Origin of the sequence: Niveibacterium sp. COAC-50 (assembly GCF_013184235.1) — a bacterium.
Lineage (GTDB): Bacteria > Pseudomonadota > Gammaproteobacteria > Burkholderiales > Rhodocyclaceae > Niveibacterium > Niveibacterium microcysteis.
In genome coordinates this window covers 340254-454392 of sequence record NZ_JABCJM010000003.1, presented here as the reverse complement: position 1 = coordinate 454392, position 114139 = coordinate 340254, and the positions used below count along the sequence as shown (strand labels likewise).

100 protein-coding genes (2 of these 100 only partly in view) are annotated in these 114139 nt (G+C 63.9%); 57 read left to right on the top strand and 43 right to left on the bottom strand.

Going from position 1 to position 114139, the window contains the following annotated elements; genetic code table 11:
• The 5 genes from purN to HH302_RS15185 form a co-directional block, all read left to right on the top strand.
• Positions 1-187, top strand: partial view of a phosphoribosylglycinamide formyltransferase gene (purN, locus tag HH302_RS15205; protein WP_172203075.1) — the final stretch only. It extends 455 nt beyond the left edge of the window; the window shows 187 of its 642 coding nt (coding positions 456-642); the start codon falls outside the window, past its left edge; the stop codon is at positions 185-187.
• 37 nt (positions 188-224) lie between these two features.
• Positions 225-1322, top strand: coding sequence for a DUF3108 domain-containing protein (locus HH302_RS15200; RefSeq protein ID WP_172203074.1), 1098 nt, complete (start codon positions 225-227; stop codon positions 1320-1322).
• Complete coding sequence (locus HH302_RS15195; RefSeq protein ID WP_172203073.1) at positions 1322-2584, top strand: RsmB/NOP family class I SAM-dependent RNA methyltransferase; 1263 nt, start codon at positions 1322-1324, stop codon at positions 2582-2584. Before HH302_RS15200 ends, HH302_RS15195 begins: the two co-directional genes overlap by 1 nt.
• Positions 2581-3909, top strand: a complete 1329-nt coding sequence (locus HH302_RS15190) for a mechanosensitive ion channel family protein (protein ID WP_172203072.1) — start codon at positions 2581-2583, stop codon at positions 3907-3909. Before HH302_RS15195 ends, HH302_RS15190 begins: the two co-directional genes overlap by 4 nt.
• Positions 3910-4014: 105 nt before the next feature.
• Entirely contained in the window at positions 4015-5187 is a 1173-nt protein-coding gene (locus HH302_RS15185; RefSeq protein WP_172203071.1) for a fatty acid desaturase, read from the top strand.
• A gap of 73 nt (positions 5188-5260) precedes the next feature.
• Here the strand turns inward: HH302_RS15185 and HH302_RS15180 are convergent, their stop codons facing one another.
• Entirely contained in the window at positions 5261-5608 is a 348-nt protein-coding gene (locus HH302_RS15180) for a helix-turn-helix transcriptional regulator (protein ID WP_172203070.1), read from the bottom strand.
• A gap of 134 nt (positions 5609-5742) precedes the next feature.
• Here HH302_RS15180 and HH302_RS15175 point away from each other — a divergent pair, with 134 nt between their 5' ends.
• The 5 genes from HH302_RS15175 (at position 5743) to HH302_RS15155 (ending at position 11204) form a co-directional block, all read left to right on the top strand.
• A complete protein-coding gene (locus HH302_RS15175; RefSeq protein ID WP_172203069.1) occupies positions 5743-6768 on the top strand; it encodes an efflux RND transporter periplasmic adaptor subunit in 1026 nt (341 codons plus the stop codon).
• A 9-nt stretch (positions 6769-6777) separates the two neighbouring features.
• Positions 6778-9993 carry an efflux RND transporter permease subunit gene (locus HH302_RS15170; protein WP_172203068.1) on the top strand — a complete coding sequence of 1072 codons (3216 nt, stop codon included), beginning with the start codon at positions 6778-6780 and terminating at the stop codon, positions 9991-9993.
• A gap of 18 nt (positions 9994-10011) precedes the next feature.
• Positions 10012-10230, top strand: a complete 219-nt coding sequence (locus tag HH302_RS15165) for a DUF2892 domain-containing protein (RefSeq protein ID WP_172203067.1) — start codon at positions 10012-10014, stop codon at positions 10228-10230.
• Positions 10231-10297: 67 nt separating this feature from the next.
• Positions 10298-10729: a thioredoxin TrxC gene (gene trxC, locus HH302_RS15160; RefSeq protein ID WP_172203066.1), complete on the top strand. Its 432-nt coding sequence runs from the start codon at positions 10298-10300 to the stop codon at positions 10727-10729.
• 22 nt (positions 10730-10751) lie between these two features.
• Entirely contained in the window at positions 10752-11204 is a 453-nt protein-coding gene (locus HH302_RS15155; RefSeq protein WP_172203065.1) for an OsmC family protein, read from the top strand.
• Between the two features lie 295 nt (positions 11205-11499).
• On the opposite strand, the gene HH302_RS15150 is transcribed toward HH302_RS15155, so the two are convergent.
• The 3 genes from HH302_RS15150 to HH302_RS15140 all read right to left on the bottom strand — a co-directional run bounded on the left by HH302_RS15150 (position 11500) and on the right by HH302_RS15140 (position 14897).
• Positions 11500-12297 (bottom strand): glycine zipper 2TM domain-containing protein, encoded by a 798-nt coding sequence (locus HH302_RS15150; RefSeq protein ID WP_172203064.1) that lies wholly within the window; start codon positions 12295-12297, stop codon positions 11500-11502.
• Positions 12298-12421: 124 nt separating this feature from the next.
• Positions 12422-14344: a bifunctional tRNA (5-methylaminomethyl-2-thiouridine)(34)-methyltransferase MnmD/FAD-dependent 5-carboxymethylaminomethyl-2-thiouridine(34) oxidoreductase MnmC gene (gene mnmC, locus HH302_RS15145; protein ID WP_246479845.1), complete on the bottom strand. Its 1923-nt coding sequence runs from the start codon at positions 14342-14344 to the stop codon at positions 12422-12424.
• A gap of 271 nt (positions 14345-14615) precedes the next feature.
• On the bottom strand, positions 14616-14897 hold the full coding sequence (locus tag HH302_RS15140; protein WP_172203062.1) for a hypothetical protein: 282 nt from the start codon (positions 14895-14897) through the stop codon (positions 14616-14618).
• Between the two features lie 249 nt (positions 14898-15146).
• On the opposite strand from HH302_RS15140, the gene HH302_RS15135 reads away from it, so the two are divergent.
• Entirely contained in the window at positions 15147-16031 is an 885-nt protein-coding gene (locus tag HH302_RS15135; protein WP_172203061.1) for a GyrI-like domain-containing protein, read from the top strand.
• A 183-nt stretch (positions 16032-16214) separates the two neighbouring features.
• Here HH302_RS15135 and lysS read toward each other — a convergent pair whose 3' ends face one another.
• From lysS to HH302_RS15095, 8 genes are all read right to left on the bottom strand, one after another.
• Positions 16215-17720 (bottom strand): lysine--tRNA ligase, encoded by a 1506-nt coding sequence (lysS, locus tag HH302_RS15130; protein WP_172203060.1) that lies wholly within the window; start codon positions 17718-17720, stop codon positions 16215-16217.
• Between the two features lie 181 nt (positions 17721-17901).
• Positions 17902-19005 (bottom strand): GGDEF domain-containing protein, encoded by a 1104-nt coding sequence (locus tag HH302_RS15125; RefSeq protein ID WP_172203059.1) that lies wholly within the window; start codon positions 19003-19005, stop codon positions 17902-17904.
• A 58-nt stretch (positions 19006-19063) separates the two neighbouring features.
• The gene (locus tag HH302_RS15120; protein ID WP_172203058.1) at positions 19064-21853 is read right to left on the bottom strand and encodes an AAA family ATPase; all 2790 of its coding nucleotides are present in this window, start codon (positions 21851-21853) and stop codon (positions 19064-19066) included.
• 6 nt (positions 21854-21859) lie between these two features.
• Positions 21860-22603, bottom strand: a complete 744-nt coding sequence (locus HH302_RS15115; RefSeq protein WP_253946162.1) for a hypothetical protein — start codon at positions 22601-22603, stop codon at positions 21860-21862.
• 6 nt (positions 22604-22609) lie between these two features.
• Entirely contained in the window at positions 22610-23215 is a 606-nt protein-coding gene (locus HH302_RS15110) for a DUF1294 domain-containing protein (protein WP_172203057.1), read from the bottom strand.
• Positions 23216-23227: 12 nt separating this feature from the next.
• The gene (locus HH302_RS15105) at positions 23228-24595 is read right to left on the bottom strand and encodes a hypothetical protein (RefSeq protein ID WP_371814721.1); all 1368 of its coding nucleotides are present in this window, start codon (positions 24593-24595) and stop codon (positions 23228-23230) included.
• 37 nt (positions 24596-24632) lie between these two features.
• Positions 24633-25737 (bottom strand): peptide chain release factor 2 gene (gene prfB / locus HH302_RS15100; protein ID WP_172203056.1). Its coding sequence is split into 2 segments (ribosomal slippage): positions 24633-25655 and positions 25657-25737, totalling 1104 coding nucleotides; the frame shifts between segments, so codons are not numbered across the junction.
• A 180-nt stretch (positions 25738-25917) separates the two neighbouring features.
• Complete coding sequence (locus HH302_RS15095) at positions 25918-27918, bottom strand: site-specific recombinase (RefSeq protein WP_172203055.1); 2001 nt, start codon at positions 27916-27918, stop codon at positions 25918-25920.
• 157 nt (positions 27919-28075) lie between these two features.
• Here HH302_RS15095 and HH302_RS15090 point away from each other — a divergent pair, with 157 nt between their 5' ends.
• Entirely contained in the window at positions 28076-28279 is a 204-nt protein-coding gene (locus HH302_RS15090) for a DUF2116 family Zn-ribbon domain-containing protein (RefSeq protein WP_172203054.1), read from the top strand.
• A gap of 33 nt (positions 28280-28312) precedes the next feature.
• Entirely contained in the window at positions 28313-28519 is a 207-nt protein-coding gene (gene rpoZ, locus HH302_RS15085; protein ID WP_172203053.1) for a DNA-directed RNA polymerase subunit omega, read from the top strand.
• Between the two features lie 72 nt (positions 28520-28591).
• On the opposite strand, the gene aceK is transcribed toward rpoZ, so the two are convergent.
• The 6 genes from aceK to HH302_RS15055 form a co-directional block, all read right to left on the bottom strand.
• Positions 28592-30394, bottom strand: coding sequence for a bifunctional isocitrate dehydrogenase kinase/phosphatase (aceK, locus tag HH302_RS15080; protein WP_172203052.1), 1803 nt, complete (start codon positions 30392-30394; stop codon positions 28592-28594).
• A 91-nt stretch (positions 30395-30485) separates the two neighbouring features.
• On the bottom strand, positions 30486-31754 hold the full coding sequence (locus tag HH302_RS15075) for a response regulator (protein ID WP_172203051.1): 1269 nt from the start codon (positions 31752-31754) through the stop codon (positions 30486-30488).
• A gap of 100 nt (positions 31755-31854) precedes the next feature.
• Positions 31855-33969: a prolyl oligopeptidase family serine peptidase gene (locus HH302_RS15070; RefSeq protein ID WP_172203050.1), complete on the bottom strand. Its 2115-nt coding sequence runs from the start codon at positions 33967-33969 to the stop codon at positions 31855-31857.
• A gap of 106 nt (positions 33970-34075) precedes the next feature.
• Entirely contained in the window at positions 34076-35137 is a 1062-nt protein-coding gene (tssA, locus tag HH302_RS15065; protein WP_172203049.1) for a type VI secretion system protein TssA, read from the bottom strand.
• 83 nt (positions 35138-35220) lie between these two features.
• The gene (locus tag HH302_RS15060) at positions 35221-38280 is read right to left on the bottom strand and encodes an efflux RND transporter permease subunit (RefSeq protein ID WP_172203048.1); all 3060 of its coding nucleotides are present in this window, start codon (positions 38278-38280) and stop codon (positions 35221-35223) included.
• Positions 38277-39404, bottom strand: a complete 1128-nt coding sequence (locus HH302_RS15055) for an efflux RND transporter periplasmic adaptor subunit (RefSeq protein WP_172203047.1) — start codon at positions 39402-39404, stop codon at positions 38277-38279. Before HH302_RS15055 ends, HH302_RS15060 begins: the two co-directional genes overlap by 4 nt.
• Before the next feature lie 353 nt (positions 39405-39757).
• On the opposite strand from HH302_RS15055, the gene icd reads away from it, so the two are divergent.
• The 3 genes from icd to rimI all read left to right on the top strand — a co-directional run bounded on the left by icd (position 39758) and on the right by rimI (position 42253).
• Positions 39758-41005, top strand: coding sequence for an NADP-dependent isocitrate dehydrogenase (icd, locus tag HH302_RS15050; protein WP_172203046.1), 1248 nt, complete (start codon positions 39758-39760; stop codon positions 41003-41005).
• Between the two features lie 97 nt (positions 41006-41102).
• The gene (tsaB, locus tag HH302_RS15045) at positions 41103-41792 is read left to right on the top strand and encodes a tRNA (adenosine(37)-N6)-threonylcarbamoyltransferase complex dimerization subunit type 1 TsaB (RefSeq protein WP_172203045.1); all 690 of its coding nucleotides are present in this window, start codon (positions 41103-41105) and stop codon (positions 41790-41792) included.
• Positions 41789-42253 (top strand): ribosomal protein S18-alanine N-acetyltransferase, encoded by a 465-nt coding sequence (gene rimI, locus HH302_RS15040; RefSeq protein ID WP_172203044.1) that lies wholly within the window; start codon positions 41789-41791, stop codon positions 42251-42253. The genes tsaB and rimI overlap by 4 nt, the downstream gene beginning before the upstream one ends.
• A gap of 18 nt (positions 42254-42271) precedes the next feature.
• Here the strand turns inward: rimI and HH302_RS15035 are convergent, their stop codons facing one another.
• On the bottom strand, positions 42272-42886 hold the full coding sequence (locus HH302_RS15035; protein ID WP_172203043.1) for a TetR family transcriptional regulator: 615 nt from the start codon (positions 42884-42886) through the stop codon (positions 42272-42274).
• Positions 42887-43082: 196 nt separating this feature from the next.
• On the opposite strand from HH302_RS15035, the gene HH302_RS15030 reads away from it, so the two are divergent.
• Genes HH302_RS15030 through HH302_RS15020 form a run of 3 tightly spaced genes read left to right on the top strand, consistent with a single transcriptional unit; the run spans position 43083 to position 48899 of the window.
• Entirely contained in the window at positions 43083-44297 is a 1215-nt protein-coding gene (locus tag HH302_RS15030; protein WP_172203042.1) for an efflux RND transporter periplasmic adaptor subunit, read from the top strand.
• Between the two features lie 17 nt (positions 44298-44314).
• Positions 44315-47476, top strand: a complete 3162-nt coding sequence (locus HH302_RS15025) for an efflux RND transporter permease subunit (protein WP_172203041.1) — start codon at positions 44315-44317, stop codon at positions 47474-47476.
• The gene (locus HH302_RS15020; protein WP_206256106.1) at positions 47469-48899 is read left to right on the top strand and encodes an efflux transporter outer membrane subunit; all 1431 of its coding nucleotides are present in this window, start codon (positions 47469-47471) and stop codon (positions 48897-48899) included. Before HH302_RS15025 ends, HH302_RS15020 begins: the two co-directional genes overlap by 8 nt.
• A gap of 135 nt (positions 48900-49034) precedes the next feature.
• Here HH302_RS15020 and HH302_RS15015 read toward each other — a convergent pair whose 3' ends face one another.
• Complete coding sequence (locus HH302_RS15015) at positions 49035-49490, bottom strand: universal stress protein (RefSeq protein ID WP_172203040.1); 456 nt, start codon at positions 49488-49490, stop codon at positions 49035-49037.
• A 182-nt stretch (positions 49491-49672) separates the two neighbouring features.
• On the opposite strand from HH302_RS15015, the gene HH302_RS15010 reads away from it, so the two are divergent.
• The gene (locus HH302_RS15010) at positions 49673-50794 is read left to right on the top strand and encodes an ABC transporter substrate-binding protein (protein WP_172203039.1); all 1122 of its coding nucleotides are present in this window, start codon (positions 49673-49675) and stop codon (positions 50792-50794) included.
• Complete coding sequence (locus HH302_RS15005; protein ID WP_172203038.1) at positions 50791-54291, top strand: PAS domain S-box protein; 3501 nt, start codon at positions 50791-50793, stop codon at positions 54289-54291. Before HH302_RS15010 ends, HH302_RS15005 begins: the two co-directional genes overlap by 4 nt.
• On the opposite strand, the gene HH302_RS15000 is transcribed toward HH302_RS15005, so the two are convergent.
• Together HH302_RS15000 and HH302_RS14995 are read right to left on the bottom strand one after the other, a co-directional pair.
• Entirely contained in the window at positions 54254-55444 is a 1191-nt protein-coding gene (locus HH302_RS15000; RefSeq protein WP_172203037.1) for a two-component system response regulator, read from the bottom strand. The two genes, HH302_RS15005 and HH302_RS15000, sit on opposite strands and share 38 nt — an antisense overlap.
• A gap of 13 nt (positions 55445-55457) precedes the next feature.
• Positions 55458-60161, bottom strand: a complete 4704-nt coding sequence (locus tag HH302_RS14995) for a PAS domain S-box protein (RefSeq protein ID WP_172203036.1) — start codon at positions 60159-60161, stop codon at positions 55458-55460.
• A gap of 206 nt (positions 60162-60367) precedes the next feature.
• On the opposite strand from HH302_RS14995, the gene HH302_RS14990 reads away from it, so the two are divergent.
• On the top strand, positions 60368-61117 hold the full coding sequence (locus HH302_RS14990) for an SDR family NAD(P)-dependent oxidoreductase (RefSeq protein WP_172203156.1): 750 nt from the start codon (positions 60368-60370) through the stop codon (positions 61115-61117).
• 9 nt (positions 61118-61126) lie between these two features.
• Here the strand turns inward: HH302_RS14990 and HH302_RS14985 are convergent, their stop codons facing one another.
• Genes HH302_RS14985 through HH302_RS14975 form a run of 3 tightly spaced genes read right to left on the bottom strand, consistent with a single transcriptional unit; the run spans position 61127 to position 64442 of the window.
• Positions 61127-62671 carry a DHA2 family efflux MFS transporter permease subunit gene (locus HH302_RS14985; protein ID WP_172203035.1) on the bottom strand — a complete coding sequence of 515 codons (1545 nt, stop codon included), beginning with the start codon at positions 62669-62671 and terminating at the stop codon, positions 61127-61129.
• Positions 62668-63912 (bottom strand): HlyD family efflux transporter periplasmic adaptor subunit, encoded by a 1245-nt coding sequence (locus HH302_RS14980; protein ID WP_172203034.1) that lies wholly within the window; start codon positions 63910-63912, stop codon positions 62668-62670. Before HH302_RS14980 ends, HH302_RS14985 begins: the two co-directional genes overlap by 4 nt.
• On the bottom strand, positions 63909-64442 hold the full coding sequence (locus tag HH302_RS14975) for a MarR family winged helix-turn-helix transcriptional regulator (protein WP_172203033.1): 534 nt from the start codon (positions 64440-64442) through the stop codon (positions 63909-63911). The genes HH302_RS14980 and HH302_RS14975 overlap by 4 nt, the downstream gene beginning before the upstream one ends.
• 142 nt (positions 64443-64584) lie before the next feature.
• Between HH302_RS14975 and HH302_RS14970 the strand changes: the two genes are divergently transcribed.
• The 9 genes from HH302_RS14970 (at position 64585) to HH302_RS14930 (ending at position 73257) form a co-directional block, all read left to right on the top strand.
• Entirely contained in the window at positions 64585-67035 is a 2451-nt protein-coding gene (locus tag HH302_RS14970) for a heavy metal translocating P-type ATPase (protein ID WP_253946160.1), read from the top strand.
• A gap of 25 nt (positions 67036-67060) precedes the next feature.
• Positions 67061-67261 (top strand): cbb3-type cytochrome oxidase assembly protein CcoS, encoded by a 201-nt coding sequence (gene ccoS, locus HH302_RS14965; RefSeq protein ID WP_172203032.1) that lies wholly within the window; start codon positions 67061-67063, stop codon positions 67259-67261.
• A gap of 334 nt (positions 67262-67595) precedes the next feature.
• On the top strand, positions 67596-69017 hold the full coding sequence (ccoN, locus tag HH302_RS14960; RefSeq protein WP_172203031.1) for a cytochrome-c oxidase, cbb3-type subunit I: 1422 nt from the start codon (positions 67596-67598) through the stop codon (positions 69015-69017).
• 23 nt (positions 69018-69040) lie between these two features.
• A complete protein-coding gene (gene ccoO, locus HH302_RS14955; protein WP_206256445.1) occupies positions 69041-69646 on the top strand; it encodes a cytochrome-c oxidase, cbb3-type subunit II in 606 nt (201 codons plus the stop codon).
• 14 nt (positions 69647-69660) lie between these two features.
• Positions 69661-69840 carry a cbb3-type cytochrome c oxidase subunit 3 gene (locus HH302_RS14950; RefSeq protein WP_172203029.1) on the top strand — a complete coding sequence of 60 codons (180 nt, stop codon included), beginning with the start codon at positions 69661-69663 and terminating at the stop codon, positions 69838-69840.
• 6 nt (positions 69841-69846) lie between these two features.
• Positions 69847-70755 (top strand): cytochrome-c oxidase, cbb3-type subunit III, encoded by a 909-nt coding sequence (gene ccoP, locus HH302_RS14945; RefSeq protein ID WP_172203028.1) that lies wholly within the window; start codon positions 69847-69849, stop codon positions 70753-70755.
• Positions 70756-70870: 115 nt separating this feature from the next.
• The gene (gene ccoG / locus HH302_RS14940; protein ID WP_172203027.1) at positions 70871-72331 is read left to right on the top strand and encodes a cytochrome c oxidase accessory protein CcoG; all 1461 of its coding nucleotides are present in this window, start codon (positions 70871-70873) and stop codon (positions 72329-72331) included.
• The gene (locus HH302_RS14935; protein ID WP_256378350.1) at positions 72328-72840 is read left to right on the top strand and encodes a FixH family protein; all 513 of its coding nucleotides are present in this window, start codon (positions 72328-72330) and stop codon (positions 72838-72840) included. The genes ccoG and HH302_RS14935 overlap by 4 nt, the downstream gene beginning before the upstream one ends.
• A 150-nt stretch (positions 72841-72990) precedes the next feature.
• Positions 72991-73257 (top strand): hypothetical protein, encoded by a 267-nt coding sequence (locus tag HH302_RS14930; RefSeq protein WP_172203025.1) that lies wholly within the window; start codon positions 72991-72993, stop codon positions 73255-73257.
• A 35-nt stretch (positions 73258-73292) separates the two neighbouring features.
• Here the strand turns inward: HH302_RS14930 and HH302_RS14925 are convergent, their stop codons facing one another.
• Complete coding sequence (locus HH302_RS14925) at positions 73293-73736, bottom strand: universal stress protein (protein ID WP_172203155.1); 444 nt, start codon at positions 73734-73736, stop codon at positions 73293-73295.
• 231 nt (positions 73737-73967) lie between these two features.
• Between HH302_RS14925 and HH302_RS14920 the strand changes: the two genes are divergently transcribed.
• Both HH302_RS14920 and HH302_RS14915 read left to right on the top strand, forming a co-directional pair.
• A complete protein-coding gene (locus tag HH302_RS14920) occupies positions 73968-75632 on the top strand; it encodes an alpha/beta hydrolase (protein ID WP_216661941.1) in 1665 nt (554 codons plus the stop codon).
• Between the two features lie 8 nt (positions 75633-75640).
• Complete coding sequence (locus tag HH302_RS14915; protein ID WP_172203023.1) at positions 75641-76021, top strand: SirB2 family protein; 381 nt, start codon at positions 75641-75643, stop codon at positions 76019-76021.
• Here HH302_RS14915 and fnr read toward each other — a convergent pair whose 3' ends face one another.
• A complete protein-coding gene (gene fnr, locus HH302_RS14910) occupies positions 76022-76762 on the bottom strand; it encodes a fumarate/nitrate reduction transcriptional regulator Fnr (protein WP_172203022.1) in 741 nt (246 codons plus the stop codon). It lies immediately after the preceding gene.
• 95 nt (positions 76763-76857) lie between these two features.
• Between fnr and hemN the strand changes: the two genes are divergently transcribed.
• The 4 genes from hemN (at position 76858) to HH302_RS14890 (ending at position 79672) form a co-directional block, all read left to right on the top strand.
• The gene (hemN, locus tag HH302_RS14905) at positions 76858-78252 is read left to right on the top strand and encodes an oxygen-independent coproporphyrinogen III oxidase (RefSeq protein ID WP_172203021.1); all 1395 of its coding nucleotides are present in this window, start codon (positions 76858-76860) and stop codon (positions 78250-78252) included.
• Positions 78253-78313: 61 nt separating this feature from the next.
• Positions 78314-79021 carry a sulfite exporter TauE/SafE family protein gene (locus HH302_RS14900; protein ID WP_172203020.1) on the top strand — a complete coding sequence of 236 codons (708 nt, stop codon included), beginning with the start codon at positions 78314-78316 and terminating at the stop codon, positions 79019-79021.
• A gap of 13 nt (positions 79022-79034) precedes the next feature.
• Positions 79035-79460, top strand: a complete 426-nt coding sequence (locus HH302_RS14895) for a universal stress protein (RefSeq protein WP_172203019.1) — start codon at positions 79035-79037, stop codon at positions 79458-79460.
• 5 nt (positions 79461-79465) lie between these two features.
• Complete coding sequence (locus tag HH302_RS14890) at positions 79466-79672, top strand: heavy-metal-associated domain-containing protein (RefSeq protein ID WP_172203018.1); 207 nt, start codon at positions 79466-79468, stop codon at positions 79670-79672.
• Between the two features lie 90 nt (positions 79673-79762).
• Here HH302_RS14890 and HH302_RS14885 read toward each other — a convergent pair whose 3' ends face one another.
• Positions 79763-81811: a sodium-translocating pyrophosphatase gene (locus HH302_RS14885; protein WP_172203017.1), complete on the bottom strand. Its 2049-nt coding sequence runs from the start codon at positions 81809-81811 to the stop codon at positions 79763-79765.
• Between the two features lie 245 nt (positions 81812-82056).
• On the opposite strand from HH302_RS14885, the gene ppa reads away from it, so the two are divergent.
• The 8 genes from ppa to motD all read left to right on the top strand — a co-directional run bounded on the left by ppa (position 82057) and on the right by motD (position 91624).
• On the top strand, positions 82057-82587 hold the full coding sequence (ppa, locus tag HH302_RS14880) for an inorganic diphosphatase (protein ID WP_172203016.1): 531 nt from the start codon (positions 82057-82059) through the stop codon (positions 82585-82587).
• Positions 82588-83011: 424 nt separating this feature from the next.
• A complete protein-coding gene (gene flhB, locus HH302_RS14875; RefSeq protein ID WP_172203015.1) occupies positions 83012-84166 on the top strand; it encodes a flagellar biosynthesis protein FlhB in 1155 nt (384 codons plus the stop codon).
• Positions 84167-84238: 72 nt separating this feature from the next.
• Positions 84239-86338 (top strand): flagellar biosynthesis protein FlhA, encoded by a 2100-nt coding sequence (flhA, locus tag HH302_RS14870; protein WP_172203014.1) that lies wholly within the window; start codon positions 84239-84241, stop codon positions 86336-86338.
• A gap of 238 nt (positions 86339-86576) precedes the next feature.
• Positions 86577-88196 carry a flagellar biosynthesis protein FlhF gene (gene flhF, locus HH302_RS14865; protein WP_216661925.1) on the top strand — a complete coding sequence of 540 codons (1620 nt, stop codon included), beginning with the start codon at positions 86577-86579 and terminating at the stop codon, positions 88194-88196.
• Entirely contained in the window at positions 88193-88978 is a 786-nt protein-coding gene (locus HH302_RS14860) for a hypothetical protein (RefSeq protein WP_172203013.1), read from the top strand. Before flhF ends, HH302_RS14860 begins: the two co-directional genes overlap by 4 nt.
• Before the next feature lie 124 nt (positions 88979-89102).
• Positions 89103-89858 (top strand): RNA polymerase sigma factor FliA, encoded by a 756-nt coding sequence (locus HH302_RS14855; RefSeq protein ID WP_172203012.1) that lies wholly within the window; start codon positions 89103-89105, stop codon positions 89856-89858.
• 14 nt (positions 89859-89872) lie between these two features.
• On the top strand, positions 89873-90613 hold the full coding sequence (locus tag HH302_RS14850; RefSeq protein WP_172203011.1) for a flagellar motor protein: 741 nt from the start codon (positions 89873-89875) through the stop codon (positions 90611-90613).
• Between the two features lie 183 nt (positions 90614-90796).
• Positions 90797-91624 (top strand): flagellar motor protein MotD, encoded by an 828-nt coding sequence (gene motD / locus HH302_RS14845; protein WP_172203153.1) that lies wholly within the window; start codon positions 90797-90799, stop codon positions 91622-91624.
• A gap of 50 nt (positions 91625-91674) precedes the next feature.
• Here motD and HH302_RS14840 read toward each other — a convergent pair whose 3' ends face one another.
• The 3 genes from HH302_RS14840 to flgA form a co-directional block, all read right to left on the bottom strand.
• Positions 91675-92151, bottom strand: coding sequence for a flagella synthesis protein FlgN (locus HH302_RS14840; protein ID WP_172203010.1), 477 nt, complete (start codon positions 92149-92151; stop codon positions 91675-91677).
• 28 nt (positions 92152-92179) lie between these two features.
• Positions 92180-92485, bottom strand: a complete 306-nt coding sequence (gene flgM, locus HH302_RS14835) for a flagellar biosynthesis anti-sigma factor FlgM (protein ID WP_172203009.1) — start codon at positions 92483-92485, stop codon at positions 92180-92182.
• Between the two features lie 148 nt (positions 92486-92633).
• The gene (gene flgA, locus HH302_RS14830) at positions 92634-93335 is read right to left on the bottom strand and encodes a flagellar basal body P-ring formation chaperone FlgA (protein WP_172203008.1); all 702 of its coding nucleotides are present in this window, start codon (positions 93333-93335) and stop codon (positions 92634-92636) included.
• A gap of 212 nt (positions 93336-93547) precedes the next feature.
• On the opposite strand from flgA, the gene flgB reads away from it, so the two are divergent.
• The 12 genes from flgB to HH302_RS14770 all read left to right on the top strand — a co-directional run bounded on the left by flgB (position 93548) and on the right by HH302_RS14770 (position 104584).
• Complete coding sequence (gene flgB, locus HH302_RS14825) at positions 93548-93955, top strand: flagellar basal body rod protein FlgB (protein ID WP_246479849.1); 408 nt, start codon at positions 93548-93550, stop codon at positions 93953-93955.
• A gap of 15 nt (positions 93956-93970) precedes the next feature.
• A complete protein-coding gene (gene flgC, locus HH302_RS14820) occupies positions 93971-94378 on the top strand; it encodes a flagellar basal body rod protein FlgC (RefSeq protein WP_172203007.1) in 408 nt (135 codons plus the stop codon).
• Between the two features lie 14 nt (positions 94379-94392).
• Complete coding sequence (locus tag HH302_RS14815) at positions 94393-95085, top strand: flagellar hook assembly protein FlgD (RefSeq protein WP_172203006.1); 693 nt, start codon at positions 94393-94395, stop codon at positions 95083-95085.
• Positions 95086-95104: 19 nt separating this feature from the next.
• Positions 95105-96340, top strand: coding sequence for a flagellar hook protein FlgE (gene flgE, locus HH302_RS14810; RefSeq protein WP_172203005.1), 1236 nt, complete (start codon positions 95105-95107; stop codon positions 96338-96340).
• Between the two features lie 71 nt (positions 96341-96411).
• Complete coding sequence (gene flgF, locus HH302_RS14805) at positions 96412-97152, top strand: flagellar basal-body rod protein FlgF (protein WP_172203004.1); 741 nt, start codon at positions 96412-96414, stop codon at positions 97150-97152.
• Between the two features lie 100 nt (positions 97153-97252).
• Positions 97253-98035 carry a flagellar basal-body rod protein FlgG gene (flgG, locus tag HH302_RS14800; protein WP_172203003.1) on the top strand — a complete coding sequence of 261 codons (783 nt, stop codon included), beginning with the start codon at positions 97253-97255 and terminating at the stop codon, positions 98033-98035.
• A 182-nt stretch (positions 98036-98217) separates the two neighbouring features.
• Positions 98218-98718, top strand: a complete 501-nt coding sequence (locus HH302_RS14795) for a flagellar basal body L-ring protein FlgH (RefSeq protein ID WP_371814726.1) — start codon at positions 98218-98220, stop codon at positions 98716-98718.
• Between the two features lie 42 nt (positions 98719-98760).
• Positions 98761-99864 (top strand): flagellar basal body P-ring protein FlgI, encoded by a 1104-nt coding sequence (locus tag HH302_RS14790; RefSeq protein WP_172203002.1) that lies wholly within the window; start codon positions 98761-98763, stop codon positions 99862-99864.
• An 11-nt stretch (positions 99865-99875) separates the two neighbouring features.
• Entirely contained in the window at positions 99876-100787 is a 912-nt protein-coding gene (flgJ, locus tag HH302_RS14785) for a flagellar assembly peptidoglycan hydrolase FlgJ (protein ID WP_172203001.1), read from the top strand.
• Positions 100788-100947: 160 nt separating this feature from the next.
• Positions 100948-102942 (top strand): flagellar hook-associated protein FlgK, encoded by a 1995-nt coding sequence (gene flgK / locus HH302_RS14780; RefSeq protein ID WP_172203000.1) that lies wholly within the window; start codon positions 100948-100950, stop codon positions 102940-102942.
• Positions 102943-102959: 17 nt separating this feature from the next.
• Positions 102960-104144 (top strand): flagellar hook-associated protein FlgL, encoded by a 1185-nt coding sequence (gene flgL, locus HH302_RS14775; RefSeq protein ID WP_172202999.1) that lies wholly within the window; start codon positions 102960-102962, stop codon positions 104142-104144.
• A gap of 5 nt (positions 104145-104149) precedes the next feature.
• Positions 104150-104584: a hypothetical protein gene (locus HH302_RS14770; protein ID WP_172202998.1), complete on the top strand. Its 435-nt coding sequence runs from the start codon at positions 104150-104152 to the stop codon at positions 104582-104584.
• A gap of 14 nt (positions 104585-104598) precedes the next feature.
• Here HH302_RS14770 and fliR read toward each other — a convergent pair whose 3' ends face one another.
• The 12 genes from fliR to fliG form a co-directional block, all read right to left on the bottom strand.
• Positions 104599-105387: a flagellar biosynthetic protein FliR gene (gene fliR / locus HH302_RS14765; RefSeq protein WP_172202997.1), complete on the bottom strand. Its 789-nt coding sequence runs from the start codon at positions 105385-105387 to the stop codon at positions 104599-104601.
• A 10-nt stretch (positions 105388-105397) separates the two neighbouring features.
• On the bottom strand, positions 105398-105667 hold the full coding sequence (gene fliQ, locus HH302_RS14760) for a flagellar biosynthesis protein FliQ (RefSeq protein ID WP_172202996.1): 270 nt from the start codon (positions 105665-105667) through the stop codon (positions 105398-105400).
• Between the two features lie 9 nt (positions 105668-105676).
• Positions 105677-106420 (bottom strand): flagellar type III secretion system pore protein FliP, encoded by a 744-nt coding sequence (gene fliP, locus HH302_RS14755; protein ID WP_172202995.1) that lies wholly within the window; start codon positions 106418-106420, stop codon positions 105677-105679.
• On the bottom strand, positions 106410-106832 hold the full coding sequence (fliO, locus tag HH302_RS14750; protein WP_246479851.1) for a flagellar biosynthetic protein FliO: 423 nt from the start codon (positions 106830-106832) through the stop codon (positions 106410-106412). The genes fliP and fliO overlap by 11 nt, the downstream gene beginning before the upstream one ends.
• A gap of 184 nt (positions 106833-107016) precedes the next feature.
• Positions 107017-107433, bottom strand: a complete 417-nt coding sequence (gene fliN, locus HH302_RS14745; protein WP_172202994.1) for a flagellar motor switch protein FliN — start codon at positions 107431-107433, stop codon at positions 107017-107019.
• Positions 107426-108445: a flagellar motor switch protein FliM gene (gene fliM, locus HH302_RS14740; RefSeq protein ID WP_172202993.1), complete on the bottom strand. Its 1020-nt coding sequence runs from the start codon at positions 108443-108445 to the stop codon at positions 107426-107428. Before fliM ends, fliN begins: the two co-directional genes overlap by 8 nt.
• A 30-nt stretch (positions 108446-108475) precedes the next feature.
• On the bottom strand, positions 108476-108976 hold the full coding sequence (locus HH302_RS14735) for a flagellar basal body-associated FliL family protein (RefSeq protein ID WP_253946159.1): 501 nt from the start codon (positions 108974-108976) through the stop codon (positions 108476-108478).
• A 199-nt stretch (positions 108977-109175) separates the two neighbouring features.
• Entirely contained in the window at positions 109176-110342 is a 1167-nt protein-coding gene (locus tag HH302_RS14730; protein WP_172202991.1) for a flagellar hook-length control protein FliK, read from the bottom strand.
• Between the two features lie 68 nt (positions 110343-110410).
• On the bottom strand, positions 110411-110920 hold the full coding sequence (gene fliJ, locus HH302_RS14725; protein ID WP_172202990.1) for a flagellar export protein FliJ: 510 nt from the start codon (positions 110918-110920) through the stop codon (positions 110411-110413).
• Between the two features lie 110 nt (positions 110921-111030).
• Entirely contained in the window at positions 111031-112434 is a 1404-nt protein-coding gene (fliI, locus tag HH302_RS14720; RefSeq protein WP_172202989.1) for a flagellar protein export ATPase FliI, read from the bottom strand.
• On the bottom strand, positions 112434-113150 hold the full coding sequence (locus HH302_RS14715) for a FliH/SctL family protein (protein ID WP_172202988.1): 717 nt from the start codon (positions 113148-113150) through the stop codon (positions 112434-112436). The genes fliI and HH302_RS14715 overlap by 1 nt, the downstream gene beginning before the upstream one ends.
• Positions 113151-113168: 18 nt before the next feature.
• Positions 113169-114139, bottom strand: partial view of a flagellar motor switch protein FliG gene (gene fliG / locus HH302_RS14710; RefSeq protein WP_172202987.1) — the 3' portion only. Its footprint extends 28 nt past the window's final position; 971 of the gene's 999 nt are visible here — the last part of the coding sequence; the start codon falls outside the window, past its right edge — the gene reads right to left on this strand; it ends in the stop codon at positions 113169-113171.

Sequence of the window (114139 nt, the reverse complement as noted above, 5' to 3'; positions counted from 1 at the left end):
TCCAGTCGGCGCGGATGACACCGAGGCGTCGCTGGCTGCGAAGGTGCTGGTGCAGGAGCATGTCATCTACCCGCAGGCAGTGCGCTGGTTTGTGGAAGGGCGGCTGCGTGTGGAGGGAAACCGCGTCACCGTGATCGATGCCGATCTGCCCGCGGACGGGTGGATGGTGCCGCTGCCGGATGCCTGACGGCCCAAACCGATTCCAGAGGTGGCGGCGGCGCTGGTTGCGACCGCTACCGGTGGCGATCGCCGCATCGCTGCTGTTTCACTTGCTGATGCTGTCCGCGCCGGGGTGGGATCTGTCGGTGGTCGCCGAGCCGGTGCGCATCGAGGCGACCCTGCAACTGCCGCCGGTGCAGCAGACCGCGGTCACGCGTACCGAAGCGCCGAAGCCGCCTGATCTGACGCCTCGTCCGCGCGCGACGCCCAAAGGCGGCGGGCGGCCGCAACGCACGTTGGCCGTGCCGCGCGAGCAGGGGGTTGAGGCTACTGTGCCAGTCACGCAGGCGCCAGTCGAATCGCCGGAGCCTTCACCGGGTGCCAGTTCGGCAACGGAAGTGCCTGCGGCGTCCGAGGTGGCTGCAGCCCCGAAAGACCCGATTCCGGTGTCGGTGGACCCGGCTGCCACGCAAGCCTGGCCGCGCGAAGGGCGGATTCGCTTTCAGGTGCGCTACGGCGAGACGATCGAGGTTGGCGAAATGATCCATACCTGGTCGCACGACGGGGAGCGTTACACGATGCGAAGCGAAGCCGCGACCGTGGGGCTTGCGCGACTCATCAAGCGTTTCAACGGCGTGCAGCAGAGCCAGGGGCGGGTCGGGCCGGAAGGGTTGGCGCCGACGGGGTTTCAGGAGGACTTAAACGGCAAGCAGTCGCATGCGGTGTTCGACTGGGCGCAGCGCAAGGTGTTTCTGTCGCGCCCGGACCGTGTTCGCGAGGTGGCGTTTGACGGCATGGCCGAGGACATTCTGAGCCTCGCGCATCATCTGGCGTTTCAGCCGGATGGCGTAACCAGCATGTCGCTCTATGTTGTCGGCGGGCGCTGGGGGGCGGAAGCAACGCTAAGCCAGGTGGCCAATGAGTTGTTGCGCTTGCCGTGGGGCAGCATTGAAACGCGCCACTTCCACTGCGAGGCACGCAACGGCGAGTTCGTTGTGGATTTGTGGCTCTCGCGCCAGCACCGCAATGCGCCGGTGCGTATCCGGGTGGATGACCGCAAACAGGGCCACGTGGTCGACGAGATTGCACGCGAGATTGAACTGGATGGCGTGAAGGCGGATATCCTGCCTTCGCGCGACGTGAACGATTCCTACAAGGGTTGATGATGCATATCACCAAAAACCGCCTCGACGAGGCAACCGAAGTCCTGTCCGAGGTGCTGCGCTTCGAGCACCCGGCTGACGCCGTGCTGTCGAGCTTCTTCCGCGAGCACAAGTCGCTCGGTCATCGCGACCGCGGCGTGATTGCCGAGACTGTTTACGCGGTACTGCGCAACCGTCGCCGGCTTGAGGCGTGGTGCGGTGATCGCGCGACCGGCCGCCGTTTGCTGTTGGCAGCCCTGATTCGTGTTCAGGGGATCTCGTCTCGCCAGCTTGAAGAGGTCGTGTCGGCCACCGAGCAACGCTGGCTGGCCGAACGCCAAGCTGCCGCAGCCCCCCAACTGAGCTATGCCGAGCAGGCTGACCTGCCGGACTGGCTTGCCGGCCGTCTGGCCGAGGTGCATGGCGAAGAGCGCGCCTTGCGCTTGGCGCAAGCGCTCAACCGCCCGGCGCCGCTCGACTTGCGTGTCAATCCGCTGAAAGCCAAGCGTGATGAGGTGATCGCGCAGTTGCGTGCCGATGGCATCGCTTGCGAGGCGGGCGTCTATTCGCCGCTCGCCATCCGCCTGGCCGAAAAACCCTCGCTCGCGAAGCATCCGCTCTTCCTGGATGGGTCGATCGAGGTGCAGGACGAAGGCAGCCAGCTGCTCGGTTTCCTGGTCGCCCCGAAGCGTGGCGAGATGGTGGCCGATTTCTGCGCCGGCGCCGGCGGCAAGACCTTGTTGCTGGGCGGGCTGATGCGCTCCACCGGCCGGCTCTATGCGTTTGATACCGCAGAGCGGCGCCTCGCGCGCCTGAAGCCGCGGGTAGCGCGGTCCGGGCTCTCGAACGTGCATACCTCGGCCATTGCGCACGAGAACGACGCGCGCCTCAAGCGGCTGGCGGGCAAGATCGATCGCGTGCTGGTCGATGCGCCGTGCAGCGGGCTTGGCACGCTGCGCCGCAACCCGGACTTGAAGTGGCGCCAGTCGCCTGAGGCGGTGCAGGAGCTCACCGCGAAGCAGCTGTCGATTCTGTCGGGCGCAGCCCGGTTGCTGAAGAAGGGCGGGCGGCTCGTCTATGCGACGTGCAGCGTGTTGCCGGAAGAGAACGATGCCATCGTCGATGCCTTCCTGGCTGCGAATCCGGGCTTCCGCATCGTGTCGGCGCAGGATGTGCTGACGACGCAGGGAATCAACCTGGCCTGCGGCGAGCGGCTGCGCCTTGATCCGCTGGAGCATGGCACTGACGGGTTCTTCGCGGTTGCGATGGAGCGCGGCGAATGAGCACGCAGGAAACGTCACAACAGGCCGGGAACGCCCTGATTGCGGCCTTCCAGGCGGTTGTTGCGGAGCTGTCGACGACGGCGTCACAGATGCAGTTGCTCACCGTGGCCGTGATTCTTGTGGCCTCCGGTTTTGTCTCGCGGCGTGTCGTTGCGCACTTCTCGGCGCCGACGACGATGGCGCGACTGGTTCGCGCCGTGGCGTGGCCCTTGGCGGCCGTTTTGTTGTTGTTGGTCGCGCGCGCCGGATTCCGCATGGCGGGGTATCGCGGTACGGAAATCGCGATTGCGATGCAGTTGGCGTTCGCACTCTGCGTGCTGCGGCTGATCGAAGTCGCGCTTCGCCAGGTGTTCTTCAAATCGTCCTGGCTCAAGGGCGTTGAGCGCTACATCGCAGTCGGCGTCTGGGCCGTAGTGGCGCTGGATCTGCTGGGGCTGTTGCCAGAGCTGATCGACTGGCTCGACAGCATGCGCCTGCACATGGGCAAGCAGCAGGTCTCGCTGTGGACGCTGATCAACGGTGCATTGTCGTCCGCTGCAACCATCGTGGTCGCGATGTGGGTGGCAGGCATCATCGAGGATCGCCTGATGGCATCGCGCCGCATGGATAGCAGTGTCCAGGCGGTGCTGGCTCGGCTGTCGCGTGCGTTGCTGCTGTTCATCGGCGTGATGGCCGCCATGTCGCTGGTCGGCCTCGACTTCACGGCGCTTTCGGTCTTTTCTGGCGCACTGGGCGTCGGTATCGGCCTCGGCATGCAGAAGATCGCCGCCAACTACATTTCGGGCTTCATCATCCTGCTGGATCGCTCGATCCGCATCGGCAACATGATCTCGGTTGGCGCCGACCGTGGCGAGGTGCAACAGATCACCACGCGCTACACGGTGCTGCGGGCACCGACGGGGATCAACGTGATTGTTCCGAACGAGACCTTGATCGGCGCCGTGGTGCAGAACGAGACCTTTGCCGACAAGAACGTATGGATCGGCATCCCGGTGCAGGTCAGTTACAGCTGCGATGTTGAACGAGCGCTCGCGTTGCTGGTCGAATGTGCATCGGCGGGCGGAGAACGGGTGCTGAAAGATCCACCTCCGGTCGCGCATCTGGTGGCGTTTGCCGATAGCGGCATCAATCTGCAGCTGGGTGTCTGGATCTACGACCCCTTGCAGGGCAATCTGGGCATCAAGTCGAACATCAACCGCGAGATTTGGCGCCGCTTCCGCGAAGAGGGGATTGAGATTCCGTTCCCGCAGCGAGAGGTGCGTGTCGTTGGGCCGGTACCGGCGGACGTGCCACCTGCGGCAATCGCGCAGGCGGGTGCTGCCTAAACCGGTTTCTGAAATGTTGGCGGCGCGTCGTTCACTCGTGGCGCGGCGCCCGCTGGTCGCATAAAATCAATAAGTTATAACCATAACCCTGAGGGGAAACGTTTGATGTTTGCTGGAATTCTCGACCTGCCCTGGTGGGGCTATGTGCTGGTGGTGCTGGGCCTGACGCATATCACGATCGCGTCGGTCACGATCTTCCTGCACCGCCACCAAGCGCACCGCGCGCTTGATCTGCACGCCATTCCGAGCCACTTCTTCCGGTTCTGGCTGTGGATGACGACGGGCATGGTCACCAAGGAGTGGGCGGCGATTCACCGCAAGCACCACGCCAAGTGCGAAACCGCGGAAGACCCGCATAGCCCGCAGATTCTGGGCATCAACCGCGTGTTGTGGGGCGGCGTGTTCCTCTACGTGAAGGAATCGCGCAACAAGGACACCATGGAGCGCTACGGCCATGGCACGCCCGATGACTGGATGGAGCGCAACATCTACACGCCGGGCCAGAAGGTTGGCATCGTGCTGATGCTGGCGATCGACATGGCGCTGTTCGGCGTAGTGCCGGGCGCGTTGATCTGGGGCGTGCAGATGATCTGGATCCCGTTCTGGGCGGCCGGCGTCATCAACGGTCTGGGGCACTTCTGGGGCTACCGCAATTACGACTGCGTGGATGCTTCGACGAACCTCGTGCCTTGGGGCATCCTGATTGGTGGTGAAGAGCTGCACAACAACCATCACAGTTTTGCGACCTCGGCCAAGCTCTCGTCGAAGTGGTACGAATTCGACATCGGCTGGATGTACATCCGCATCATGGAAATGCTCGGCCTCGCGAAGGTTAAGAAGACGATTCCGAAGCCGAAGTTCGCCGAGGCAAAGAAGATGGTCGACCTCGAGATGCTGCAGGCCATCGTGACGCATCGCTACGACGTGATGCGCCGCTACGCCAACAGCCTCAAGGATGTGTATCGCGAGGAAATGGCCAAGCTGTCGCAGAGCGAGAGCAAGGTCGATCTCAAGCAACTGCGCCGCTGGCTGAACGCCGAGCGGACCGAGGGTTTTCCGGCCAAGTTGCAGCAGCAGTTCGAGAAGGCGGTGGCTGAAAGCCCGCGCCTGCAGCAGCTGGTGACGATGAAGCAGGAGCTGGTCGCGATCTGGGCACGCTCCAGCGCTTCGCGCGAACAACTCGTGAAACAGCTGCAGGACTGGTGCGCGCGCGCTGAGGCAAGCGGTATCCGCCAGCTCGAAGAGTTCTCTGAGCGTCTGCGTCGCTACGCAGTCTGACAGCGGTTCAGCACACGAAAACGGGCACCCTGGGGTGCCCGTTTTTCTTTGGTGGATTGCGCCGACGCGGCTGCTATTGCACCGGCTTGCGGCTTGCCGTCAAAGCCTGGTGCAAGGCCAGGTCCTTCTCCAACTCCCGCGCTACCGAGTCGCACACCAGCGAGCACAGGTCGTAGATCGCCGGGTCTGCGACGCTGATCACCGTGGTCGTGCCGCGTGGCGTGCGTGCGACGATGCCCGCGTCGGAGAGCACGCGCAGATGTTTGGAGACGTTCGCCTGGCTGCATTGTGCGATGTCGGTCAGCTCACCGACCGAGCGCTCGTTCTCTCGCAGTGCGTTCAGGATACGCAGGCGGGTCGGATCGGACAGCGCCTTGAAGTACAAGGCGACGCGGTCGATAGCTTGTTCCGGTAGGGCCATTGGGGTTGCGTCCATTGTCTAGTTGTTGCCTCCAATATATCCCAGTGGTTATCAAGCGAACAAGCCTTGAATAAATCGCTATGTGGTTATATATTGATAGCAGACTTGAACGCATTCGACGAGGACAAGCTGCAATGAAGACCCGAAATATGCTTTGGCTGCTGTGGGGCGTGAGCTTCGCAGGTGCCGCGGCTGACGTGCTGCCGGTGGCCAGCGTGACCCGTTCGCCGGCGGCCGGCACATATCAGGCGGACGCGTCCATCCAGGCGGTGACCCAGAGCGTGCTCTCGGCTCAAGTTCAGGGCCGTGTGCTTCAACTTGCGGTGCGAGCTGGCGACCGCGTCAAAGCCGGGCAGCTGATTGCCCGCATCGACGACCGCGAACTCGGGGCTGCCGAGGCGTCCAGCCAAGCCGCAATCGCGGAGGCGCAGGCCAATCTCGTCAAGGCTGAGTTTGACCTGAAGCGCAGCCAAGCCTTGGCGAAGCAGAACTTCGTCAGCTCATCTGCGGTGGAGCAAAACGATGCCCAGGTGAAGGCGCTGCGCGCGCGGGTCGAGGCGCTGCGTGCGGGCGCTGGCGCGGCCAGCGCGAGCCGCAGTCACACGGTGGTGACTGCACCGTACGACGGCCTTGTTGCGGCCACGCACCTGGAGGCGGGCGACATGGCGATGCCGGGCAAGCCGATCGTGACCGTTTTCCAGCCGGGCGCGCTGCGAGCGGTGGCCTACTTGCCCGAGGCGCAGCTGGCTGCCGTGCAGGCGGCGCTGGCTAGAAACACCATGCCGGAAGTGGAAATCGGCGGGAAGGTGGTGGCGGGCGTACGCACCACGGTGCTACCGGCGGCCGACCCGACTACACGCACCACGGAAGTCCGCATCGACCTGCCTGCATCAGCGGTAGCGGCGCCTGGCCAGTTCGCGCGCGCGCGCTTTGCGGTGGGCGAAGCACAGCGCTTGGCGATCCCGCAGGCTGCCGTGCTCAAGCGCGGCGAGCTGACTGCAGCCTATGTGAAAACCGCCGATGGCCGCTTTCAGCAGCGCCAGATCCGTGTTGGCGAGCGTTTGAGCGATGGCCGCGTCGAGGTGCTGGCAGGCCTTAAGGCGGGTGAGTCGGTTGCGCTCGACCCCATCAAGGCGGCGATCGCTGCCGCGTCCAAGTGAGGTCGATCAATGGCTCACAGCGATAATCGATTGGGTGTTTCGGGGCGCATCGCTGCGCTGTTCCAGCGCAACGCGATCACGCCGCTGCTGGCGCTGGTGCTGTTCCTGCTCGGCGTCTTTGCCGCCGGTATCACGCCGCGCGAAGAAGAGCCGCAGATCAACGTGACCATGGCCAACGTGCTGATTCCCTTCCCGGGGGCATCGAGCACCGATGTCGAACGCCTTGTCGCCGGCCCGGCCGAACAGGTGCTCGATCAGATTGCAGGCGTGGAGCACACCTTCTCGGTATCGCGCCCCGGGCTGGCGATCCTGACCGTGCAGTTCAAGGTGGGGGTACCGCGCACCGAAGCACTGGTGCGTCTGTACGACACGTTGCACAGCAATCGCGACTGGCTGCCAGCCGGATTGGGTGTGCTCGAGCCCATCGTCAAACCGAAGGGCATCGACGACGTGCCAATCGTCGCGCTGACACTGTGGACAAAGGATCCGGATGCGAGCGCGTTCGAACTCGAACGCGTGGCGCACGCGCTGGAGGCGGAGATCAAGCGCGTGAAAGGCACGCGCGAGGTCAGCACGATCGGTGGCCCCGGCAACGCGGTGAACGTGTGGCTGGACGCCGATCGGCTCGCTGCCGTGGGGATGTCTGTCGGCCAGGTGACGCAGGCGCTGCAAGCGCGCAACCTGGTGTTGCCTGGCGGTGAGCTGGCCTCTGACAATCGCTTGGTGCGCGTCGAGGTGGGCACGTATCTGGCGGATGCACGCGAGGTCGCTGACGTCGTGATCGGCAGCCGGAATGGCCGGCCGGTGTACCTCTCGGATGTGGCGCGTGTCGAAGCCGGCGCGCCGATGCCCGGCCGCTATGTATGGCATGGCGTGGCGGGCAGCGTGAAGGCCGAATTTCCGGCGGTGACGCTGCAGGTTACGAAGAAGGCGGGTGAAAACGCGGTCGATGTGGCGGCCGCGGTGATCGAGCGTGTCGGCGCGCTGCATAACCAACTTGTACCTGCGAACGTTGAGCTGAGCGTCACCCGCAACTACGGCCAGACAGCCAACGACAAAGCGACCAAGCTGATCCAGAAACTGGCTTTCGCAACCGCCTCGGTCATCGCTTTGGTCTGGTTCGCGCTGGGGCGGCGCGAGGCAGCGATCGTCGGCGCAGCGGTGATTCTGACGCTCGCCGCGACGCTGTTCGCGAGCTGGGCCTGGGGTTTCACGCTCAACCGCGTGTCGCTGTTCGCGCTGATCTTCTCGATTGGCATCCTGGTCGATGACGCGATTGTGGTGGTCGAAAACATCCACCGTCACCGCGCATTGGAACCTGACAAACCGTTGTGGGAGGTGATTCCTGGTGCCGTCGATGAAGTCGGCGGCCCGACCATTCTCGCGACGCTCACCGTGATCGCCGCACTGTTGCCGATGGCCTTCGTCAGCGGTCTGATGGGGCCGTACATGAGCCCGATCCCGATCAACTCCAGCATGGGCATGCTGCTCTCGCTCGCGATCGCCTTCATTGTCACGCCCTGGCTCGCAAACAAATGGTTAGGCGCCCACCACGGCGGCGCGGGCGAGGCGCATACCGAGGAAGCGCGTGAGGGCAAGGTGATGGCGCTTGCCCGCAAGGTACTTGGGCCCTTCCTTAATCCGGACTCCGGCAAGTCTGCGCGGCGCAAGCTGTGGGCCGGCGTCGGCGGCGCGATCGTGATTTCGCTGGCACTGCCGGTGATGGAATGGGTGGTCTTGAAGATGCTGCCCTTCGACAACAAGAGCGAATTCCAGGTGGTGGTCGACATGCCGCCCGGCACGCCGGTCGAGGACACCGCGGCGGCGCTGCGCGAAATGGGCGCGGCGATCGCCAAGGTGCCGGAGGTAACTGACTACCAGGCCTACGCTGGCACCGCGAGCCCGATCAACTTCAACGGCCTGGTGCGTCAGTACTACCTGCGCGCCTCGACCGAGTTGGGCGACATCCAGGTGAACCTGGTCGACAAGCACCATCGCAGCCGCAAGAGCCATGAGATTGCGCTTGCCGTGCGGCCTGAACTGCAGGCGATCGCCAAGAAGCACGGCGCACGCGTCAAGGTGGTCGAGGTGCCGCCCGGCCCGCCGGTGCTGAGCCCGATCGTTGCCGAAGTGTATGGCCCGGACGACGCGGGTCGCCGCGCGGTGGCCAAGCAAGTGCTCGCAGCGTTCGATGGCACCGCCGACATCGTGGACACGGATTCCACCGACACGGCCGCATCGCCGCAGCTCACATTGCGCGTGAAGCAGGGCAAGGCCGCGCAATTGGGCGTCAACCAAGCGCAGATCGCGCAGGCACTTTATGCCGCAGGGCAGGGCGCAGACGCGACCTACCTGCACGATGGACAGAGCAAGTACGCGTTGCCGGTGCGGCTGCAGTTGCCGCCGGAGAAGCTGTCTAACCTCGACGCGCTGCTGAAGCTGCCGCTCAACACTGCGGACGGCCGCACCGTGCCGCTCGCCGATCTCGTGGACGTTGTCCAGGGCGAGCGCGACCGCGTGATCTACCACAAGGACCTGATGCCGGTGACCTATTTGGTGGGCGACATGGCCGGCAAACTGGACAGCCCGCTTTACGGCATGTTCGGCATTCGCGCCAAGCTCAACGGCCTGAAGTTGGAGCAAGGCGGCACGCTCGGGCAGACCTTCATCCACCAGCCGGACGACGCCTGGCAGGGCTATGCGCTGAAGTGGGACGGCGAGTGGCAAGTCACCTACGAGACCTTCCGCGACATGGGTGCGGCCTACGCGGTCGGCCTGATCCTGATCTACCTGCTGGTGGTGGCGCAGTTCAAAAGCTACATGACACCGCTGGTGATCATGGCGCCGATTCCGCTGACCATTGTCGGTGTGATGCCCGGCCATGCACTGCTCGGCGCGCAATACACCGCCACCTCGATGATCGGGATGATCGCGCTGGCCGGCATCATCGTGCGCAACTCGATCCTGCTGGTCGACTTCATCAACCTTCAGGTTGAGCAAGGCCTGCCTTTCCGCGAGGCGGTGATCCGCTCGGCCGGTGTGCGTGCGCAACCGATCGTGCTGACCGCCGTGGCGGCGATGCTCGGCGCGCTGTTCATCCTCGACGACCCGATCTTCAACGGGCTCGCGGTGTCGCTGCTGTTCGGCATTGCGGTGTCCACCCTGCTCACCCTGGTGGTGATCCCCATCCTGTACTACGCGCTCAACCAGCGCCGCTTTGCCTGATTTGAAGGAGATACAACCATGACCACCGAACGCCTCATCCGCATCATCGCCGGCGCCTTTGTGATGCTCTCGCTCGCGCTGGGCATTCCCGGCAGCCCGATCTTCGTCAGCCAGTGGTTCCTGGCATTCACCGCGTTTGTCGGCCTGAACCTGTTCCAAAGTGGCATCACGCGCTGGTGCCTGATGGAAGACATTCTCAGCAAGCTCGGCGTAAAACGCGGTGGCATTCACGGCTGAACTTTCGTTCGCCCGGAGCGTCCCCATATCTGATGCCGTAGCCCGTCGCTACCCTACGGAGGAACCCATGCAACTCGTTTGCCCCCACTGCACCACCCTGAACCGTGTGCCGGAAGAACGGCTCAAGGACGGGCCGGTGTGCGGTCAATGCAAAGCGGCCCTGCTGACTGGCGAGCCGGTCGAACTGACCGAATCCAACTTCGAAGCCTTTGCGACCAAGAGCGACCTGCCGGTGCTGATCGACTTCTGGGCGGCTTGGTGTGGGCCGTGCCGGATGATGGCGCCTCAGTTCGCACTGGCGGCAAAGGAGCTTGCCGGCGAGGTGGTTCTCGCCAAGCTCGACACCGAAGCCCAGCAGCGCATTGCCGGCATGTTCAATGTGCGCAGCATTCCAACGCTGTCGTTGGTGAAGGGTGGCCAGGAGATCGCACGCGAGGCGGGCGCACGCCCGGCTGCAGAGATCGTGCGCTGGGCCCGCGCCGCCGCCGCCACGGCTTGAATGTGCTTAAACGGAGTCAACCATGAGTGATACCGGCTTCAAGCTACGCCTTACGCAGCAAGCCAACTTTCAGTTTTTGGTGGAATTCCTCGACACCGAGATTCCGCCGATCACGACCGACGAGCCGCCGCCGCTGGGTGAAAACGCCGGCCCCAATCCTTCACGCATGCTGGCCGCGGCGGTGGCGAACTGCCTTGCGGCGAGCCTGATGTTCGCGCTGAAGAAGTTCAAGAACGAGCCCGACCCGGTTACCGTTGAAGTCGACGTCCAGATGACTCGTAACGAGGCCAAGCGCCTGCGCGTCGGCGCCGTCGATGTCGCCATCAAGCTCGGCAAACCCGGCGCCGCATTCGAGCACCTTGATCGTGTGCTGGCACAGTTTGAGGACTTCTGCGTTGTCACGCAGAGCGTTCGGGATGGTTTTGAAGTCAACGTCGCGGTGCGCGATTCGGAGGACGTTTTGCTGAAGGGTTGAATCCCCAGCTTCTGGGGATCAGCCTGTGGATATCGTCAGGGCAGGTGCCACAAGTGACTGGTGCGAAAGGAAAATGTTGTCGTGCCTAATTATTGGGCACGGCGCGCGCCAAACTGGTGAAGATGTCCCCACAGACTGGGGGCGAAGCTGTGGATTGCTGCTGTATTCAAGGGCTAGCGCCTTGATATGAAAGAAAAATGACGGGTTGCTCAAAGTTTGAGCAACCCGTCATTGCGTCTGCGCGGGTGAACCTCAAAGCATGTGGTCCCGCTAGTGCGTCAGTCGCACCAATCGATCAGAGCATGGTCGGGGACGACGACGATTCGTCGCGGCTCACGAGTACGCCGTTTTCGACACGAACCTTGTCGCCGCTATGCCATGCGGGTGCGCTGCTTTGCTTGATCGTGCGACGGGTGCCGTCCTCCATGCGCACGGTGATTTCGTAGTGGCTGTTGCTGCGCATCCGCTTCTCAGCCTCGTTGCCTGCAAAGCCACCGAGAATGGCGCCGCCGATCCGCGCGATCTGCTTGCCGGTGCCTTCGCCGACCTGATGGCCCAGCACACCGCCAAGCACCGCGCCGCCGATCGCACCCAGGCCGGTGCCTTCGCCGGCTTGCTCGACGGCCCGGACGCTCTCGACCACACCGCAATCGTCGCAGCGCGCAACGCGGGTGGTACGCGGCGCGGCATCCGGCGTATGCGTCGGAATACCACCAGCCGCCGCTTGCGGAGCTTCCGCGTGTTCATTGTTCTGCGGGGCGGAGGCCGTGGTGTGGTGCGCCTGTGGTTTGCTTGCAGCGGGTTTGTGGACCGGCTTTACTGCAGGTTTGGCTTCCGGGGCGGGCTTCTCCGCGGCAGCTTCCGCGCTCGCGACAACCGGGGCCGATGCGCTGGCGACCGGCGCGGCCGGAGGTGCCACGACGGGGGCAGGCTGCTCTGCCTTGATCGTTTCACTGGCCGGTGTGGTGCTGTGCTGCACCGGCAGCACGCCAAGCATTGCGCCGATACCGGCCAAACTGAATAAGGTGACGGACCCCGCGGCAATCCACATCATTGGGTGCATGCGGGGCGTTTGCGGGCTGACTGCAGACATGACTGGCCTCCTGAGTTGGGGGTACAGTCAAGATAACGCTGGTCCTCGCGTTTGGAGGACCGGTCTTACCTGCGCTTACATCTGTATCCGGGCGGCACGGCAGGGCGCGCGCCGCCGGAACAGTTCAGATTTCGGCGACCGGAGCGCTGCGGATCTTGCGGAACAGGAAGCGCGCCGGATCCACGCGATCGGCCAGCGAGTCAGGCAGCGGCGAGGGCTCGTTGGTGATCTGGCTCGCAACGTATTCCGCCAGCAGCGAGCACCACACCAACCCTCGAGCGCCGAAACCCGACAGCATGTACAGCCCGGCGTGGCGCGGTACGGTGGCCATGTCGAAACCGCGACCACTCATCACCGAAGGCATCTCGCCCGCGATCGGCATCCGGTCGAGCGAGACCGGGCGCTGCCCGACGCGGCCGCTGAGGCGATCCATCGGCACGTTCTTGGCGAAACCGGGCAGCATCTTCTGCAGCTTGTCGAGGTTTTCCAGATGGTCGCCAAGCCGCACATGGGTCGACTCGTCGTCGGCGAAAAAGGTCGCTCCGGCGCAGGTCACGCCATCGATGGCCGGGGTTGCATAGCCCTGGCCACAAACGACCGTCTTGAGTGCGGGAATCGCATCTTCTGGCAGATGCGAAACCTGCCCGCGCGCGACGCGCAGCGGCATCCAGTCGGCCAGCGCAAGGCGTTTGGCGTCGGCGGCGTTCGCCAGCACCACGACCGGTGCCTCGGCGAGCAGCTGGCCGTCAGCGGCCACTGCGCGCCACATCTTGCCGACCCGCTGCAGACGTGCGACCGGTGAGCTGTAGCGGCCGGTAATGCGCCCCGGAAAGCGCGCCAGGTTGGCCACGCACAGGCTGGGTGGGTTGATCCAGCCGCCAAGCTGGAAGAACCAGCCACCGTATGCGACCGGCGCGCCAGCGATGCGCTCGGCGTGACGTCGGTCGACGAAACGCACGAAATCCTGCGGTGCCTGGATTGCGTCGACGATGGCGCGCTGCTTTTCTTCCTGCTCGGCATCGCGCGCAAGGTGTAGCACGCCGCACGGCGCCCAGCGGACCTTAAGCTCTTCCGCCTGCAGGCCCTTGAGGTGGCGCAGGCCGTAGAGGAAGCCGGCACGGGTCATCTGGAACAGGCGCCCATCATCGGCTGAGGGCAGGGGCCGGAAGGCGCCTGCGAGGTTGCCGGAAGCCCCTTGGGCCGGCTGCGAAGCGGATTCCAGCAACTGGACATCCCAGCCGCGTGAGGCGAGCCGCTCCGCCATCGATGTGCCGGCGAGGCCCGCCCCGATGACGATGGCGCGACGATCGGTCGGATTCAGGCGGCGCTCCGAGATGGTCGTTGCGCGTCCGCATAGCATCTCGCGCTTGCCGGCAAAGCCGGCCTGCTTGTCCGTCAGGAAGCCAGCCTCGGCCAGTGCCGTGCGCACCCAGGCTGAGACCGACCACGTGGCGATGCGGGTGTCCGAGTGCGAGCGTTCCGCGAGTGCCTCGAAAACCGCCGGCGACCACATGTCCGGGTTCTTGCCGGGGGCGAAGCCATCCAGGTAGATCGCATCGGCCTGTGCGTGCAGTTCGGGCAGCATCATGTGTGCTTCGCCGAACAGCAGCGTCAGCGTGACGCGATCCTCGTCGAAATGCATGCGGTGAAAGCCGGGCATCGCCAATGGCCATTGAGCCCGCAGCTTCGCGGCAAGGTCCGGCGGCGCGCCCGACGCGGCGTGGGCTTCGGCCAGATCGCTGACCGGGAACGGGTGTTTCTCGACCGAAATGAAATGCAGCCGCTTGCAGCGTTTCGGGTCCGCCCGCCAGGCTTCCCAAGTCGCGAGGAAGTTGTGGCCCAAACCGAAACCGGTTTCAAGAATGACGTAGTCTTCCTGCCCTTGCCAGCCGGACGGCAGCCCGCAGCCACCGAGGAACACATGCCGTGCCTGGCCCATCGCCCCTGCGTGCGGGTGATAGACGTCGTCGTACTTGATCGAGTACGGCGTGCCGTCTTCGCCGAACTGAAGACTGGCGGTTTCGAGGGGGCGGTAATCGGTACTCACGCGTGCTGGCTCTGTCTTGGAGGGGATTGGAGTCAGATTGCTCCCGGCGTGTCTGCGGCTCGGAAGCATTGTCTGCAAAGCGATGAAGCTGCCGAGGCGTGCCCCAGGCTGACGAAGACCCCAGAGCTCGCCCCAACGAATTGCACCGTCGGGGCAATTCTATCCGCCTTCGAGCCGTTTGCGGCCGTTGCGCCGCCCCTGCCAGACGGACGGCCCACCCTGCATTGATGGCGGTTGGCGCTATGAACGGCGGTTCAAGCGAATGGCCTGCTCACACGCAAACGCCGCGGCGCCGCGCCGCGATGATCCCGCGTACCTGCTCCGCGCTGATTTCGCGGGCGATCTGCTCAACAGCGGTCTCTGGCGAGGTGTGTTGCAGCACCCATGCTGTTTTGCCGCTGTCGATCAGCTTCAATGCCAGTGAGGAATACGCTTCGATAAGCCGCGCGACTTCGCAAGCGATCGGGTTGTCGCCGGTCGGCGCAGCGAGTGCTGCTTCGATGACGGGCCGCGGCAGGGCCGCGAAGTTCCGGTCCGGTCTGAGCTGGTTCATGGGCGCGCTCCATCAGGCGAATCGAGGGGGCGAAATCTAGCGCGCGAAGCTTACGGATGCCTCGTTCTGACTGTGAAGTGATGTCAAATCGCTGTGCAGTGTTGCCAGCACAACTGAGCCGGGTTAGGCGCACGGCGGAATCCATCGCGGAGCGCCCTGAAGCGCATCGTGTGCCGAAAGTGAGCAATCGCGGAGACGTGCGTCGGCGAGAAGGAACCTAGACTGGCGCCTCGATCAGACCAAATCACCATGCGCAAACCCGTTGAACTCTCTTATCGTCGCCGCATCAACCTTGTCATTGCCCATGTTGGCCAGCATCTCGACAGCCCTCTGGATGGGGGCGAGCTCGCGAGCGTTGCGTCGATGTCGCGCTTTCATTTCCATCGCGTCTTTGCTGCGATGACGGGGCTTACGCCGGCCGAATATGTGTTTCTCGCGCGCATGTCGCGTGCAGTGGAGCGCTTGCGCAAGGGCCGCGACCCGATCACCCGGATCGCCCTTGAGGTCGGCTTTGAGGGTGGGCCCGCACTTGCGAAGGCGTTGCGCCGTCATTTCGGCATGACTGCAAGCGAAATCCGCGGTAGCGCGGTTGATCCGCGACTTGGCCTGGTCGGCGAACGTACCTATCCACGACGAAGAAAGGAACTGCCCATGCTGACGCCTGAGATCACGACCCTGCCGGAACAACAGGTGCTTTGCGCGACTGAACGCGGACGCGTGAACAACGATATGGGTGTCGCTGCGCGGCGCGCGTTTGCCCGGCTGATGGCCGGTGCGCAGGCGATGGACGTGATGCCACGGGTCCAGCGCGCAATCGCGATGGCGCCGGACTGCCCACGCGGCCCTGACGACCCGGATCAGCGCTTCATTGCTGGTTATGTGATCGAGGGCGAGATGCCGGCGCTGGCCGACGGACTGCATTGCGAAACGCTGCCCGCAGGGCGCTGGGCCGTGTTCCGCCATGTCGGGCCTTACACCACCTTGTGGCAGGCCTGGACCAGCGTGTATCGCGACTGGATACCGCATTCCGGTTGCACGCTGCGCGACGCGATGCCCTGCGAGCACTACGTCAATGATCCGCGCGAGGTGGCGCCGGAGCAGCTCATCACCGATCTGTACATCCCGATCGAGTGAGCGGCGTGAACGCCTTTGGCGCGCAGCGCGCGGCCGCGATGCTGGGCGCGCTGGCACTGTGATACTTGCGGCGGCCACACGAAGGCTCACGCCGCAGCGGTGAGGCGGGAACAAATGAAAAACCCGCAAGGCTCTCGCCCTGCGGGTTTCGGGTGCATCCGGCGAGCGGAACAGACCGGCTGATTACTCCGGCCGCATTTGCGGGAACAGGATCACGTCGCGGATCGCCGGGCTGTCGGTCAGCAGCATGACGAGGCGGTCGATACCGATGCCGCAGCCGCCGGTGGGCGGCAGGCCGAATTCCAGTGCGCGCACGTAGTCGGCGTCGTAGTACATCGCTTCGTCGTCGCCAGCTTCCTTGGCCTTGACCTGCTCGAGGAAGCGCTCTGCCTGGTCTTCTGGATCGTTCAGCTCCGAGAAGCCGTTGGCGATCTCGCGGCCGACGATGAACAGCTCGAAGCGTTCGGTGATTTCCGGGCGGGTGTCGGACTTGCGGGCCAGCGGGCTGATCTCGGTCGGGTAGTCGACGATGAAGGTCGGTTCCCACAATTCAGCTTCGGTGTTCTCCTCGAACATCAGCAGCTGCAGCGTGCCGAGGCCGGCGTCGCCCTTGACGTCCACCTTCATCGCGGTCAGCTTTTCGCGCAGCCATGCGGCGTCGTTGAGCTGCTCCATCGAGAATCCCGGGTGGTACTTGTGGATCGCCTCGGCCATCGTCAGGCGATGGAAGGGCTTGGACAGATCCAGCTCGCGCCCCTGGTACTGAAACACCTCGGTGCCCAGTGCCTCGCGCGCGGCGTGGCGCAGCAGGCCTTCGGTGAAGTTCATCAGCAGCGTGTAGTCCGCATACGCCTCGTAGAACTCCATCATCGTGAACTCGGGGTTGTGCCGCGTGGACGTCCCTTCGTTACGGAAGTTGCGGTTGATCTCGAAGACCTTTTCGAAGCCACCGACCACCAGGCGCTTGAGGTAAAGCTCCGGCGCGATGCGCAGGAAGAGCTCCATATCCAGCGTGTTGTGATGCGTCACGAAGGGCTTCGCGGAGGCGCCGCCGGGGATCGGGTGCATCATCGGCGTCTCGACTTCGAGGAAGCCGTGGCCGTTCATGTAGTTGCGGATCGACTGCACCAGGCGGCTGCGCGCAACGAAGGTGTAGCGCGACTCTTCCGACGTGATGAGGTCCAGATAACGCTGGCGGTACTTGGTTTCGACGTCGGTGAGGCCTTTGTGCTTTTCCGGCAGCGGGCGCAGGCACTTGCTCAGCAGGCGGATCTCGTTTGCCTTGACCGACAGTTCGCCCGTCTTGGTCTTGAAGAGGGTGCCGACGCAGCCGACGATGTCGCCCAGATCCCAGGTCTTGAAGTCGGCGTACACATCCTCGCCGACGGCGTCGCGCGTGACGTAGAGCTGGATGCGGCCGGAAAGATCCTGGATCGTGATGAACGAGGCCTTGCCCATGACGCGCTTGAGCATCACGCGGCCGGCGACCTTCACTTCAACCGGGGTCGCTTCGAGCGTTTCGTTGTCCTTGTCGCCATACAGCTCGTCGAGCTTGCCGGCCGTGTTCTCACGGCGGAAGTCGTTCGGGTAGGCTTTGCCGGATTCCCGCCATTTCGCGAGCTTGGCGCGACGCTCGGCAATGATGTGGTTCTCGTCCTGAGGGACTTGCGATTCGTTGTTTTCGGACATGGCGGAAGCTCAAGGCAGGGCACGCGGCGACCGGCGAAGGCCGGGCGTCCGGGGCATGGGCGCCCCGCGGTGCAAAGTATTGAATTTTGACATATTCAGCGCCCCCTGTGGCTTTGACGGGGTGCAGGGATGCTGAAGCGGCGGGCGGCGCGATACCGGCACGAGTGCGCCGGCTCAGTGCTCAGTCAAAGAGGGCGTCGATATCGGCTTGCAGACCGGTGTTGTCGGCCTGCTTGGGCCCTTCCAGCAAACCGCGTGCGACGAGATCTTCGTAGCAGTTCACCTGGTTGCGGCCGTTCTCTTTCGAGAAATACAGGGCTTCGTCCGCGTGGCCCAGCATTTCGGCGGGTGGAAGCACCGGGTCGATGCGGGTGAAGCCGGCCGATGCGGTGACCTGGCCAACCTGCGGGAATTCATGTGTTTCCACCGCGGTGCGGAAGCGCTCGAAGATCGCGCGGGCATCCGCTTCGCTGACGTTGCGCAGCAGCACGACGAACTCTTCGCCGCCGAAGCGGAACAGCTTGTCACGCTGGCGGAACGAGTGCTTCATGACCTCCGCGACGCGCAGCAACACCTCATCGCCGAACAGGTGGCCAAAGGTGTCGTTGATACGCTTGAACTTGTCGATGTCGATCACGCCCATCCAAGAAGGGCGTGCAGCCAGATCGTCCTGCTGCCGGCGCTCCGGGTCGGTCTGCTGTGCGCGGCCGACGCTGGCGATGAAGCGATCGAAGTTTTCGTCAAAGGTCTTGCGGTTGAGCAGCTTCGTCAGGGTGTCCAGCTCGGCGTAGTCGAGCAGATCGAGCTGGTTCTGATAGAAGTGCGCAACATGCAGGAAGGCGTCGCGGACACGCGCTTCCGGCGCCACATCACAACGTGCGACGAGCAGGGCGTGCGGGTTGCCCGCGTCCCCCATCGCCAGTGCCAGCCGGTAGATGCCATCCGTGTTGCTTTCTGCCACGCCATCGCTGGAGCGAATTGCGCCGTCGAGGAAGGCATCTTCATGCAGCGCGACCGGCGGATGATCTTCGTCTTCATTCGCGACCTGCTCATGGTCGGGCCGCGCGACGGCAACGATTGCGCCGACCGGGCCTTTCGGCGACGCGCTGACGGCGTAGAGCGTGACTTCCGAGGCGCCGAGCACATCGCGCATCGCGGTGACGAGGCGCAAGGTCATCTGCTCGCGATCGCGGCTCGACGACATCGCGCGTACCTGACCGAGCAGCTTGAACATGCTCTGGTCCGGTGCTCCGGCAAGACTGGCAAGACCCTTTTTTTCGCTCATGTCAGCACAGGCTGTGTGGGTTAGTCGCTTAACGGCAGGTGCTGCAAGGGCTTGAGGGCTAGATTTCGCGTCTCAGCACGCCAATTGGGGGTGCCCAGTCCTCGCCGCCTTTCTTCTTGCGCGTCACCAGGGTGAGCTGGGCCGGCTGGAAGACGTTGGCATTATGCGTCACTGGCGTCGTAATCAGGTATTGGGCCCGTGTTGCACGCAAGAAGGCACCAACCCGGTCGATGTTGGCAACGTCCAGGTGCGCGAAGGGCTCGTCGATGAAGACGAAGCCGCCAGGGCGGGCGTCGTCCATCAGCAGGCCCACCAGCAGGATCAGCGATTTCATCACCTGCTGGCCACCGGATGCCTCGCCGTCGTTGAGCGTCTGCACGCCCTTCTGGTCGAAATCGAAAGCCACTTCAAGCCCGGCCGAAGAGAGCGTCGCGTCTTCGTTCTCCAGCAGCGGGGTGGGGCATTCGACATGGATGCCTGCAAGGTCGCCCAAGGCGCGCAGGTTCTTGGCGTACTGACGCACGGTGGCGCGCAGCTTCGCGATGTAGGCGGCGCGCGCCTCGTCCACCAGGATGCGGGTGCGTTCGCAGTAGCCGCTGCGTTCGCGGTAGTCGCGCTCGCGGGCGTCGAGTTCGAGCTTGAGCTTGTCGCGCACGATCAGCACCTGATCGTCGGTCGCCCAGTCACCTTCGTTGAGCCGGCGCTTGAGGCGTGCCAGTTCGTTGCGCGCGCCAGCAAGGCCATTGAACTGTTCGGCCAGCCCGGCTAGCGTTTCGGGTGCCAGCCAGTGGCGCGGCATGCCGCGGCGCTTGCCGCGCAGGCGCATCAGGCGCGCTGCCTGTTCGAGCCGTTGCGGCTTGTCGTCGGCGTTGAGGCGCACGAGCGCCTCGCGCGCAACGCGCAGTTCATCCTTGCGACGATTGGCTTCGATGTCGATGCCGCGCAGGCTCTCTTCGCGACGGGTGACTTCGGCGCGGGCTGCTTCGCGTTGCGCTTCGGCGGTCTGCTGGGCGGCTCGCGCAATCGTCTGCTCCTGCGCAGCGGCTTCGAATTCGGATGCTCTTGCGAGCATCAGCTCTGCGGCTTGCAGGCCGAGCAGCTTTTCGCGGCACGCGCGCAGGCGGGCATCGGCTTCGTCCTGCTGCTTCTGCGCAGCCTGCAGGCGGGCGTCCAGGTCGCGGACTTCGGCGTTCAGCGCATCGACCCGCGCGGTGCGGGCGAGGGCGCCGAACCAGAACTCGTGCGGCACGCCCAAGTGCCGGGCGCCGCGGCGCTCGCGGTGGTAGCCGTCGCGGGTGATCCAGTCCTGATCCTTCGGCAGGCGCTTGGCAGCGTCGGCGTTCTCGACCCGCTGAATGCGGTTGAGCAAGTCGGCCAGCCAGCGTGGCGGGTCGCCGGCAAAGCGCACCACTTCCAGCAGGCTGCCGGGCATTGCCCCCGGGCAGGGCGAGCGGTCGGCGACGAGGAAGTGGCGGAAGCGCTCCTGCTCGCCGAGCGACCAGGCCGCATGGCGGTCGTTCTCGTCTTCGAGCAGCAGCAACGAACGGTAGGGTCGCAGGATCGCCTCGACGGCACCTTGCCAGGCCGGGTCGGTGACCTCGGTGAGTTCGGCCAATGCGAAGTGTTCGATACCTTCGTCGTTGAGCAGGCTGCGGAAGCGGCGCACGTCCGCTTCCTGCGGTGGGCCGGCCTTGTCGCGCGCTTGCCGCAACTGCTCGGTCACTTCCTCAAAGCGTGCCTTGAGCGAGCGGACTTCGCTGCGTGCGGCGTCGGCGGCGGCAAACGCGGCGGAGGCTTCCTCTTCGCTGGCGAGGGCATCGGCGCCGTGTTCGCGGCTGACACGCTCGCGCAGTGCGTCGCGCTCGGCGAGCAGGCGGTCGATGTCGCGCAGGCGGTCGCGTGCGGTCAGCCACAACGCGTCCTGTTCAGCCAGCAGCGCCTTCGCGTTGGCCAGCGCTTCGCGCGCTTGGGCGCGTTCGCTGTCGAGTTCCGCGAGCCGGGCATTGGCGCTGGCAACGACGGCGGTTCGCTCACGCGTATCGACGCGCGCGCCGCGCAGCTTGCCGCGTGCTTCGGCGATTTCGCGCGTGAGGTCGGCCACTTCGAGTCGCGGAATGATCTCCGCTTCCAGCGCCTGGGTTTCGCGCGTGAGGTCGCGCCACTCCATGTAACGGTCCGCTTCAAGGCGTTTGGCCTCGGCCTGGGCGCGGAGCTTTTCAAGATCGAGCGCGAGCGACTCGAGTTCGCGCAGCGCGGTGTGCTGCTCGGTGCGCGCGGTCTGGTAGTTGTCCAGCACTTCCTTGTCGCCGAACACGTCGAAGACCAGGTCGAGCAGGGCGCGCGGCGAGTATTCGCACAGTTTGTCAGTGTCGCCTTGCTCGAGCGCGAGCACCTTCGCAATGGCGGGGGTCAGGCCGGCGTAGGCGAGACGCGTCTGGTAGTCGCGCAGGCCCGCCCATTGCGCGCGTTCGTCGAGTTCCTCGATCGCGACGATGCCGTCCTCGATCGTGTATTCGCGCGTCCAGTCGCCGCCGGCGCGTTTGATACGGCAGGCGAGCGTGACGTCGTCCTTGAGGCAGGGGAAGAATGGGCGCTTGCCGGTCGGCCCCGGCCGGTTGGCGACGGTTGCGCGGATCCACGCCACACCGGCGTTGGCGCGACGCACATAGCGGCGGAACTCGCGTTTGCCGGAGCAGCGCAGCGCGAACAGCGTGCGCAGGGCATCCAGCAGCGTGGTCTTGCCAGAGCCGTTGGGGCCGACGATGGTGATGATCTGGGCGTCGAGCGGCACCGTGAAGCGGCGCCAGAAGTCCCAGTGGACCAGTTCGATTTCGCGGATGTGGAACATGCGGGATCAGGCGTCCGTGGAATCGGTTTTGGGGGCGGAGGGCGCAGAGGGCGCGGCGCTGGCTGGTGCGACGTCGAACGCTTCCTCGTCCTCCTCCATGTCTTCGGTCTGCGGCAGCGCGTGGCCTGCGGCGGCCAGCACGTCGGCCAGCGTGCCGTTGACGATGCGGTCGGCGAGCACGCGGTAGTCGAGCAGCACGTCGAGCAGCGGGCCTTCGTGGATCATGCCGTTGCGACGCTCGATGAAGCCCAGTCGCGCAAGCTTGCCGAGCGCGAAGTTGCGCACCTTGGTCTTGCCGCCCAACTGGCTGCCGAAGTCAGCGAGCAGCGACGCCTCGGAGATCGCGCCCGAGACTTCCTCGCCGTGAGTAATCGGTTTGTCCTGGCCGAACATGTCGTTCTGGCCGTCGTCGTCGCGTTCGCGGCGTCCGAGCTGGCGTTCGCGCTTGGGCAGGATGATCAGCGCCCAGATCACGATCAGCAGCGCGATCTCGTCGCGCGTCAGGCCCATCGTGCTGGCCTGGTAGTCACGCCCGCCGAACACGGCATCGAGCATGTCTTCCTGCAAGCCGACCGCGACATGCGCGGCGAACGGGTTGTCCAGTAGCACCAGGCCGACCTGCGCGAGGCGATGCTCCAGTTCATGGCGGAAGGTTTCGTCGACCAGCGCGCGCTTGACCTGCGTATCGGTTCGGGGCAGCCAGCGATGGGCCAGCAGGCGCGCGGTAAGCGTTGTGATTTCGTGTTCCATGCCGCGTCAGTGAAGTGCAGAAAGCGCTGGGTGGAGGTAGGCGACGGCCGCGATGTTCAGCGCGACGGTCACCCAGAAGCCAGCCTGGAAGGACATCTTGCGATTCTTGTGGCGGAACATGTGCTGCGCCAGCAGGCCGCCCGGCCACCCGCATGCCACGTCCAGCAGATGCAATGTGGACTCCGGAGTCCGTCGCCCCGCGCCTGCTGCTTTGCTTTTGTCGAGGTTGTAGGCGAGTAGCGAGATCACGCTCATCACCGCATAGGCGGCGCCGAGCAGCATCATGCCGCTCAACTGCCAGGCCACCAGCGGCACGGCCAGCGCAACCAGGCCTGCCAACCAAGGGAATGTCGGCGCACCGCGGCCGCCGCGCGGCTGGCGCGACTGGTTGTCGGCAGAACCCATCCACGCGGGCGCCTTGACCGAGGTCGCACGTGCGCGCCCCTTGGCATCGACGCCAGCGAGGTAGATCACCGCCAAACCCACCTGGGGTCGTCGCGTCTGCGGCTCAAACGCCTTGATGTGGAAGAACAGCGGTTCGCCGCGGGTGTCGGGCGCAATGAGCCCCCAACCCTTGTCGTCATGCCATTGGGTGATCGTGCCTTGGCGCATCGGTAGGCCTGCTTAGCTGTCGCGGCGGCGGACCACGCCCGCCGACATGGTGGCGACTTCGTCCTGATGCACCGGGATCTGGTGATCCTCAAGAACGAGTTCGTAGGGGAGTTGCGTGAGGTCGGCAACCGGGCCTTCGGCCTGGGCTTCCACACCACCCAACAGAGACAGCAGTGAAAGGCGGTAGCTCGCCGGCGCGAACCCGCCACCCAGCACCAGCCGCTGCGCGGGCGCTGTTTCAGCGACGTTGATCAGCCGGTCGGTGAGCTTCCACAGCAGCGACAGGTCTTCCGATTCGGGCGCGAGGTTCTGGTCGACCGTCTGCGGCGTCGGCAGGCTGTTGTCCGCTTCCATGCGTTGCACGTCTTCGGATAGCGCGCTTTCGGCACGGTCCAGCAACTCATGACCGCCGGCGACAAACTGCGTCTGCGGTGCGGCACCGAGGGCGTTGTTTGCCAGTGCGGCGATCTCGGCGGTCGACTTGCCGCGCAGCCAGACCATCACGTCCGATGAGGACACGCCCGATTCGCCCAAGGTGACGCGTTGCGATTCGATCTTGTTGAGCGCGCGCTGGAAGGCGGCATCAACCCGCGCAAGCTTGCTCTGTGCGAGGCCGATCGCATGGGCGACGCGGCCGATCTCGGGCGTTACCTCTTCGACATCAAGCAGGGAACGCAGGATGCCGGTGCCCTTGTCGAGCCAGCGCATATTGGCCGAGAGGCGGCTGCGGGCTTCGACGATGCGGAATTCGGAACCGGAGGCGATCGCTTCCTCGAAGGACTCGCTCAGCGCATTGAGCTTGGCGAGCAGGTGTTGCAGCACTTCGGGCGTGACCGTGCCCGTTACCTGCATGCCGGCGAGCTGGGTGGTCAGGAAGCCCAGTTCGGCGTCTTCGTCCTCGCCGAAGCGCAGCAGCACGGACACTGCCGCCATTGCGTTGCGGCCGGCATCAGTGAGCTGGTACTGGCGGTCTTCGCCGAACACCATCAGGCCGTTTTCGCGCAAGCGCGCGAGCACGGTTTCGAGCTTGATCGGGTCGAGGTAGGCGAAGTGGCGGCGCAGTTCGTCTGGGCCCCAGCGTGGGGTCTCGGCGCGGCCGCCCATCTCGCGCAGCACATGCAGGCGGATGAAGACTTCTTCCTCGCCACCGCGGAACAGCGTGATGAAGGCGGCGATCAGTGACTGCGCGCGGGCCAGCGACCACAGCGCTGGCACATCGTCGAGCGTGACGCCGGCAGCGAGAAAGTCATCCAGCGCACCGCCATCCACCGCGGCCTGCCATGAATCGGTCTGCGCCATGGTGGCGTGACGGCGCGTGCCGCCAGCGTCAGTGGCGGTCTTGCGCGGCTGCGCCGGGTCGTGGATGTGTGCGTCTTGCATGCAGGGCGGGGCGGGCAGTACAGCCGCCCCGGTCTCCTTAGACGCCTTGCTTGAGGCTGGCCTGGATGAAGCCTTCCAGGTCGCCATCGAGCACAGCTTGCGTGTTGCCGACTTCGTAGTTGGTGCGCAGATCCTTGATGCGCGACTGGTCGAGCACATAGGAGCGGATCTGGTGACCCCAGCCGATGTCGGACTTGGTGTCTTCCAGCTTCTGCTGTTCGCTCTGGCGCTTGCGCAGTTCGGCCTCGTAAAGCCGCGCACGCAGCATCTGCCAGGCCTCGTCGCGGTTGCGGTGCTGCGAACGGTCGTTCTGGCACTGCACAACGATGCCGCTGGGGATGTGCGTCAGGCGCACCGCGGAGTCGGTCTTGTTGATGTGCTGACCGCCCGCACCCGAGGCGCGGTAGGTGTCGGTACGCACATCGGCCGGGTTGATCTCGATCTCGATCGAATCATCCACTTCCGGGAACACGAACACCGAGCAGAAGCTCGTATGGCGGCGCGCGTTGGAATCAAACGGGCTCTTGCGCACCAGGCGGTGGATGCCGGTCTCGGTGCGCAGGTAGCCGTAGGCATACTCGCCGCTGACCTTGATCGTGGCACTCTTGATGCCGGCGACTTCGCCTTCGGATTCTTCCAGCAGTTCAACCGTGAAACCCTTGCGCTCGCAGTAGCGCAGGTACATGCGTTCGAGCATGCCGGCCCAGTCTTGCGCCTCCGTGCCGCCCGCGCCGGATTGGATTTCGATGAAGCAGGGGCGCGGATCCATCGGGTTGTTGAACATGCGGCGGAATTCGAGGCCGACTACGACCTCTTCGACACCGCTGACATCGGCGTCGACTGCCTCGACGGTGTCCCAGTCTTCCTCGGCCTGGCCCATCTCGAACAGCTCACGGCAGTCGGTGATGCGCGCGACGATGTCGTCGAGCGTGAGTACCACGCCTTCGAGGGTCTTCTTTTCCTTGCCTAGTTCCTGGGCCCGCGCGGCGTCATTCCAGACGTTCGGGTCTTCCAGTTCGCGATTGACTTCTTCGAGACGGCGATGCTTGGTCTCGTAGTCAAAGATACCCCCGTAGGGCGTGCTCGCGGGTCTTCAGATCCTCGAGCTTGTTGGCGATCGCGTTGATGCGTTCTGCGTCCATATCAGCCTCCGATGAACCGATTCGAGGAGGCGGGCACCCCCTTGGGGGGCAGCGCACGCTGCAAGCGTGGGGGCCGGGCCATGGGCGCGCTCCAGACGAATTCGGAAAAACCGCAAATTATACATTGCAAGGCCCGGCACACGCGCAGGCCTTGCTACGGTTGGCGTGAGGCTGTCCGATTTACTGCCCGGGAGGCTGGCGAATGGGCTTCGGCGCGACGAGGAGGTCGTGCGGGCGCTGCGCGATGTGTCGCAGCACCCGCCCGAACAACTGCCGGCTGTAGCCGAAGCGCACCTTGCGCGATTTCATCGCGGTGTAGAGGGCAAGGCTGAAGCTGACCAGCAGGTTCGTCAGGCCGATCGCCGCAACGCCGACACCGCAGCTGACCAGCAGGTAAAGCGGCACATCGAAACCGAGCGCCGTGATGCCATAGGCGAAGTTGGCGGCGCCGAACGTGACATGGCGGATATCCAGCGGCAGGCCGAGCAGGAAGCCGATCGTGCCCATGCAACCCAGCATGCAACCGAACAGGAAGTTGCCCATCAGCGCGCCGAGGTTGTTTTCGATGTAACCCGCCATGCGGTTCAGGCGTGCCTCACCAAGCCAGCGCCGCAGCCGCGGGATCTGGCGGATGCGTTGCGGGATCCGCGCATAGACACATTTGTTGTCGTAGTAGCCCGAGATCAGGCCGGCCAGGAACAGGCAGACGCCGGCCACCGCAGCGTGGGGGATGGCCATGCTCATGACCGGGCGCAGGTCGTGCAGCAAGGAGTTGGCCTTGGTGGCGTCCACGATGGGCTGCCCGAACAGATAGGGCCAGGCGAAGCCGATGCCGAGGCAGACCGCAAACGCCACGATCACGTTGCCAAGGATCGCGATGAACTGGCTGCGCAGCACATCGATGATGAGCGTCTCCAGGCGATCGAGCGGCGGCTTGCCGTCCTTGGCTTCGTCCATCGTGGCGGCGATCAGTGCGGCGGTCATGGCCGGCTGCTTGGTCGCAATCGTGAAGTGGAACAGGTGCACCACGATGAAACCCAGCCCGTAGTTCAGGCTGAATGCCACGGCTTCCCATAGCGGTGGCAGATGCGCCTTGGCGCTGAAGATCTTGATGATTGCCATGAAGGCGACGATCAAGCCGGCGCCTGCCGCCGCGCGAAACAGCTGATTCTGCTCGGCCGCGTTGCTGGCGACGTAGTGCTCGCCCGTGCGGCTGGCGTGTTCGGTGACCTGCAGAGCGAGCAGGTCGGTCACGCGCACCAGCACCGCGCGTACGCTGTTCTTTTCCGACTCGTGTTGCAGCAGTTCGCGGAAGAAGGCGAGCTTGCGTTGCTGCTGGGCTTCGGAACTGTCGGGTGCTGCAAGGCGCACCAGCGTGCGCATGCGATCGATGGTTTGGCCGGCGCGCTGCGCGTCGTAAGTCAGTGCGATGCTCGCGCCTCCCTGCCGCGCGAGCTTGCGGATCCGCGCAATGTGCTTCTCGCATTGATCGAGCAGCACATCGAGGTGGCTTGCATCCGGCCATGGCAGCGTCGGGTCGGCGAGTGCGGCGAAGGCTGCCGCCGACAGCGCTTGGACTTCGTCGGTCTGGGCTACGAAGGGGGATTCACGCGAGGCCGCGTCGCTGTCGTAGCGAAGGAAGTCGGGCTCGAGGCCAATCGAGGCGAGACGGAACGAGAGGATCCGAAGCGCCTCGATCATTTCGCCGTCCATCCGGCGTTCGTTGGCGGTGCGTGCGCTGCCAAAGCCGATCACACGCAGCAGTTCAACGATGACCTGTTCCGGAAGCTCGGTGATCCAGTGTTGGTCACGCGCTTCGCGGACCAGTGCGGCGAAAAGGTCCTGCAGGTAAGTGTCGTCGTGTGCCGGCGGCAGGATCTTGGCCACCAGGCGTTTGGTGATGGCGCCGACGATGCTGTCGTTGGTCAGAATGCCGAGGTCGGCGAACAGCGAGCGCTGCACGCGCGTGGCGAACACTTCGGAGAGGTAGCTGCGCAGCCCTTCGGCCAGGTGCGGCCGCGTCTGCAGCACGGAGATCATCGCCCGCAAGCGTTGGGTGGCCGCGCCGGGGGCTTCAAGTTCGCGCGGGCGCAGGCTGGCAATGATTTCCAGCAACGCGTCGGCCGAACGTTTGTCGGGCGAGGCGGCAATGTCCTCCAGTATCGGTACGAGTGCTCTCATCGGGTTCTCGGATACACGCAGGACGGACTATTCTGGCACACTGTCGGAGAACGATCCGCTTCCCGGCGAGACGTCAGCCTCAAAACTTGGTAAAGTGCCGCCCCTTTCGCGGGTGGCAAGCATTGCCTCCGTTTCCAGATTGCGGAGACGTACGAAGATGGATGAAGCAGACGTTGCCCAGCAGGAAGTCGAGCTGAGCCTCAAGTTGGCGCTGGAGCGCAAGGAGCCGTCGTTGGCGGCGACCGGTGTGTGCCACTTCTGTGGCGAAACGCTGACCGAAGGGCAGAAATTCTGCGATAGCGACTGCGAGGAAGACTACCGTCGCCTGCAGTGGCAGAAATCACAGCGCGTCCGCGGCTAAGGCCGTAACGCGCAAGCATCACAAGGAAAAGACATGGCCCGCATCACGGTTGAAGATTGCCTGAAGACGATTCCGAATCGTTTCGAAATGACCCTCGCTGCCGCCATCCGCGCGCGTCAGCTTGCCCGTGGCCACACCCCGCAGGTGGATGGCAGCAAGAACAAGTTTGCCGTCACCGCGCTGCGCGAAGTCGCCTCGGGTCACATCGACCGCAGCATCCTCTCGAAGCTCGAAGCCTGACAGCTTCAGGGCGGGCGCCACGCCGCCCGCTGATTGAACCGGCCGCTTGAGCGGCCGGCTCGGTCCAGTGTTTCAATCCTCAGCCTCGGCGAGAAGCTCAGCTTCTCCGGCCGGGGCTTTGGTCGTTTCCGTTGCGTAGAGCTGGCGGAAGCGCAGGCGTTGCGGGTAGGGGAAGAAGTCCTCGACGTAGCCCTCGCGGATCTTGCGCTGCGTGTCCTGCCAGAACGACGCGTCGAGCAGGTCCGGGTGGTATTTCATGAAGGCTTGCCGAACCTTGGGCAGGCCGAGCAGGAAGGTGCCGAATTCCTCCGGGAATACGTCGTTGCGTGCGACCGAGTACCACGCCTCGCCACTCATCTCGATATCCTCGTTCGGCGCGGGCGGGATGCGGCGGAAGTTGCAGTCCGTCATGAACTCGATTTCGTCGTAGTCGTAGAACACGACGCGGCCATACCGGGTAACACCAAAGTTCTTCCACAGCATGTCGCCCGGGAAGATGTTGGCCTGCGCCATCTCGCGGATCGCACTGCCGTATTCCTGAACCGCGTGGTCGGTCTGTGCCGCGTCGGCTTTCTCCAGAAACAGATTCAGCGGGGTCAGGCGGCGCTCGATGTAGAGGTGCTTGATGACGATCGTGTCGCCTTCTTCCTCGACACTTTCGCTGCAAACGTCGCGCAGTTCTGCCACGAGGTCCGGATGGAAGCGATGGCGGGGTAGCGCGACGTCTGAGAACTCGAGCGTGTCGGCCATGCGGCCCACACGGTCCACCTGTTTCACCATCTGATACTTGCGTTTGACGGTGGCGCGGTCCATTTCCTTCTGGATTGCGCGCTGGTCCTTGATGATCTTGAACACGTAGGGATACGAAGGCAGCGTGAACACCGCCATCACCATGCCGCGGATACCAGGCGCGACGATGAACTGGTCGTTCGAATGCAGCAGGTGCGCGATCAGATCGCGGAAGAACATCGTCTTGCCCTGCTTGCCGAGGCCCAGCATCGTGTAGAGCTCGCTGCGCGGCTTGTTCGGCATGATCGAGCGCAGGAAGTGCACATAGCCGGAGGGCACTTCCATGTCGACCAGGAAGTACGCGCGTGACAACGAGAACAAGAGCGAAATCCGCCACGGTTCGAGCAGGATCGTATCGATGTACAGCCGCCCTTCGGGGTTGTGTCGCACGACCACGGCGAAGGGGGTTTCGACATAGCCGTTGATCGCCTTGCCGATGATGTAGGCGGCCTTGTTCCGGTAAAACGGCGAGTAGAGCACCTGAATCTGGCTGTTCACCTCGCGCGCAGGCCATTCGCCAAGATGGGCCTCAACGGTGCGAAGAATGTGCTCGACGTCGCGGTCGAGATCTTCGAATGGCACCTGCCACGCAAAGTCTTCGATGATGCGTTTGACGCTGGCCCGCATCCCCCCTTCGTGGGGGTAATAGCTTGAGTAGGTGGGTGGGTAGGACTGGATGTACTCGGTCGAAATCGCCGGCCGCGCAAAGATGTAGTCGTTGTGAAAGTAGGTGCGGTGCAGGATCTTGCAGCACACCGAGTTGAAGAAGGTCTCGGCCAGCTCGGGCTGCTTGTGGTTGATCAGAAAGCCGATGTACAGCAGTTTGGCTTGCTGCCAGGTGCGATCGTCGATGCGATCGGCGTGGAATTCGGCGTGCATGCGCATCACCGTTTCGTTCACACGATCGTCGTAGAACTGCACCCGTTCCCGTACTGCCCGCAGCTCACCCTGCCAGTCGGCCTGTTCGAAGCGCTGTTTTGCGCTGCGAGAGGTCTCGCTGAAGATGCGGTAGTGGCGGTTGAAGCCGTCGATAAGCGCTTGCGCAATGGCCAGCGCGGTGTTGTTGTCCGCTGCCGGAACGTCCATGCCGTCTCCCCCGGTGGTGTCCGTTTGTGCTCTGCACACAAGGGGATTCTAGCCCGCTGCGCATGGGCTCGGGGATGCGTGGTTTCCCGCGCTACTGGTGCGCGATCACCTGATTGCGGCCATGCTGCTTGGCCTGGTAGGCAGCGGCGTCCGCGCGCCGGAAGAGGGCCTCGAAGTCTTCGTCGGGTTTCAAAGCCGCCACGCCCATGCTGCAGGTAACCGGGATGTCGCTCGGGCGGAGCCCTTCGATGTGCCGCCGCATGCGGTCGGCGCCAAGCGCCGCTTGCTTGACGTCGAGGCCCGGCAGCAGCAACAGCAACTCTTCGCCGCCGTAGCGAACGGCAACATCCTCGGATCTCGCGCCGTTGCGCAGCACGCTGGCCACGGCGATCAGCACCTTGTCGCCCGCGGCATGGCCAAAGGTGTCGTTGATATGCTTGAAATGGTCGAGGTCGATCAGCACCAAGGACAGCGGCTTGTGCGTGCGGCGGCTTTCTGCCATGAGTTCGGGCGCGAGTTCCTCTAGGCGGTGGCGGTTGTAGAGCCCGGTCAGGCGGTCGCGCTGGGCCATGTCCTTCACCATCTGATGCTGCGCATCGAGGCTCGCAAACAGATCGGACAACGTAATCAGGTTGCGAAGCCGGACTTCGAGTTCCTCGGGCAGTACCGGCTTGTGCACGAACTCGTTGGCGCCTGCGCGCAGAATCTCGATCCGCTGGCCCGCGTTGTCGCTCGCGGACAGGGCAAGAATCGGCGTGCGCCCCGCGGCGCCGGGGCGCGCGCGTATGAAGTGGATCAGGTCGAGGCCCGTTTGCAGACCGGCCAGAACGAAGTCGGTGACAACCACACTGAAGCTGCGATGGCGAAGCGCATCGACGGCGGCTTCAGCCGAAGCCTTGACCTCCACCGTCAAACCCATGTGTTGCATGATTTCGCGGCAGAAGCGGGCGGTCGCTTCGTTGTCCTCGACCAGCAACACGCTGCCATTGAGCCGCCGGGTTGCGCTCGCTGTCCATGTATCGACGTACGCTTCAAAGGCCGCTTGGTTCGACTTGTGAAAACAGGCCGAGAAACCGGCGGCGAGCGCAGCGTCGATATGGGCCTTTTCGCGGTCGGACGTGATGGCGACGAAGCTCACTACGTTTGACCTCTGGCGGGCCCGGGCGCACATCAAAAGCTCGGTGGCGTGCATGTCGCCGAGTTCGAGCGCGACACAGGCGAGGTCGAAGTCTTCGCGTTCCAGTGCGATCAAGGCTTGGCAACCGTTCTCAACGGTCTGCACCTCGATGTTTCGCGCCAGGAAGATCGATCCGAACACGTTGCGCATGAAGCGCGAAGGGTCGGCGACAAGTACTTTCACGCGGGCTCCGGTGGGGTGGCAGGGGCGATATTCCACCCCGCACAGCCACGATTACGGCAAGCGAGCCAAAATCCTTGAAGGCTCGCCTGCCGCAGGGCACTCAGCGTGTCGGCTGGAAGGCCGGATCGCCCATCTGCCAGAGGAAGAATGACCACACGTCCGCCGTTTCGTCGAGCGCCTGCCCGACGTTCGAGCCGATGCCGTGGCCGGCGTCGTAATCGACGCGCAGAATCACCGGTTTCCCGTTCGGGTTGGCGGTTTGCAGCCGCGCGGCGAATTTTCCGGGCAGCCATGCGTCAACGCGTGGATCGTTCGCACCGGTGGTGACGATGACGGCCGGGTAAGCCACACCATCCTTCACGCGGTGGTACGGGCTGATCGCATACATCGACTTGAAGTGGTCCGGGTTCTTGACGGTGCCGAACTCTTCGATGTTGGGCGGGCCATTCGGCGTGGTTTCCATCCGCAGCATGTCGGAAATGCCCACTGCGCTCTGCGCCGCGGCCAGCAGATCCGGGCGTTGTGTGATTGTGCCGCCAATCGTGATACCGCCGGCGCTGCCACCAACGCCCGCCAGCGTTGCGGGTGAGGTGTAGTGGTTCGCGATCAGCCATTCCGCGCAGGCGATGAAGTCGCTGACGGTGTTCTGCTTGGTCTGGATGTAGCCGCCCTGATGCCAGTCTTCGCCCAGTTCGCCGCCGCCGCGTACATGGCAGACTGCCTGCACGCCGCCGCGCTCCAACCACGCAAGCCGGGTAGCGGCGAAGCGTGGTTCCATCGAGATACCGTAGGCGCCGTAACCAGACAGGATGGTCGGGCGCTTGCCGTCATGCGCGACGTTCTTCTGCGACAGGATCGACAGCGGCACCATCGTGCCGTCATGGCTCTTGACCATCACGCGCTGGGCTTCGACGCCCGAGGTATCGACCTTGAGCGGCTTCTGCAAGCTGGTCGATTCTGCGCGTTTGCCCGTGATCTTCAAGACTTGAGCCGGGCGCGTCCAGCCTTCCAGGCGCACAAGCACGCTGCCGTCGTTCCCGGGGCTGATCTCGCGCACCGTGCCGTCGAAGGGAAGTGCGACGCTGCTGACCTTGCCGGACTTGTCCACTTTGAACAGGCGGCTCACGCCACCATCCAGGGCTTTCACGAAGACGGCGTCCTTGGCGGCGATCGGGGCTTGCAGCACGGCGTCGCTCGCGGGCATCGCAACAGTGGCCTTGCCGCTGGCGAGATCGAACTTGAGCAATTCGCGGCGCGAAGCCCGTTTCTGCGTGACCGCGTAGACCGAAGAGCCCGACAGCACCGCATGGGTGACCTTGTCGTCAGGGCCGATGATGCGGCGCCATGGTGTGTCGCCGGTTTTCACCGTCTCAAGCGGGGCGATCCAGTAGGAGCGATTGACCGAGTCGCCATGCAATACCTCGGCCAGCACCCACTTCGACCCCTTTGAAGTACTCAGATACGGAAGGTCGGCAAGGCCGAATTCGCGCGACGGCGTGGCGCCCCAGCCGAACACGGCCACATCTTTGGCTGGATCATTGCCCAGGTGGTGCAGGAAGACGGCGCTCTTGTTGTAACGCTCGTCGGCGGGGTGGCGGTTGTAGTAGAAGCTCTTGCCATCCGGCAGCCAGGCAATGCCCGGCTCATTGAGGCCGGCGCGGTCGATCGCGTCGCCGAGTAGCTTGCCCGTCGCGACATCGATGATGCGCAGCACGCTGTTCTCCGAGCCGCCCATCGAAATGCCCACGGCAAGCAGCTTGCCGTCGGGCGATGCGCTGTACCAGTCGATCGCGTGGTGGCCACCTTCGCCCGGCATTGAATCCGGGTCAAGCAGCAGGCGCTCGGCGCCGTCGCTACCCTTGCGCACCCAAAGCTTGCGGGCGTTTTCGCCGGGTGCCCGCTTCAGGTAGAAGACCTTGCCGGCAGCTTGCTCATAGCCGCCGGTGATTTCGCCGAGATCAGCCAGTTCGCCGAGGCGCTTGCGCAGCGCGTCGCGGCCGGGGATCTTGGTCAGCACGCCGTTGGCGTAGTCGGCCTGCGCCTTGAGCCAGGTCTGGAACTCCGGCGACTTCATGTCCTCCATCCAGCGATACGGATCGACGACGGACACGCCGTGATAGACGTCGGTGACGGGGATCTGTGGCGTTGCCGGTGCAGCGGCGAACGAGAGGGCGGGCAGCGCGATCAGCGCGGCAGCCAGGGCGTGGTGTCGCATCGTCTCTCCTTGTGGGATGGCTCGGCGCGGGCTGCGCCGGCGGCAAGGGGGCAATGCTACGACAGGCGCGCGCTGGCTGGATGTCGTTATGTATCGGGTGGCGTGCTCAGCGGGCAACGCCCAGCAGTTCGTCGATATGCGCGAGCGCCGAGTCGTCCTTCACGACTTGGCGCAGCCAATCGTGCAGCGGCATGTTGGCCCAACTGGCGGCCTTGTCGGCCAGGTAGGCGACCGGGCTGTGCGGTTCGGTCTGCCGGAAGTACTCGGCCACCTGCGTGAGCATCGCGACCGCGTCGGCGCGCGTCATCGCGCCCGCTTGCCGCGGGGCGTGGTGGGCCACTGGCGCGTGTGCCGTATGCGCCGGTGCGTCGTTGGCGGGCGCTTGGCTGACGAGGGCGCCGGTGTTGCCGCCGCGCTCAAGGATCAGACGGCTGACCAGGTGGTGGATGCGCTCATGCAGTTCGCGCAACAGGCGGAAGGAGGGCGCGTCGGCACCCAACACGGTATCGGCGGCGCGATCCAGCGCGCGGATCGCCTGGTCGAGCGCATCGAGTGCGTCGCGCGTCGCATCAAGGCGGGAAAGCGGCGTGCCGCGCGCCGCAGCGTCCCAAGCGACGGCCAGGGCCGCGTGTTCGTGTGGTTCGCTGTCTTCACCGCGTGCGCCCGCGGCACGGGCACGTTCGTGATCGTCCCAACTGAGCGCGCCACCGTCGCCTTGCAGCAGGGGTGCGGTCTTGAGCACATCGAGTGCGCGCTGGATCAGCCAGCCGAGTGCGCCGGCACGTTCTTCGGCATCCCCGCCTTCGGGTAGCGGGTGCAGCGTGTCGGGATAGGCGTCGAGCAGGCCGGCCGCGAGTTGCAGGCCTTCGGCGAGCCCGCCAAAACCGTGCAGGCGGCCATTTGCTTCGGCGTAACGGGCGGCTACGCGCAGATCCTTGGTACGTTGGGTCAGCAGGTTGGTGGCGATATCGATGACGCGGCGCCAGTCTGCGACTTTCAGTGTGGTGACCCATTCACCCTGATCCAGGGACGGATCGTCCTCGCGGCGGGCCTCGTCGAGGGCGTCGAATTCCGTGGAAAAGGACATGTCCTCGCCGGTGCTGCTATGGCCCGGCAGGGGGGCAAGCAGCGGGGCCAACAGGGCGGCGTGGTCGAGTGGTGCGCTCATGGGTCGAATCTCCGGGTAGTCCCGGAGATTCTAATGTCATGCCGATGCACGCCCCCGTGATGCCATTCGCATTGCGCGCCGAATCACGCGTGTGCGGGCCTGGGTTTGGCGAAACGCGCGCGCAGGTCTTCGAAGCCGAGGTAGATCACCGGCGTGATGAACAGCGTGATCAGCTGTGAAAAGACCAGGCCACCCACCACGGAGACGCCGAGCGGCTGACGTAGTTCAGCGCCGGCACCGATCCCCAGCGCGATCGGAAGTGCGCCGGCCATTGCCGCGAGCGTGGTCATCGTGATCGGCCGGAAGCGGAGCGCGCACGCTTGCCGGATCGCCTCCAGCGGCGAGGCTCCGGCGCGCTGAGCCTCAAGGGCAAAGTCGATCATCATGATCGCGTTCTTCTTCACGATACCGATCAGCAGCACGATGCCGATACTGGCGATGATCGTCAGCTCCATGCCGAACAGCCGCAGGGTGAGCAGCGCACCGACGGCGGCTGAAGGCAGCCCGGCGAGAATCGTGATCGGGTGGATGTAGCTTTCGTACAGCACGCCCAGCAATACGTAGATGACAAGGATCGCCGCGCCGATCAGCACCACCTGTGCGCCTTGCGACTGCTGGAAGGCCGCCGCGTCACCGGCGAACGAGGTCAGGATGCCCGATGGCAGGCCGATGCGGTGCTCGGCGTCGCGAATGTGGCGCGTCGCTTCACCCAGCGCCGCGCCCGGGGCAAGGTTGAACGACACGGTTACCGCCTGCAGCTGGCCCTGATGGTTGACCGAGGTCGGGCCAGCGACCCGCTTGACTTCGATCAGGTTGGCCATCGGCACCATTGCGCCCGCGCTGTTCCTGACTTGCAGCCTTCCCAAGGTGCGCTCGTCCTGCCGGAAGGCCTGTGCGAGTTCGAGGATCACCTTGTAGTCGCCCGATGAGGTGTAGATCGTCGAAACCTGCCGCTCGCCGAACGCGCTGTAGAGCGTGGTGCGCACGTCCGCGAGGGCTACGCCGTAGAGGTTTGCGCGCTCGCGGTTGATTTCGACCTGCGCATTGAGGCCCTTGAGCTGCGAGTCTGTCGTGACGTCGCGGAACAATGGATCGGCCATCAACGCCTGTTTCAGGCGGTCCGCCCAGGCGGTGAGCTCCTCGCCTCCGACGCTCTGCATGACGTACTGGAACTGGCTGCGCGACTGGCGTCCCCCAAGACGCAGGTTCTGGATCGGCGTGAAGTAAACATCGACCCCCGGAATCCCTCGCACCTTTTGCCGCAGGCGTTCGATAACCGCCGGCATCGCTTCACGCTCACCGCGCGGTTTGAGCCGCAGCCACATGCGGGCGCCAGACTCGCTGACGGCGGCTGAATAGCCCTCGACGGCTGCGTCGCCGCCGATCGCCTTCATCAAGGTTTCGCCATGTTTGAGCAGCGCTTCGAACGATGCGTCGGTGGCAGCGTCCGCGTTGACCATCACCAGGCCGGTGTCTTCCTGCGGGAAGAAGCCTTTGGGGCTCGCGGCGAACAGCCAGACGCTTGCGACCAGCGTGGCGAGTGCGCCGAGCAGCACCAGCTTGCGATGCGCCAGCGCGCGGTTCAACCCGCGGCGATAGCTGGCGAGCACCCGCTCGAACGCGTGTTCGAAGGCATTGAGCCAAGCATGCTGCGTTTGCTCCGATTCCCGCCGCATGAAGCGCGCACCCATCAGCGGAATCAGCGTTAATGACACGACCGCGGAGACCAGCACTGCGAGCGACACGACGACGGCGAACTCGTGGAAGAGCAGGCCGATCACGCCAGGCATGAAGAAGATCGGGATGAATACCGCTACCAGCGAAATCGATATCGACACGATCGTGAAGCTCACTTCGCGGGCGCCGGTGATGGCCGCCTGCAGTGGTGCCATGCCGTCTTCGATGTGACGGACGATGTTCTCCAGCACCACGATCGCGTCGTCCACGACGAGGCCAACCGCCAGCGTGAGCCCCAACAGCGAGATGTTGTCGAGGCTGTAGCCCAGCACGTACATCAGGCCCAGCGTGCCAACCAGCGAGATCGGCAGCGTGACCGACGGAATCAGCGTGGCGGCCGCGTGGCGCAGGAAGATGAACATGACGAGTACGACCAGCGCGATCGTGCCGAGCATCGTCAGCTTCACGTCGTGGATCGCGTCGCGCACCGACTGCGAACGGTCGTTGATGATCTGGATGCTGACCGAGGCGGGCATCTGGGCCTGCAGGCGCGGGAGCATCGCGCGGATGGCGTCGACGGTGGCGACGGTGTTTGCGTCGGGTTGCTTCTGCACGCCGATCACGATCGAGCGCTGGCCATCCGCCCAGCTTGCGTTGGTGGCCGTCTCGACACTGTCGATGACGGTAGCGACTTCCGAGAGCCGCACTGGCTGGCCGTTGCGGGTTGCGATGATGAGCGGCGCGAACTCCGACGCGTGACGCAGTTGCCGGTTGGCGTCGATCGTCAGCGTCTGTGCCGGCCCACGCAGTACGCCAAGCGGCGTATTGGTGTTTGCGTCGTGGATTGCGCTGGCAAGCTGGTCGAGCGTGAGGCCGCGGGCGGCGAGCTTGTCCGGGTCCGCCTGCACCCGAACGGCGAATTTCTTCTGACCGAAGTTGGAAACCTGCGCAACGCCTTCGATGGTCGAGAGCGCTGGCGCGACGAGGTTGTCGGTGTAGTCGTTGAGCTGTGCGAGCGAGAGCGATGGCGCCGTCAGTGCCATGATGAGGATCGGCGCATCAGCCGGGTTCACCTTGCGGTAGGAAGGCAGCGTGCTCATCTCGGTCGGGAGCGAGCGCTGCGCTCGCAGCAGGGCCGCCTGCACATCCCCGGCCGCGGCATCGATGTTGCGGTTCTGCGCAAATTCGAGCGTGATCGAGGTTGAGCCCTGGGTGTTGCTCGAGCTCATCGTGACCAGCCCTGCGATCGTCGAGAACTGCTTCTCGAGCGGCGTCGCAACGGAGGTGGCCATGGTCTCCGGACTGGCGCCGGGCAGCGAGGCGCTGACGCTGATGGTCGGCGTGTCGTAGCTGGGCAGCGCCGCAACCGGCAGATACGCGTAGCCCAGCAGGCCGGCAACGACGGCCGAGATCGACAGCAGGACGGTCATCACCGGCCTGCGGATGCAAAGCTCCGAAATGTTCATCGCTTGGCACCTGCCGCCGGGCTGGACTTGTCAGCATCCTTCAGTTTGGAACCCGGGCGCAGGTTCTGGCCGCCGACCAGCACGATCTGTGCGCCGGCTTCGATGCCATCAAGCACGGCGATCCGCTCGTCCTGGTAGAGGATCTTCACCGGGATCGCTTTGGCGCGCTGGGCTGCGTCCATCACGTACACGAACTGCCCTTCGGGCCCGACCTGGATCGCCTGCAAGGGCGCCGTCGGTGCGTCGACGTAGCTGTCCAGCGTGAGCGTGACGGTCACCTGTGCGCCGGGCCATAGTGTTTGTCCGGCGTTGTCGAAACGCGCCTTGACGCGGATGCCTCCGGATGTGCTGTCCACAGTGCTGTCGATGAAGCTGAGCTGGCCCGTCACCGTGCGACCCGATTCGTGTGCGCTGACGCTCACCGGCCCGCGCGCCTGCGCGGCGCGCAGCCGTGCAAGTTGCGTTTCAGGCAATGTGAAACCGACATCGATCGGGTTGAGTTGCGTAAGGGTCGTCAGCGCTTGTGCGCTGCTCGGCTGCACCAGGCTGCCAACACGGACGTTGATCAGGCCGACCCGGCCCGCCTGCGGTGCGGCGATCACGCCGTAGTCGACTGCCACCTGGGCCTCGGCGACGGCGGCGCGATTGGCCGCCACAGTCGCTTGCAGGGCATCGACGTTACTGGTGCTGCCGTCGACCACGCCTTGCGATACAAACCCGCGAGTCTTCAACTCGACGTTGCGCGCCAGGGTGCGCCGGGCATCGGCCAGCAGGGCCTCGTCGCGAAGGGCTTGGGCCTTGAGTTTGTCGAGTGCAGCGCGTTCCGCGCGGCCATCGAGCCGAAAGAGCGGAGTGCCGGCCGCAACGGTGTCGCCTTCCTTGACGAGTACCTCGCGAATCGTGCTGGCGATCTGTGCGCGCACCTCGACGCTGCTGACCGGGGTGACAAAACCGCTGGTCTCGAACATCACCGGAACCGTGCGGCGCTCGACCGCGGCGAAGCGCACGCTGATCGTCGGTTCGCCACCCTTGGCGTTGGCCGTCGGGGCCGGTTTGAAATAGGCATAGCCGGCGATGCCGGCTGCCAGGGCAAGCGCCGCGATCAGGATTTTCTTGTTGTGCATGGGGGTCGGTGTCGCGAAAAAGGTACGCCCGGAAAGCGCCGGGGCATTGCATTTTGCCAGTGCAGACGGCGTGCCGATGTGACTCTCGGTAATTGAGTTGGTTCGCAATGTAACGATTCGGCCGTTGCGCGGATAGCACGCCTTGGTGCGGTGCCGCGAAATCGGCGATAATTCAGCGCTTGGCCAGCGCGACGTTCGTGGCGCGGCCTGCAGTGCAAGGCCACGGCCACCCTCAAAGGCGGGGGCTGTTCGTGGCGCGGGGGGACGCATGGCCGTGCAGCACGCGGCAATGCGACGCGCATCAGCCTTGCCGACAATACATCCAACGACCCAATCCTGAGGAAGCAACAGTCATGAGCGCCCAGTCTTTGATCACGGTCCCGGCCGGCGGCCAGAAAATCATTCCCGGTCAGCCGACTCCCAACAACCCGATCATTCCGTTCATCGAGGGGGACGGTATCGGTGTCGACATCACCCCGGTGATGATCAAGGTGATCGACGCTGCGGTGGCCAAGGCCTACGGCGGCGCGAAGAAGATCCACTGGATGGAGGTCTATGCCGGTGAGAAGGCGACCGTAAAGTACGGTCCGGATCAGTGGCTGCCGGCTGAAACCTTCCAGGCGCTCAAGGATTACTCGGTCTCGATCAAGGGCCCGATGACCACGCCGGTCGGCGGTGGCATCCGTTCGCTGAACGTGGCGCTGCGTCAGGAACTCGATCTGTACCAGTGCGTGCGGCCGGTGCAGTACTTCAAGGGCGTGCCGTCGCCGCTCAAGCAGCCGGAACTGACCAACATGGTCATCTTCCGCGAGAACACCGAAGACATCTACGCCGGTATCGAGTGGCAGGCTGAGTCCGAAGGTGCGAAGAAGGTCATCAAGTTCCTGACCGAAGAAATGGGCGTCAAGAAGATCCGCTTCCCGGAAACCTCGGGCATCGGCATCAAGCCGGTTTCCAAGCAGGGCACCGAGCGCCTGGTGCGCGCTGCGCTGCAGTATGTGATCGATAACGATCGCAAGTCGCTGACGATCGTGCACAAGGGCAACATCATGAAGTTCACCGAAGGTGGCTTCCGTGACTGGGCCTACGCATTGGCGAAGAACGAATTCGGCGCGGTGGAAATCGACGGCGGCCCGTGGTGCAAGTTCACGAACCCGAAGACGGGTCGTGAAGTGATCGTCAAGGACGCCATCGCCGACGCCTTCCTGCAGCAGATCCTGCTGCGCCCGGCCGAATACGACACCATTGCCACGCTGAACCTGAACGGCGACTACATTTCCGACGCGCTGGCCGCACAGGTCGGCGGCATCGGTATCGCCCCGGGTGCGAACATCTCCGACAAGTACGCCTGCTTCGAGGCGACCCACGGCACCGCGCCGAAGTACGCTGGCAAGGACAAGGTGAACCCGGGTTCGCTGATCCTGTCGGCCGAAATGATGCTGCGCCATCTGGGCTGGAAGGAAGCGGCCGACCTCGTGATCAAGGGCATGGAAGGCGCGATCGCCGCGAAGACCGTGACCTACGACTTCGCACGCCTGATGGACGGCGCGACCGAAGTGTCGTGCTCCGCCTTCGGCGACGCGATGATCGCGCAGATGTAATCGCTGTCGGTCTCCGACACGCAACGGGCGCCCTGCGGGGCGCCCGTTTTCATTGGTGTGTCCGGACCGGCCGAAGGTGGCTTGATATCATTCGGGAATGAACTGGCTTGCGATAGAAACCTCAGGAAACGCCGCGTCGATCGCCTTGCAGGTGGGTGACTGCATCGAATCGGATGTGTTGGGTACCGGCAACGCCCCGGCCTCCGGCGAAGTGCTCGCCGGCATTGCTGCGCTGCTCGTGCGTGCAGGCGTGACGCTCGATCAACTCGATGGCATTGCGGTGGGCGTCGGGCCGGGGGCGTTTACGGGCGTGCGTGTTGCCTGCTCGGTGGCTCAGGGCTTGTCGTTGGCGAAGGGGATTCCGGTGGTGCCGGTGGTGTCACTCGACGCGGTGGCGCAGTCGGAGCCCGCTGATGCGGTGCTGGCGGTGCTCGACGCCCGCATGGGTGAGGTGTACTGGGCGCGCTACCGCCGTGACGCTGGCGGCTTGCTGCAGCGTGAGGCGATGGGCGTCTGCGCGCCAGACGCACTGGCAGTGCCTGACGATGTGCGCTGGACTGTCTGCGGCGCCGGTTTCACCGAGTATCGCGAACAGTTCTCGCCGGCCTTGCTGGCGCAGCTCGACACTGGCGATATCACGACCATTGCGAGCGCTGCGCAATTGCTGACCTGGCGCGCCGCGATGCAGGTGGAAGCCGTGGCGCCTGAGGCGCTGGCGCCGTGCTATGTGCGCGACAAGGTTGCGCTGACGACCGCCGAGCGTGTCGCAAAGGCCATGAAAGCATGAGCGGTGTTTTGCGCGTTCGGCCGCTAACTGCCGACGATCTGGACTGGGTCTGCGCGGCCGAATCGGTGTTGCATGCGTTTCCTTGGACCCGCGGAAATTTCTGCGACTCGCTTGAGGCCGGCCACGCCTGCTGCGTGCTGGAGCGCGACGGCGAACCGCTTGGTTACGCAATCTGCCTGAAGATCGTCGACGAAGCACATCTGCTCAACATCAGCGTAATGCGGGCGGTGCAGGGGCAGGGCCTTGGGCGCTGGTTCCTGGATGTGCTGGGCCACGGCCTCTGGGAGCATGGCGCGAGGCAGATGTTTCTCGAAGTGCGGCCCTCCAACGTGGCGGCTCTGCGGCTTTACGAACGTGCCGGCTTCGCGCCGATCGGCCGTCGGCGCGACTACTACCCTGCGGCGGACGGCCGCCGCGAAGACGCGATCGTCATGCGGCGGGAACTGACATCAGGTGCTTAGCCGCCCGGGCTGAAGCGCTCAGGTGCTGCGCAGGCCGTTGAAGAACACACGCGTGAGGTAGGGCGCCATGTCGGCGAGGTCGTAGTCGCCGTCCAGCACCCAGTCGTGCATCAGGCCGCCGACGAAGGCGGTCACCGCGATCGCCGCCTTGGCGGGGCTGACGTCGGGCGGCAATTGGCCCCGCGCTCCAGCGGCTTCAAGCACGGACTCGATCTGGCAACGGCAGTCCCGCTTGCTCTCTTCCTCGCGTGCGAGGTATTCGGCGAACTCCGGGCCGCCATCGAAGCCGCGGAAGAGGATTTCGAGCACCGCGCGCATCCGTGCGTCGCGCGCGATCAGTTGAAGGATCTCGCAGGCCTGGCGCTCGAGCGAGCCGAGCGGGTCTTCGCCTGGCTCGGCCACCAGGGTGTCGAGCATGGTTTCCATCGGTGACGTCGCGCGGTCACATACCGCCTCGAAAATCTCCGCTTTGTTCTTGAAGTGCCAATAGACGGCGCCACGGGTGACGCCGGCCGCACGCGCAATCATGTCCAGTGTGGTCGAGGCGACGCCCTTGTCGCAAAAAAGCGCCTCCGCTGCGTCCAGCAGTTGGGCGCGGGTGGCTTCGGCTTGTTCTTTGGTTCGTCTGACCATGATCTCGTTGTTCTACGTTGCTTTGTTTGGCGCTTCGTTGCGCTGACGCGGGTCAAGCATGTGCGGTTGATACACAACGACACGTTCCGCGATTTACAAACATTCTTGTATGTATCTAAAATCCGCCTTGCTTGTCAATTCGGATTGTCCCGGTACGCCCGGCGGCAACGCTTCTCCCCTTGCAGAGGACACCACCATGCATCCCACCCCGATTCTTCCCCCATCGGCCCGCAGCGCGTTTGCGCTGGCGGCGCTTTCGCTCGTGCTTGTTGCCTGCGGCAAGCAGGGTGGCCAGCAGGGGCATGGCGGCATGCCGCCTGCTGACGTAGCCGTCACCACGGTTGCCTTGCGCGATGTGCCGGTCGATTTCGAGTATGTCGGCCAGGTCGCGGGTTCGCGCGAGATCGAGGTACGTGCGCGCGTGACCGGCATCATTGAAAAGCGCCTGTATGAGGAAGGCACCCTGCTCAAGGCCGGGCAACCGATGTTTCTGATCGACCAGGCGCCGTTCCGCGCGCGCGTGGCTTCTGCCGAAGCGGCGCTGACGCAGGCGCAGGCGCGCCTTAAGCAGGCGGAGCGCGAGTACAACCGGATCAAGCCGCTGGCCGCTGAACAGGCCGTGAGCCAGAAGGATGCGGATGACGCTGCTTCGGCCTTCGAACTGGCGCGGGCGGCGGTGAAATCTGCTGAAGCGGATCTGACCACCGCACGCATCGACCTTGGCTATACCGAAGTCCGCGCACCGCTCGGCGGTGTCGCCGGGCGCGCGCTGAAGGTGGAGGGCGGTCTTGCTGCTGCTGGCGGCGACAGCCTGCTCGCGACGCTGGCGCAGACCGATCCGGCGCATGTGAACTACGGCGTGGGCGAGGAAGAAGCACTGCGCCTGCGCGACGAAGCCGCCAACGGCAAGCTGGTGCTGCCGAAGGACGGTTTCGCGGTGAAGCTGAAGCTCTCCGACGGCTCGATGCTTGATCGTGTGGGTCGCATCGACTTTCATGACTACAAGGCCGATTCGAACACCGGCAGCTTTGCCGCGCGTGCGAGTGTGCCGAACGCTGATGGCAAGCTGGCGCCGGGACAGTTCGTGCGCGTGATCCTGAGTGGTGCGACGCGGCCGCAGGCGGTGGTGCTGCCGCAGCGCGCGGTGCTGGATTCGCCCAATGGCAAGTACGTCTATGTGGTGGGCCAGGGCAAGGAAGGCGCGACGATCGCGCAGCCGCGCCCGGTGCAGGTGGGCGAGTGGGTCAAGCTGGAGGGTGACCTGGCCAACGCCTGGGTGATCCGCGACGGCCTCAAGCCGGGTGATCAGGTCATCGTCGATGGCACCGCCCGTATCTTCTTCCCCGGCGCGCCGATCAAGGTTGGCGGCGCAGCGCCGGCAGCCCAATCCGCCCCCGCTGGCAAGCACTGAGCCGGAGGCAAGCAGCCATGTTCTCCCGATTCTTCATAGATAGGCCGATCTTCGCCTTCGTCATCTCCATCTTCATGGTGTTGGCGGGCCTGGCGGCCATGCGCAGTCTGCCGATTGCGCAATACCCCGAGATCGCACCACCTGTAGTGCAGGTGACTGCGGTTTACCCCGGCGCCTCGGCCAACGTGCTTGAGCAGACCGTCGCTGCGACGCTGGAAAACGCCATCAACGGCGTCGAAGGCATGATGTACATGCAGTCGACCTCGACCTCCAGCGGCGTGATGACGATTGCAGTGACCTTCGAGATCGGCACCAACGTCGATCAGGCGGCGCTCAACGTCAATAACCGCGTCAAGCAGGTTGAAGCCAAGCTGCCGCTGGAAGTACGGCGCCAGGGCGTGACGGTGGAGAAGGGCTCTTCGTCCTTCCTGCAGGTGCTCGCGTTCTACTCGCCGGATGGCCGTTACGACGATCTCTACACCTCCAACTACGTCACCCTGAACGTGCTCGATGCGTTGAAGCGCATCCCGGGTACGACCAACGTGCAGATCTTCGGCGCGAAGGATTACGCGATGCGCGTGTGGATCCGCCCGGATCGCATGACGCAGCTAAAGGTGACGGTGTCCGACATCGCTGCGGCCTTGAACGAGCAGAACGCGCAGTTCGCGGCCGGCAAGGTGGGTCAGGCGCCGACCGGTGGCGGGCAGGAAATGGTCTACACCGTGACCACCAAGGGCCGGCTGTCGAGCGTCGAAGAGTTCGAAAACATCATCGTGCGTGCCAATCCGGACGGCTCCTCGCTGCGTCTGAAGGATGTCGCACGCGTCGAACTGGGCTCGAAGGACTACGACTTCATCGGCCGCATCAACGGCCATCCGGCAACCCTCGTCGGCATCTTCCTGCAGCCTGGTGCCAATGCACTGGATGTGGCGGCGGAGGTGAAGAAGACCGTGTCCGGCATGTCGGAGCGCTTCCCGCAAGGCTTTACCTACAGCGTTCCTTACGACACCACGCGCTTCGTCGAAGTCTCGATCCGCGAAGTGCTCAAGACGCTTGGCGAAGCAATGGTGCTGGTGTTCCTTGTCGTCTTCCTGTTCCTGCAGAACTGGCGTGCGACGCTGATCCCGACGCTGGCGGTGCCGGTATCGCTGATCGGCACCTTCGCCGGCCTGCATCTGCTCGGCTATTCGATCAACACGCTGACGCTGTTCGGCATGGTGCTGTCGATCGGTATCGTCGTCGATGATGCGATCGTGGTGCTCGAAAACGTCGAACGGATCATGCACGAGGAAGGGCTGCACGCCCGCGAGGCGGCGATCCAGGCGATGAAGGAAGTGACTGGCCCGGTCATCGCGATCGTGCTGGTGTTGTGTTCGGTGTTCGTGCCGATTGCCTTCCTGGGTGGCCTGACTGGCGAGTTGTTCCGTCAGTTCGCGATCACGATTTCGATCTCGGTCACGCTGTCGGGCATCATCGCGCTGACGATGACGCCAGCACTGTGCGTGTTGATTCTCAAGCACGAGCACAAACAGACCAACCCGTTCTTCCTGCGCTTCAACGACTGGTTCCACCGTGCCACCGGCCGCTACATCGGCGGCGTGACCTGGGTGATCCGTCGCTCGGGCATCGGTGCGGCGCTGTTCCTCGGCATGGTTGCGGTGACGGCGGGGCTGTGGAAGTTCACGCCGGGCTCGCTGGTGCCGGACGAGGACCAGGGCTTCTACATCTCGGCGGTGTTCCTGCCGGACGGCGCCTCGCTTGAGCGCACCGACAAGGTCGTCAAGCAGGTCATCGACGCGGTGAAATCCAACCCTGCCAACCAGGACGTCGTGGCCTTCACGGGTTTCGACTTCATCGGTGGCGGTTACAAGAACAGTGCCGCGACGCTCTTCGTCACCCAGAAGCATTGGGACGAGCGCAACGTGCCGGTGACCGCCCTGGTCGGCGAGCTGTATGCCAAGACCGCGGGCATCAAGGAGGCGCTGGTGCTGGCCTTCCCGCCGCCGGCGATCTTTGGCTTGGGCAGCACCGGTGGCTTCGAGTTCTACATCCAGAACCGTGGTGACGGTGGCTCGAAGAAGATGGCCGAGGTTGTTGGCGCGTTCCAGGCCGCGGCTTCGCAGAGCAAGGTGCTCGCTGGCGTGCAGACGCTGTGGCGCGCCAACTCGCCGCAGCTGTACGTGGACGTGGATCGCAACAAGGCCAAGGCGCTGGGGGTGAATATCGACGATGCGTTCAACACGCTCGCAGCGTCCATGGGCACCTACTACGTCAATGACTTCAACAAGTCGGGACGTGCCTGGCAGGTGCTGATGTCGGCCGATTCGAGCTATCGCAAGCGGCCGGACGACATCGGGCGCATCTACGTGAAGAGCAGCAAGGGCGGGATGGTGCCGCTGTCTGCCTTCGCCCATGTCGACTACACCGCGGGCCCCGATCTGCTGGAGCGCTACAACAACCTGCCGGCCGTGAAGCTGCTGGGCAATGCCGCACCGGGCTACAGCTCGGGCCAGGCCATCGCCGAAGTGGAGCGGATCGCGAAGGAAGTGCTGCCGCCGGAGTTCAGCTACGACTGGACGGGCTCGTCCTACCAGGAGAAGCGGTCTTCGGGCACCTCCGGTCTTGCGCTGGGCATGGCGGTGGTGATGGTTTTCCTGATCCTGTCTGCTCTGTACGAGAAATGGTCGCTGCCGCTGTCGGTGCTGCTGGCGCTGCCGTTCGGCACCTTCGGCGCGCTGGCTGCGGTGTGGCTGCGCGGCTTCACGAATGATGTGTACTTCCAGATCGGTCTCGTGACGCTGCTGGGGCTTGCGGCCAAGAACGCGATCCTGATCGTCGAGTACGCCTTGCTGAAGAACCAGGAGGGCTTCCCGCCCGCCGCGGCAGCGATCGAAGCGGCACGCCTGCGCTTCCGCCCGATCATCATGACCTCGCTGGCCTTCATTCTCGGTGTGCTGCCGTTGGCAATCTCGCATGGCGCAGGCGCCGGGGCGCGGCAGAGCGTGGGCACCGGGGTGATGGGCGGCATGCTCGCGGCCACCTTCCTCGCGGTGTTCTTCGTGCCGCTGTTCTACAAACTCGTGATCGACCGCCGCCTGAAGACGCCGGACGATGAACTGATAGCACCCCCGCATCACCCGCTCGCCGAACTGGAGCAGGAAGGGAAGAGCCATGACTGAACGAAACAACAACGCTGACGCAATGCGCCGTGGCCGCTTTGCGCTGACGCTGGGTGCCGCCCTGGTGCTGGCCGCCTGCGCCGGTACGCCGAAGGCACCGCCGCAAATGGAACTGCCCAAGGCGGCCGAGCAAACCGCACCCGCCGCGATCACCGAGTGGTGGCACAGCTTCGGCGACCCGGTGCTGGACGCCTATGTCGCGGAAGCGCTCGCGCACAACAGCGACGTCGAACTGGCCGCCGCCCGCGTGCGCCAGTCGCGCGGTGCGCTGGCCGCGGCGCGTACGAACCTGCTGCCGACGGTGGATGTAGGTGTCACCGGCGCACGGGTGCGCAGTGCGGACGACACGCGCCAGCCGGGCCAGCCGAAGTTTGCCAACACCTTCACTGGCGGCTTCACGGTGGCGTACGAGATCGACCTGTTCGGCCGCCTTGCTGCCGAACGCGAAGTGGCAGCGCAGAACCTGGCCGCCAGCCAGTACGGCCAGGAAGTGACCCGCAGCGCGATTGCAGCGCAGACTGCACGCGCCTACTTCACGCTGCGCGCGCTGGATGCCGACGAGACGCTCTACGCCGGTACCCTGAAAACCCGCGATGAGTTGCTCGCGTTGCAGAAACGCCGCTTCGATGCCGGTGTGATCGGCGCTTACGCTTACGCGCTGGTGGAGGCCGAACGTGCCAGTGTGGCCGCGGCACTGCCGAAGATCCGTGCTGCACGGGAGCAGGCTGAAGTGGCGCTCTCGCTCTTGCTCGGCCGCAGCCCCCGCGAACTCGCGGAGCGCTTGCCGGAGCGCGGCAGTCCGGTGGATGTGCTGGCTCGCGCGCCGGAGATTCCGGCTGGGCTGCATGCGGAACTGCTGCAGCGTCGCCCGGATGTGCGTGCGGCGGAAGCGCAGCTCGCTGCGTCCAGCGCCAACGTCGAAGCAGCGCGGGCGCGCTGGTTCCCGTCAATCAGCCTGACTGGCTTCTTTGGTGGCGAAAGCGGCTCGCTGTCGGATCTGCTGTCGGGCGCGGCGCGCAGCTGGAACGTGGCCGGCGCGATTGCGCAGCCGCTGGTGGGGCTTGCACGCGTGTCGGCCGATGTGGATCAGGCCAAGGCTCAGCGTGATCAGGCGGAGCTTACCTACCGCCAGGCAGCGCGCCAGGCCTATGCCGATGCCTTGTCGGCGTTGTCGTCCGCACGTGGGGCACGTGAAGCCTTGCAGGCGACCGAAACCCTGCGCGACAGTCGTACCCGCGTCTATGAGCTGGCGGCGAAGACCTTCGGGGCAGGGCAGACCAGCCGGCTTGATCTGCTGGATGCGGAGCGCGAACGGCTGGAATCCGAGCGCCAGCTCGTGACGGCACGGCGCGACCGGCTGACCTCGCTGGTCGACGTCTATCAGTCGCTTGGCGGCGGCTGGAGCGAACAGCCGGGCAGCTAAAGCGGGACGCGCGGCGCGCGGAACCGGCCGAGCCTTGTTGAAGAGGCCTGGCCGGCTACGCGCGCCGCGTTTTTGCTTACGCGGCGCGGACGGGCACGCAATCGCCGCTGGCGGCGGCTGTCGTTTGATCCGGCGTTAGCTGGGCGCCCTAACCACGAACACCGAACAATCCACCTTGCGCGCAACGCGCTCGGCGACCGAGCCCAGCACCAGGCGCTGGAACCCGCGTCTGCCGTGGGAGCCGATCACCACGAGGTCGACGCCGTTGGCGGTGACGGCGTGGGCGATCTGATCGTCGGCCCGTTCGTTATCCGATTCGAGCAGTACGGTTTCAATTCTCAGGCCGGGCCGATCGAGCTTGGCGCGGGCCTCGGCGAGCACCGCTTCGCCTTCCGCCTTCCATACGCGTTTGACATCGGTGCGCGAGAGCAGCAAAGGGTCGCTGCTCTGGCGGATCGGCATTTGCCCTTCGTCGAGGGCGTGGGCAACGATAAGCAGTGCTTCATTGGCGACTGCGAGTCCGGCTGCGACATCGAGCGTTTTGGCTGATGCTTCGCTGCCGTCGATGGCGACCAGAATCTTGTGGAACATGGTGTCTTCTCCGGGCTGGCTTGGGCGCGGCGACACGATCGGGTGCACGCCGCGTTCATGGCTCGCATGCTGAACCGATAACGCCATGAGGGCTTTGTTTTGGCGCAAACGGCCCCAGCCGGCTTCAAGTCCGGGCGCCGGCGGCCGTAGATAAAGCCGGATGCCGTAAGAAGGGGAGGCCGATGCGAGCGATAACCGGGCGGGTGTGGCGAGTCGCGTTACTCGGCGTTCTGCTCGGCGTCGCATCCTGCAGCGCGCCGGAACCGGTGAAGCTGGGCTTCGTCGGCGGGTATTCCGGCCGTGTCGCCGATCTGGGCATCGACGGTCGCAACGGCGCGACGATCGCGGTCGAAGAGGTCAATGCGCAGGGCGGCATCCATGGCCGCCGCGTTGAGCTGGTCGATCGCAATGACGAACAGGATCCCGTACACGCCCGCCGTGCCGTCGAAGAGCTGATTGGCTTGAAGGTGGCCGCGATCGTGGGGCATACGACCAGCGCCATGTCGGTTGCGACGGTCGAAACCGTGACGCAGCAGCATGTCGTGATGGTGAGCCCGACGTCGACCGCAGACGAGCTGAGCGGCCGCGATGATTACTTTTTCCGCGTTGTCGCTGCCACCCGATTCAATGCCGCGCGCAACGCCAGCTACTACCTTTCGCGTGGGTTCCGGCGTGCGGCGGTGGTTTATGACCTCAACAACCGCGCCTATTCCGAGAGCTGGTACAAGGCTTTCGTGGCACCGTTTGAAGCGGGCGGCGGCAAAGCCGTCAGCGCATTGACCTATACCTCGCGGCCGGATCTGCATTTCAGCACCCTGGCGGAAGGCTTGTTGGCCAAGTCGCCAGACGTCGTGGTGATCGTCGCCAACGGCGTGGATACGGCCCTGATTGCGCAGCAGGTGCGCAAGCGTAGCCCCACGGTGCAACTGGCTTCTGCAGAGTGGGGCGGCACCGAAAAGCTGATCGACATGGGCGGCAGCGCGGTCGAGGGCATGCTGGTGTCGCAGTACTACGATCGCTACAGCAATCGCGCTGCCTTCATCGCGTTCAAACAGCGCTATCGGGAGCGCTTCTCGGACGAACCCGGCTTTGCGGCCGTGTGTGGCTACGACGCGGCGAAGATGGTGATCGCCGGGCTGATGGAGCAGCGCCCGCAGGAAGATCTCAAGCAAACGCTGCTACGCATGGGGCACTTCGAGTTGTCGCAGGGGCCGATGGCGATCGACCGTTTCGGCGACGCGAAACGCACGATCTACATCACCGCAATTCGTAACGGGCGCTACGAAGTGGTGCTGCCGCCATGAGCCGCCGTATTTCGCTCAGGCGCATCCTTTCCTGGCAGTTTGCGGCGGCGGGTTTGTTGCCCTTGGTGCTGGTGATCGTCGCGCTGCTGGGTTACCTGCTGCCGTCGTTTGAACGCACGCTGCGGGCGCGCGATCAGGTGCTCGCCAATGCGATTACCGAGCAGGTGATGAGCTTCCTTGCCGCGCCGAGCCAGGGGCTGGATACCGGTGCGGCGATGTTGCGCAAGGGTTTGCCGCTTAGCCAGATCACCTCCATGTTCGATGCGCTGGCGGCAGCGCGCGGCCAGACCGGTGCGCTGATGCTGATCGACTTCGAGGGCCGTGTCGCGAGTGTTGGCCTGCCGGAGCGATGGCAGGCCTATCGCGACAACTTCATCGGGCTCTCACTCGGTAGCCAGCCCTACGTCCGGAAAGCCTTGCGGGACAACCGCCCGGTGTGGTCAGAGACCTACCTCTCGCCCGTCGGCGGGCAGATCTCGGTGGCGTTGGCGGTACCGGTTGACGGTCAGGTACTGGTGGCGGAGGTGGATGTTGACCGCTTGTCGCAAAGCGTTGCGGCTTTGCGGCAGGGCGGCAACGTACTCGCGGTGTTGGTGGACCGGGCCGGCCGGGTGATTGCGCACCCGGATAGCGCCAAGGCGCGCGAGCAGGTCAACCTGAGCGACATCGAGCTGGTGCGAAAGGGTTTGCGTGGCGAGTCTGCCACCGGGCGTTTCACCCTTGATGGGCGCGACTACCTGGGTAGCGCTGTGCCGATTCCGGCCTTGGGTTGGGCGGCGCTGATCGGGCAACCGACCGATGAAGTGCTGGGGCCACTTTATGCGGCGGCGGGTATCACGCTGATCGGCATGCTGCTCGCCGCAGGCCTGCTGCTTTACGTGGGCAACCGCACGGCGGGCCGCGTTGCCGGGCGCCTGAACCTGGTGGCGGCGCGCGGACGCGCGATTGCTGACGGCCGGCAGCCTGGCGCACTGCCGCCGACGAGGGTGAGCGAGTTCGCGCAGATCGGCGATTCGCTCGACACGATCTTCGAGCGGCTCCGCAGCCGCGAGGGCGAAGTGCGCGCCGGCGCAGAGCGACTGCGCACCTTGCTGGAAGGCGCGCCGATGGGCGTCATCGAGGTGCGGGTCGAGCCGGCTGGCAGGCTGGTTGTGCTTGGCGCCAATCCGCTGGTCGGCAGGGTGCTGCAGACCGATGTTGATGCGACATTGGGCCATTCGCTGCAGGGCGCTTATCCCGGGTTCGACAACACGGTTGTCGATCACGCCTGCCAGCGTGTGGTGCAGGAGGGCGGCAACGTCGCGCTGCGGGGCTATGAGTACAGCGCTGCGGGTTGCGAGCGGGTACTGGATCTCGTGATCTTCCGCCACCACGCGGGCGTGGTGGCGCTGTGCTTCCACGATGTGACCGAACGTGTGGCCGCCGAGCGCGCACTGCGTGATTCCGAACTGCGCTTTTCGGCGGCGTTCCTTGCGGTGCCGGACTACGTGACCTTGTCGCGGGTGTCTGATGGCACGATCTACGATGCCAACGAGGCCTTCGAGCGGATTACCGGCATTCCGCGCGGCAGCGCCATCGGGCGGACGTCGGTTGAGCTGGGCATCTTTGTGCGGCCGGAGCAACGGGACGAGATCGGCAAGCGGGTATCGGCGTGCGGCAGGGTGGATCGGTTTCCGGTCGAGATGCGCCGTGCCGATGGCGAAGTGTTCGAGGGCGTTGTCAGCGCACGCGAGGTGAACATCGGCGGTGAGTCGTGCATGGTCGCCGTGATGCGTGACGAAACCGAAGTGCGCCGTGCGCAGCGTGCCTTGGCGGGCCTGGCCGCGGTGGCTGGGGGCAGTTCCCTGCGCAGTCTGCTCGACGCGGCGGTCGAAGGGGTGGGTTCCGGGGCCGTTGCGGCGCTAGCGTGCGCGGTGTCCGACGATGCGGTCGAGCTTTCCGGATTGCTCAGCGTGGATGGCGAGGAACTGCTCGGCCGCATTCACTCGCCCGCGGTTGCCGTGGCGGTGCGGGGCGGGAGTTTTGCGGAATGGATGCCGACCGCGGCCGATGCGGCATCGCTTGCGCCCTTGCTGGGTGTGCGCGCCTACCACCTGATCGTCGCCCCGGTGTCCTCGGAAGCCCGCGGGGCAGACGCCTTGCTGGTGGCCGTGCCGCGCGCGCTGGAGTATCCGGAGACCTCGCGCTCGCTGATCCGCATGGTGGCCGAGCGTATCGGTCAGGAGTTCGCACGCTTGCGTGCCGAGGACGACCTCCGCCGCAGCCAGCAATTGTTCAGCCAGTTGTTCCATGCCTCGCCGGTGGCGTTGTCGGTCAGCGCAATGCCGGGGCACAAACTGCTCGACTGCAACGACGTGTGGTGCCACCAGTTCGGCTATTCGGTCGAGGAGGTCGTTGGCCACACTGGCCTGGAACTGAACCTCTGGGTGAATGAGTCCGAACGCGAAGCCTTGCTGGAGGATCTGGTTCAGCGTGGCGAGAGCGCTGATCGCGAAGCCTGGATGCGACGGCGGGATGGCAGCGAGATCCTCTGCACCGTGTCGGCGCGCGTGATGCGCGACGGCGAACGCACACTGGTGATCCTGTCGCTGATCGATGTCACCGCGAGCCGTCGCAATGAACAGGCGGTCAGGCAGATCAATGCCACCCTTGAGCAGCGGGTGAGCGAGCGCACTGCACAGCTGACGCGGGCCAACCGGGATCTATCCGAGGCGCTGAGCCACCTTGAACAGGCCAAGGACGAACTGGTGCAGTCCGAGAAGATGGCAGCCCTTGGCAGTATTGTTGCCGGCGTGGCGCATGAGCTCAACACGCCGATCGGCAACTGCCTGACGGTCACCTCGACCCTGAGCGAAGCCACCAGCGAGCTGGTGCGCGAGGCGCGCGAGGGCCTGCGGCGTTCGACCCTTCACGAGTATCTCGTGACGGCCGAGCAGGCGAGCGACATCCTGCTGCGCAACCTGTCGCGCGCCGCCGAGCTGGTGGCCAGCTTCAAGCAGGTGGCGGTCGATCGCGCGAGTTCGAACCGGCGCAGTTTCCGTGTAGCCGAAGTGATGGACGAGACGCTCCTGATGCTGCGGCCGACCCTGAAGCTCAAGCCCTACGAGGTGGAAACAACGATCGAGTCGGACTTGTCGATGGACAGCTTCCCGGGGCCACTCGGGCAGGTGCTGACAAACCTTGTAAACAACGCGATCGTTCACGGCTTCGACGGGCGCACCGAGGGCCGAGTGCGGATCGAGGCGCGGGCCGATGGCGAGCACCAGATCCGGATCTCCGTTCGCGACGATGGCATCGGCATGAGCGAGGCGATGCAGCGCCGCGTGTTCGACCCCTTCTTCACGACCAAACTCGGGCGTGGCGGAAGCGGGCTGGGCATGCACATCGTGCACACCATTGTCACCGGTTTGCTGGGCGGTACCGTCGAGTTGCAGAGTGCCGAAGGGCAGGGAACGACCGTTACGCTGGTGGTGCCGAAGGTGGCGCCACCTCAATGATGGTGCCAACCGCGCGGGCCAGCTGTTCGGTCTTCTGTGCCATGTCGTGATCCGTGTCGACGAAGCGCGCCGCAATCTCGCGGAAGCGATCCTGGATTGCGAGGAAGGCGTCCACGATATCCGGGTCGAAGTGGCTGCCACGGCCATCCTGGATGATGGCAACCGCTTTCTCGTGCGGCATCGCCGCCTTGTAGACGCGCCGCGAGATCAGTGCGTCATACACGTCCGCCACCGCCATCAGCCGCGCGGAAAGCGGAATCGCATCGCCGCTCAACCCCTCCGGGTAGCCACTGCCGTCCCACTTTTCCTGGTGTGAGTACGCGATGTCCTTGGCGTGCTTGAGGAAGGGCACTTCCATGCCGAGCTGCCGTTCCGCATGCAGGATCGCGTCGCGCCCGAGCGTTGTGTGCGTCTTCATGATCTCGAACTCATCCGGCTCGAAGCGGCCCGGCTTGAGCAGGATGCGGTCCGGGATGCCAACCTTGCCGATGTCGTGCAGCGGTGCGGACTTGAACAGCGCGTCGATCGTACGGTCGTCAAGCTCGGCGGCGAAGCGCGGGTGACATTGCAGTTCGCGCGCCAAGGCGTCGACGTAGAACTGCGTGCGACGAATATGGTTGCCGGTTTCGTTGTCGCGCGTTTCCGCCAGCGAAGCCATCGCAAGGATCGTAACGTCCTGGATCGCCTGCACTTCGCGGGTGCGCCGCTGAACCTCGGCTTCGAGGAAGGCATTCTTGTCGCGAAGGAAGTCGGCGCTGGCCTTCACCACCAGATGCGTGTGCACCCGTGCCAGCACGATCGGCGGGCTGATCGGTTTGGTGATGTAGTCGACGGCGCCCAGATCGAGGCCCTTCTTCTCGTCTTCGGGATCGGTCTTGGCGGTGAGAAAGATCACCGGGATATCGCGCGTGGCCGGTTGCTCCTTGAGCCGCTGGCAAACCTCGTAGCCGTCCATGCCCGGCATCATGATGTCGAGCAGGATCAGGTCGGGCGGTGAGGTGGACTCGGCGATCTTCAACGCCTTCTCGCCGTTGTTGGCGATCTTGACCTTGTAGCGGTCCTTGAGCAGTTCGCTCATCAGCGAGAGGTTGTCCGGCGTGTCGTCTACCACCAGCAGGGTGGGGCGCTTTGCCCCGTCGAGCGTGTTGTCCATGTCGTTCCTCGCTTCAGTCCAGGCTCACGCCGGCATGCGCCGCTGCAATCTGCAGCGCGCTGAGGGCAGCTTCAAAGTCAAAGCCGCGAATCTGGGCGGCCAGGGTTTGACCTGCTTCGCCGAACGCGGCGAGCAGTAGATCGGAGTGCTTCTCGAACAGGTCGCAGGCTTCAGAATCGTCGTCGGCCAGCAGCGCGGCAAGCTCCCGCAGCACTGCACCCAACTGCTCGGTGTCGACCGTCTGCGCCGTCGCTGACGCTTCTGCGGGCAGTGCGGCCTGGAGCTGCTCGACCAGGCTCGTGAGCGGGTGCCGCAGGCGTTCGAGCGCGGCGTTGATCGCTTCGTCGCCGGCGTGCGTGTGGATTGCTGCTTCCAGCCCGGCAGCGAGTTCCTGAATGGCGGTTGCGCCGATGTTTCCCGCCACGCCCTTGGTGGTGTGCGCGATGCGCTCGGCAGTGGCCAGATCCCCGGCGGCGAGCGCTGCGCGCACGTCGTCGCAACTGTTCGCCTGGCCCTTGATGAACTTGCGCAGCATGTTGAAGTACAGCGCACGCTTGCCCAGCGTGCGGCGCAGGCCGGCTTCGCAGTCCAGGCCGTCAATCAGTGGCAGCGGTAGGGATTCCGCTTCGGCTGCAGGCGCTCGCGTGTCGGTCGGCTTCGCGGTCGCGGCACTCTGGTCACGCGGCGATATCCACTTGATCAGGGTCGCCCACAGCGCGTCTGGCTCGATCGGTTTTGCGATGTGGTCGTTCATGCCCGCCTCGATACAGCGCTCGCGGTCCGCCTGCATCGCGTTGGCGGTCATGGCCACGATCGGCATGGCGGCAAACTGCGAGTCGCCGCGGATGCGCCGTGTGGCGGTGACGCCGTCCATCACCGGCATCTGCATGTCCATCAAAACCAGATCGTAGGGCGCGCGGGCGAGACAATCGATCGCGATCGCGCCATCGTCCGCGATATCAACGATGAAGCCGGCGTCGCGCAGGAGTTCGCTCGCGACTTGTTGGTTCAGGTCATTGTCCTCAACCAGCAGGATGCGGGCGCCACGGCGGCTTTCGAGTTGAACCACCAACTCGTCCGGAGCGCGGACAAAGCTCGTGTCGCCGAGTCCGTCGGCGTGGCTTCCCAGCGTACGGATCGCGGTGTCGAACAGCGTCGAGGCGTTCACCGGCTTTATCAGGATCTCGTCGAGGCCGGCGTCTTCCGCGCCGCGCATCACTTCCTCGCGGCCATACGCGGTCACCATGACCAGATGCGGCGTCGTGTTCAGGGGCATCGCGCGTATCTTTCGCGCCGTCTCGATGCCATCCATGCCGGGCATGCGCCAGTCGAGGAATACGATCTCGAACGCGTCGCCGCGCTCGTCGGCCGCCTTGATCTCGTCCAGCGCCTCAAAGCCACTGGGTGCCTGCGCAACGCGGAAGGTCATCGACTCGAGCAGATCCGACAGCACCGCGCGGGCGTTGGCGTTGTCGTCGACAACCAGCACTGCGCGGTTGCGCAGATCGGGCGTCGGCACGAGCTTGCGCGTCTGTGCCTCGCCCTTCAGGAAACGGGCAGTGAACCAGAAGGTGCTGCCTTTGCCCGGTTCGCTGTCGCAGCCGACGCCGCCACCCATCAGCTCCGCCAGCCGCTTGCTGATCGCCAGCCCGAGTCCGGTGCCACCGTACTTCCGGGTGGTGGAGGTGTCCGCCTGCTGGAAGGACTGGAATAGGCGCGCGCGCTGCTCTTCGCTCAGGCCGATGCCGGTGTCGCGCACGGCGAAGCGCAGCAGCACGTCGTCCTCCGTGTTCTCGAGCACCCGCACGACGACGTCGATCTCACCCGTCTCGGTGAATTTGACGGCGTTGTTGGCGTAGTTGATCAGGATCTGGCTGACCCGCAATGGGTCGCCGCGCAGGGTTTCGGGCACCGTCTTGTCGACATCGAAAACCAGCTCCAGACCTTTGGCGGTGGCCTTCTCGGCGATCAGGTTCGCGACATTGTCGAGCACCTTCTCAAGCTCGAAATTGGTCGACTCGATACCGAGTTTGCCGGCTTCGATCTTCGAGAAATCGAGGATGTCGTTGATCACGCCGAGCAGGTGTTGGCCGGACTGCTGGATCTTGCTGATGTAGTCGCGCTGCCGCGGCGTGAGTTCGGTCTTCATCGCCAGATGCGACATGCCGATGATCGCGTTCATCGGCGTGCGGATCTCGTGGCTCATGTTCGCGAGGAAGTCGGACTTCATCTGCGTCGCCTCTTCGGCGATCTCGCGTGCGCGCCGCTGAGCCTCCAGCGCAGCGCGCCGCTCGGTCACGTCGTAGAACCAGGACAGCAGGCAACGTTCGCCCTCGTGCTCGATGAAGCGCGAACTGATCAGGGCCCAGAAGCTCGTGCCATCGGTACGCCGGAGTTCCGTTTCCTGGTCGCGGATCTCGCTGCCGTCCCGCAGCCGTTCGAGCAGCAACTGGCGTTGTTCGGGGTGCGCCCAGAAATCGATGAAGCTGCGGCCCACCGCGGTATCCGATTCCAGCCCCAGCAGGCTTGCGAGCTTGCGGTTGCAGAAGCGCACTGTGCCGCCCTCGGCCACGATGCCGACGCCGGCCGGACTGTCCTCCAGCATCGCGCGCAGCCGGGCTTCGTTCTCGGCTACCGCGCGCTCGGCCTGCTTCATGCGGGTGATGTCGACGATGACGCCGACGAGGCCGGCCGGTTTGCCATCGGCGTCCGCAAAACCGGTTGTCGAGTAGAGCGCGTCGTGTACCCGCCCGTCGGCGAACTGCATCGAGGTTTCGCGTTCCTGATGCGCGATGCGGGCGATGATGTCCTCGTCCTCGCGTTGGTATTCGACTCGCGCGGCTTCCGGAATGTAGTCAAGCTCAAGCACCCGCTTGCCGACAAAGGCCTCGCGCTTCACCCCGAAGGTCTGCTCGTAGTTGCGATTGCAGCCGATGAAGCGGGTATCCGCGTTCTTGTAGAACACGGCGTTGGGCATCGCATCCATCAGCGCCTGGGTTACCGCAAGCTGGCGTTCAACATTTTCTTGCGCGGCTTTCAGGTCGGTCAGGTCGCTGGCCATCAGCACGGCGTCGAGGAAGCTGCCGTCGGGCGCGTGGATCGCCGATACCACCAGCTCGGCCCAGCGCGTCTCACCGGAAGCCGCGACGAAGCGCGTGACGACCCGGAAGACCGCTGTTTCGCCGTGCACCAGCCGGGTGTAGCGGGACGCGAAGTCACGGAAATCGTCCGCGTGGACCAGCGCTTCGATGTTGGTGCCCGGCAGCCTGTCGCGCTGAAGCCCAAGCCCCTCTGCAAAGGCCGGGTTGCAGCGTTTGATCGTGCCGCCGGCATCGCAGCTCGCGATGCCGGTTCCGGCGTTCTCCACCAATGCACGGAAGTAGGCCTCGCGTTCGGCGAGCTCAGCGGTGCGCAGCGTCACCTTGGCTTCAAGTGTGCGGTTTGCTTCTTCAAGCTCGCCGGTGGCCGCCTGCAACAGGCCGCGCATGGCCTCCTGCGCCTGCGCCAGTTGCGCGACTTCCGATAGCTTCGCGCCAACTTCGACGGGTTCCGCCAGTTCCAAGCGCCCGATGCGTTCCGCCTCGCTGGAAAGCTCAGCGAGTGGCTGGCTCACGTTGGCAGCCATGCGCCGCGCGACAACGAACCCGAGCCCCCACAAGCCGATCAGAATCAGCAGTGCGGGGACGAGCAGGCGCCGGCTGCTGCCGATGAAATCTGACACCGGCATCACGGTGACCGCGACAAAACGTTGGTCGCCCGCGTGGATTCGGATCATCCGGGCGAACCAGTCGTCCGATACGCCATGTGGCCGGAAGCGGCTCAGTTGCACGTCGCCGCCGCCGCTTTCCTTCCAATGCTTGAACGCGCCGGCGAGGACCGTGAACGGGGAGGTCGCAATCGGTTGAAGCGCAACCTGACGCAGCGCTGCGTCGTCGCTTGCGGCCGGGTGGTTCGGCGCGCCGATGATCGAGCCGTCGTCCATCAACACTGCCACACGGCCGTTGGTGCCAACGGTCATGCTGCTGGTCAGGCGCGAGAAGTCCTGCAGCAGGACGTCGACCGCATACACATAACGAATCCCGGTTGCCGGGTCGCGCCAGCGAGCCGACGCCGTGATGCCTGGTTCGCCGGTTGTCCGGAAGCGGTAGGGGGCGGTCCACACCACCTGCATGTCGTCCTTGGCCGCCATGGCTTTCTGGAACCAGGGGCGCTTGCGCGGATCGTAGTCAGACTGCTCCCAATCTTCCGAAAGCTGATCGAGGGTCGGGCCAAATTCAATCCAGAGGTGCCGGTTGCCCCATTCCGCGATACGCGATACCCGGTTCTTCCAACCGCTTGGTGTCTTGAGCAGGAGGATTTCATCGCCGTTCTCGCTCGCGATGTGAACCGATCCGATCAGCGGCCGGCGCAGGATGACTTCCACATTGAGCCGGTTGAAGGTCGATTGATCGGCGGCATTGATTACGCGGCTCTGGCCCCAGCCCGCCGCCGTCAGGACGTTGCGTTCGACCGATGCCACCGCGTCGCTGATCCGCTCTTCTACCCGAGCGCCAGCGCGCTGCGCGTCTGACGATGCGAGGTTGATCAGCATCGGCCGCGCCTGGAGGAAGTAGAACAGCAGCGCGAAGGACGTGACCGAAAGCAGCACCAGCAGCACGATCTGTCGCGTTAGACGCTGGCGCAGGCTCGGCAGGCGCTTGGCTGAAGGCGTGGTCATCGTTTGCGCATCCTCCGTCGCGGCGGCCGAAACCGGAGGTGTCCGTGCGGGCCGCAATGCGCGGCAGTATTCCACCGAGTGGCGATCGTGCATAGCGGGATGCCGGCACCCGCGAGCGTTGCTCCGCATTTTCCTCGCGACGACAGCTCGTCGCGGCCAGCTGAGCTACGCTGGAACTCTTGGACAATCGGTGAACGGGGATGTTCATGCAGTTGGCAGGCAATGTATTCGTCGTGACCGGCGCGGTTTCCGGTCTGGGGGCTGCGGTCGCGCAAGCGTTTGCAGCGGCGGGCGGCAAGGTCGTCGGGATCGACTTGCGCGCACCGGAGGCGCTGCCGGAAGGCCTCGCTGCGTTCGTGCAGGCCGATGTGTGCGACGCCGATGCGATGCAGGCGGCGTTGGCGCGGGCTGCCGAGTTGGGGCCGCTACGCGGCGCGGTTCATTGCGCCGGCATTGCGCCGGCCGCGCGGGTGGTGGGGCGTGAGGGCCCGCATGATCTGGCGCTGTTCCGCAAGGTGATCGAGGTCAACCTGATCGGCAGCTTCAATCTTGCGCGTCTTGCAGCGGATGCCATGTCGAAGAACGAGCCGCTGGCCGATGGCGAGCGCGGTGTGATCGTGATGACCGCGTCGGTTGCGGCCTTTGATGGCCAGATCGGGCAGGCGGCCTACACCGCATCCAAAGCGGGGGTTGCCGGGATGACCTTGCCGATCGCGCGCGAGCTGGCGCGCTTCGGCGTGCGGGTGGTCACGATTGCGCCCGGCATCATGCAGACGCCGATGATGGCGGGCATGTCGCAGGAGGTTCAGGATGCACTCGGCGCCGCGGTGCCGTATCCGCCGCGCCTCGGGCGCCCCGACGAATATGCCGCACTGGCGCGGCATATCGTCGAGAACGTCTATCTCAATGGCGAGGTGATCCGGCTGGACGGCGCGATCCGCCTCGCGCCGAAGTAGTGCGAGGGTTCAGTGCCCTGAGGCGCCACGTGCGCCGAAGGGCGGCCGTGCCATCCATGCCACGAGGATCAGCGCGCCCATGATCGCGCCGGACAGCATCATCAGGTCGTTGGTGGCCATCAGATGCGCTTGCCCGGTGACGACGCGGTCGACCTGAGCCAGCGCTCCGGTGCGGTCGCCGATCAGGCTTTGCCACTGACTCAGGTAAAGGTCGGTTGCCGGGTTGCCCGGATTGAAGTTCTCCGAAAGCTGGGCGTGGTGCAGGGTGGTGCGGTGATCCCACAACGACACCATCACCGCAGTACCGAAACTCGACCCGATGTTGCGCATGAAACTCTGCAGGCCCGACGCTGCCGCCATGTCGGCCGGAGCGATGCCCGAGAGGCTGATCGTGAACAGCGGCAGGAAGAAGCAGCTGATCCCCAGGCCGATGAAGAGTCGCGCAAGACCGAGCGTCCAGAAGTCCACATCCGGCGTGAAACGCGCGCTCCAGACCGAACTGGCTGCGAACACCAGCATGCCGAAGGTCACCACGTAGCGCGCATCGGTGCGGTGGATGTTGGCGCCCAGCACCGGCCCCAGCATGACGCCGAACACGCCGGAGAACGCGATCACCTTGCCAGCCCACAGCGGTGTGTAGCCGACCTCGCTTTGCAGCCACAACGGTTGCACAACCACGACGCCGAAGTAGGCCACCATGCCGATCGTGATGCAGGCAACGCCGATTGAATAGTTGCGATGGCGGAACATGCGCAGATCGACCAGCGGGTGCTTTTCGCCCAGTTCCCAGATGACGAGGAAGGTGAGCGCGACAAACGAGATCAGTCCGAGCGTGATGATCTCAGGCGATTCGAACCAGTCAAGCTCGTTGCCCCGATCCAGCAGCACCTGCAGCGCGCCCACGCCGACCACCAGCAGCGCGAGGCCGATGCGGTCGAGCGGTAGCTGCATGCGCGGTGTTTCGCGCTTGCGCAGCAAGGTCCACGACATGCCTGCGACCAGCAGCCCGAAGGGCAGGTTGATCAGGAACACCCAGTGCCACGAGTAGTGCTCGGTGATCCAGCCGCCGGCAAGGGGGCCGACGATTGGCGCCAGGATGGTGGTCATCGCCCAGAGCCCCATTGCCATGCCGCGCCGGTTCGGTGGATAGATGCTCGCCATCAGCGTTTGTGACAACGGGATCATCGCCGCCCCGAACGCGCCCTGGGCGACCCGCGCAACAACCAGCATCGGGAAGCTGAATGCAAGGCCGCACACCAGTGACGTTGCAGTGAACAGCAGCGTCGCGGTGACGAACATGCGTACCTGGCCATAACGCAACGCGAGCCAGCCCGTCATCGGCAACAGGATCGCCTCCGACACCGCGTAGGAGGTGATTACCCAAGTTGCCTGTGTGTAGCTGACCCCCAGATCACCGGCGATGGTGGGCACCGACACATTCGCGATCGTCAGATCGAGAATGTTCATGAAGGAGCCGAGCCCGAGTGCGATCGTCGCCAGGATCAGCTGGCCGACGCTCAGTGGCGCCGGTTCGCTGCGACCGTCCAGACTCATTTGCGTGCGTCGCTCGCGCGGTTGGCGGCAATGATGCGTGCAATGCGGGCATCCGCCTCGCGGGCCTGGGCGGCAAACACGTCGGTCTGCTGCGGCGATCCGCTGCGCACCGCCCGCGCCAACACCTCACCATTGCGCGAATGCGTATCGAGCGTGGCATGCATCGACAGCCCGACTCGAAGCGGGTGATCCGCCGTCTCGGCGGGGTTTAGGGCGATGCGCACCGGTACGCGCTGCACGATCTTGATCCAGTTGCCGGACGCGTTCTGAGCCGGCAATACGCTGAACACGCCGCCGGTGCCTGACGCGAGGCCGACCACGTGGCCTTCGAACTGCACCGAGCTGCCATAGAGATCGGATTTCAACGTAACCGGCTGGCCGATGCGTACGTCCGCAAGCTCTGTCTCCTTGAAGTTCGCCTCCACCCACATTTGGTCCGGTGGAACGATCGTCATCATCGGCGCGCCTGCGGCCACGCGCGCACCGACCTGCACCGTACGCTTTGCGATATGGCCGCTTACCGGCGCCACGATCGTCGTGCGTGCCAGCGCAAGCCACGCATCGCGTACCTTGGCCGCTGCCGCGGCAACGCGTGGGTGCCCTTCGAGCGAGGTGTTGTCGACCAGCGCCTGAGCGCCGGCGCGCTGTTGCTGCGCTTGTTCAAGGCCGGATTCCGCCTCGGTCACCGCCGCGCGTGCAGCCAGTTGGGCGGCTTCGGCGTTTTGCAGTGCTGTCTTTGCGGCCTGCAGTGCTTCCGGCGAGATGAACTTGTCGCGTTGCAGCTTCTCGCGCCGCGCGTACTCGTCCCGTGCCTGCTGCAGTGCTATCTGTGCCTGTTCGGCCTGGTGGCGCACGCGCTCGATATCGGCGCGGCGCTGCGAGACCTGCGCAGCGGACTGGTTTTCGCCGAGGTAAAGACCGCGTACGCCGCGCACGGCGTCAGCCAGCGCGGCTTCTGCCGCCTGCAGGGCGACACGGGCGTCCGCATCGTCCAGGCGGACCAGCGGTTGCCCGGCCCGCACGAAGTCGGTGTCGTCGGCCAACACTGCACTGACGCTGCCGCTGACCTGCGGCGCAATCTGCACCAAGTTGCCGCCGACGTAGGCGTTATCCGTTGAAACGTAGTAGCGACCGTGCAACGCCCAGTAGGCAGCAAAGCTGATCGCCGCAAGCCCGAACAGGCCTGCGACCATACGTAGGGCGCGCTTTCGCGGGGCGCCGGTGCCTTGTTCCTGGCTCATTTTTGCACCTCGTTGCAGCGAGCGGCGTCCGGGCCGGGCAGTTGTTCCATATGGCGTGTCCATTTGCGCAGTTGTGCCGCGAGCGCAGCGACATCGCCGCCGCCTGCCGGCGGCACCAATTCGCCATAGAGGCGCCAGATCTGCGGGAAGATCGCGCGAACGCGCTCGATGCCCTGCGCCGTCATGCGGATATCGATCGAACGCCGGTCGACCGCGCTAGGGACGCGTTCCACCCAACCGCCGGCCACAAGTTCGTCGGTCAGCCTGGTCATGTGCGGCCGCGAGAGGCACACCGCCTGACTGACGCGCGACGGGTTGTCGGTAGCGTCGTCCGCGCTGTAGATCGACATCAGCACCGACCACGCGGTGCTGTTGAGGCCGTGCGAGTGCATCAGCGCATCTACGTGCTCTTGGATGCCGCGGGCGAGGTGCGTCACGAGGCGCAGCAACATCACTTCCGGATACGGCAGATCCGGGTGCTGCGCGCGCACGGCATCGATGCGCGCCTGGTAGTGGTCGAATGGGATCATGTTGGGGTAGATAGTTACTTTGGTAACTATTTTTGCATGAGCCCGGCCACTTGTCCAAACCGCGTGTTGCCGATCGTCTGGGTGCCGCGAACGGACGATCTGCTAGGCTCGCGCCCGTGCCGCCAGAACCGGAGTCTTACGTTTGACCGAGTATCGCCCTGTCAGTGAGCCGCAGACCTGCTACCACTGCGGCCTTCCGATTGCGCCGGGGACGCAGATCTTCGTTTCCATCGACGGTGTGCCGCGCGCCATGTGCTGCGCGGGGTGCGAAGCTGTGGCGAGCGCCATCGTTGCCGGTGGTCTGGCGGATTACTACCGCCACCGCGATGCCTTGCCGGAGGCCCGCCGCGAGGCGATGCCGGCCGAACTCAAGAACCTCGGCCTGTTCGACCATGCGGAGTTTCAGAAGGGCTTCGTGCGCGAGATTGGCGAGCATGAGCGCGAGGCGGATCTGATCCTCGAAGGCATCACCTGTGCCGCGTGTGTGTGGCTCAACGAGCAGCATCTCGCACGCCAGCCGGGGGTGACGGCAGTGCAGGTCAATTACGCCACCCGCCGCGCGCGGGTGCGCTGGGACCCGGCCCAGACCAAGTTGTCGGAGGTGCTGGCCGCGATTGCCTCGATTGGGTATCGGGCCCACCCCTACGACGCTCGCAAGAGCGAACAACTTGCGGTCAAGGAGCGGCGCACCGCGCTGTGGCGGCTACTGGTGGCTGGCCTCGGCATGATGCAGGTAATGATGTACGCCTTTCCGGTGTACATCGCGCGCGATGGCGACATGACGCCCGACGTGCTGTTCCTGATGCGGTGGGCGAGCCTGGCGCTGACGCTGCCGGTGGTGCTGTATTCGGCGGCACCGTTCTTCCAGCACGCCTGGCGCGACATCAAGCTGCGTCGCTTGGGCATGGATGTGCCGGTGGCGCTGGGCGTCGGTGCAGCGTTTATCGCAAGCCTGTGGGCCACCTTGGTTGGCGGCGGCGAGGTGTATTTCGACTCGGTCACGATGTTCGTCTTCTTCCTCCTGTGTGGCCGCTTTCTTGAAATGGTGGCGCGCCAACGCGCAGTGCGCGGTGCCGAGGAACTTGGCCGGGTCGTGCCGACGTTCGCGGCACGCTTCACGAACTGGCCTGCGAGTCAGACTGAGGACGTTCCGGTCATCTCGCTCGCCGCTGGCGACATGTTGCGCATCAAGCCCGGCGAGGCCATTCCGGCCGACGGCACGGTGGTCGAAGGGCAGAGCGAAGCCGATGAATCCTGGCTCACCGGCGAGAGCCGTGCGGTGCCGAAGGGCGTTGGCGACCGGGTCGCCTGCGGCAGCATCAATGGCAGCGGCCCGTTGGTGCTGCGCGCCGAGCATGTCGGTGAGGAAACGCGAATCGCATCGATCCGTCGCTTGATGGAACGTGCTTCCGCGGAGCGCCCTCGTATCGTCGAACAGGCAGACGCCTTTGCTGCGCGCTTTGTTCTGGTGCTGATTGTTTTGGCCGCCGGCGCCGGGCTTTATTGGTGGGTCGTCGAACCGTCGCGCGCGATCTGGATCTTCGCTTCGGTACTGGTGGTGAGTTGTCCGTGTGCGTTGTCGCTGGCTACGCCTGTCGCGTTGACAGTGGCTACCGACGCGTTGGCCCGGGTTGGCCTGCTGGTCACTCGCGGTCATGCCATCGAAACCCTGGCGCGTGCAGACCTGTTTGCATTCGACAAGACCGGCACCCTGACGCAGGGGCGTTTGACCTTGGCTGGTGTTCGTCAGGCGCCCGGCGAATTGAATGCGCTTGCCGTTGCAGCGGCGCTGGAGCAGGCGTCAGAGCATTTGATCGGCCGCGCGCTCGTCCGCGCGGCGGCCGGGGCTCGGCCGGTGGACGTGGATGGTCTCGGTTCCGTGCCGGGGCGGGGCGTGGAAGGCAATCTTGCTGGCGAGCGTTTGCGGGTCGGCAATCGCGGCTTCGTCGAGGAGATTGCAGGCAGAGCGCCGTCCTGGGTCGAACTGGACACAGCCCTGACAACGGTCTACCTGGGTGGCGAGCGCGGCTGGCGGGCACAGTTTTCATTCGACGACGCGTTGCGTCCGGATGCTATGGCGCTGCTGGCAGGGCTGGCGTCCGACGGCGCGACGCTCGCGATGCTCAGCGGGGATTCACCTGACGCGGTGCGTGGCGTCGCCCGCCAGCTCAATCTTCCGGATGCTCGTGGCGGATTGCTGCCGGAGGATAAGCACGAGGCCGTCCGCAGTTGGCAGGCCGGGGGGCGGACTGTCGCGATGGTGGGTGATGGCATCAACGATGCGCCGGTCCTCGCGCAAGCCCACGTCTCGGTTGCGATTGGCAGCGGTACCGAACTGGCACGCACCCAGGCGGACTTGATCCTGCTTGGCGAGACGCTTCGTCCTCTGTTGGTCGGGCGGCACGTTGCGAAGCGCACGCTCGCCGTTATCCGGCAGAATCTGGCGTGGTCCTTCGCGTACAACGTGCTGGCAATCCCTGCGGCGATGTCGGGTTGGGTAACGCCCTGGATGGCAGGGATCGGCATGTCGGCGAGTTCGCTCTTGGTGGTGTTGAACGCGCTTCGCCTGCGACGGACCAGCCATCACCACTGAAACGGCCCGGGGGAGGGGCGCACGGGTGGAAATTCTCTATTTGCTGATTCCGTTGTCGGTCGTGCTGGTCTTCTTGATCGGCGTCGTCTTGTGGTGGTCGGTGCGTTCGGGTCAGTTCGATGACCTGGAGGGCCCCGGCTATCGGGTGCTGATGGATGACGATTCGGCTCCGAAACCCGAAGGAACAACCCCGAAAGATGATGCGTTGCATCAAACGCAACAGTAGTCGCCGGCACCCGTTGACCTCTGTCAATGCAGCGAGGCAGCTCTCCGCGGATACTGCTCGCAACTGAGTGAGTGGGGCCGTAAAGCCCGTCGGGCTTGCTTGTCCCCGCTCGGTACTGTCTCTCTGTTGGGGTTGGGGGTGCGCTGTTGCGCACCCTTTTTTTGTCGACCCTCCGCCACAGCGCTGTTAAAATTTGCAGTGCAACACTACCGCCAGTTGATGGTGGTCAAGAAACAGGCGGGAACTCCCAATAACATCGCTCGCACGATGCGCCCGTTTAGTTTCAAGGGGGGTGGTGCATCGTTCTTACATTCCGCTGCTGAGGAAATCCAAGATGCAATCGCAAGCGACTTACAACTATGGAGTCGTGCGGCAGTTTGCCGTCATGACCGTGGTTTGGGGGATAGTCGGCATGCTGGTTGGGGTCATCATTGCTGCCCAACTGGTCTGGCCGGAATTGAATTTTGCCGAGTGGTTCCATTTCGGCCGTTTGCGTCCGCTTCATACAAACGCCGTGATTTTTGCGTTTGGCGGATGCGCGCTGTTTGCGACGTCTTACTACGTTGTGCAGCGTACCTGTCACACAACCTTGTTTGCGCCCGCGCTGGCTTCCTTCACCTTCTGGGGTTGGCAGCTGGTGATCGTTCTGGCTGCGATTACGCTTCCGCTCGGCATCACCTCGGGCAAAGAGTACGCGGAGCTGGAGTGGCCGATCGACATTCTGATCACGCTGGTCTGGGTGTCCTACGCGATCGTGTTCTTCGGCACCGTTGCCAAGCGCAAGACCTCGCATATCTACGTTGCCAACTGGTTCTACGGTGGCTTCATCCTCACAGTGGCGCTGCTGCACGTGGTGAACTCGGCTGAAATCCCGGTCACCCTGTTCAAGTCCTACTCCGCTTACGCCGGCGTGCAGGACGCGATGGTGCAGTGGTGGTATGGCCATAACGCAGTCGGCTTCTTCCTGACCGCGGGCTTCCTTGGAATGATGTACTACTTCGTTCCGAAGCAGGCCGGCCGGCCGGTGTATTCCTACCGCCTGTCGGTGGTGCACTTCTGGGCGCTGATCTTCACGTACATGTGGGCGGGTCCGCACCACCTGCACTACACGGCGTTGCCTGACTGGACCCAGTCGCTGGGTATGGCGTTCTCGCTGATCCTGCTGGCGCCGAGTTGGGGCGGCATGATCAACGGCATCATGACGCTGTCGGGCGCATGGCATAAGCTGCGCGACGATCCAATCCTGAAGTTCCTTGTCACCTCGCTGGCCTTCTACGGCATGTCGACCTTCGAAGGTCCGATGATGTCGATCAAGACCGTGAATGCGCTGTCTCACTACACCGACTGGACGATTGGCCACGTGCACTCTGGCGCACTGGGTTGGGTGGCCATGGTGTCGATCGGTTCGATCTACTACCTGCTGCCGAAACTGTGGGGCCGCAACGAGATGTATTCGACGCCGCTGGTCACGCTGCACTTCTGGGTGTCGACGATCGGTGTCGTGCTCTACATTGCCTCGATGTGGGTGGCGGGTGTGATGCAGGGTCTGATGTGGCGCGCAACGAACTCCGATGGCACGCTCACTTACGCGTTTGTCGAAGGTGTGAAGGCGAGCTATCCCTTCTGGCAGATCCGTCTGCTCGGCGGCACGCTCTTCCTCGCAGGCATGTTCATCATGTTCTACAACATGGTGCGCACGATTGCCGGCCAGAAAGCCTACAACGCTCCGGTGATCGCACCGGCAGCCGCACACTGAGCCAGGAGACCTGAATCATGGCAATGAATCACGAACTGGTCGAAAAGAACCTCGGCTGGCTCATCGTTCTGACCATCCTGACCGTCAGTGTTGGCGGTCTGGTCGAGATCGTTCCGCTGTTCTTCCAGAAATCAACGACCACGCCCGTCGAGGGCGTAAAGCCCTACGATCCGGTCCGTCTGGTCGGTCGTGACATCTACATCCGCGAAGGCTGCTACAACTGCCACTCGCAGATGATTCGTCCGTTCCGCGCAGAAACCGAGCGCTATGGTCACTACTCGGTGGCAGGTGAGTTTGTGTACGACCACCCGTTCCAGTGGGGATCCAAGCGCACCGGCCCGGATCTGGCGCGCGTGGGCGGTCGCTATTCGGATGACTGGCACAAGGTGCATCTGCGCAATCCGCGCGATGTGGTGCCGGAATCGAACATGCCTGCCTTCACCTGGCTGGATCGGCCCGTCAAGTCGGACGACATCGAGAAGAAGATGTCTGCGCTGCGTACGGTTGGCGTCCCCTACACCGATGCCGAGATCGCTGGCGCCCGCAAGCAGCTTGAGGGTGTGACCGAGCTGGATGCGCTGGTTGCGTATCTGCAAGGCATGGGCACCGCGCTGAAGAGTGTGAAGTGACGGAGGGGGCAGCCATGGATGCGACGACGATTCACTCGCTCTCGACGCTAGTCAGCTTCATCCTGTTCATCGGGATCTGCTGGTGGGCCTATAGCGGGCATTCGAAGCGCCGCTTCGATGAAGCTGCCCGGATTCCGTTCGACGACGAGGAGGGCGACGTGCATGTTGCTGCCTCGGACTCCAACAAAGGATGACGCATCATGAGTGATTTCATTTCCCCGTTCTGGGGCTACTACGTCACGGTGCTGGTCTCGCTGAGTCTGCTGTTCTGCGCGTTTGTGCTCTCGCAGAACATGACCAAGAAGCAGGCTGGCCCCGTCGAGCTGCACGGTCATGTGTGGGATGAGAATCTGCAGGAATGGAACAACCCGCTGCCGCGGTGGTGGATGTATCTGTTCTGGATCACGATCTTCTTTGCACTCGGCTACTTCCTGCTGTTCCCAGGCTTCGGTTCGTTCGGCGGCAAGTTCGGCTGGACCGCTCATGGTCAGTACGATCTTGAGAAGGCGAAAGCGGATAAGGCGTTCGACGACAAGTTTTCGCGTTTTGCGCAGATGGACGTGAAAGCGATTGCGGCTGATCCTGAAGCTCGCGAAATGGGTAAGCGCCTCTTCCTGACGTACTGCCAGCAGTGCCACGGTTCGGACGCAAAAGGTGCCAAGGGCTTCCCGAACCTGACCGATACCGATTGGCTCTACGGTGGCGAGCCGGACAAGATCGTCGAGACGGTAACCGGCGGGCGTCAAGCCGCCATGCCTGTCTGGGCTTCCTTGGGCGCGGACAACATCAAGGATGTCGCGAACTATGTGCGTTCGCTGTCTGGCCTGGCGAATGACTCGATCCGCGCGCAGCGTGGCAAGGACGTGTTCGCGCAGAACTGCGTGGCGTGTCACGGCGCCGATGGCAAGGGCAATCAGGCGATGGGTGCTCCGAATCTGACCGATAAGGTCTGGCTCTATGGCTCGTCGGAAGCGACGATCATCGAGACAGTCACAAAGGGGCGGAATGGTCGGATGCCGTCGTTCAACGAACTCTTGGGCGAAAAGAAGATCAAACTGCTCGCCGCTTACGTGTATGGGCTAAGCCATTCGGAGTCGGGCAAGCAGTAACGCCTAGATCTATCGGTGCCGCTAAGTGCGGCGCCGTCCAGAGCAAGCCAAGATCACCCGAGCCCGTGCTCGGGTGTCTTTTTTCTGCATCACTAGTTTTGTGGGCTGAGGGGCCATGAACGATCCTGTGCAGCGTCCTGCAGACGGACACACGCCAAAACCCAAGGTCAAACCCAAGACCATCCCGATTCGTCCGATCGAGTCCCAAGAGGAGGATCTCTACGAGGTCCGCAAGAAGGTCTATCCCCGAGCCGTGACTGGGGTATTTGCGACCTGGCGCTGGATTCTGGTGTGGGTGACCCAGTTGGTGTTCTACGGTGGATGCTGGCTGGAGTGGAACGGCAGGCAAGCAATCCTGTTCGATCTCACTCATCGCAAGTTCTACATCTTTGGTCTTGTTTTCTCGCCTCAGGATGTTTTCTACCTCGCGATCCTTCTGATCATCTGCGCCTACGCATTGTTTTTGTTCACGGCGATTGCGGGGCGTTTGTGGTGTGGCTTTGCTTGCCCGCAGACGGTCTACACCCAGATGTTCCTCTGGATTGAGCAGAAGATCGAAGGTAATCGGAACCAGCAGATCAAGCTGGACGCGGAGCCTTGGGGGGTGAGCAAGACGGCCAAGAAGACGGCCAAGTACTTCGTTTGGGGGGCCCTCGCGCTTTGGACCGGGATCAGTTTCGTCGGCTACTTCACGCCGATCAAAGAGCTGATTCCCGCCTTCGTGCGCGGGCTTCTTGGCGGCTGGGAGATGTTCTGGATCGCCTTCTACGGTGGCTTCACCTACCTCATGGCGGGGGTCATGCGCGAGCAGGTATGCAAGTACATGTGCCCGTACGCGCGTTTCCAGGGAGTCATGTTCGACCCCGATACGCTTGTCATCACCTACGACCAAGAGCGCGGCGATCCGCGCGGTTCGCGCCGTAAGGCCACCGACTACAAAGCGCAGGGCTTGGGTGACTGCGTCGATTGCGGTATCTGCGTGCAGGTCTGCCCGACCGGCATCGATATCCGGGACGGCTTGCAGTACGAGTGCATCGGATGCGCGGCATGTATCGACGCCTGCGACCAGGTGATGGACAAGATGAACTATCCGCGCGGCCTGATCCGTTACTCGACCGAGAACGCAGTCCGGAAACACTGGGGGCGCAAAGAGATCATTGCTCACGTGATGAGACCGCGGACGTTAATCTACAGCGCCGTGCTCTGCTGCATCTGTATTGCGTTGGTGTGGGGCATTGCATCGCGGCAACCAGTTCGGATGGACATCATCCGCGACCGTTCGGTGATGGCGCGCGAGGTCGAAGATGGCCTTATCGAGAATGCCTACACGCTTCAGCTGATGAACGTGGCCGAGAGCACGCGGACGGCTGAGATTTCGGTCACCGGAATGGAGGGTATCCGCGTGCTTGGCGATACGAGAGTGGCGATGGACCCCGCCGCAACGAAATCCGTGACGGTTCAGGTGCGCGTACCGCCGGAGGTTGCGCCGAAGGGGGCGCACAAAATCTACTTTGAGCTGCGTACGACGGACAACGAAGTTGTGCTGCGCGAAAAATCTACCTTTTTGATGCCATGAACTCGACAACACGCTCTGCAAGTCCCGCCCGCCCATGGTATCGGGAGCCTTGGCCCTGGATCCTGATGGGCCTGCCCGGCACCGTCGTGGTGGCAGGCTTCATCACCTTCTACCTCGCGGCTCACAACACGGACGGCCTGGTCGTTGACGACTATTACAAGGAGGGCCTCGCGATCAACCGGACCCTCCGGCGGCAGGAGGCCGCGCGAAAGCTCGGGCTTTCGGGGGCGCTTGCTGTCGAAGGCGGGGGCGTGTCACTTGTCTTGAAGGCAAACGACGCTTACGTCTTGCCGAACCAGCTTCGACTTCGTGTCGCTCATCCGACGATTGCGGGGCAGGATCAAGTGGTCAGCCTTGTTCGCGCGGAGGGAGTCTTCCGTGGCGTGATGCATCCGCTTGAAGCAGGGCACTGGCAATTTCTTGTCGAAGATGAGGCCCAGACGTGGCGGATCGCTGTGAGCGCGAAGATGCCCGCCGCTGCGCCGCTGACTTTGGTTCCTGGCGCTTGACAAGCGAAACTGACTGGCGGCGATAATGGGTCGCTCGTAGTCCTGACTGCGAGCACGGCGCCGCCCCGTATCGACAACGATGGGACGGATCTGTAGCGGAAAGTCGGTCGGCGCGCTGTCGTTCAGTGCGTGCGACGTAGGAGGCGGACGATGCAGAAACTGGTTCTCGTACTTTGGCCGTCGTTCTGGGTTGCGGTGGTGGCGGAGGCCCTGTTCTTCACTGTCATCAACCCGGCAGAGTTCTACTTGTTCGGTGCGCAGGTCGACTTCTCGCCCATCGCGACGTATTCGATTGGCTTTGTAGGCTTCTGGGCGATCTGTGCGGCGTCGAGTTTCGCGACTTTGTTCTACATGCGTACGCCGCAGGAAATCAACCACCTGCCGCCGCGACCGCACCATAGCGCGCATCTTCATTGAGCGATGCGCCGTGTGGCGGCGCATCGCTTGGTCGTTCAGCGGTAGACCAGCACTGGCACCGTCGTGTGGGTGAGCACCTTTTGGGTTTCGCTGCCAAGCAGGAAGCCTGCGACGCCCTTGCGGCCATGCGACGCCATGAAGATCAAGTCGCAGCCATGCGTTTTTGCCGCATCGATGATCGCTTCGTAGGGTAGGTCGCTTACCGACGTGTCGCAGTTCGCGACGACGCCGGCCTTCTCGGCCTCTGCGCGTGCAAGCGCCAGTATCCGTTCGGCCTCTTTCTTCGTTGCGTCGACAAACTGATCCGGCGTCACCGGGACCAGTAGGGCCCCTTCGCCGTACAGGGGTATCGGGTACTCCTGCTGCGCAAAGAAGAACGTGATGCGCGCCCCGGCTTCTTTGGCGAACTCGATCGCCCGGGTAACGGTGCTGCTGGACAATTCCGACCCGTCCGTTGGAACAAGAATGTGTTTGAACATCTTCTGACCTCCGGCGATATACGGCAATTTGATCTTAGGCGGCAACCAAGCGGTGGCGTTGACACCGGTCAATCGCGTGCTGCACTGCAATGACCGTCGCCCAAGCGCTGAGTAACATGAATCTGGGTGGTTCGGATGGGAGGTACCATGGAAACCGTCGAAAACGTAGCTGTCGGTGGTGAGGCGCGATCCACCGAGCATAAGCTGTCGCTTGGTGTGGTTCGGCAACAGATGGCTGCAAGCGTAGACCCCTTGGGCATCGTTGCGCCAGTGATGCACGCGCAAATCGCTTGGTGCTTGCATCCGCTGGAGTTTGCCGAGCGCTGGGGCCGCTTCTCGGCTGACGCTTGGGCGCTGGCGTGCAACGGTCTTGCGCGAGCGGTTGGGGCACATGTCCCGGATGTTGTGCGACCTCAAGCCGATGACACCCGGTTTGCCGACCCGGTGTGGTCTCAAAGTCCGTCCTGGGCTGCCTTGAAGCAGTGGTACTTGCTGTCAACGCGGCATGCGCAGGACATGCTCTACGCGACGCCCGGGCTATCGGGGACCGAGCGCCGCCGCGCGGCGTTCTGGTGGCGGCAATGGCTCAATGCCGTGGCGCCGACAAATTACTTGGCACTCAACCCGGTCGCGCAACGTGCGGCGGTCGCCAGCCAGGGGCAAACGCTTCGGTCCGGCTGGCAGAATTTCCTCGATGACCTGCGTGCCGGGGATATCCGAATGGCTGACCCCGCCGATTTCAAGGTTGGGAAGAACCTTGCGACGACGCCGGGCGAAGTCGTTGCCCGCACCCGCCTGGTGGAGGTCATCCACTACACCCCGACGGCGGATACGGTTCGACAAACCCCGATCGTGATCGTGACGCCATGGATCAACAAGTTCTACATCCTTGATCTGACGTCGAAGAAGAGTCTGGTGCGGCATTTGCGCGATGCGGGCTTCGATGTGTACATCACTTCGTGGAAGAACCCCGATGCAGCGCTCCGCGACGTTCGTTTCGATGATTACCTGCAGGAGGGGGTGGATGCGATAGTTCAGGTCGCTCGCCAACTATCCGGGGCGGACAAAGTACATGCGGTCGGGTACTGCATCGGCGGTACGGCCTTGTCGATGTACATGGCATGGGCGAATCGCCACTACACGCCGGATGAGATGCCGGTTGCACACTGGACGCTATTTACGACATTGGTGGACTTCGCCAAGCCGGGCGACGTGGAGGTCTTCATCGATGAAGGGAGCGTCCGCTACCTGACGCGGGCCATGGAGCAGCGCGGTTACCTCGACGGCCGCGACATGGCTACATCGTTCCGCTTGCTGCGCTCGAACCCGTTGATCTGGCAATACGTGGTTCAGGGCTACCTGATGGGCGAAAAGCCGCCGTCGTTCGACGTGCTCTACTGGAACATGGATACCACGCGCATGCCCTATGCCATGCATGCGTGGTACTTGCGAGAGCTCTACCTCAAGAATCGCCTGATTGAGGCCGATGCGCTGACCGTCGCTGGCGAGTCGCTCGATCTTGGGCGGATCACCCAACCGCTGTATGCCGTTGCGGCCGAAGACGATCATATTGCCCCGTGGCGGCAAGCATTTCGGGTGGCCAATTTCGTGCGTGGAGACAAGCGCTTCGTGCTGTCGTCCAGCGGGCATATCCTCGGGATCGTCAACCCACCCGTACAGCCGCCGAAACGCGAATACTGGATCGGCACGGCTCACCGGACCGACAGCGCGCATGGTTGGCGTGAGCGCGCCGACCACCACGCCGGAAGTTGGTGGGACGATTGGTTCAGGTGGCTGGACGAGCGTTGCGGTGAGCGTGTCGCACCGCCACCCGTGTGCAACGAAGCCTTTCCTCCGCTTGCCGCTGCTCCTGGTGACTACGTCATGGAACGCTAACGAGGCCGATGGATTACCTGCTGCTCAAACATCTTCACGTCAGTTTCGTGGTGCTCTCGGCAACAGGATTCATCGCCAGAGGTATCGGCGTCCTGATTGATGCGCCTTGGGTGCGCCAGCGTTGGGCGAGGGTGGTTCCGCATATCGTCGATACCGGATTGCTCGCCTCGGCCGTCGCCTTGGCCTGGACCCTTCGCGTAGCGCCGTTTCGTGACGACTGGTTGACCGCGAAGGTGCTTGGCTTGCTTGGCTACATCGTTCTGGGGTCTTACGCGCTCAAGCGCGGGCGCACACGCCAAGCAAAAGCGGCCACATTTGTGGCCGCTTTGTTGGTGCTGGCTTACATCGTGTCGGTCGCGCTGACAAAACGACCGACGCCGTGGTGGTAACTACACGTTCGCGCGGCCAATCAGTCGGCGCAGTCCATCCGCATCCAGAATCTGGATGTGCTTCTGGTGGACGCTGATCAAGCCGTCATCCTGGAATTTGGAGAACGCCCGGCTCACTGTCTCCAGTTTCAGACCGAGGTAAGAGCCTATCTCCTCGCGCGTCATGCGAAGGTGGAACTCCGAAGCGGAGTACCCACGAAGGCGCATGCGTTGCGATAGGTTGATCAGGAATGCAGCCAGACGTTCTTCTGCGCGCATCGACCCGAGCAGCATCATGATGCCTTGCTCGCGGACGATCTCGCGGCTCATGAACTTGTGGAACTGGCGCTGCAGGGGTTCGATGCGGCGCGAGAGTTCTTCGAGCCGTTCGAACGGAATCATGCAGACGTCTGAATCCTCAAGTGCAACCGCATTGCAGACATGCCGATCCGTCGAGATGCCGTCGAGTCCGAGGATCTCTCCGGCCATCTGGAAACCGGTGACCTGATCCCGGCCGTCTTCGGTCAGGATGTCGGTCTTGAAGAAACCGGTGCGAATCGCATAGATTGCTTCGAAAGGCTCCCCAGCACGGTATAAATGCTGCTGCCGCTTGACCTTCTTGCGTGCAGTGATGAGGCCGTCGATCCTTTCAAGATCGACGTCGTCAAGACCAACGGGAAGGCAAAGCTCCTTGAGGTTGCATTGGGTGCACGCGGTGCGAAGATTGACGGCCGTCAGCGGAATCGTGGCGGGTTTTTCCAAGGCGGGTGCTCCAAGTGGGCTAGTTGATGGCAATCAAACGGCTCCGACCGAGTTCATGACACCTTCCGGCATCCACAGAGAGAAAAAAATAAACAATGAATCAGAATGAGCAGACGCCGGTCTTCGACCGCGATCTCATCCAGCGTTTCGACGTTTCCGGCCCGCGCTACACGTCGTATCCGACCGCGGACAGGTTTCACGAGGGCTTTGGACGCAGCGACTACGCAAGACATCTAGGTCTGCGCGCGCAGGGCGGCCTCAAAAAACCCCTCTCATTATATTTCCACATTCCATTCTGCGATACGGTTTGCTTCTACTGCGCGTGCAACAAGATTGTCACGAAGGACCGTAGCAGGGCGGAGCGCTACCTGCGCTATCTTGACAAAGAAATGGGTTTGGTCGCCGGACAGCTCGCCGGCTCGCACGATGTTTCACAAATGCACTGGGGCGGCGGCACACCGACCTTCCTGTCGGACAGCGAGATCCGCGAATTGTTTCGTTCGATCCGCCGGCATTTCAACCTGACGCCCGGTGGCGAGTACTCGATCGAGGTAGACCCGCGCCGCGTTTCCGCTGAAACCGTTGCGCTGCTTGGGGCCGAGGGCTTCAACCGGATGAGCGTCGGTGTTCAGGATTTTGACCCGATCGTCCAGAAAGCCGTCAACCGCATCCAGTCTGTTGAGGAAACCGCGGCGGTCATCGCGGCCGCGCGCGCGAATGGTTTCCGTTCGGTCAGTATCGATCTGATCTACGGATTGCCGTTCCAGAGCGTCGAGCGCGTCAGCCAGACGCTGGATCGCGTGCTGGAGATCGCCCCGGACCGTCTTGCACTCTACAACTATGCCCACCTGCCGACGCGCTTCATGCCGCAACGGCGGATCAATGCGGGCGACTTGCCGAGTGCGGACCAGAAACTCGAGATCCTGGGCATGGCGATTTCGAAGCTGACTGACGCGGGCTACGTGTTCATCGGCATGGACCACTTCGCGCGGCCGGACGACGAGATGGCCGTGGCTCAGCGCAACGGGCGTTTGTATCGCAACTTCCAGGGCTATTCAACGCACTCGGACTGCGATCTGTTGGGCTTCGGCGTTTCCTCCATTGGCAAGGTAGGCCCGGCCTACGCACAGAGTGCGAAGACGCTTGAGGCCTACTACGAGATGCTCGATCGTGACGAGCTCCCTGTCGTCCGTGGCTACGAGATGACGTTCGACGATCAGCTTCGTTACGCGGTTATTCAGAGTCTGATGTGCCACTTCTCGCTGGATTACGCGGCGTTTGAGCAGGCCTGGGGCATCACGTTCTCCGAGTATTTTGCCGACGAGATCGAAGCGCTGCGGGCCCATGAGCGTGATGGCCTGTGCATCGTTGGCAAGAAGGGGGTCGAGGTAACGACGCCGGGTCGCATGCTGGCGCGCGTATTGGCCATGGCGTTTGACGCGCATTTGCGCGGTGATCGCGAAGTCGTCCGCTACTCCAAGGTGATTTGAGCCTCGGCCGGCCGCTACACTTGCGGATTGCCCTGAATGGGCTGCACCGGGATGTTGTGTGATGCCTGAAGCGGGATACCTTGCCGCGACGCTGATCGGTCTGCTGGGTGGAACCCACTGCGTGGGCATGTGCGGAGGGCTGGTTGCTGCGCTTACCGTCAATGCGCCTGGGCAGTCGCGACGCATTTGGCCGATCCATTTGGCCTACAACCTGGGCCGCATCACCAGCTATACCCTCGCCGGTGCGCTGCTGGGCGCGATCGGTTCGACTGGTTTCCTGCTGAATCGCCTGCTGCCCATCCAGATTACGTTCTACGTGCTGGCGAACCTTTTGCTGGTGCTGTTAGGGCTTTACCTGGCGGGCGTCACCGCGCCCCTCGCACCCATCGAGCGGCTCGGCGGCCGCTTGTGGGCAAGGTTACGGCCGTATGGGGCGCGATTCATCCCCGCCCGGACGCCACTCAACGCCTATCCGCTCGGGCTGGTTTGGGGATTCGTCCCTTGCGGCCTCGTCTACAGCATCCTTGCGACGGCTTTGGTGTCAGGCTCCGCCGCGCGCGGTGCGGTGCTGATGTTGTCATTCGGTTTGGGGACCTTGCCCAACCTGATGCTCGCTGGCCTGTTTGCCGCCCGCTTGCGGAGCTGGCTGCAACGGACGTGGCTCCGGTTCGGCGCCGGGCTTGTCGTGCTTGGCTTTGGGGTGTTTGGGCTCGCCAACGCTGCCACGCTGGGTGGCAAGTTGTGGCAAGGCGTCATCTGCCACGTATAAGAAAGGGATCGCGATGAAAATCCTGCTCGCTACTGACGGTTCTGCGGCTTCGCTTGCCGCGGTGGATGCGCTGCTGCGCGCTGTAAAGTTCTTCGCCGCGCCGCCCGCGATCGTTCTGGTAACGGTACACAACCCGGTACCGATGACCTTCGCCACGCGCCATGTCGAAACCAGCGCCTTGGATCGCTACTACAGCGACGAGGGGCGGATCGCGATGGCGCCGGCCGCGAGCCGCCTGCGCGCGGCGGGGTTGGCCTTTGATGAGCAGGTGTTGATCGGACACCCTGCCGAAACGATTGTGGCGTTCGCTGTCGATCGCGGTTGCGACTGGATCTGGCTGGGCGCACGCGGGCACAGCGTGCTTGAGAGGGTGTTGATTGGCTCGGTGGCGGCCCGCGTGGTGCAACTGGCGCATTGCCCGGTGATGGTGGCGAGGTGAGTGTTATGGATACGGCGAAGATTTCGGTGGGTGGCATGAGCTGCCAGGGGTGCGTTCGTTCGGTGGAACGCGTGTTGAATGCGCACGATGGCGTGAGCGAAGCGAAGGTGTCGCTAGAGTTGAAGGAGGCGAGCGTGTGCTTTGATCCGCAGCGCGTCTCGATTGAAACCCTCAAGGCCGCGATCCGCGACGCGGGGTTTGAAGCCGACTGAACGTTTTGGCTGACGTGGCTGCCGATATGGTTCGGGGCCGCAAATGAAAACGGCCGCGTAAGCGGCCGTTTTGTTGTGTTTCGCTTGCGGTTAGAGCAGCGGAACGATCAACAGTGCAACGATGTTGATGATCTTGATCAGCGGGTTGACCGCCGGGCCCGCGGTGTCCTTGTAAGGGTCGCCCACGGTGTCGCCGGTTACAGCGGCTTTGTGCGCTTCCGAGCCCTTGCCGCCGAAGTGACCGTCCTCGATGTACTTCTTCGCGTTGTCCCATGCGCCGCCACCGGTACACATGGAGATGGCAACAAAGAGGCCCGTCACGATCGTGCCCATCAGCAGGCCGCCCAGTGCAGCCGGCCCAAGCAGCAGACCAACGAGAATCGGCACCACCACCGGCAGCAACGACGGGATGATCATTTCCTTGATCGCGGCGCTGGTCAGCATGTCCACGGCGCGGCCGTATTCCGGCTTTCCGGTGCCTTCCATGATGCCTTTGATCTCGCGGAACTGACGGCGAACTTCTTCAACCACGGAGCCGGCTGCGCGGCCGACCGCTTCCATTGCCATGGCCCCAAACAGGTAGGGAATCAGGCCGCCGATGAAGAGGCCGATGATGACCATGTGGTTGGAGAGATCGAAGCTGACATGCAGCCCCTTGGTCTCGAGCGCGTGGGTGTAATCGGCGAACAGCACCAGTGCGGCCAAGCCAGCCGAACCGATCGCGTAACCCTTGGTCACGGCCTTGGTGGTGTTGCCAACGGCATCCAGCGGATCGGTGATGTCGCGAACGCTGTCAGGCAGTTCTGCCATTTCGGCGATACCACCAGCGTTGTCGGTGATCGGGCCATAGGCGTCGAGCGCCACGACGATGCCTGCCATGCTGAGCATCGATGTCGCCGCAACGGCGATGCCAAACAGGCCCGCGAGCCAGTAGGCAACGAAGATCGCGACGCACACGAAGAGCACCGGCCAAGCGGTGGACTTCATCGATACACCGAGGCCCGCGATGATGTTGGTGCCGTGGCCGGTGGTCGATGCCTGGGCGATGTGCTGCACGGGCTTGTAGTCGGTGCCGGTGTAGTACTCGGTGATCCAGACCATCGCGGCCGTCAGCACGAGGCCGACCACGCAGGCGCCGAACAGCGACAACGCAGTGATCGTGGCGCCGCCAACCAGTTGAACCGGTTGCGGGAACAGCGCTGTAGTCACGAAGTAGAACGCGATCAGCGACAGCACGCCGGCCACGGCGAGGCCGCGGTAGAGCGCGGGCATCACGTTCTTCATGCCGGGGCTGGCCTTGACGAAGCTGCAACCGATGATCGACGCGATGATCGATACGCCGCCCAGCAGCAGCGGGTAGATCACGGCATTGAGCGGGGCGCCCGCAACCATCAGTGCGCCAAGCGCCATCGTTGCGATCAGCGTCACCGCATAGGTTTCGAACAGGTCGGCAGCCATGCCCGCGCAGTCGCCAACGTTGTCGCCAACGTTGTCGGCAATCACGGCCGGGTTGCGCGGGTCATCTTCCGGGATGCCGGCTTCGACCTTACCCACCAGGTCGGCGCCAACGTCTGCACCCTTCGTGAAGATGCCGCCGCCCAGACGGGCGAAGATCGAAATCAGCGAGGAACCGAAAGCGAAGCCGAGCAGCGGCTTCAGCGTGGCCGAATCGGCCACCGTTGCGCCCTTGCTGACGTAGAGGAAGAACAGGCCGACACCCAGCAGCCCAAGACCGACCACCAGCATGCCGGTGATCGCGCCGCCGCGGAAGGCAACGTTGAGCGCCGGGCCAATGCCCTTGGTGGCTGCCTGTGCGGTGCGCACGTTGGCGCGGACCGACACGTTCATGCCGATGAAGCCGCAAGCACCGGAAAGGATGGCGCCGACGACAAAGCCGCCTGCGGTTGTGAGGTCGAGGAAAATACCGATCAGCACTGCAAGGACCACGCCGACGATGGCGATTGTCCTGTACTGCCTTGCGAGGTAAGCCGCAGCCCCTTGTTGGATCGCGCCGGCAATTTCTTGCATGCGAGCGTTTCCGGGGTCTTGCGAAAGAATCCAGCTGCGTGAAATGAAGCCGTATAGAACGGCAGCAAGGCCACAGGCCAAGGCGAGATACAACGCCATGGTCGTCGACATATGGGCAACTCCTTTGTTTTGTAAGGTCAAACTGCCTGAAGCGACTCTCTTGGCGTCCGTGTCGTAGAACTCCGCGATCGCGGGCGCTGCGGCATCCTAATGGACGCTCGTCCCCCAACGCAACGCGCGGCGCGGCGCGTCTGATCCAGCGCAAGTCCGCGAGTTTGGGTGCGGTGCAGCAACCCGTAAGCTTGGGATGTTAAAATTCGGCCCTGCGCGTTCCCAAATCACACAGAGAGACCGACATGAGCCTTCACAACGTCACGCCGGGCAGCAAGGCCCCGGGCGAATTCAACGTCATCATCGAGATCCCGGCCCACGCCGATCCGATCAAATACGAAGTCGACAAAGAAACCGGCGCGATGTTTGTCGACCGGTTCATGGGTACTTCGATGCATTACCCGTGCAACTACGGCTATATCCCTTGCACGATCGCCGGCGACGGCGACCCGGTCGACGTGCTGGTCGTGACACCGTTCCCGCTGCTGCCGGGTATCGTGGTGCGCTGCCGCGCGATCGGTATGCTCAAGATGCAGGACGAGGGCGGCGAGGACGCCAAGCTGATCGCCGTGCCGATCAGCAAGACCACGTCGCTGTACGACCGCGTCAAGAGCCTGGACGACCTGCCCGAGCTGCTGCGCAGCCAGATCGTGCACTTCTTCGAGCACTACAAGGATCTGGAGCCGGGCAAGTGGGTCAAGGTGCTTGGCTGGGGCGGACTGGAAGATGCAATCGGAGAGATCATGGCCGGCATCGAGAAGGGCTCCAAGGGCTGATATTTGTTCGTTTAGCCCTAAAGTTGGGAGAGATTCGGTTCGTTAACTAAATCGTGGGGTGGTTCCCACGCATCGACTCTCTCCTTGAAGGCCGTCCCACGGGGCGGCCTTTTCTTTTGTTGAGCGCCTTTGGGCGGCGTGGATAGGGGCCTTGATGATGGTTCCTGGGGGCGCCCGAAAGACCTTAGTGCTTGCCGGTGACGTGTCCTGCGTTTCATCGGAATCTGCTGGAGGCTTTGCGCTGCACGGTTCCTGATCGTGAAACGCCCCGAATCGACCGGGCAGGATGGCTTTGGGGGCCGCCGCATCGGCCCCATGCCGGAAGTCCGTTGTACCTGGCCGAATAGCGGGCGTTAACCCCGCCTTATCGGGGCCTCGTGCGTGACGTGCTTGCCGATAATCAGCCACACGGAGTTCATGCGCCATGGCTGAAGACAGCGATCTCGAACGTACAGAACCAGCATCAGGCCGACGGCTTGAGCAGGCCCGCGAGGAGGGCAATGTCCCCCGTTCACGCGAGCTTGGGAGTCTGGTTGTGCTGCTCGGCGGCGTAGCGACGATGTGGGTGCTGGGGGGCTGGCTGTATCAGCGGATGGCGATGCTCACCCGCGCGGGGCTTTCGCTCGAGCCCGCGCAGACGCGCGACCCGGCGCTGATGATCCATGCGCTGTCCGATCTGTTCACCGACGGGCTGACGACCTTGCTGCCGCTGTTTCTGGTGCTGGTGATCGCCTCCGTGGCGGGGCCGATCGCGGTGGGCGGGTTCAATGTGTCCACCAAGGCATTCTCGTTCCAGGCCTCAAGGCTGAACCCGGTTGCGGGCCTGATGCGGCTGTTTTCGATGCACGGCTTGTCTGAGCTTGTGAAGGCGCTGCTCAAGGCGATCCTGATCGGCTCGATCGGCTACTCGGTGATGAAGGCGCGTGGCGAACAGTCTCTGCACCTCATGGTGATGGCGGTCGAGCCGGGGCTGTACGAGTTCGCGCAGATGCTCCTGGCCTCGACTCTCACGTTGGTGTCCGGCTTGGTGTTGATCGCACTGGTTGATGTGCCGTTCCAGCTCTGGCAGTACTACAGCAAGCTGCGCATGACCAAGGATGAGCTGAAGCAGGAATTCAAGCAGCAGGAAGGCGACCCGCAGATCAAAGGTCGCATCCGCCAGCGTCAGCGTGAGATGGCTCGCCGCCGCATGATGCAAGAGGTGCCCAAGGCGGACGTGGTGGTGACCAACCCGACCCACTACGCAGTGGCGATTCGCTACGACGGTGCTTCGATGCGCGCCCCGAGGGTGGTCGCTAAGGGCAGCGACCTCGTGGCCCAGCAGATCCGCGAGGTGGCGCGGGCGAACCAGGTGCCACTGCTCGAAGCCCCGCCGCTGGCCCGTGCGCTGTACCGCCACACCGAGATTGGCGACGAAGTACCTGCGGCGCTCTACACCGCGGTGGCCGAGGTGATGGCGTGGGTCTTCACCTTGCGCCATGCAGCGGCGCATGGGGCTACACCGCCCGCGGAACCCTCCCACCTGCCGGTGCCGCCGAAGCTTGACCCGGCGCACGGCGTCTCGGGAGCGCCGCAATGACTGCGCAAAACCGATTTGTCCGGATGACCGCCGCGCATCGCGCTGCGGTCGCCGCGTTGAAGGAGCCGAAGCATGGCGAGTAACACCAACGTCGTAGACCTGCGGGAGATCTTCTCGCTGGCCAATATCCGGCAGCTCGCCGCCCCCATCCTGATCGTGATGGTGCTGGCGATGATGGTGCTGCCGCTGCCAGCCTTCCTGCTCGATCTGTTGTTTACCTTCAACCTTGCCGTCGCGGTGATGGTGCTGCTGGTCGGCATGTACACCCGCAAGCCCTTGGATTTCTCGGCCTTTCCAACGGTGCTGCTCACCACCACCTTGCTGCGACTTTCCCTGAACGTTGCGTCAACGCGGGTCGTGCTGCTGGAAGGGCATACCGGCCCGGACGCCGCCGGCAAGGTGATCGAGGCGTTTGGTCACTTCCTGGTTGGCGGCAACACGGCCGTGGGCATCATCGTGTTCATCATCCTCACGGTGATCAACTTTGTCGTGATCACCAAGGGCGCGGGGCGGATCGCTGAGGTGGGGGCACGCTTCACCCTTGATGCGATGCCGGGCAAGCAGATGGCGATCGACGCCGATCTGAATGCCGGCCTGATCGACGACAAGGAAGCGAAACGTCGCCGCTCTGAAATCAGCCAGGAGGCGGATTTCTACGGTGCGATGGACGGTGCGTCCAAGTTCGTTCGCGGCGACGCGGTCGCCGGCATCCTGATCATGGTGATCAACGTGTTCGGTGGCCTCATCGTCGGCATCGTCCAGCACGATCTGTCCGCCGCCGAGGCCGGCAAGGTCTACACGCTGCTGGCGATTGGTGATGGCCTCGTCGCCCAGCTGCCAGCGCTGGTGATCTCGGTTGCCGCCGGTATGGTGGTGTCGCGCGTGGGTGACGACCAGGATGTAGGTGCCCAAGTCGTCGGGCAGGTCTTCACCAACCCGACGGTGATGGTGCTGACCGCGTCCATCCTGGGTCTGATGGGCCTGATTCCCGGCATGCCGAACTTCGTCTTCCTGCTGCTCGCCTCCGCCTTCGGCTGGGGCGCTTGGCACCTGACCAAGAAGGCCAAGGCGGATGCCGAGGCGGCCGAATCGTTCGCAGCCCCGACGCCGACTGCGCCGACCGAATCCAACGAGGCAAGCTGGGCCGACGTAACGCCGGTCGATGTGCTGGGGCTCGAAGTGGGCTACCGGCTGATCCCGATGGTCGACAAGGGGCAGGACGGCGAACTGCTGCGCCGCATCCGCGGCTTGCGCAAGAAGTTTGCGCAGGACGTCGGCTTCCTGGCTGCGCCGGTGCACATCCGCGACAACCTGGAATTGCGCCCCAACGCCTATCGAATCACTCTCAAGGGGGTCGAGATCGGCACTGGCGATGCCTACCCCGGCATGTATCTGGCGATCAACCCAGGTCGGGTCAGCGGCCCGCTGCCTGGCAACCAGACGCGCGACCCGGCGTTCGGCCTGCCCGCGATCTGGATCGAGGCTGGGCTGCGCGAACAGGCGCACGCGATGGGCTACACCGTGGTGGACGCCAGCACGGTTGTCGCGACGCATCTGAACCACGTGATCATTGGCCACTCGGCAGATCTGCTCGGGCGGACGGAGACGCAGTCGCTACTCGATCACATCGCAAAGGATTCGCCCAAGCTGGTCGAGGATCTGGTGCCCAAGCTCATGCCGCTGCATGTGCTGCAGCGCGTGCTGCAGTACCTGCTGGAAGAGGGCGTCAACATCCGCGACATGCGCACGATCATCGAGACGCTGGCGGAGCAGGCTACCCGCACGCAAGACCCGATGGAACTCGCCGCGCGCGTGCGCACCGCGCTCGGCCGAGCGATCGTGCAGCAGATGTTCCCCGGGGGCGTCGAACTGCAAGTCATGGCGCTGGACCCGACGCTCGAACGCCTGCTGCTGCAGGCCATGCAGTCGGGCGGTGGCGAAGGGGTGCTGGAGCCCAACCTCGCCGACAACCTCATGCGCGAAGCGGCGGGGGCGGCGCAACGGCAGGAGGACCTCGGCCTGCCGCCGGTGCTGCTGGTGCCCAACCAACTGCGCTGGCTGCTTGCGCGCTTCCTGCGCCGTGCGGTGCCGAACATGCGTGTGCTGGCCAATTCCGAAGTGCCGGAGTCGCGCAACATCCGTGTCACCGCGATCATCGGTGGCAAGGGGTGATCCGGTTCTCGGCTTTTCGATGGCGCCTGCGGGCGCCATTTTTCATTGCGGCAAGCCATGCGGCAGAAATGGCCGGTTTTTCCCGGCGTGTTCTGCCGCTCACTACCCGGTGTGGCGGCGAATAATCGGCCCCAGGCAATGCCAGATGCGTCCTTCGTGGGTGGAATGGCACTTGCTGATACGGGATAGATGATTCGCGGCCCTTGCCGCGCAAGGCAAGCAGCACCGGAGGCTCACGATGATCAACGTCAAGCGTTACTACGGCCGCACCGCCCGCGACGCGCTTCGGCTCGTCAAGGAAGAACTCGGCAACGACGCCGTGGTGCTTTCCAACCGGGCGGTTGATGGTGGCGTCGAGATCTTGGCGCTGCCGAGCGAAGAGGTCGGCGCCGTGCAAGCCGGTATTCGCGCGCAGACGCGCGCCGCCGCTGCGCCGCCCGCGCCGGCACCGACGGCTGCGCCGATCCGGGTCGAGCCGCCGCAACCGCGCGCCGCTGCGCCTCGCATGCAGGCGCCGGCGAGCGACGATGCTGATTTCCGAGTCAGCCTCAGCACCCGTGTCGCCCGTGCAGGCGGGGGTGACGTATCGCTCAATCAAGGCCTGGCCGAGGGCGTGCCGCATGCGGTGAGCGATCCGCACGCCCAGATCCGCCCCTTCATTCCGCCGCGGGTTGACCGCTACGGCCGCCCGGAGGAACCGCCGCTGGAGCGCACGACGCCGCCCGAGAACCCCTGGGCGCAACGCGCAGAGTTGCGCGCCGAGGCAGCCGACAGTTATCCGCGCCCGACGCGCCCCGCGAGCGCCCCAGCTGCGCGGCGCGACCGCCAGGCGGAGGAGCAGGCTGCGGAGCTGGCCCGCCAGGCCGCTGAGGCGGCTGCGGCCGAGAAGGTGCGTGCGCTGGAAGCCGCCAACGCCAAGATGGCCGACGAAATGGGTGCGATCCGCGGCATGATCGAACGCCAGCTGGCCGGGTTTGCCTGGGGTGAGCTCACCCGCGGGGCGCCGGTGCGCGCGCAGATCATGAGCGAACTGCTGGAAGCGGGTTTTTCCGCACAGCTCTCACGCGAGCTGACCGAGGTGGTGCCGGTCGATGTCAGCGCGGATCAGGCGCGCAGCCTGGTTCGTAACCAGATCGGGCGACGCATGCTGACGCTTGAGTCCGAGGCTGATCTGATCGAGCGCGGCGGTGTCTATGCGCTTGTCGGGCCCACCGGGGTGGGCAAGACGACGACCGCAGCCAAGCTTGCCGCGCGTTGCGTGGTGCGCCACGGCGCCGATCGGCTCGCGCTGATCACGACTGACGGCTACCGGATCGGCGCGCACGAGCAGCTGCGCATTTACGGTCGCATCCTTGGCGTGCAAGTTCATACGGTGCGCGATGCGTCCGAACTTCGCCGCACACTCCAGGATCTCGCGGGCAAGCACATGGTGCTGATCGACACGATCGGCATGAGCCAGCGCGACAAGATGGTTGCCGAGCAGGCCGCGATGCTGTCGGGCGCTGGCCATGTTCGCCGGCTGCTGCTGCTGAATGCGACGAGCCGCGGCGACACGCTGGAAGATGTGGTGCGCGCCTACGAGGGCCCGGATCTCGCAGGTTGCATCCTGAGCAAGACCGACGAGGCTGCATCCCTGGCGCCTGCGCTTGACGTGGTGATCCGCCACGAACTGCGTGCCTACTACATTGCAAACGGCCAGCGCGTGCCGGAAGACCTGCATCTGCCAAATCGTGCGTGGCTGACGCACCGTGCGCTGCGCGAACTGGCGCCTGATTCGCCTTTCCGCCTGACGCCCGAAGATGCCGGCCTGCTCAGCTCGGCCCCACGCAACCGCGACAACGACGGAGCGCGCGCATGAAGCCCGGATTCGAGGATCAGGCTGCTGGCTTGCGTCGCCTGCTGCGCCGCGCGCCACCTCAAGTGGTCGCGGTGAGCGCCTTCGGTGCCGGTGCGATGCATTGGCTGGCGGGGCAGGCGCTGACGCGCGCACAAGGCGGTCGCCAGGTAACGGTGTTCGACGAGATGGCAAGCTGCGGCAACCTCGCCGACGCGCTCGGCGCTGCGGCGCGCTTCGATCTCTTGCAGGCGGTGGAGCGCCATGTATCGCTTGAGGCTGCACGCGTCGAGGCAGGGCCGGGGCTGTCGCTGTATTCGTCGGCGCGCCTGGCGCGCGCCCTGAATGGCGCCGACCGGGTGTTGAGCGAGCGTTTCGCCGAAACCTGCCGCGCCTTGCAGCGTGGCTGCGATCTCTGGTTGATCCACGCACGGGCCGACGAGCGCCGTAGCCTCTCGCCGCTCGCCAGTGCGGCGCACCGGATGGTCGTCGTGGTCGATGGCTCGCCGCGGGCGATCACCGAAGCCTACGCGCTGATCAAGCATTTGGATGGTGGTCCGTGGCCGCAGATCGACCTGGCTCTGGCAAATCCCCGTGATCAGGACGAGGCAGAGGCCCTGTTGGCCAACCTGGTCCTGGTCGGGCATCGGCAAACGAGCCTCGCGCTGCGTCGCGTGAAGGGATTGGATGCTTGTGCGGCCGCCGCCGCGGCAGCATCTGACACTACGACGGACGGCGTGTTTCTGGATCGTGTTCTCGGCTTGGCGCGGCGAAGGCAGCGTACCTCGATGGCGCTGGCGCTGTGAGCCAGAAGAAAAAATCCTGAAATAGGGCTCAATTTCCCTCTCAGGCGGCCGATAGTGTGAGTAGTGACGGCAGGGAGGCTTCGTCCGAAGCCTCGAACGAGACCGTAGAAGAGAGAGTCACACGATGTACACCGCATCGGGAACGCTAGACAAGAACCAACTCGTCACGCAGTACGTTCCACTGGTGAAGCGAATTGCGTATCACCTGATGGCGAAACTGCCGGCGAGCGTGCAGGTTGAAGACATCATCCAGAACGGCATGCTGGGTTTGCTCGACGCGATCGGGCGTTACGAAGAGGGCCTGGGTGCCCAGTTCGAAACCTATGCCGTCCAACGTATCCGCGGCGCCATGCTCGATGGCCTGCGCGAAAACGACTGGCTGCCGCGCAGCCTGCGCCGCGAGATGCGCCGCATCGAAGGCGCGATCCACCAGCTTGAACAACGCCACGGCCGCCAGCCGACGGAGAAGGAACTGGCCGAAACGCTTGGCATGACGCTGGCCGACTACCAGAAGATGCTGCAGGAAGCGCGCGGCTATCAACTGGTCTACTTCGAGGATTTCAGCGACGAGGAGGAAGAAGACTTCCTCGAGCGCCATGTCGCCGGCAACGAGGCAGATCCGCTCGACATGCTGGAAGACAAGAAGATGCGCGAATCGCTGATCAAGGCGATCGACGATCTGCCCGAGCGCGAGAAGATGGTGATGGGTCTGTACTACGAGGAAGACCTGAACCTGCGCGAGATTGGCGAAGTGCTCGGCGTTTCCGAATCGCGCGTCTGTCAGTTGCACAGCCAGGCGATCGCACGCCTGCGCTCGCGCATCTCGGGCCAGGTGCGTAGTCATGCAGCCAGTGCGCGCGGACGCCGCGCGTCGATCTGAGCGGAGCACGCGCCGTGGATAAGATCAGCATCCTCGGCCTGTTTGTCGGCTTGACGGCCATCGTCGGCGGGCAGGTGCTCGAAGGCGGCCACATCGGCTCACTGGTCCAGCCCACGGCTTTCCTGATCGTGATCGGCGGAACGCTCGGCGCGGTGATGCTGCAAAGCCCATTCACGGTGTTTCGCCAGGGGCTTCGGATGGGCGCTTGGATCTTCGTGCCACCGGTGCCGCCGTTTCGCCGCGTCATCGAGCAAATCGTTTCCTGGAGTGGGATCGCACGCAAGGAAGGCCTGCTTGCGCTGGAAGGGCAGGCGATGGGGCTGAAAGACAGCTTTGCCGCCAAGGGCTTACAGCTGCTTGTCGATGGTGTCGAACCAGAACGGCTTCGCGAGGTGCTCGAAGTCGAAATCGGCGCCTGGGAGCAGCAGATGAAAACCAGTGCCAAGGTGTGGGAGGCTGCAGGTGGTTATGCGCCGACCATCGGTATCCTCGGTGCGGTGATGGGTCTCATCCATGTGATGGAGAACCTCTCTGACCCTTCAAAGCTCGGCGCGGGTATTGCGGTGGCCTTCGTGGCGACGATCTATGGTGTCGGCTCGGCGAACCTGATCTTTCTGCCGATCGCGAAAAAGTTGCAGGCCCATATCGCGCAACTCGTCGCAGTGCGCGAAATGTTGGTCGATGGCCTGGTTGGCATCGCCCATGGCGATAATCCGCGCATTATCGAAAGCCGCTTGCAGGGCTACGTCACCTGACGTGTTGCGGCGCTTGTTCTAGGCTGCCGCGTCAAATTCACATTCATCATTCTCGGCTCTGTCCTGCGATTCGTCGCGGGCTCAGGGCCGGCTTCAGCAGCCAGATATTTCTGAACCGTCCGCCTCAAGTTGTGGTCGCGTTCGCCGTTCTTTCCTATGTCTTAAGCGCATTTACCGGAACGCATCATGGGTCGTCGCAAGCACGAGGAAGAGCACGAGAATCACGAGCGGTGGCTCGTCTCGTACGCAGATTTCATTACGCTGCTTTTTGCGTTCTTCGTGGTGATGTACGCGTTGAGCTCGATCAACGAGGGCAAGTACCGGGTGCTCTCGAACTCGCTTGTGAGCGCCTTCCGTAATGTGACGACGAACGCCGACGGCATGCAGATCGTGCCGCGTGCGTCGATCGCGGGTGCGGTGCCGCAGCAGGCGAAGGTGCAAAAGTCGCCCGCCGAGAGCGAGGCGCGGGTGCAAGCGCGTCAGCAGATGCACAGCATGGCGGAACAGGTCCGGCGCGTGTTGGAACCGCTGGTGCGCGGCGGCCAGGTGTCCGTGAATGAGGGCGCGCATGGCATCTCGATCGAGATCAATGCCAGTGCGCTGTTCAATCCGGGTGAGGCCTACCTTGGGAGCGACGCGGTGCGTGCGCTGCGTGCCGTGGGTGAGGTCTTGGCACAGGGCGACTTCCCGATCCGCGTTGAGGGGCATTCCGACAATATTCCGATCGCGACCGCAGCGTTTGCGTCGAACTGGGAACTGTCGTCGGTGCGCGCGAGCTCGGTGGTGCGCTTGTTCATTGATACTGGTGTCGATGCGCGTCGGCTTACGGTGGCGGGCTACGCAGACCAGCGACCGATCGCGGATAACAGCACAGCCGACGGACGCCAGCGCAACCGCCGAGTCAGCATTCATGTGGAATCAATGTTGCCGCCCAGCGCCGAAGCACCGGCGGTGGGGCCGGTGACACCCAATCCGGGTGGCGCGGCGCTTGGCGCTACATTGCCGGAATGACTTGATCGTTCAGAACGCCGAGGGGCCGGTCAGCGGGCTGGCCGGCCGGCTCAGGCTTGGCCGAAGAGCCGACCGCCTGGGCGCGTTGAGGTGATGCCGCCTGCGTCGTAGAGGCTCGGCCCGGTGCTCGCGAGCAGCACGCTCATCGCTTGCTGGTTGGCGCGCAGCTGGTCACGGATAAACTCGCCATTGCGCAAATTGAGTTGCTGCGCTCGTGCGGCGAGGTCGAGATAGTGCCGCCATGCCCGCTGGGTTTGTTCGGGAAGCTGCGCGGTGAATTCGGCCATTTGGCTGGCCCGCGCGTCAATGCCGGACCGACTGAGCAGCAGGGCCCTTGCGTTTTCCGTTTGTTGCAACTGACGTACGGCAGCGGTTTTGTCTTCCGCCAAGCCCAGCAGGGCTTCGACCTGGCCGGTGACAAGCAACTCGTGCTCGTCTTCCAGCAGGCGCACAAACCGCTCCAGCTGGCCGGAAACTTCGGCCAGCAGAGCGGAAAACTGGGCTTGGAGCAGGGCGGTCGGGTTCAAGCGCTATGCAGACTTGTAATGCGCGCCGTCAAGCTTGGCGCGGCTGGGACTGCAGCATCTGACGGACGCTTTCGATCAAGCCATCGGCAACCTTTTCCGGATTGACACGGAAACGGCCGTCGGAGATTGCTTGCTTGAGCTCGCCCACCTTCGCGGCATCGACTTCAGGCACGCCGGCGAGCGTACCTTCCAGTTGCTGCAAACGCGATGCCAAGGGTGATACGTCGACCTTGGAACCCGCGTCGGCGCTGGGTTTTGCCGCGCTCTCGCGAGTGCCTCGCGCCTTCACGTCGCCGGCATTGCCGACGGACTTGTACGAACCTTCGATCTTCATGATGTCGCTCCTGTTTTCGCCTGTTCGAAGACCTAGCGGGCAGGAGCATGCTCCGTTTGCAGGGTCTTCTTCGGCTTGTTGTCAGGTTTAACGGCGCTATCTCACGGAACTTTAACCATTTTTCATCATTGCGCTGACAGGTCGCGAGTTACTGGCCGACATCGACCCGGCCGCCCGAGCGAGCGATGCCTTGCAGGACGCGGCCAGAGTCGAGCCGGACCTGGACCGGCTGCCCGTCCGCGGCGGCAGTCAGGGCAATGCCTTCGTTGCCCACCTGGAAGCCCGGCCCGTGAGATATGACCTGAACCCGCTGGCCGCGTTCCACTGCTTGCACCACCAGAAGCTGGTTGCTGCGTAGCGCAGTGCCGCCGGGCACCGCCTGCCGTAACGTCCGCCCGACCGCTTGGTCCGGGCGGGTGAGGGTGCCTGGCGGCAAAGCCGCGACGTCGCCGCGACGAACTTCCCAGTCCTGGGCGCCGAGTACGCTGCCGGCAGCAAGCGGGTGGGCCGCAACCAGGTAGTCGTCCTCAACCCGCACCCGCGCGGGAATGAACAGCGTCCAGGCCGGCTGTGGACAGCGCACGCCCACGGTGGTGTGTCCCCAGGCGCGCTGGCCGCTCGGCAAAAAGGCTTGCGGCGAATCGCAGGGTTTCGCGTTGCGGGGGATCGCAGCGTCGGCGATCTCGACTGTCACGGCGCCGCTGTTGCGCGATGCCTCGCGCATCAGAAACTGGGTTACCGCCTCGCGCAGGGCAGCCTGCGCAGCGCTCGCCGGTGTTTCCGGATGGGCTGGTGAAGCCAGCAGCAGCAAGGCGGTGAGCAGGATGGTTCGGACTGGCTTCGCGAGCATGGCGCGATTGTCACACGGGTCGCGTTTGCCGTGATGGCGGCAAGGCTTGCCGGCAGCGGCGGCAGCATGCGCATGAATTGCCGCCTGAATCGGGGTCTTTTCGGCGCAAGGCCGCGAGGCGGCTGCGCTGAGAATGCTGGCACGGAAGCTGCAAAGGGATAGGCGGGTGATTCGGACCGCTTCCCGCAGACCGGGCCACCAGGAGATTTGCGATGACCATGACCGCTCTAGACCGCCACCTTGGGTTCCAGCAAGCCGCGCTGAACACGCGGGCGTATCGCCAGGAGTTGCTCGCGGCCAACATCGCAAACGCCGATACCCCGCACTACAAGGCGCGGGACATTGATTTCAAGGAGGCGCTCATGGGCGCACTGGATGGCAAGGTCAAACCGCTCGCGCTGACGACAACCGCGCAGCGGCATATCGAGGGTGGCGCCAAGGCGCCGCTCGCGCCGTTCGTCAAGTATCGCCAGGAAGAGCAGTCGGCGGTCGATGGCAACACGGTGGATATGGATGTCGAACGCTCCGCGTTTGCAGAGAACGCCGTGCAGTACGAAGCGAGCCTGACCTTCATCAACGGCCTGCTGCGTTCGATGCAGCAAGCGATCCAGAACCAGTAAGCGCGGGCGGCCATCATGAGCATGCTCAACGTCTTCAACGTCGCAGGATCCGCCCTCAGCGCCCAGTCGGTACGCCTCAACGCGGTGGCGAGCAACCTCGCCAACGCTGAGAGCGTCGTGAAGTCCGACGGCCAGCCCTATCGCGCCAAACAAGTGGTCTTTGAGGCGACGCCGATGGGCGGCAACGGCGCAATGGGTGTGCACGTAAAGCAGATGGTGGAGTCGGCTGCGCCGTCCCGCATGGTGTACGACCCGAAGAACCCGGCTGCGAGCCCGGAAGGTTATGTGCAGTTGCCGAATGTCGACGTGGTTGAAGAGATGGTCAACATGCTGTCGGCCTCGCGCTCGTACCAGACCAACACCGAAGTGATGAATACCGCCAAGACCTTGATGCAGCGGACGCTGCAAATCGGTCAGGGCTAAGCAGGAGCTGACAGATGTTTATCTCGAATAACACCACGAGTGGCGCAGGCGTCGTCAGTTCGGATCTGCTCAACAGCCTCAACGGCACGACGAAGAAGAGCAGCACGAGCACCGATGCAGTCTCAGAGGATCGATTCCTGACCATGCTGACGACCCAGCTGAAGAATCAGGATCCGATGAATCCGTTGGACAACTCGCAGATGACTTCTCAGCTTGCGCAGATCAGCACGGTGGATGGTTTGAAGAAGGTGAACAGCACACTCGAGTCGATGCTGGGCACCTTCCAGACCAACGAGACGATGCAGGCGGCAGCAATGGTCGGCCGTGGCGTGCTGGTCGATGGAAAGGGCCTTCAGCTCTACAACGGTCAGGCACTTGGTGGCGTTGAGCTTGCCTCGGCGGCGGACAAAGTGAAGGTTTCGATCGTGGATTCGAGCGGCTCAGAGGTCGCCAATCTGGACCTCGGCGATCTCGATGCGGGATCGCATGTCTTCACCTGGGACGGCAAGACCAGCGCAGGGGCCGATGCGGCCGCCGGCAACTACACGATCAAGGTCAGCGCCGTGCAGGGCGACAAGGCTGTCGAGGCCACGGCTCTGCAGCTGGGCACGGTGAGCAGCATCGTGCGTGGCGCGAAGGGTGTGGATATTGAAGTAGGCCGGCTCGGCATGTTCTCGATGTCGGATATCAAGCGGATTCTGTCCTGAGCGGGCAAGGAGAAGGACCATGGCATTCCAGCAAGGCCTCAGCGGGCTTAACGGCGCATCCAAGGCGATCGACGTCATCAGCAACAACGTTGCCAACACCAGCACGATCGGCTTCAAGAGCGCGCAGACCAAGTTCAACGATGTCTATGCCGCAGCGCTCAATGGCGCAGCCGCCGGTGTACAGGTCGGTATCGGTGTGAACGTCGGCGCGGTGGCGCAGCTCTTCAACCAGGGCAACATCACACCGACCGGCAACCCACTTGATCTGGCGATCAACGGCAACGGGTTCTTCCGGGTACAGCAGCCTGGCGGTGCGATTTCCTACACCCGTAACGGGCAGTTCGAGATCGACAAGGATGGCTATGTTGTGAACTCGGCCGGCTACCGGCTGCAGGGTTATCCGGCGAACGCGCTGGGTGTGATCCTGCCGGCGACACCGAGCGACATCTACCTGAATACCGCCGACCTGCAGCCGAAGCAGACCGAATCGGTCAAGATGGGCATCAACCTGGATTCCCGCCAGACCGTTCCGACCGTGCCGTTCGCGAGTACCGCTGCGGCGCCGCTTCCCGACCCACTGTCGTACAACTCGTCGACCTCAGTATCGATCTTCGATTCACTCGGTAACTCCCACATCTACACGATGTACTTCGTGAAGACCGGTGGCGGCACCTGGGATATGCATACCTCGGTGGATGGCGGTGTCGCCTCCGCTGCGACCCCGCTGGCCTTTGATTCGTCCGGCACCTTGACGACGACGATGCCGCTGGCGATGACGGCGACGATCGCTGCGTCGTTCGGCGCCGTGTCGCCGATCCCGTTCGAACTCGACTTCACCGGCACCACACAGTACGGCAGCGCCTTCGGTATCAACCGTCAGTTGCAGGACGGTTTCGCCTCTGGCCGCCTGTCGGGCATCACGATCGCGCAGGACGGGACGCTGCAGGGCCGCTACAGCAACGGCCAGTCGAAGATCCTCGGCCAGACCGTGCTGGCGAGCTTCGCCAACCCGAATGGCTTGCTCTCGCTCGGCCAGAACCTGTGGGGCGAGTCGCCCGAATCGGGTCAGCCGCTGGTTGGTAGCCCGGGCTCCGGCAGCCTTGGCTTGGTGCAGGCCGGTTCGGTGGAGGAATCGAACGTCGATCTGACCGCAGCACTGGTCGATCTGATCACCCAGCAGCGCAGTTACCAAGCGAATTCGCAGTCGATCAAGACGCAGGATCAGATCCTGCAGACCCTGGTCAACCTGCGGTAAGGGTCGGCTGAGGGGGGGTTGTGACCCGCACGTAGCCAAAGCAGTCAAGCCAACGGAAACGGAAACCACAAATGGACCGTGCGATCTATACAGCGATGACCGGCGCCAAGAGCACTTTGCTGCAACAGGCATCGGTTGGACACAACCTCTCCAACGCCACCACCGACGGCTTCCGTTCGGAACTGCATCGCCTGCGGGCGGTGCCGGTCCAGACGCAGGCCTTGCCGTCGCGCGCCTTTGTTGTCGATGCGAGTGTGGCCAACGACTTCACCCCTGGCGCACTGCAATCGACCGGCCGCGCGCTGGACGTTGCGATCAATGGCAAGGGCTGGTTCGCGGTGCAAACGCCGGACGGTGGCGAGGCCTACACCCGCGCCGGCCGATTCGAAGTGAGCGCCAACGGCGAGCTGGTCAACGAGCGTGGCCTGCAGGTGCTCGGCGAGGGCGGGCCGATCGCGTTGCCCCCCGATAACAGCTACGAAATTGCCGGTGACGGCACGATCAGTGCGATTCCGCGTACCGGAAGCCGCAACAACGCCGAGGTGGTGGGGCGCCTGAAGCTGGTGAACCCGGAAGAGGCGCAGATCCAGCGTGGTGACGATGGCTACTTCCGCCTCGCCAGCGGGCAGCCGGCCGAAGCCGACCCAGCGGTAAAGGTCGCTGGTGGTTACGTCGAGTCGAGCAACGTGAACATCGTTGAGCAAATGGTTCAGATGATTTCGCTCGCACGCCAGTTCGAAACCCAGACCCGCATGATGACCGCGATCGATACGAACGCGAAGGCGGCGGATCAGGTGCTGTCGGTCACCTGACCAGGACGATGAATTGAAGCCGGCTTTGCCCGCTTATCCGGGCTAGGTCGCTTGATGCGGGCGCCGACAATGGTGTCACGCGTGTAGAAGGAGAAGCACCATGGTTCCCGCACTTTGGGTGGCCCGTACCGGTCTCGATGCCCAGCAAACACAGCTGGACGTCATTTCGAACAACCTTGCGAACGTCAGCACCAATGGCTACAAGCGTGCTCGCGCGGTGTTCGAGGATCTCCTCTACCAGACCTTGCGCCAGCCCGGCGCACAGTCCTCACAGCAGACACAGATTCCGTCCGGCCTGCAGCTGGGTACCGGTGTTCGCCCGGTCGCCACGGTCAAGAACCATAGCCAGGGCAACCTTCAGCAGACCGGCAACACCCTGGACGTCGCAATCCAGGGCGAAGGCTATTTTCAGATCCTCCTGCCCGATGGCACGCTCGGTTACACGCGCGACGGTTCCTTCCAGAAGGACAACACAGGTCAGATGGTCACATCGAGCGGTTATCCGCTCGATCCGTCGATCACGATCCCGCCGAACGCCCAGTCCGTGACGATTGGCAAGGACGGCGTCGTCAGCGTCACGACGCCCGGCACTGCAGCGCCGACGCAGATCGGCACGATCCAGGTGGCGACGTTCGTCAATCCGGCAGGCTTGCAATCGGTTGGTGAAAACCTGTTCCTCGAAACCGCGTCGAGTGGCACGCCGACGCCGACGACGCCCGGTACGAATGGTGCGGGTGTGCTGAATCAGAACTACGTTGAAACCTCCAACGTGAACGTGGCGGAAGAGCTTGTCGGGCTGATCCAGACGCAGCGTGCCTACGAATTCAACTCCAAGGTTGTGAGTACCGCAGACGCGATGCTGGGCCGCCTCTCGCAACTCTGAAGGGGATGATCATGTGCCGGCTCGCTCAACTGACCATGCTGATGTCGGCCGCGTTGCTGACGGCTTGCGTGACGCCGCCGATGACCAACGTGCAGCAGCCGATGACGACGCGGGCGCAACCGCGCCCGGTGAGCGAGCCGATTGCAGGTTCACTGTTCAGCACCAATGCCGCGCAGCGCGGCATGTTCGAAGATCGCCGCGCACGCCTCGTCGGCGACACGTTGACGATCAATTTGGTCGAAAAGACTGCCGCAACGAAAAACGCCAACAGCAGCGCGAGCCGCGATTCGGAAATCAGCGCGAGCATTCCGACCATGACCAAAGTACCGCTCAAGTACCTGCAGGGGCTCGATCTGGCGGCAAGCACCGGTAACACCTTCTCGGGCAAGGGCGCGTCGTCGGCCAACAACAACTTCACCGGCACGATTACCGTCACGGTGATCGACGTGTACCCGAACGGCAACCTGCTGGTTTCGGGCGAGAAACGTGTTGCGATCAACCAGGGCGACGAATTCATCCGCTTCTCGGGCGTCGTGAATCCGATGCATGTGACGGCCGCCAATGCGGTGAATTCCACGCAGGTGGCCGATGCCCGCATCGAATACAAGGGCAGCGGCTATATCGACGATGCGCAGCAGATGGGCTGGCTGACGCGCTTCTTCCAGGTCATTTCGCCGTTCTGATTGTCGGCGCGGGCCCGGGACGCAGGAAGCTGAGGAAACGACATGCGCAGATGGATTCGGGGAATGCTCGCCGCGGCGGTGCTGCTTGGCAGCGTGGCGGCCAGTGCGGAGCGCATCAAGGACATCGCCAACTTCGCAGGCGTGCGCAGCAACCCGCTGGTTGGCTACGGCCTGGTCGTGGGTTTGGACGGCAGCGGCGACCAGACAACGCAGACCCCGTTCACCGTGCAGAGCATCGTGAACATGCTGTCGAACATGGGCATCGCGTTGCCGCCGGGCGTGAGCCTGCAACTCAAGAACGTCGCCGCGGTGATGGTGACCGCCACGCTGCCGCCCTTCGCGCAGCCGGGCCAGGCGATCGACGTGACCGCCTCGTCGCTCGGCAACGCCAAGAGTCTCAAGGGCGGCACGCTGCTGATGACGCCGCTGAAGGGCGCGGATGGCAATGTGTACGCGCTGGCGCAAGGCAACCTTGTGATCAGCGGTGCGAGCGGCGGTGGTGGCGGCTCCAAGGTCACCGTGAATCATCTGTCTGCGGGCCGCATTCCGGGTGGCGCGACCGTGGAGCGAGCGGTGCTGATGCCGGTCGGGGCTGAGGATACGGTGTCGGTGGAGCTCAAGGACGCCGATTTCGGCACCGCACAGAAAGTGGCCGATGCGATCAACCGCAACCTCGGCAGCGGCTTGGCGGCTGCGCTGGATGGTCGCAGGATCCAGGTGAAGGCGCCGGCGGAACCGGATCGCCGCGTCGCCTTCCTCGGCATGATCGAGAACCTCGACGTGACGCCCGAGCAAGGCATGGCGCGGGTGGTCGTAAATTCGCGTACCGGCTCGGTAGTGATGAACCGCGCGGTTCAGCTGCAAGATTGCGCCGTCGCGCACGGCAACCTGACGGTGACTGTGACGGCCGACAACCAGGTCAGCCAGCCGGGCGCATTCTCGAACGGGCAGACGCGCAACGTGCAGAACGCGCAGGTGGACATCAAGCAGGAGCCCGGCAATCTGATCCGCGTGAAGGCTGGCGCCAATCTGGCGGACGTGGTGAAAGCGATCAATGCGGTGGGCGCCAATCCGCTGGACATGATTGCGATCCTGCAGGCAATGAAGGCCGCGGGCGCCCTGCGCGCCGAGCTGGAAGTGATCTGACGGCGGCGCCCATGGCTGCTCCAGTCCAGGATTCGATCTTCGATACACGCCGGCTGGCCGATCTTAAGCGGCTGTCCAGCGAACGCTCGCCGGAATCGATCAAGGCGGTGGCGCAGCAGTTCGAAGCGCTGTTCGTGCAGATGATCATGAAGCAGATGCGCGAGAGCACCACGTTTGGTGGGCCGAGCTTCGACGGTGAGACCGCAAAGTTCTACCGTGGCATGGCCGACCAGCAGCTCGCGCTCAATCTCTCCAAGGGCAGGGGTATCGGTCTGGCGCGCGCGATCGAGCGCCAGATGGGCGCCAACATGGGCATCGATACCGGCTTGTCGAAAGACATCCCGGCACCGCCGGCGCGTGCGGTGTTGCCAGGGGCGGTGGCGGCAAAGTCTGCCGCGATGCCGGCGAACGGGCAGAATTCGCCGGCGGCTAACACCGCCGGGAACACTTCAAACGGTTTCGTCGACAAGATCTGGTCGCACGCACAGGCTGCCGCGAGGGCGCTCGGCGTACCGGCGCAGTTTGTGGTGGGGCATGCGGCGCTGGAGACGGGCTGGGGCAAGGGTGAGATCACGCGGGCCAACGGCGCGCCCTCCTACAACCTGTTCAACATCAAGGCCGGTGCGGACTGGAAGGGCGACACCGTAGAGGCTTCAACGATCGAATACATGGGCGGCGTGCCGACTCGCCGCACCGAGCGCTTCCGCGCCTATGCCTCATACGATGAGGCGTTCCGCGACTACGCGCGTTTGCTCACAGCCAATCCGCGCTACGCGCAGGTCAGCGGCCAGGCAGACGCAGCGGGCTTTGCCCAGGCGCTGAGCCGTGGCGGCTACGCGACCGACCCGATGTACGCCGACAAGCTCACCCGCATCATCGGCGGCAATACGCTGCGCACTGCACTGTCCTCCGACAGTCTCTGAACCGCCTCCCGACTGACACTGGCGCGGCCGTTTGCGGCCGAGCGGCTGCGTGGTCGTCGCTTTGCAATAGCGCGGGCAAACCCAAGTATTTCAAGGTGTTTGCAAAGCAGGCAAAGGAATTGCTTAGAAGTGCCGTAAAGGGCATTACGAGGCAATCGTCATGGGCAACAGCGTACTCAACATCGGTATCTCAGGCATCAACGCTGCGCAGGCGGGTCTGGTCACGACCGGCCACAACATCTCGAACGCCTCGACTGCCGGGTATAGCCGCCAGCAAATCGTCCAGAGCACCAACCAACCGGTGTTTTCGGGGGCCGGCTACTTTGGCCAAGGCACGAATGTCCAGACGATCAAGCGCAGCTACAACAGCTATCTCGAACAGCAGGTGCTGACGGCCAATTCGCGCTATCAGGAGATGAACACCTACTACGAGCAGGTCAAGCAGATCGACGACCTGTTCGGTGACCCGAGCGCGGGCTTGTCGCCGGCCATTCAGGATTTCTTCAAAGGCGTGCAGAGCGTGGCGGCAAACGCTACCAGTATCCCTTCGCGCCAGTCGATGCTGTCGCAATCCGAGGCGTTGGTCGCGCGCTTCCAGACGCTCAATACGCGCATCGACGAGTTGCGTGACCTGGTTGGCGGCGAGATCAATGGCACCGTTACCGAGATCAACAGCCTTGCGGGCCAGATCGGCGAGCTGAACCAGCGCATCATCTACGCGTCGAACATCGGCGCTGGCCAACCGCCGAACGACCTGCTCGACGAGCGCGCCCAGTTGGTGTCGCAGCTCAACGATCAGGTACGCGTGACGACGATGTCGAACGAAGACGGCTCGATCAACGTTTTCGTCGGGAATGGTCAGCCTCTGGTGGTGCGTTCCGATGTCGCAACGCTGACCGCTCAACCTTCACGTGCCGACCTGTCGCGCATTGTCGTCGCGATTCAGTTGCCGACCGGCGGTGGGCAGGAATTGCCGGATGCGGCATTTTCTGGCGGCAAACTTTCCGGTTTGCTCAACTTCCGTAGCGAATCGCTGGACTCGGTGCAGAATGGTCTCGGACGCCTGGCCCTCGGCATCACCCAGACTTTCAATGCCCAGCATCGCCTTGGCCAGGATCTCGACGGCGCACTGGGTGGCGACTATTTCCAGCCGCTGGCCGGTCGCACGATCTATCCGAACAGCCCGTCGAACACCGGTACGGCTCAGATTGATGTGCCGATCACGAATGCGTCCGACCTCACGACCAGTGACTATTCGCTGACCTACACCGCGGCGAATACCTTCCAGTTGGTTCGGCGCTCCGATTCGCAGGTGTGGACCGCCTCCGGTGCCACACCCGCAGCCGCGCTGGCTGCGGTGCTCGCGGCTGCGCCATCGCAAGGTTTTTCGATGACCTTGAGCGGCGTGCCAGCTGTAGGCGATAGCTTCACGATTCAGCCGACCCGTGCAGCAGCCGATCAGTTTGCGGTGGCGATCAAGGATCCGCGCCTGATCGCAGCCGCCGCGCCGATCCGGACCCTGGCGACCAACGCGAATACCGGCTCCGCGAGCATTACGCAGGGTGTGGTGAGCGATGTCACCAATCTCGCGCCGCCGCCCGCGCTGACCTTGCCGCTAACCTTCACGTACAACGCGGGCAACCTTTCCGGTTTTCCGGCAGGTTTCCCGATCACGGTTACGCAGCCGAACGGCACCAGCACGAGCTACCCGGCGGGTGGGCCGATTCCATATTCGGATGGCGCCAAGATCGCGTTCGGCGGCGTGTCCTTCACGATTTCCGGCACACCGAAGAACGGCGATAGCTTCACCATGGAGCGCAACCCTGGTGGGGTGTCGGATAGCCGCAATGCGGTCTTGCTGGGCCAGCTTCAGCAGGTGAAGACGCTGATCGGCAATTCAGCGAGCTACGAAGCTGCCTATGCGCAGCTGGTCGGTGAGATCGGTTCGCGAACGCGTGAAGTACAGGTGACTTCGGAGTCGCAGAAGGTGGTTGCTGAGCGTGCCAAGGATGCCCAGCAGGCACTGGTGGGGGTGAACCTCGATGAGGAGGCGGCCAATCTGGTCCGCTACCAGCAGGCGTATCAGGCGGCAGGCAAGGTCATGCAGGTCGCCAGCACGCTGTTTAACGAGATTTTGGCGATCGGCCGTGGATGATTGACTGGAGCTAAGCCATGCGTGTTTCAACCGGAATGATTTATGACAATGGAACGACCCAGTTCCAGAATCGCGCCGGCGATTTGCTGAAACTCCAGCAGCAGATCTCCACCGGGCGGCGCGTCGTGGCCCCGTCGGATGATCCGATTGCTGCGTCGTCGGCGTTGATCGTTCAGCAGGCGAAGGGCGTCAACGAGCAGTGGGCAACCAACCGCGGCTCGGCGAAGGACTCGTTGCAGATCGTTGAGAGCAAGCTCTCAGGCGTCAGCGACCTGATCGCCTACCTCAAGGAGAAGACCATCCAGGCAGGCAATGGCTCGCTCAGCCCAGCTGACCGCAAGTCGATTGCGGTTGATGTACGGGCGCGTTTCGATGCGTTGGTCGGTCTTGCCAACAGCAACGATCCGCAAGGCGGCTACCTCTTCGCGGGCTTTCAGACGGACACGCAACCCTTTGTTGGCAGCATTGCCAGCGGTGTCATCTATCAGGGCGACCAGGGGTCGCGGGCGCTGCAGATCAGCGATTCACGCGTGATCCCGGTCAGCAATTCGGGCAACGAGGTGTTCATGGACATCCCGAACCTGAACGGCGCCTTCCACACATCGGCTGGCGCAAGCAATTCCGGCGCTGCCGTGATTGACGACGGATCGGTCACCGGCACCTACACCGGTAACCAATACCGCATCGACTTCACCGGCCCCGGTAGCTATGACGTGTACGACGTGACGGCAGGCGGTGGGCCGATCAGCAGCGGTAGCTATGTCAGCGGTACCTCGATCGCTTTCGCGGGCATCCAGGTTTCGGTGTCGGGGACGCCGGCGGCGGGCGATACCTTCAGTATCGATCCCGGCGGTTATACCGATATCTTCAATACGATCAAGACCTTCGTCGGGGCTCTGGAAAACTCCAGCGGCGCTGCGCTCAATACGCAGGTGACGCAGACTCTGGGCAAGCTCGACAAGGCGCTCGATAACGTGCTGCGTGTGACGGCCTCGGTCGGTTCGCGGGTCAACGAGGTACAGGCCGCAGAATCGGTCGGCTCGCAGGCTGATCTGCAGTACGCAAGCACGATCTCGCGCCTCACGGATCTGGACTACGCGCAGGCCAGCTCAGACGTCTCGCAGAAGACAGTTGCTTTGCAGGCTGCACAGCAGGCGTTCGTCAAGACCACGGGCCTGTCGCTCTTCAACTACATCGGGTGAGCGCCATGCGTAGGCCAATGCTCGTGCTGTTGCTTGGCGCGCTCGGTGCCTGTTCGAGCATCAAGGGTGACTATCCGTCCACACCGCTGATTCCCAACGCCGCAATCAACGTTGCGGACGGGCTGACCATCGCCCTGGAGGATATTGTTGCCGGTGCTGCGGTGATCGGCGTTGCCTACTACGTGATCGATCCGCTGGCGCCGAACTGGACGCTGCGCGCCGTGCGGCTCGACGAAGACCGCTACCGCATCGCGATGCGCATGAAGCGCTTTCACATGGGCGGCGAGGGTGAGGCGATGCAGCTCTTCAAGCGTCAGGCCGAAGACATGGTGCGGGCGCAGGGCTACAGCAGCTACACGATTGCCCGCTACGAGGAAGGGCAGGAGTCCAACTGGATTTCCGAGCGCGTTGCCAGCGGTGATCTGATCCTCAGGCGTTGAAGCCTCTCCGCGGATCAGTGGCCGGCGGCGATCTTCAAGAACATCCCGACGGTGTCGAACCCGCGCTCATACAGCGATTGAAGTACGCCGGCGAGCATTGGCAGGCAGGCTGCCAGCGCCACTACGCCGACCGTCAGCGTGATCGGAAATCCGAGTGCGAACAGGTTCAGTTGCGGCGCGGCTCGCGTGAGCACGCCGAGTGCGATGTTGGTGATCAACAGCGTTGTGACCGCCGGGAGTGCGAGCATCAGCCCGGTGACGAAGATGCTGCCGCCGCTGCGCACGATGATCTTGGCTGCATCGCCAGGAAAACCAACGCCACCTGCCGGCAGCCACTCGAAGCTGCGCACCACCGTTTCAATCACCAGCAAGTGCCCGTTGAGCGCAAGGAAGATCAGCGACGCGATCAGGCCGAGGAACTGAGCAATCACCGTGGTCTGGCCGGCTGATTGCGGATCGTAGAACATCGCAAACGACAGGCCCATCTGCAGACCGATCAAGTCGCCCGCGAGGTCGATCGCGACGAAGACAAGCCGAATCGTGAAGCCGATTGCGAAGCCGATCATCATCTCGGTGGCGATTGCGCCAACGACCAGAAAGGAACCGGGCGCAACGGCGGGCGAGGGTGGCAAAACCGGGGCGATCGCCATGGTGATTGCCAATCCGGTGACGAGCCGGATATGCCGAGGCATGCCGACGTTGTTGAAGATCGGTGCACTTGTCAGCATGGCCAGGATACGGAACGCCGGGTACGCGTACATCGCGAGCCAGCCCGCCCAGTCCGTGCTGGTGAAGGTGAACATGCCTGAAGTGCTATCCGATCAGGCCGGGGATCGACGCGTACAGCCGGCGGATGTAGTCGGTGATCGTGGTCAGCATCCAGGGGCCGGCGATCAGCAGTGTCACGAACATCGCCATCACCTTTGGTACGAAGGTCAGCGTCATCTCGTTGATCTGCGTGGCCGCCTGAAAGATTGACAGCACCAGGCCAACCACCAGCGCGCACAGCAGCGGTGGCGCAGAGACCAGCAACACGATTTCGATTGCGTCGCGCCCGAGGGCGATCACGGTCGTGGGTGTCATGTTCTTCCCCTACGCGAAACTATTGACGAGTGTTGCGACGACCAGATTCCAGCCATCGACCAGCACGAACAGCATTAACTTGAATGGCAGCGAGACGATCACGGGCGACATCATCATCATGCCCATGGACATCAGCACCGACGCGACCACCATGTCGATGATGAGGAAGGGCAGGAACACGATGAAGCCGATCTGGAATGCAGTCTTCAGCTCGCTGGTAACGAAGGCCGGGATGATCACGCGCATCGGCAGTTCTTCGGCCTTGTTCACCTTGGGTGTCTTGGCAAGTTGCGCGAAGAGGGAGAGATCCGCCTCCCGCATCTGCTTGAGCATGAAGCCCTTCACCGGCACCGAGGCCCGCTGCAAGGCAACGTCGAACTCGATGCGCCCCTCGGCCAGTGGCTTGTAGGCGTCCTCGTAGACCCGGTCCGCAACAGGGCTCATGATGAAGAACGTGAGGAACAGCGACAGCCCCATGATCACCTGGTTCGGCGGCGAGGTCTGGGTGCCGAGCGCATGACGCAGCAACGCGAAGACGATGATGATCCGGGTGAAGCTCGTCATCATCAGCACGATCGCGGGGATGAAGACCAAGGAGGTCATCATCACCAGCGTTTGCACGGTGATCGAGTAGGTCTGCGCGCCGCCCGGTCCGGGGGTGCTGCTGAAGGCGGGCAAAGCCTGTGCGAGCGCGGGCAGCGCAGTGAAAACAAGGGGCAGCGCGAGCAATGCGCGGCGTAGGTCAAGCTTCATGGCGACCCCCTTTCAGCAGGGATGCAAGCTTGCGCTGGAAGTCACCCTCGATCGGGGCTGGCGGCGCACTGCGAGGGACCTCGGCGGTGTCGAGTGTCTGCAGTGCGGTGATGCGACCGGGCGCAACGCCCAGCACCAGAACTTTTTCGCCCAGTTCGACCAAGACGACGCGCTCGCGTGGCCCGACGGCGGTGCCTCCGATGATGCGCAGCGTGGCCTGGCCGCTGCCGCTACGCGCCTGAAGCCGTTTTACGACATGCAGCAGGCCGTAGAGGCTGGCGAGTACCACGGCAAGCCCGAACAGCATCGACAGCAGACTGCCACCTGCATCGGCGACTGCGGCGGACGCCGAAGCGGGCGCAAGCAGGGCAGCGAGCAACGCGGGAAGAGACAGGCTTGAAGGTTTGGACATCGCGGTATCACCGGCTGGATATGCGATGCCATTTTGCGGCCGGCAAGAATTGCCGGCCCGCGGATTAGCGCGGGAAAGCGGGCCCTATTCCGATGCTTGGCGGGCGCGCTTTCCGTTGGCCTGGGTGTTCGCCGGCGTTCAGATCGTGCCAGCACCCATCATGGACAGGACTGCTTGCTGACCGTCAGAGGCCGCGAACCTTACGCATGCGCTCCGACGGCGTGATGATGTCGGTGAGACGGATACCGAACTTGTCGTTGACCACGACCACTTCGCCCTGCGCGATCAACGTGCCGTTGACCAGCACATCCATCGGTTCGCCCGCCAGCGCATCGAGTTCGACAACCGAGCCGTGGGCCAACTGCAGCAAGTTGCGGATCGAGAGTTTCGTGCGACCGAGTTCGACGGTGATCTGGACTGGGATGTCCAGAATCATGTCGAAGTCGTTCATCGACGTCGGTTTTTCTCCTGCGCCGAATTCCGGAAACGCGGCACGAGCGGGCTCTGGCGGTGGCGGTTCGGCCATCGCCGCGTCCGCAACCGCCTGCTCCTGCATTGCGGCTGCCCAGTCGTCTTCACTGATTTGTTCGTCTTCAGCCATCATGGCCTCCCAGTTTGGCCGCGATCAGGTTGATCTCGCGGTCCTCCGGCGGCACCAGCCGTTCGATTCGCACGGCGTGATAGCCGTGGCTGATGCCGTGTTTGCCCTCGAAAGCCGGTACGCCATCCACATGGCCCTGCACCAGCTCCGGTATGTCGAGCGGAATGATGTCGCCCACCTTGAATTGCACGACGTCGCGGAGCCTGACCGTTGTCTTCGCGAGGTCCACCGTGAGGTCGAGCTCGATGCTCTGGATCTGCTTCGTCATCAGGCCAACCCAGCGCTTGTCTTGCGTGAGGTGGTCAGACTGCATCGTGCTGTAGAGCAGATCGCGGATCGGTTCGACGGTGGAGTAGGGCAGGCACAGGTGCATGTCCGCCTGAGTGCCGCCGAATTCCAGCGCGAAGTTCATCGACACCACGATCTCGCTTGGCGTCGCGATATTGGCGAACTGCGGGTTCATCTCCGAGCGGACGTACTCGAACTGGATGCCGAACACCGGCGCCCAGGCCTTTTCCATCTCGCTGAATACCACCTGCAACAAGCCGCGAATGATGCGCTGTTCGGTCGCAGTGAAATCGCGCCCTTCAACCCGGGTGTGGAAGCGTCCGTCGCCGCCGAACATGTTGTCCACCACGAGGAACACCAGGTTCGGATCGAACACGATCAGGCCGGTGCCGCGCAGCGGCTTCACCATGATCAGGTTCAGGTTGGTCGGCACCACCAGGTTGCGTACGAACTCGCTGTACTTCTGCACCTTGATCGGCCCCACCGATACTTCGGTGTTGCGGTGCATGTAGTTGAAAAGCCCGATGCGCAGGTTGCGCGCAAAGCGCTCGTTGATGAGCTCCATCGTGGGCATGCGCCCACGAACAATCCGTTCCTGCGTCGCAAGGTTGTAGTTGCGTATGCCGCTGGTGTCGGTGTCGCCCTGGTCGACTTCATCGGTTTCACCGGTGACGCCACGGAGTAGCGCATCGACCTCTTCCTGCGAGAGAAAGTCTTGAGCCATGGTCGAGTCCCGGTCTGTCCCGTATTGTCCTTACTGGACGATGAAAGAAGTAAAGAGCACGGACACGATCGGCCCGCCCTCGTCGTGATCAGCGCCTTTTTTCTTCTTCTTGGGCGGCTCATAGCCCAGCGAGGTGTTCGCCTCCGTACGGATCTCCGCGGCGAGGGCCTCGCGCCCTTCGGGGTTGGCGATCTCGGACGCTTTCTTGCCCGACAGCAGCATCAGGATGCGATGGCGAATTTCGGGCATCAGCAGCTTGATCTGGTCGCCGGTGTGTGTGTCCGCCACGCGGAACGAGAGCACCACCTGCAGGTACTGCTCGCCGTTTTCCGGCTGCAGGTTTACGACGAAGGGTTCCAGCGGCACGAACACCGGCGGTGCCTTCGGATCGGCATGGGCAGCCGGTTTTTCCTCGTCGGCTTGAGCTTCTTCCCCTTCGGCCGCAGCCTTCTTCTTCTTGCCCAGCAGGAGAAAGGCGCCGCCTCCGGCAAGCGCGAGCCCCACCACCGCCGCGACGATGATGATCAGCATCTTCTTGCTCTTCTTCGGGGCGGCTTCGCCTTCGGCTGCAGGTTTGGCGGGCTTGCTGGACATTACAGAAATCCTTCTCGATCAGTCGGTGAGGCCTGACGGTACCTGAGTGTTTCCGGACTGAGGTACCGCTAGGGATGATTATTCCCTCTGTCTACGGCCATCAAAGCGCCGAACTGAGGCCTTCCGGACCGGTAATTCAGGCAAACGTATCAACCATGCCGCGGCCTGACTGCGACCAGGCCGGGCGGGCCAAGCCTACAACCTCGGCCGTGTCGTCCACCGCGACCTGGCGCGCGCCGCGTTGGGGTCCACCCCAGCTGCGTTGTTCCTGCGACGGATCGTTGGTGCCGTTCGCACTCACGTTGACCTGGCCCAGGTTGAGCCCAGCGTCGGTCATCAATTCGCGCAGTCGTGGGATCGATTGTTCGATCGCCTCGCGTGCTGCTGGCGTAGCGGTAACGAAATGCGCCGTGGTCTGGTCGCCGTTTACGTTCAGCGTGATCTCGACGCGGCCCAGGTGTGGCGGCGTGAGGATCAACTCCGCGCGGCCAAGCTCCTTGCCGGCCATCCAGACCATTCGGTTGCCCACGTCGTCTGCCCAGCCGCTTTGCGAAACCGGAGTGCGGACAGGGAACTGCGGTGCTTCGGTGCGTGCGGCCTCCGCCGTACGGTTGGCGAGCGTATCCGCCCAAGGTGACACCGTCGGTTGCGTCGGGGCACTTGCCTGAGCTGCCGTGTCCACGATGACAGCCTTGGTTTGCGCGGCTTTGCCGCTTGCTTCCGCGACAACCGCTGCGATGGGCTGCTTGGCCGAATCGCCAAGCGCGGTCACGGCGGGGTTGGGCTTTTCGTCGCTGGCTGTCGCGGCCGTGCGATTGCTGGTCTGGGCCAAAAGGGCATTCGCCGCAGCGGCCTTGTCCGATGTGTCAGCCGAGGTTTCGCCATTGCTGCCTTGCGCGGCAGGAACTGCCGCAGCCGGCAGCGCTTTGCCGTCCAGCGGCAAGAGGCTGCCGTCAGGGCTGCCGGTTTGCGCGGCCTGCGCATCGCCTTGTGTCGGCAGGGTGGCCGCAGGCTTCTCGGTGACCGGGGCGCCCAGCGAAGCCAGCAATGCAGCGGCGATTTGCGCGAGCCGCGCCGGATCGTCGGTGGCCGCCGTCGCATCGGTGTCCGAACGGTCGCTTGCCTTGTCGCTCTCCGCCTTCTGCGTCTTGGCTTTGGCGCCATCCAGCGCATTGGCGAAGTTCGCCGGCTTGCCGTTGTCCGTGCTTGATTCGGCGGCATTTGCCGGCTGATTCGCCTGCACCGGCGCGGTGTTGCTCACCGGGGCGGGCATTGGGCTTGGGCTCACGTTCATTGCTGGCATGTTCTGCTCCTCGGGGCGGTTGCCGCCGGCTGTGTCAGCCAGCTTTCAGCAAGGCGCGTGCCAGCGGCTCAGGTCGGGTCCGCGGGCCCTTCGGGCGTGATCGAGCCGTTGCCCGGTGTACTGTCGGAATCGTCCTGGGCTTCTTCCTGCTTGGTTCGAAAGAGCTTGGCCGAATGCTCGTCGGTAATGCGTTGTTCGGCCCGCGATTCCTTGCGAAGGGCAACTGCTTGCTGGCGTGTGGCGAGGGTGTCAAAGGCCTTCTTGCGGTTGCGTTCGTCCACCCAGGCTTGCTTGCCGGCCACGACCTGCTCACGGGCGCGCGCGACGATCTGTTCCTGCTCGAATACCGCTTCGTCGAGCTTCGCAATGAAAGTGGAGTAGTTGCGCCAGGCTTCGGGCGAGATGCCGGTCTGCGCGGCGGCGCGGAAGCGGTTGTGGTACTCCTCGCGGTACTGGACGAGGATTTCGAGCTTCTGCTCATGCGCCTGGCCGCTTGCGAGCAGTGCGCCAAGGCGCTTGGCCGCATCGTCCATGCGGCTCTGGGCAAGTTCGATCAGGGTTTGCAGTGCGTTGGACATGCGCGGGATGCAGCGAATCCGGCGGGGTGCCGGCTTTCAATATATACGCCGACAAGGCCGCGCGCGCAAAAGCACGCATCGGTTTGACCTGATCCGGCTATCACGGGCGATCAGGTTTCGACACCGAACAGCGTGTGCAGGGCAGCCAGGCTTTGCTCATAGCCGGCGCGCTCGTTGATGCCTTGCTGGAGGAAGGCTTCCAGCTGCGGATAGGCGCGCACAGCCTCGTCGAGCAGCACATCCGACCCGGCTTGATAGGCGCCGACGGCGATCAGGTCGCGCGAGCGCTGATAGCGCGAGAACAGTTGCTTGAAGCGCCTTACCAGCTCGAAATGCGAAGGCTTGATGAGGTTGTGCATCGCCCGCGAAATGGACTGCTCCATGTCGATCGCGGGGTAGTGCCCTTGATCCGCCAGTGCGCGGGACAACACGATGTGGCCGTCGAGGATCGCGCGGGCCGAGTCGGCAATCGGATCCTGCTGGTCGTCGCCTTCGGCGAGCACGGTGTAGAAGGCCGTGATGGACCCGCCCCCCTCTGGCCCGTTACCGGCGCGCTCGACCAACGCCGGCAAGCGCGCGAAGACCGACGGCGGGTAGCCGCGCGTAACCGGCGGTTCGCCGATCGCCAGCGCGATCTCGCGCTGTGCCATCGCGTAGCGGGTCAGCGAGTCCATGATCAGGAGCACTTGCTTGCCCTGATCGCGGAAGTGTTCTGCCACCGTGGTGGCATAGGCCGCCCCTTGCAGCCGCATCAGCGGACTGGTGTCTGCCGGTGCGGCCACGACAACCGAGCGCGCGCGCCCCTCTGGCCCGAGGTTCTGTTCGATGAACTCCTTCACCTCGCGGCCCCGTTCGCCAATCAGCCCGACGACGATCACTTCGGCCTCGGTGTAGCGCGCCATCATGCCGATCAGCACCGATTTGCCGACGCCAGAGCCTGCGAACAGACCCATCCGCTGACCACGCCCGATCGTCAGCAGCGCATTGATGGTGCGGATTCCGACGTCGAGACTTGCTGCGATCGGGGCGCGGAGCAGCGGGTTGAACGGCCGGCTCTGCAGCGAACGGGTGTGCTTCACTTCGAGCGGCCCGAGACCATCGAGCGGCCGGCCGGCGCCATCGACGACGCGGCCGAGCAGTTCATTGCCCACCGGTAGATGCTTCGCGCGGTCCGACGCGCGGCGCCGGGGTTCGACGCGTTCTGAGGTGCTCAGCTTGGGCTGTGCCGGATCGTTGGGTACCACTTGCGCGCCGGGCGCGAGGCCGAACACATCGTCGGTCGGCATCATGTACAGCTTGTCGCCCGTAAAGCCGACAACTTCGGCTTCCACCGACCCGCCGCCCGGAATCAGGATTCGGCAACCGGACCCAAGTGGTAGCTTCAGCCCCGAGGCCTCCATGACAAGGCCGTTGATCCGTGTCAGGCGGCCGGCGACCTGGTAGGGGGAGGCGACCGCCGCCATCTTGCGGCAGTCTTCCAGATAATCACGCCAGGAGTCGGCGAGGCGCGGCATCACTCATCCTCCCACGGATGTTCGCGAGAGAGGTTCTCGACCACCCGGCGCCAGCGCGTTGCGACCGTTGCGTCGAGCAGCGTGCCTGCAACTTCGATGCGGCAGCCACCGCGCTCGACCGAGTCGTCCTCCACGATGCGGTGACCCGCGTGGGCGTGCTGTTCGCCGAGGTATTGCCGTACCAGCGCATCGTCGGCCGAATTCACATGCAGCACCGCATGCTGCTGCGGCAACTGCGCCAGCGCTTCGCGAATCACGACCAGCAGGCTCTCGGGCCTTTGCTTGATCTGCTCCCGTACTACCAAACGCGCCACTTCAAGCGACAGCGCAAGAATCTCCGCGCCGATCGACTCGTCGAGATGATCCAGCGTGTCCTTGAACTGACCCAGCAACTGGTGCAGTTCAGCGGCCTCCAGTCGCCCGCGTGCGCTGCCTTCTTCGTAACCGATGTCGTAGCCGGCCTTGTAGGCTTCCTGATGAATCTGGTCGACCTCGTCGGCCGTCGGCAAGTGGACGCCGGGTGCGATCTCGATCGGGCCGGTGGGAAGCTCCGGCTCCGGTTCGATGATCGGCTCGGCGACGGGCTCCGGCGCTGGCGCCATGTCGATCGCTGGTTCGGGCTCGTCGAGAACCTGCGGCGCCGCAAAATCCTCGAACTGCACGCGGCGGTAGGCGCCGGTGGCCTGATTGGCGCGGATGACGAGTTCGTTTGCCATGGCTTATGCGGTTCCGCCTTAGACGAAGTCGTCGCCACCCTTGCCGCCGATGACGATCTGGCCTTCCTCGGCAAGGCGGCGGGCGATCTTGAGGATTTCCTTCTGCGAGGCTTCGACCTCCGAGAGGCGAACCGGGCCCTTCGATTCCAGGTCCTCGCGCAGCATTTCCGCCGCACGTTGCGACATGTTCTTGAACACCTTCTCGCGCATCTCCGGGTTGGCGCCCTTGAGTGCGATGACCAGCTGGTCGGACTGCACTTCGCGCAGAATCGTCTGGATGCCGCGGTCGTCGACGTCCATCAGGTTATCGAAGACGAACATTTCGTCGAGGATACGCTGGGCCAGATCCGGGTCGTACTCGCGCACGTTGTCGAGGATCGCGGTCTCCGCCGCACTGCCGACAAAGTTGAGGATGTCCGCCGCATGGCGTACACCGCCGATCGACGTCTTCTTCAGCTGCGTCGAGCCCGACAGCACGCGGGTGAGTGCTTCGTTCAGTTCCTTCAGCGCAGTCGGCTGCACACCGTCGAGCGTTGCGATGCGCAGCAGCACGTCGTTGCGTTGGCGCTCGGAGAAATGCTTGAGGATCTCGCCAGCGTGGTCGAACTCAAGGTGCACCAGGATCGTCGCGATGATCTGCGGGTGTTCGTTCTTGATCAGGTCAGCCGCAGTGGCCGCATCCATCCACTTGAGCGACTCGATACCCGCCGTGTCCGAGCCCTGCAGCACGCGCGAGAGCAGGTTGGCGGCGCGCTCGTCGCCGAGTGCCTTGGTCAGCATGATGCGGATCTTCTCGTCATCGGCCTGCACCGGCGAACTCTTCGCGGCGTAGATCGCAACCTCGTTGATCAAGGCCTCGATCACTTCGCGGCCTTGCGGCGTCAGCCGGGTCATTGCGAGGCCCAGCTTCTGCACCTCACGCGGCGACATGTGCTTGAGGATGTCCGCCGCCTCGTCAGGCCCCAGCGTGAGCAGGAGCAACGCGGCCT

Bases quoted from the DNA above. Each gene is read 5' to 3' on its own strand.
- HH302_RS15195 (WP_172203073.1), top strand. From the start codon at position 1,322: ATGATGCATATCACCAAAAACCGCCTCGACGAGGCAACCGAAGTCCTG.
- HH302_RS15190 (WP_172203072.1), top strand. From the start codon at position 2,581: ATGAGCACGCAGGAAACGTCACAACAGGCCGGGAACGCCCTGATTGCG.
- HH302_RS15185 (WP_172203071.1), top strand. From the start codon at position 4,015: ATGTTTGCTGGAATTCTCGACCTGCCCTGGTGGGGCTATGTGCTGGTG.
- HH302_RS15180 (WP_172203070.1), bottom strand. From the start codon at position 5,608: ATGGCCCTACCGGAACAAGCTATCGACCGCGTCGCCTTGTACTTCAAG.
- HH302_RS15175 (WP_172203069.1), top strand. From the start codon at position 5,743: ATGAAGACCCGAAATATGCTTTGGCTGCTGTGGGGCGTGAGCTTCGCA.
- HH302_RS15170 (WP_172203068.1), top strand. From the start codon at position 6,778: ATGGCTCACAGCGATAATCGATTGGGTGTTTCGGGGCGCATCGCTGCG.
- HH302_RS15165 (WP_172203067.1), top strand. From the start codon at position 10,012: ATGACCACCGAACGCCTCATCCGCATCATCGCCGGCGCCTTTGTGATG.
- trxC (WP_172203066.1), top strand. From the start codon at position 10,298: ATGCAACTCGTTTGCCCCCACTGCACCACCCTGAACCGTGTGCCGGAA.
- HH302_RS15155 (WP_172203065.1), top strand. From the start codon at position 10,752: ATGAGTGATACCGGCTTCAAGCTACGCCTTACGCAGCAAGCCAACTTT.
- HH302_RS15150 (WP_172203064.1), bottom strand. From the start codon at position 12,297: ATGTCTGCAGTCAGCCCGCAAACGCCCCGCATGCACCCAATGATGTGG.
- HH302_RS15140 (WP_172203062.1), bottom strand. From the start codon at position 14,897: ATGAACCAGCTCAGACCGGACCGGAACTTCGCGGCCCTGCCGCGGCCC.
- HH302_RS15135 (WP_172203061.1), top strand. From the start codon at position 15,147: ATGCGCAAACCCGTTGAACTCTCTTATCGTCGCCGCATCAACCTTGTC.
- lysS (WP_172203060.1), bottom strand. From the start codon at position 17,720: ATGTCCGAAAACAACGAATCGCAAGTCCCTCAGGACGAGAACCACATC.
- HH302_RS15125 (WP_172203059.1), bottom strand. From the start codon at position 19,005: ATGAGCGAAAAAAAGGGTCTTGCCAGTCTTGCCGGAGCACCGGACCAG.
- HH302_RS15120 (WP_172203058.1), bottom strand. From the start codon at position 21,853: ATGTTCCACATCCGCGAAATCGAACTGGTCCACTGGGACTTCTGGCGC.
- HH302_RS15115 (WP_253946162.1), bottom strand. From the start codon at position 22,603: ATGGAACACGAAATCACAACGCTTACCGCGCGCCTGCTGGCCCATCGC.
- HH302_RS15110 (WP_172203057.1), bottom strand. From the start codon at position 23,215: ATGCGCCAAGGCACGATCACCCAATGGCATGACGACAAGGGTTGGGGG.
- HH302_RS15105 (WP_371814721.1), bottom strand. From the start codon at position 24,595: ATGCAAGACGCACACATCCACGACCCGGCGCAGCCGCGCAAGACCGCC.
- HH302_RS15095 (WP_172203055.1), bottom strand. From the start codon at position 27,918: ATGAGAGCACTCGTACCGATACTGGAGGACATTGCCGCCTCGCCCGAC.
- HH302_RS15090 (WP_172203054.1), top strand. From the start codon at position 28,076: ATGGATGAAGCAGACGTTGCCCAGCAGGAAGTCGAGCTGAGCCTCAAG.
- rpoZ (WP_172203053.1), top strand. From the start codon at position 28,313: ATGGCCCGCATCACGGTTGAAGATTGCCTGAAGACGATTCCGAATCGT.
- aceK (WP_172203052.1), bottom strand. From the start codon at position 30,394: ATGGACGTTCCGGCAGCGGACAACAACACCGCGCTGGCCATTGCGCAA.
- HH302_RS15070 (WP_172203050.1), bottom strand. From the start codon at position 33,969: ATGCGACACCACGCCCTGGCTGCCGCGCTGATCGCGCTGCCCGCCCTC.
- tssA (WP_172203049.1), bottom strand. From the start codon at position 35,137: ATGAGCGCACCACTCGACCACGCCGCCCTGTTGGCCCCGCTGCTTGCC.
- HH302_RS15060 (WP_172203048.1), bottom strand. From the start codon at position 38,280: ATGAACATTTCGGAGCTTTGCATCCGCAGGCCGGTGATGACCGTCCTG.
- HH302_RS15055 (WP_172203047.1), bottom strand. From the start codon at position 39,404: ATGCACAACAAGAAAATCCTGATCGCGGCGCTTGCCCTGGCAGCCGGC.
- icd (WP_172203046.1), top strand. From the start codon at position 39,758: ATGAGCGCCCAGTCTTTGATCACGGTCCCGGCCGGCGGCCAGAAAATC.
- tsaB (WP_172203045.1), top strand. From the start codon at position 41,103: ATGAACTGGCTTGCGATAGAAACCTCAGGAAACGCCGCGTCGATCGCC.
- rimI (WP_172203044.1), top strand. From the start codon at position 41,789: ATGAGCGGTGTTTTGCGCGTTCGGCCGCTAACTGCCGACGATCTGGAC.
- HH302_RS15035 (WP_172203043.1), bottom strand. From the start codon at position 42,886: ATGGTCAGACGAACCAAAGAACAAGCCGAAGCCACCCGCGCCCAACTG.
- HH302_RS15030 (WP_172203042.1), top strand. From the start codon at position 43,083: ATGCATCCCACCCCGATTCTTCCCCCATCGGCCCGCAGCGCGTTTGCG.
- HH302_RS15025 (WP_172203041.1), top strand. From the start codon at position 44,315: ATGTTCTCCCGATTCTTCATAGATAGGCCGATCTTCGCCTTCGTCATC.
- HH302_RS15020 (WP_206256106.1), top strand. From the start codon at position 47,469: ATGACTGAACGAAACAACAACGCTGACGCAATGCGCCGTGGCCGCTTT.
- HH302_RS15015 (WP_172203040.1), bottom strand. From the start codon at position 49,490: ATGTTCCACAAGATTCTGGTCGCCATCGACGGCAGCGAAGCATCAGCC.
- HH302_RS15010 (WP_172203039.1), top strand. From the start codon at position 49,673: ATGCGAGCGATAACCGGGCGGGTGTGGCGAGTCGCGTTACTCGGCGTT.
- HH302_RS15005 (WP_172203038.1), top strand. From the start codon at position 50,791: ATGAGCCGCCGTATTTCGCTCAGGCGCATCCTTTCCTGGCAGTTTGCG.
- HH302_RS15000 (WP_172203037.1), bottom strand. From the start codon at position 55,444: ATGGACAACACGCTCGACGGGGCAAAGCGCCCCACCCTGCTGGTGGTA.
- HH302_RS14995 (WP_172203036.1), bottom strand. From the start codon at position 60,161: ATGACCACGCCTTCAGCCAAGCGCCTGCCGAGCCTGCGCCAGCGTCTA.
- HH302_RS14990 (WP_172203156.1), top strand. From the start codon at position 60,368: ATGCAGTTGGCAGGCAATGTATTCGTCGTGACCGGCGCGGTTTCCGGT.
- HH302_RS14985 (WP_172203035.1), bottom strand. From the start codon at position 62,671: ATGAGTCTGGACGGTCGCAGCGAACCGGCGCCACTGAGCGTCGGCCAG.
- HH302_RS14980 (WP_172203034.1), bottom strand. From the start codon at position 63,912: ATGAGCCAGGAACAAGGCACCGGCGCCCCGCGAAAGCGCGCCCTACGT.
- HH302_RS14975 (WP_172203033.1), bottom strand. From the start codon at position 64,442: ATGATCCCATTCGACCACTACCAGGCGCGCATCGATGCCGTGCGCGCG.
- ccoN (WP_172203031.1), top strand. From the start codon at position 67,596: ATGCAATCGCAAGCGACTTACAACTATGGAGTCGTGCGGCAGTTTGCC.
- ccoO (WP_206256445.1), top strand. From the start codon at position 69,041: ATGAATCACGAACTGGTCGAAAAGAACCTCGGCTGGCTCATCGTTCTG.
- HH302_RS14950 (WP_172203029.1), top strand. From the start codon at position 69,661: ATGGATGCGACGACGATTCACTCGCTCTCGACGCTAGTCAGCTTCATC.
- ccoP (WP_172203028.1), top strand. From the start codon at position 69,847: ATGAGTGATTTCATTTCCCCGTTCTGGGGCTACTACGTCACGGTGCTG.
- ccoG (WP_172203027.1), top strand. From the start codon at position 70,871: ATGAACGATCCTGTGCAGCGTCCTGCAGACGGACACACGCCAAAACCC.
- HH302_RS14935 (WP_256378350.1), top strand. From the start codon at position 72,328: ATGAACTCGACAACACGCTCTGCAAGTCCCGCCCGCCCATGGTATCGG.
- HH302_RS14930 (WP_172203025.1), top strand. From the start codon at position 72,991: ATGCAGAAACTGGTTCTCGTACTTTGGCCGTCGTTCTGGGTTGCGGTG.
- HH302_RS14925 (WP_172203155.1), bottom strand. From the start codon at position 73,736: ATGTTCAAACACATTCTTGTTCCAACGGACGGGTCGGAATTGTCCAGC.
- HH302_RS14920 (WP_216661941.1), top strand. From the start codon at position 73,968: ATGGCTGCAAGCGTAGACCCCTTGGGCATCGTTGCGCCAGTGATGCAC.
- HH302_RS14915 (WP_172203023.1), top strand. From the start codon at position 75,641: ATGGATTACCTGCTGCTCAAACATCTTCACGTCAGTTTCGTGGTGCTC.
- hemN (WP_172203021.1), top strand. From the start codon at position 76,858: ATGAATCAGAATGAGCAGACGCCGGTCTTCGACCGCGATCTCATCCAG.
- HH302_RS14900 (WP_172203020.1), top strand. From the start codon at position 78,314: ATGCCTGAAGCGGGATACCTTGCCGCGACGCTGATCGGTCTGCTGGGT.
- HH302_RS14895 (WP_172203019.1), top strand. From the start codon at position 79,035: ATGAAAATCCTGCTCGCTACTGACGGTTCTGCGGCTTCGCTTGCCGCG.
- HH302_RS14890 (WP_172203018.1), top strand. From the start codon at position 79,466: ATGGATACGGCGAAGATTTCGGTGGGTGGCATGAGCTGCCAGGGGTGC.
- HH302_RS14885 (WP_172203017.1), bottom strand. From the start codon at position 81,811: ATGTCGACGACCATGGCGTTGTATCTCGCCTTGGCCTGTGGCCTTGCT.
- ppa (WP_172203016.1), top strand. From the start codon at position 82,057: ATGAGCCTTCACAACGTCACGCCGGGCAGCAAGGCCCCGGGCGAATTC.
- flhB (WP_172203015.1), top strand. From the start codon at position 83,012: ATGGCTGAAGACAGCGATCTCGAACGTACAGAACCAGCATCAGGCCGA.
- flhA (WP_172203014.1), top strand. From the start codon at position 84,239: ATGGCGAGTAACACCAACGTCGTAGACCTGCGGGAGATCTTCTCGCTG.
- flhF (WP_216661925.1), top strand. From the start codon at position 86,577: ATGATCAACGTCAAGCGTTACTACGGCCGCACCGCCCGCGACGCGCTT.
- HH302_RS14860 (WP_172203013.1), top strand. From the start codon at position 88,193: ATGAAGCCCGGATTCGAGGATCAGGCTGCTGGCTTGCGTCGCCTGCTG.
- HH302_RS14855 (WP_172203012.1), top strand. From the start codon at position 89,103: ATGTACACCGCATCGGGAACGCTAGACAAGAACCAACTCGTCACGCAG.
- flgM (WP_172203009.1), bottom strand. From the start codon at position 92,485: ATGAAGATCGAAGGTTCGTACAAGTCCGTCGGCAATGCCGGCGACGTG.
- flgA (WP_172203008.1), bottom strand. From the start codon at position 93,335: ATGCTCGCGAAGCCAGTCCGAACCATCCTGCTCACCGCCTTGCTGCTG.
- flgB (WP_246479849.1), top strand. From the start codon at position 93,548: ATGACCATGACCGCTCTAGACCGCCACCTTGGGTTCCAGCAAGCCGCG.
- flgC (WP_172203007.1), top strand. From the start codon at position 93,971: ATGAGCATGCTCAACGTCTTCAACGTCGCAGGATCCGCCCTCAGCGCC.
- HH302_RS14815 (WP_172203006.1), top strand. From the start codon at position 94,393: ATGTTTATCTCGAATAACACCACGAGTGGCGCAGGCGTCGTCAGTTCG.
- flgE (WP_172203005.1), top strand. From the start codon at position 95,105: ATGGCATTCCAGCAAGGCCTCAGCGGGCTTAACGGCGCATCCAAGGCG.
- flgF (WP_172203004.1), top strand. From the start codon at position 96,412: ATGGACCGTGCGATCTATACAGCGATGACCGGCGCCAAGAGCACTTTG.
- flgG (WP_172203003.1), top strand. From the start codon at position 97,253: ATGGTTCCCGCACTTTGGGTGGCCCGTACCGGTCTCGATGCCCAGCAA.
- HH302_RS14795 (WP_371814726.1), top strand. From the start codon at position 98,218: ATGTTCGAAGATCGCCGCGCACGCCTCGTCGGCGACACGTTGACGATC.
- HH302_RS14790 (WP_172203002.1), top strand. From the start codon at position 98,761: ATGCGCAGATGGATTCGGGGAATGCTCGCCGCGGCGGTGCTGCTTGGC.
- flgJ (WP_172203001.1), top strand. From the start codon at position 99,876: ATGGCTGCTCCAGTCCAGGATTCGATCTTCGATACACGCCGGCTGGCC.
- flgK (WP_172203000.1), top strand. From the start codon at position 100,948: ATGGGCAACAGCGTACTCAACATCGGTATCTCAGGCATCAACGCTGCG.
- flgL (WP_172202999.1), top strand. From the start codon at position 102,960: ATGCGTGTTTCAACCGGAATGATTTATGACAATGGAACGACCCAGTTC.
- HH302_RS14770 (WP_172202998.1), top strand. From the start codon at position 104,150: ATGCGTAGGCCAATGCTCGTGCTGTTGCTTGGCGCGCTCGGTGCCTGT.
- fliR (WP_172202997.1), bottom strand. From the start codon at position 105,387: ATGTTCACCTTCACCAGCACGGACTGGGCGGGCTGGCTCGCGATGTAC.
- fliQ (WP_172202996.1), bottom strand. From the start codon at position 105,667: ATGACACCCACGACCGTGATCGCCCTCGGGCGCGACGCAATCGAAATC.
- fliP (WP_172202995.1), bottom strand. From the start codon at position 106,420: ATGAAGCTTGACCTACGCCGCGCATTGCTCGCGCTGCCCCTTGTTTTC.
- fliO (WP_246479851.1), bottom strand. From the start codon at position 106,832: ATGTCCAAACCTTCAAGCCTGTCTCTTCCCGCGTTGCTCGCTGCCCTG.
- fliN (WP_172202994.1), bottom strand. From the start codon at position 107,433: ATGGCTGAAGACGAACAAATCAGTGAAGACGACTGGGCAGCCGCAATG.
- fliM (WP_172202993.1), bottom strand. From the start codon at position 108,445: ATGGCTCAAGACTTTCTCTCGCAGGAAGAGGTCGATGCGCTACTCCGT.
- HH302_RS14735 (WP_253946159.1), bottom strand. From the start codon at position 108,976: ATGCTGATCATCATCGTCGCGGCGGTGGTGGGGCTCGCGCTTGCCGGA.
- HH302_RS14730 (WP_172202991.1), bottom strand. From the start codon at position 110,342: ATGCCAGCAATGAACGTGAGCCCAAGCCCAATGCCCGCCCCGGTGAGC.
- fliJ (WP_172202990.1), bottom strand. From the start codon at position 110,920: ATGTCCAACGCACTGCAAACCCTGATCGAACTTGCCCAGAGCCGCATG.
- fliI (WP_172202989.1), bottom strand. From the start codon at position 112,434: ATGCCGCGCCTCGCCGACTCCTGGCGTGATTATCTGGAAGACTGCCGC.
- HH302_RS14715 (WP_172202988.1), bottom strand. From the start codon at position 113,150: ATGGCAAACGAACTCGTCATCCGCGCCAATCAGGCCACCGGCGCCTAC.